The organism is Lentzea kristufekii (assembly GCF_033949925.1).
In the GTDB taxonomy this organism is placed as follows: domain Bacteria; phylum Actinomycetota; class Actinomycetes; order Mycobacteriales; family Pseudonocardiaceae; genus Lentzea; species Lentzea kristufekii.
The window spans coordinates 112,482-226,550 of the sequence record NZ_JAXAVV010000014.1 but is presented as its reverse complement, the minus strand read 5'-3'; the positions used below and the strand labels follow the sequence as shown (position 1 = coordinate 226,550).

Sequence of the window (114,069 nt, the reverse complement as noted above, 5' to 3'; positions counted from 1 at the left end):
CGGGGTGCAGCCAGTAGCCGATCTCCACGAGATCGTCCTTGCCTCTCCGGTTCGCCGTCACCAGGCCGACGATCGCGCCGTCGACGGTGATGACGTGCGGGAACAGCGTCCCGCGCTCCCAGCCGCTCTCGGCATCGGCGAGGAAGTCCGCGAGCGTCGACGCGTCGTAGCCGCCGGCTGCCCACGGCATCCACACCTCCAGGTGTGCGAGCGACTCCGTGATGGCCTGGAACAGCTCCGCCGAGTCGGCCTCAGTCAGTCTCCGGAGCTTCATACCTGACTTTGTAGCGCAGGTGCGTGACCGAAGTGCTCTCGACCACCGAGATCGGTCCCTCCAGCTGGTACCCCTTGCCGGGTGCGAAGAACGGCGTGCCTCCGCCGAGGATCACCGGCACCAGGTCGAGGAAGATCTCGTCCACCAGGCCCGCGTCGATGGCCTGCCGCGCGATCTCGCCCGAGTTCAGGCCGACGCCCTTGTCGCCGGCGTGCTTCTGGGCCACCGCAACGGCTTCCTCGATGCCACCGCTGACGAACGTGAAGTGTTCGTTGTCCTCCAACGGCCGATGGGTGAGCACGACGGTGTGCACGCCCATCGGGTGCTGGCCGCCCCAGCCGTTGGTGAAGTCGTAGAGCTTGCGCCCCACCACCAACGCGCCGGTCGCCTGGATCAGCCCGCCGAAGTAGGCGGCGCTGGCGGGCGTGAGGTTGACGGTCATCGCGCCGGTCGGGACCGTGAACGCCACGTCGCCCGCCTCGTACCAGGCGAACAGCTTGTCGAAGCCGGAGAAGTCCGGGCCCGAGACGTAGCCGTCGATCGAGGTGCTGGCGCCCGTGTAGACCTTGCTCATCTTCTGTGCCTCCCTGTCGTGGTCCTTCACAGGGACGTCGAACGCGGCCGTCCCCGGATCGACACGGGTCCGGGAGGCGCATACCGGGGCTCAGCCGATGGGCTCGGGCAGCCGCGTGACCTCGTACTCGCAGTCGATGACGTCGCCGGTCGCCGGGTCGCGCAGCTCGACGCGCCACTTCGACGCGAACTGGTCCACGCCGTGGTGCATCGGGATCGTGCCGGACAGCAGCACGGTGCCGGGCTCGAGCTGCCCCATCTCACGCAGCCGCTCCACCCAGTACTGCGGGGTCAGCAGCTCGGCCAGGGTGCCGCGCTGGATCTCCACGCCGTCCGCCCACGCGGTCAGCTCGATCGAGTCGATCCGGTCCGCGACCTCGGACAGCCGCCACGCCTTGCGGCCCAGCACGTCCGGTCCGGCGTTCTTGCTCCACGCGACGCCGTGCACCTCCAGCGCGCGGTCCGTGTGGTCGCAGGCGACGGTCAGCAGGACGTCGTCCGAGGTCACGACGAGCGCCCACTCGGCCTCGCCGGACGTCCTGCCGTGCTGTGCGGGAACGGCCGAGGTCTGCTGCGCGAGGTACGGCGACACGGGGTAGACGCTCGGCGTCACGGACGGCGCCGGCACCCCCAGTTCGGCCAGTTCACGCACGTGAGCGGCCACGTCCTCCTGGCTGCGACCCGCGTAGCCGCCGTTCAGCAAGGTCGTCACGGCGACCTCGGCGACCGTGCCGTCAGGAAGATCGAACTGCAGTGTGGCGGCCTGTGTACGAACGGTAGACATCCGGTACTCCTTGCGCATACGAGTTGTATACAGGCAGTATTACGCCATGCCGCCCGGTACATCAAACGCAGATTCATCAAACGCAGTTACAGCAGCGCAAGCCACCTCACCGGACGTACCCCGTTCGGCCTTGGTGCGCGCCTTCGTGGCTTCGCTCTCCGGTACCGCCCTGGAGTGGTACGACTTCGCGATCTACAACGTCGCCGCGGCCGTCGTCCTCGGCCCGTTGTTCTTCCCGAGCTCCGAACCGCTCACCGCGACGCTGCTCGCGTTCTCGACGTACGCCGTCGGCTACCTGTCCCGGCCGCTCGGCGGGTTCCTGTTCGGCCGGCTCGGCGACAAGATCGGCCGCAAACGCGTGCTCGTCACGACGTTGCTGATCACCGGTATCGCGACGCTGCTCATCGGCCTGTTGCCGACGCACGCCGCGATCGGCCCCGCGGCCGGTGTGCTGCTCGTGCTGCTGCGGTTCGCGCAGGGCGTCGGCCTCGGCGGCGAGTGGGGCGGCGCGGTGCTCCTGTCCAGCGAGTACGGCGATCCGAAGCAACGCGGCTTCTGGGCGTCGGCCGCCCAGATCGGCCCGCCCGCCGGCAACCTGATGGCCAACGGCGTGCTCGCGCTCCTGGGTGTAGCGCTGTCGGACGAGGCGTTCATGTCGTGGGGCTGGCGCGTGGCGTTCCTGCTGTCCGCGGTGCTCGTGATCTTCGGCCTGTGGATCCGGGTGAAGCTGGAGGAGACCCCGGTCTTCAAGGCGATCGAGGCCCGCGGCGACCGCCCGTCCGCGCCGATCAGCGAGGTGTTCCGCACGCAGACGCGGCCGCTGGTCGCCGCCGTGCTGTGCCGCGTCGGCCCGGACGTGCTGTACGCGCTGCACACCGTCTTCGTGCTGACCTACCTCACGACCCAGCTGAAGCTGCCGCGCAACGTCGGCCTCGTCGCGGTGCTGATCGCCTCGGGCTTCCAGCTGTTCCTGATGCCGCTCGCCGGCTGGCTGTCGGACAAGGTCAACCGCCGCGGCCTCTACGCGGTGGCCGCGGTCTGCGGCGCGGTGTGGCCGTTTGTGCTGTTCCCGCTGATCGACACGAGGTCGTGGCCGTTGATCGTGCTCGGAGTCGTGGTGGGACTGGGCTTCCACGCGTTCATGTACGGACCGCAGGCCGCGTTCATCGCCGAGCAGTTCACCGAACGCCTGCGCTACACCGGAAGCTCGCTCGCCTACACGCTGGCCGGCGTGATCGGCGGCGCCATCGCCCCGTTGCTCTTCACCGCGCTGCTGGCCGGGTTCGGCACGTGGGTGGTCGTCGGCCTCTACGTCAGCGTGGCGTGCGTGGTGACGCTGGCAGGTCTCTGGCTGGGCCGTGATCCTCAGCCGGAAGACGAGATTCAGCCGTTGAGCAGCACCTTCAGCGTGGTGTCCAAGTGAGCGGTGATCGCCGCGGTGGCCGCGCCGACGTCTCCGGACTCGAGCGCGGCCACGATCTCGTCGTGCTCGTGGATCACGGCCTGCTGCCTGCCGTGCGCCCGGTACAACGCGACGACACCCGCACGCACCTGCCGTGCGCGCAACCCCTCGTAGGTCTTCGTCAACAGCTCGTTGCCCGTCGCCGCCACCAACAGCGCGTGGAACTGCCTGTCGACGTCGATGAACTGCCGCGCGTCCTCGACCAGGAACCGCTGCTGCTCGATGAGCTCCTGCATCTGCCGCAACGGAACCGTGCCCTCGCCGATCGTGCGCTCGGCGGCGTACCGCTCGATGACGCCGCGCAACTCCATCAACTCGCTGATCTGCCGCGAGGACAACGGCGCGACGTACGCACCCTTTTTCGGCACGAGCTGCACGAGATCTTCGGCCGCGAGCAGCAGCAGGGCCTCACGGATCGGCGTGCGGGAGACGCCGATCTGGTTGGCGACGTCCTGCTCGCTGATGAACCGGCCCTGCATCTCAGGGTCGGCGAGAATCGTGTCCTTGAGGAACTCGTAGGCCTTTTCTCTGCCAGACAAACCATCACCATCTCTGGCTGCACCCTGCATACAACATGTATACCAGAGGAGGATCATGCGTTTCGCGCTTTGCCAGATCAGCTCCACCGCTGATGCGCAGGAGAACCTTGCCACCGTGCGCGCCGAAGTAGCGAGTGCTGCTGCGAAAGGCGCACGGGTCGTGCACTTCCCGGAAGCCACTCAGTGCCGCTTCGGCGTGCCGTTGAAGCCGATCGCCGAACCCCTCGACGGCCCGTGGGCGACGGCGGTCCGCGAGATCGCCGACGAGCACGACGTAGTGGTGGTCGCCGGCATGTTCACGCCGGGCGAGGGGGACAGGGTCACCAACACGACGCTCGTCACCGGTGCGGGCCTGCACCTCGGCTACGACAAGATGCACCTGTTCGACGCCTTCGGCTTCCGCGAGTCCGACACCGTCACCCCTGGCGAGAAGCCCGTGACGTTCGAGGTGGACGGCACCACGATCGGCCTCGCCACCTGCTACGACGTGCGGTTCCCCGAACTCTTCCGCGCCCTCGCCGCCACCGCGCCGGTCATCCTGCTCGGCGCCTCCTGGGGAGCGGGCCCCGGCAAGGCCGGCCAGTGGGACCTCCTGGTCCGCGCCCGCGCCCTCGACGCGACCTCCTGGGTCCTCGCCTGCGGCCAGGCCGACCCGGCCGCCGACCACGGCGCGGCCCCGACGGGAATCGGCCGCAGCGCGGTGGTCGACCCGCTCGGCACGGTGCGCGAACGGCTCGACGGCGCACCGGGCACCATCGTGTCCGATGTGGACGTTCACCTCGTCGACGAGGTCCGAGCCAAGCTGCCCGTGCTGGCGAACCGGAGGCTGTGATGCGCGAGGAACACGAGTTCTTCCCGACCGGCGAACTCGACTGGCGGCAGGCCGATCCGGGCATCACCGAACGAGTCCTGAGTCGCGACCCGGACACGTCGACCCTCACGAGGATCGCGCGCTGGGAACCGGGCCTCGAAACCGTGGGCGTGATCCGGCACGACTACCACGAGGAGGTCTACCTGCTGGAGGGCGACCTCGCCGACCTGACGCTGGGCAGGACGTTCCACGCGGGCGACTTCGCGAGCCGCCGTCCGGGCATGCCGCACGGTCCATATCGGACGGACGCGGGCTGCGTGATGCTGGAGATCCGCACCGCGCCTTGACAGGGCGAGTAATACTTAAGAACATGCTTAACCATCAGCTCGACCGGCTGTTCCACGCGCTGGCGGACCCCACCCGCCGCGCGGTGGTCGAGCGGCTGTGCCGGGGCCCGGCGACGGTGAGCGAGCTCAAGGAGCCGTTCGCGATGTCGCTGCCGGCGGTGGTCCAGCACCTGAAGGTCCTCGAAGAGGCGGGCCTGGTAACGACCAGCAAGCAGGGCCGCACGAGGACGTGTCAGATCGCGCCGCAGGCCCTGCGCACGGCCGAAGGATGGCTGACGACCCAACGCACCGGCTGGGAGCGCAGGCTCGACCGGCTCGGGACATTCCTGGAGGAGACATGAGCGTCAAGCACGCCTCGTTCACCATCGAACGCACCTACGCGGCGCCGATCGGCAAGGTCTGGCAGGCGTGGGCCGACCAGGCGAGCAAGGCCAAGTGGTTCGTCTCGCCCGACGACTGGGAGTCGACGGGCCACTCCCTCGACTTCCGGGAGAGCGGTACCGAACACGTCGCCGGCACCGCCCCGGACGGCACCGTGCACGCCTACAACGCGCGCTACCAGGACATCCAGCCCCACGAACGCATCGTGTCCACGTACACGATGCACCAGAACGACAAGCGCACCAGCGTCAGCCTCGCGACCATGGAGTTCGAGGAGAGCGACGGCAAGACCACGCTGACGGTCACCGAGCACGGCGCCTTCTTCGACGGCCTCGATCGGCCCGAATGGCGCGAGCAGGGCACCAACGCCCTGCTCGACGCCCTCGGCAAGAGCCTCTAGACCCAGCGCACGTGGGTGCCGTCGCGCACCGTGCCCACGTACTCCTCCAACAGGTCCTCCATCGCCACGACACCGAGCACCGTGCCGTCCGCGCTCACCGCGCGCGCGAGGTGCGACTGGGCCCGCCGCAACGCGGCCAGTGCCTCGTCCAGACGGGCCTCGGCAGGCAGTTCGGGCAACCCGCGCACCCGGTCACGCGGCACCGACGTCTCCGCGCCCTCCAGGTCCAGCACGTCCTTGACGTGCAGGTACCCGATCAGCCTGGCGTCGGAGAGCACGGGGAACCGCGAGAACCCGGTCTCCGCGACGGCGGCCTCGATCTCGCCCACGGTCGGCGACGCGGACACCGTCGTCAGCCGGTCCAGCGGAACCAGCACGTCGGCCACCGTGCGGGCGGCGGACGACAACGTCTGCGCCAGCCGCCGGTGCTCCGAGTCCTCCAGCAGGCCCTCGGAGCGGGACTGGCCGATCAGCAACGCCAGTTCGTCCGGCGTGTAGGCCGACTCCAGCTCGTCGACCGGCTCCACGCCGAACCGGCGCAGCACCCACCGGCCCACGGCCGTGAACAGGGCCAACGCCGGCGCGATCATCCGCGAGAACCCGTAGTGCACCGGGACCAGCCACACCGCGGCCCGTTCGGGACCGGCGATCGCGAGGTTCTTCGGCACCATCTCGCCGAGGATCGTGTGCAGCGCGACGACGATGACCAACGCCACCGCGAACGCCACACCGTGCACCACGGCCAACGGCAGCCCAACGGCTTTGAGGGGCCCCTCCAGAACGGAAGCCAGCGCGGGCTCGGCGATCGCGCCGAGCCCGAGGGAGCACAGCGTGATGCCCAGCTGCGCGCCCGCGATCAGCAACGGCAGCTGCTGCGACGCCTTGATCGCGGTACGGGCCCGGGAGGACCCCTTGTCCGCCAACGCCTCCAGCCGGTCCCGGCGCGCGGTGATCACCGCGAACTCGGCACCGACGAAGAACGCGTTGCCCGCCAGCAGGAGAGCGATGATGAGGAAGTTCACGAGGACGACACCACCCGGAGCTCGGCCACGCGGTGCTTGTCCATCCGCATGACGGTCACCCTCCACCCGTCGACGCGAATCTCGTCGCCCACGTCCGGGATCCGGCCGAGCCGCGCCAGCACCAGGCCGGCCAGCGTCTCGTAGTCGCCCTCGGGCATCTGGAACCCGGTCGCGTCCGCCACCTCGTCGTCGCGCAGCAGCCCGGACACGATCCAGCTGTTCGAACCCAGCGACCGCACCGGCGCCGCCTCGCGGCGGTCGTGCTCGTCGCGCACGTCGCCGACGATCTCCTCGATCACGTCCTCCAGCGTCACCATCCCGGCCGTGCCGCCGTACTCGTCGACGACCAGCGCGGTCTGCAGCCCGGACGCCCGCAGGCGGTCCAGCAGGGCGTCGCCCTCCAGCGTCTCCGGCACCGAGTACACGGGCCGGGTCACCGCCGACAGCGGAGTGGACGTGCGCAGGGCGGCGGGCACCGCGAAGGCCTGCTTCACGTGCACGATCCCGCTCACCTCGTCCAGCGAGCCGTTGTGCACGGGGAACCGCGAGAAGCCGGTCTCCCGCGCCTTCAACACTAGGTCCGCGACCGTCGCGTCGGCCCGCAGCGCCTCGACCTGCACGCGCGGCGTCATCAGCTCGCCGGCCGTCCGGTCGCCGAAGCGCAGCGACCGGTCCAGCAGCACCGCGGTGCCCTGGTCCAGCGTGCCGTGCTCGGCCGACGAGCGCACCAGCGCGCCCAGCTCCTCGGGCGACCGCGCGGACGCCAGCTCCTCGACCGGCTCGACGCCCAGGCGCCGCACCAGCCAGTTCGCCGAGTTGTTCATCCAGTTGATCAACCAGCGGAAGACCGTGGAGAACCCCGCCTGGATGCTGACCACGCCGCGCGCGGTCTCCAGCGGCTTCGCGATCGCCAGGTTCTTGGGCACGAGCTCGCCGAACACCATCGACAACGACGTGGCGATCGCCAGCGCCAGAGCCAGCGACAGACCGTCGGCCAGGGTCTCGGACGCGCCGAGCGCCGTGAGTCCGGGCTCGATCAGGTTCGCGATCGCGGGCTCCGCGATGTAACCGGTGATCAGCGTGGTCAGCGTGATGGCGAGCTGTGCGCCGGAGAGCTGGAACGAGAGAGTGCGATGCGCACGGTCGATGGTGTGCGCCTTGGCGTCGCCCACCTCGGCCACGTGACGTTCGACGGTGCTTCGTTCCAGCGCGGTCAGCGAGAACTCCGCCGCGACCGCGATGAAGGTGCCCGCGGTCAGTGCCACGACGGCGACCAGACCGAGCACGCTCAGAAGGATTCCGGTCACCTACGTGCTCCCCGACAGCGGGAACAGGGGACCGGGTTGGTATGCCAGCCGGGGCCAGACCCCATGGGGACGGCTCAACTCCTCATGACTAAGTACGTGAACAGCCAGACGAGTCTAATTGTGAGCAGTCGACGCCCTGAGCACCACCTCACCCGCCACACGGACGGTGCGGGCCTCGTCACCCCCGGCGTCCAGCACGAGACCTGCGGCGATCTCGCCCATCTCCTCCAGCGGCAGTCGCACGGTGGACAGTGCCGGAACCGTGTCGCGCAGCGTCGGGATGTCGTCGAACCCGGCGATCGAGATGTCCTCCGGAATGCGCACGCCACGCTCGCGCAGCGCGGCCATCGCCCCCATCGCCATGACGTCCGTCACGGCGAACACGCAGGTGGCGCGCGACTTCGACGCCAGCAGCTCCATCGCGGCGGCGTACCCGCCGTCACGGGTGAAGGCGCCGTTGATCACCACGGGCGGCGCGATCCCGGCGTCGGTGAGCCCCGCCTTGAACCCGGCGAGCCGGTCGCGGGCCACCACGAGTTCGGAAGGACCACCCAATACGGCGAACTTCTTGTGCCCGAGCTCGGCCAGCGCACGGGCCAGGGCGCGACCGCCCGCGCGGTTGCCGGGAACGACCGTGTCGGTGCCGAGCTTCGCCTGCGACACGCACGCGACACGTCCGCCCTGCTCGGTGAACGCGTCTATCTCTGCCGCCAGCCGCGACTGCGCGGCACGGTCCGTGGTGCGGGAACCGGCCAGCACCACCGCACGGGCCCGATGCGCGCGCAACGTGGACAGCAGCTCCGCCTCACGCTCGGGACGGCGCCCGGTCGTGCCGAGGACGACGACGAGCCCTGCCTCCTCGGCCACCCGCGTCACCCCCGCCGCGATGCACGAGAAGTACGGGTCGGTGATGTCGTGGACCACCAGCCCGACCAGCGAGCTGGAGTTGCGGGCCAGCGCCTGCGCGGACGCGTTCGGCACGTAGCCGAGCTCCTCCGCGGTGCGCAGGACGCGCTCGCTCAGGTCCTCGCTCACCTGCCGCGTGCTGCCGTTGAGCACGCGAGAAGCGGTCGCCAACGACACACCCGCCTGCTTCGCCACCTCGGCGAGCGTCACCTGTCGGGCGGACACGACCACCTCCGTCAAACCTGCATGTGAGCGCTGAGACTAACTCGCGAGGAGGTTGACGTCCGTCAAGCGCCGCGATTAGCGTGGCGGGAAAGCGCTTTCCAGCGCTGCTTCCAGGGAGGTGCGATGGCGGTTCGGACCATTGGCGTGGCGGTCAACGGCGTCACCGGGCGGATGGGGTACCGCCAGCACCTGGTCCGCTCGCTGCTGCCGTTGCGCGACGAGGGCGTGCGGTTGCGCGACGGGACCGTGCTGAAGGTGGAACCGGTCCTCGTGGGCCGCAACGCCGACAAGCTCAAGGAGATCGCCGAGCGCCACGACCTCGCGCACTGGACGACGGACCTCGACGGTGCGCTCGCCGACCCGTCGGTCGAGATCTACTTCGACTCGCAGGTCACGTCGAGGCACGTCGAGTCGATCACCAAGGCGATCGAGGCCGGCAAGCACGTCTACACCGAGAAGCCGGTCAGCGAGACCGTCGAGGAAGCGCTCGCGCTCGGGCGGCTGGCCGACGCCAGGGGCGTGCGGCACGGTGTGGTGGCGGACAAGCTGTACCTGCCGGGCATCCGCAAGCTCAAGCGGTTGGTCGACGGCGGCTTCTTCGGCCGGATCCTCAGCGTGCGCGGCGAGTTCGGCTACTGGGTCTTCGAGGGCGACTGGCAGTCCGCGCAACGCCCGAGCTGGAACTACCGGGCGGAGGACGGCGGCGGCATCGTCTCGGACATGTTCTGCCACTGGAGCTACCTGCTGCACGACCTGTTCGGCCGGGTCGAGGCCGTCACCGCGAAGGCCGTGACGCACATTCCAACCCGGTGGGACGAGCAGGACAACGCCTACGAGGCGACCGCGGACGACGCCGCGTACGGGATCTTCGAGATCGCGGACGGCGTCATCGCCCAGATCAACTCGTCCTGGTGCGTGCGGGTGCGCCGCGACGAGCTCGTCGAGTTCCAAGTGGACGGCACCGAGGGGAGTGCGGTCGCGGGGCTGCGCGAGTGCTTCGTGCAGCCCCGCGCCGTCACGCCGAAACCCGTGTGGAACCCGGATCTCCCGGTCACGCACCCGTTCCGCGACCAGTGGCAGCAGGTGCCGGACAACGAGGAGTTCGACAACGGCTTCAAGGTGCAGTGGGCGGAGTTCCTGCGCCACGTCTACGAGGGCGCGCCGTTCCCGCACGACTTCCGTGCCGGTGCACGGGGCGTCGCGCTGGCCGCCGCCGGTCTCCAGTCCTCTTCGGAGGGTCGCAGGGTGGAGATCGCCGATGTCTAGCCGGATCGTGTTCGCCGCGGCCCACGTCGTGGCCGCGGACGAACGCACGGTCGACTGGGACGCGACCCTCGCGTTCCGGCACCACCTCTGGTCGCACGGCCTGGGCGTCGCGGAGGCCATGGACACCGCGCAACGCGGCATGGGCCTGGACTGGCCGACGGCCGCCGAGCTCGTCCGCCGCAGCGCCGCCGAGAAGACGGGCAGGATCTGCGCGGGCGTCGCGACCGACCAGCTGACCGGTGAGGCAGGCCTCGACGACGTGCTGAACGCCTACCTGGAACAGCTCGACGTCGTCCAGGAGGCCGGCGCCCAGCCCGTCCTGATGTGCTCACGCCGGCTCGCGGCGGTGGCACGGGGCCCAGAGGACTACGAGAAGGTCTACGGCACGTTGCTCGACCGCGTCAGCGAACCGGTGATCCTGCACTGGCTCGGCACCGCGTTCGACCCGGAGCTGGAGGGCTACTGGGGCTCGGCCGACATCCCGCAGGCCACCCGGAACCTCCTGGAGATCATCCACTCGCGGCCGGACAAGGTCGACGGTGTGAAGGTCTCGCTGCTCGACGCCGGCCACGAGATCGGGCTGCGGCGCGCGCTGCCGGAGAACGTCCGCTGCTACACCGGCGACGACTTCAACTACCCGGACCTGATCGCGGGCGACGAGCAGGGCCACAGCCACGCGTTGCTCGGCATCTTCGACCCGATCGCGCCGGTGGCGGCGAAGGCGCTCGCGAAGCTGGCGGAAGGGGACACCGACGAGTTCCACCGGATCATGGCGCCGACGGTTCCGTTGTCCCGCCACCTGTTCAGCGCACCGACTTACTACTACAAAACGGGCGTCGTGTTCCTGGCGTGGCTCGCCGGGCATCAGGAACGGTTCCAGCTCATCGGTGGTCTGGAAACCGCGCGCAGCGTGGAACACCTGGCCGAGGCGAAACGGCTCGCGGAGATCGCCGGCGTGATCGAACCGGAGTTCGCGGAACGGCGGTGGCGCCAATGGCTCGCCTCTCGCTGAACCAGGCCACGATCAAACGCGCCACGGTCGCCGAGGCCGTCGACGGCTGTGCGCGCCACGGTGTCGAGTCGATCGGCCTGTGGCGCGAACCGGTCGCCGACCACGGCCTGGAACGCACCGCCAAGATCGTCCGGGACGCCGGGCTGCGTGTGTCGTCGTTGTGCCGCGGCGGGTTCCTCACGGCCGTGGACAACCGGAGCGCGCTCGACGACAACCGCCGCGCCATCGACGAGGCGGCGGCGTTGCGGACTGGCACGCTGGTCATGGTCGTCGGGGGAGTGGCGGGCGACAAGGACCTCGTCGGCGCACGTCAGCGCGTTGCCGACGCGATCGCGGAGCTGTCGGTGTACGCGGCGCAGGCGGGCGTGGTGCTGGCGCTGGAACCGATGCACCCGGTGTTCTGCGCGGATCGCGGCGTGCTGTCGACGTTGTCCCAGGCGCTGGACATCGCCGAACGGCACGAGTCGGTCGGCGTCGTCGTGGACGCGCTGCACGTGTGGTGGGACCCGGCCGTGGACGAGCAGATCGCCCGTGCGGGACGCCTCATCGCGTCGTACCAGGTGTGCGACTGGCTCACGCCCGTGCCCGCGGACGTTCTCCTCGGGCGCGGTTATCCCGGTGACGGTGACATCGACCTGGGCCGGCTGACCCGGCAGGTCGCGGCGACCGGGTACTCGGGTGACGTCGAGGTGGAGATCTTCAACGCGGCCATCTGGGCGGCGGACTTCGACGAGGTGATCGAGGAGGTGACGCGCAGGTACCACGACGTTGTGGAACCGGCGCTCTGACCGACGCGCGGGGAAGCCGGTCGTCGACGGCGGCGACGACCGACCCCGGCGTTGCTGTCTGTATATCCGAAAACCGGTGTTCTTTGGTCGAAGTTTCAGATAAATCTCAGGAAATCAGCCGCCGTTGAAGAACCGGTAAACCTTTGCGCGGTGCTTCGGGCGGGTGGTCGTGATCTTGATGACGGCGTCGAACATGCTCCGTCCAAGCTCCGCGCGGGCCGCGACGGCCGGGTGCGTGGTGCTGAAGTCCTCGTCGTTCACGGCCTTGTCGCCGGAGAACTCACCGGACGCGAACATCGAGTAGATCAGGATCGCCCGGTTGTCCGCGCTGAACATGATGCCGGCCTCGTTGCGGCCGTCCTCGAACCAGCCCGCCTTCGTGGCCACCCGCAGCCGCTCGTTCGTCGTGAGGTTGAGCCGCACGCCGTCGGTGAAGCTGGCCGTGGCGCGCAGGATGTTCAGCAGGTACGCGGTGGACGCGGCCGAGAGCAACTGGCCGTCGACCAGCTTCTGCAGCAACGTGTGCGTCTCGCGCGCCGTCGTGGTGCCGAGGAAGAACCGGTTCGGGTTCGCGACCGGGACGACCTGGGTGTGCACGAAGCCCTTGGACCGCAGGATCTCGTTGAGCTCCAGCGCCGGCACGACCAGGCCGCACAGGCGGACCGCGGTGTTGTCCGACACGGTCAGCAGGTTCGCGAGCGCGTGGCCGACCGTGACCTCGCTCGGGTACGCGCCGTCGAGCGCGAAGATCCCGTCGGTGTCCTGGATGACGATCGCGGACGACACCGTGACCGTCTGCTCGAGCTTGATCAGCCCGCGGTCCACCTTGTCCAGCACGGCGACGGCGACGGCGATCTTGTTGACGCTGTAGGCCTCGACGACCACGTCCGCGTTCTCGTCGACGGCGGGCTTCGTCGTCCCGTCGAGGTCGGCGACCGTGATCAGCGACGACCAGCCGCCCCGCGCCTTGCGGGTCTGCCGCCGGTAGATCTGGGCCACGCGCCTGCGCGACCGGTCGGCCGTCGCCGGGGAGCGTTCGATCTCTACCTCCGCGTCTTCCTGTGCTTGTGCTGCACCGTTGGAGCCGAGCACGGCCGTCGCGGCCGCGACGGTTCCCAGCCCGAACACGGACCTGCGGTTCAAAGTCATGGTCGACATCAAAACAGGCGGCACTGACGTTTCCCTGACTAGGGTTCCGGATCATGGAAAACGTCTTCGTGGTGACCGGTGCTTCCCGCGGAATCGGGGCGGCGACCGCCTCCCTGGCCGCCCAGGCGGGCTATCGCGTGGTCAGGGCCTCGCGTTCGGCCGAAGAATCTGTCGGTGATCGCGGCTGGGACGCTCGATGCGACGTTTCTTCCTGGAATTCCGTGCAGGATCTCATGTCCCGCGTGGAGTCCCGATGGGGCCGGATCGACGTCGTCTTCGCCAACGCGGGCGTTTCGGTGGACACGTCGTTCGTCTCTTCGGCGGGCGCCGAGCCTTCCGATTGGACGGACATGGTCGTCACGAACGTCTGCGGACCGGCCTTCACGGCCCGTGCCGCGATGCCCGCGCTGATCCGTTCCGGCGGCCACCTGGTGATGACCGGGTCCGCGGCCGGCCGCGGCGTCCGTCCGGGCAACCTGTACTCGGCGACGAAGTGGGCGATCACCGGTCTGGCGCAGGCGATCCGCGCCGAGGCCGTGGGAACCGGGGTCAGGGTGACGGTGGTGCAGCCGGGACTCGTCGACACCGACGCCATTCCGCCGTCGCGTGTGGATGACCCGAAACTGGCACCGGAAGACGTTGGCAGGGCGGTGCTCTACGCCGTGTCCCAGCCATCCACTGTGGACGTGAACGAGATCCTGCTGCGGCCCACCGGACAGGCCGCGCATCGCTGAGGGGGAACTGATTTGGAACGCGTAGTGCTTTTCGCCGTAGGTGGTGGCGGCGACCCGGAGCGGCACCGCCCGCTGCTGGACCACTTCACCGCTGGCGGTCACCGGGTGATCGCGCCGTCGTTCCCGCGCCTGCACCCGCAGCAGGCCACCTGGGACGACTACCTCGCCCGCCCGCTCGGCCTGGTGAAGGCCCTGCGCGACGTCGCCCCGGACGCCGAGGTGGCCGTGATCGGCCACTCGATCGGAGCCTGGGCGGCCCTGTGTCTCGCGGGCGCGACCCCGTGGAGCAAGGAGGGTGATCCCCTTGAGGTGCCAAGGGATTCCCGCGTCCGCCGCCTGGTGCTCTACACGCCGCCCGCGAGCTGGTTCGCGGGCCCCGGCGCGCTCGACGAGGTGAAGACGCCGATGCTCGCCTACGTCGGCGAACTGGACACCTTCGTGCCGGCCGCGGAGGTCGAGGTGCTGAGGACCGCACCGGCCGAAGTGGACCTGCGGGTCGTGCCGAAGGCAGGCCACTTCGGCTTCGTCCACGTGCCACCACCGGGCATGGACGACGACCCGGAGTTCGACCGAGACGGTTTCCTGGCGCAGATGGTCGACGAGACCTACGAGTTCGTCACTTCTCGCTGAGCACGTCCGAACACCGCTGCAGGAGTGCGCGCAACTGCGCGCGCTCCTCGTCGGTGAACGCGTCCGCCAGCTTCTGCTCCACCACCACCGCGGCCTTGTCCGCCTCGCGGAACCTCGCCTGCCCCGCCTCCGTCAGCCGGTTCTCCAGGACGTTGCGCTGCCACTGGTTCGACGTGCGCTCCACGAGACCGAGCGCGACCAGGTTCTGCAGGATCGTCGTCATCGTCTGAGGTGTGGTCAGGCACAACCGCGCGAGCGTCGCCGCGGGCGCGCCGGGGTGCTCGCTCAGGGCCAGCAACGCCGCGTACTGCGGCACGGTCAGCCCCGCGGGCTTCACGGCCGCCGACTTCGCGGCCACCAGGTCCAGCTCGGCGCGCTTGATGTCTCCGCCGATCCGATCACCGCTGCGCATCCCTCCAGCATAGGAGTGTGGTAAGAGTATGGATTGGTATCAGAACTCTGATACTAATCAGTGCTCGTACTGGAGGGAAGCAATGCGCGTCCTGCTCGCCGTCGTGGCGGTGCTGGTGCTGTTCACGGGCACGGCCCACGCCACGCCGAGGCACATCGAGGCACGCTCACCGTCGCTGCACCCCGAGGGCGTGGCCTGGGACCCGAGCCGCGGCCAGTTCCTCGTCAGCTCGCTGCGCCACGGCACCGTGTCACTCGTCGGCACGAACGGCCGGGTCCGCCCGCTCGTCACCGGAACCCACATGGTGTCCACGTTCGGCCTCCGGGTGGACGGCGGCCGGCTGCTGGTCACCTACGGGGACATCGGCTTCGGCGAACGATCGGTACCCGGCCAGTCCGGCCTCGGCATCTTCGACCTGCGCACCGGCCGCGCCCTGAAGTTCGCCGACATCCCCAACGGGGCCAACGACGTCGCCGTCGACCCGCGCGGCAACGCCTACGTCACCGGCACCCTGGGCGACACGATCTGGAAGGTCGGCCGCGACGGCACCGTGACACCGTTCGCCCGGGACCCCCGGCTGGGCGGGGCGTCGTACGGCAACAACGGAATCGTCTGGGACCCCAGGGGGTTCCTGGTCACCGGCCACTACACCGACGGCACCCTGCTCAAGGTCACGCAGAACCACGTGGAGGAACTGCCCGCACCGAAACTGCCGGGCGCGGACGGCCTCACCCTCACCCCGCAGGGCCTGGTGGTCGTGACGAACGGCCTGGCCGCACCGGGCAAGAACGCCATGACGCTCCTGGACACCCGCACGTGGCAGGTGAAGTCACAGCGGGACTGGAAGACCGCCCCGACCACGGCCGCCCGCACACCGCACGGCACCTACGTGCTCAGCGGCCGCGTGGACCTGCTGGTGAAGGGGGAGACGACGGACGAGTTCAGCCTCGACCGCTAGCCGCGCCGAGTTCCCGATCGGGGTCCGGCTGTAGCGCTTTCAGCGACAGCCGGGCCTCCACGTGCCACTCGTCGAGTTCCGGGTGTTCCTGCAGATTCACGCGCCGCCCAGGAACTCGACCAGCAGCCGGTTCACCTCGTCCGGCCGCTCCAGGTACCCGACGTGCCCGGCGCCCGGGACCTCGGCGTACCGCGCGCCGGGGATCGCGTCCGCCACCTCGCGCGACAACCGCGGCGGCAGCACGACGTCGTCGGCGAACCCGATCACCAGCGACCGCACGGCGATGTCGCGGTAGGCCTGCAGGCGCGTGTCGTACTCGCCGAGGCCGAGCTGGATCCGTTCGCCCGCACCGAGCGACGAGCCGGCGAACTCGTACATCTGCAGCCAGTCGCGGGCGACCACCGGGTCGGCCAGCGTCGTCTGCGACAGGTTCCTGACCACCGACGCCACCGCGTAGAACTGCAGCGGGATCTCGACGCCCTTGTCGTGCAGGTCGCACAACGCCTGCGACCACGCCTGCGACACCGGTTCTGGCCGGCCGGAGGTCGCCATCATCACCGCCGAGCGCACCAGCGACGGACGCGTCAGCGCCAGTTCCTGGGTGATGCGGCCGCCCAGCGACGTGCCGATCACGTGCGCCGGGCCGCCCAGGTGCTCGATCACCGCGGCGGTGTCGGCGACCATGTCGTCGAGCGTGAAGCCGTCCACGCACTCGGACGACGGCCTGATGCCGCGGTTGTCGAAGTACGCGACCCGGTAACCGGCCTTGACCAGCGCGGGCACCTGGTACGTGCGCCAGACCCTGCCGGGACTGCCGGTGCCCATCACGAGCACGACGAGATCGCCGGAACCCTCGGTCTGGACGTTCAGCTCGATGCCGTTGAGCGGGACAAGGGCCATTCCGAAGATCTTAGAGACGTCAGAACCTGCACAGGGGCCGAATGAGAGCAGCGTGCGAGGGATAACGCGCGCACAGGTCGTCCGCGTGCCCGAACTCCACGATGTCGTCGGTGTACGGCGGCACCACCACCGTGCCGACCAAGGACCAGTCGCCGGCCGGCGTGCTGCCCTGCCACACACCCGCGGGCACCACGACCTGCGGGTTCGACACGCTCAGCACCGGCTCGGTCACCGTGCCGTCCGGGTGCAGCAACAGCATCCGCAACGGCGCCCCGGCGTGGAAGTGGTAGATCTCCAGGTGCTTCAGCACGTGCATGCCGGAGAAGTCCGGGCGGCGCAACAGGTACGCGATCGCGGACACCTCGTCGGACCGGTGCGTCTGCGCGAAGTACCCGCCCTCGACGGGCAGTTCCTGCATGCCGAGGTCGCTGATCAGCTGCTCAGGGGTCACGTCATCTCCGGAAGCGGTGAACCGTGCACGACGACCATGCCCTTGCCGAGCCGCTTCGCCGTGTACATCGCGGCGTCCGCGGCCCCGAGCACGTCGTCGGCGGTGATCATGGGATCGTACGAGAACCGTTGCGCCACACCGATGCTGGCGTGCACACGGTGCACCCGGCCGTGCACCTCGTGCGGATGCCCCAGCACCGTCAGCAGCCGGTCGCCGAGCTCCTCGGCGTCGCCGCCGTCGACCAGCACACCGAACTCGTCACCGCCGAGCCGCGCCACGGTGTCCTCCGGCCGCACGCTGTTCACCAGCCGTGCGGCGACGTTGCGCAGCACCATGTCGCCCTCGGCGTGCCCGTGGTTGTCGTTGACCGCCTTGAACCCGTCCACGTCGATGAACAGCAGGATCAACGGCGTCGAGCGGTCACGGACCGAAAGCGCGCGCTCCAGCCGTTCGCGGAAGAGCGACCGATTCGCGACGCCGGTCAACGGGTCATGCGTCGCCTCGTGCCGCAGCTCTTCGCGAGAGACGCGGAGCTGGTCCATCAGCCGGACGTTGTCCATCATCGTCAACAGCTGACGCATGATCACGAGACATATGACCAGAAGCCCGACGTAGATCTCGACCGGGTTCAGCCGGCCGCCCGTCGCGGTGTTCCAGCTGACGAACAGCCCGGTGATCGCGAGCGGCAGGTACGGCACGAGCAGGTGCAGCAGGTCGGCCATGCGCATGCGGCCGGGCGTGGGTTCGAGGTTGCGGACCGGGGCGAGCGCGCTCAGCAGGAAGAACGCCGGGCACAGCATGAAACCGATGTCCGCGGCGGCCGGGATCACCGTGTTGCCCTTGGAGATGTAGAACGCGAACACCCAGCCCGACGACGACTGCGCGATACCGGCCAGTGCCACGAACAGCATCGGCCACTGACGCACGGCCTGATGCGTCCACGACATCACCACGATCGCCACGAGCAGCACGAGGTACGCGGCGGGATGCGCGACGACCGTGGCGAACCCGGGACCTTCGGTGGCCCACGCGCGGGTCAGCGACTCCAGCGCCGACACCCACGTCAGCACGAACAGCGACCCGATCACGATCAGCCCGTCGAGCACGATCACCGTGCGGCTGCGGTAGTTCGGCAGCAGGTCGTCGGAGCGGCGCTTCTGCGCCTTCGCGATCACCGCGGCCAGGCAGAGCACCGGCACCATCGTGAAGCCGATCGGCGCGATCGTGGACGACGGCAGTTGCACGCCCATGATCTGCTGGCCCCAGATCCACGCGGACAACCCGACGCTCAGGCTGATCATCGCCGCCGTCATCCACCGGTCCCGCGACCGCGCGTAGGCGACCACCGCCGCGACGGCGAAGACGAGCTGCACGACCTTGTCGATTGCGATACCGATATCGCGGGGCGCGGCCAGGGCGGTGAGGATGGCGACCGTCATGAAGACGCCGACGCACCCCGCAACGGCCCAGAACCTCTTCACCCGTCACTCCCGTGATCGAAACCCGACCACCGTAGTAACGGCGGTGCGGACTTGTCGAACCGTGTCGGTGACTGTCACCTATAGGTGCACCCGATATGGTTCGAACTGTTGTTCGTTCGGCGATCCGGGGAGCTGTTGTGCGGGTGTTCGGGGTCGACCCCGGTCTGACCAGGTGCGGCTTCGGCGTGGTGGACGGCGGGCCGGGCCGGGTCGTGCGCGCCGTGGCCGTCGATGTCCTGCGCACACCCGTCGACGCTCCGCTGTCCGTGCGTTTGCACGAGCTGTACGACGGCGTCTGCGTGTGGCTGGACCGTTACGAACCACAGGTCGTCGCCATCGAACGAGTCTTCGCGCAGCACAACGTCCGCACCGCGATGGGAGTCGCGCAGGCGTCGGGCGTCATCGCTCTGGCCGCCGCGCAACGGAACCTGCCGGTCGAGTTCCACACGCCGTCCGAGGTGAAGGCCGCCGTCACGGGATCAGGCCGCGCGGACAAGGCCCAGGTGACCGCCATGGTGACCAAGCTGCTCGGCCTGAAGGTCGCGCCCAAGCCCGCCGACGCGGCGGACGCGCTGGCCCTCGCGATCTGCCACCACTGGCGCGCGCCGATGCGCAACAGGCTGGAGGAGGCGCAGGCCCGCGCCGCGGAGCTGGCTCGCGTGCACAAGGCGAAGCTGGCCGAGGCGGCGCGGCGGAGCGGGTCGTGACGGCTTCGATGCGCGCCGATCGCCTGCGCCCCGATGTTTCGGCGCCGCGCGGGCTGTCTCCGCACTCGGTGACGCACCGAGCGGTGCGCCACGGCGCCGCGTTGTCGCCCCTGGTCTCGGTAGCCGGTTCGACCGCGAGGCGCCGCAGCACGCCGCCCACCCCGGCCGGTTCGACCGCGAGCTCACCCCGGCAGTCCCTGAGCAGGGCCTGGGCGAGCACGGCTTCAGCGCACGCCGAAACTGTCAGGGTCGGCTGGAAGAATGAAATCAAGGGGTCCACTTCGCGAGGGGACGCCTGCGTGAGCGTGAAGTCCGGAGGACACAGGTGATCTCGTCACTGCGCGGCCAGGTGCAGCACGTCGGCCTCGACCACGCCGTCGTCGAGGTGGGCGGCGTCGGGTTCGCCGTCCAGATGACCCCGACCACGCTCGCCACCCTGCGCCGCGGCGAGGAGGCGAGCCTCGCCACCACCCTGATCGTCCGCGAGGACAGCCTCACCCTGTTCGGGTTCGCCGACGCCGAGGCCCGCGAGCTGTTCAGCCTGCTCCAGACCGTCAGCGGCATCGGCCCGCGGATCGCGCTGGCCACCCTCGCCGTCCTCGAACCGGACAAGCTCCGCCACGCGCTCGCCGAAGGCAACATCACCGTCCTCACGCAGGTCCCCGGCATCGGCAAGAAGGGCGCCGAACGCCTCATCATCGAGCTGCGCGACAAGGTCGGCCAGCTGCCCACGCCCACGACGCCCGCGCACAGCCAGACGCGCGACCACGTCGTCGAGGCGCTCCTCGGCCTCGGCTTCCCGGCCAAGTCCGCGGAGGCCACGGTCGACGCCGTCCTCGCCGCGAACCCCGACCAGTCCACGTCCGCCGTCCTGCGCCGTGCGCTCGCGACCCTGGGGCGCAAGTGACCGAGGACGAGCTCAGCCCGTACGTCGCGCCCGCCGAGCGCGACCTCGAGACCAGCCTGCGCCCGGCCGACCTGCACGAGTTCGTCGGCCAGCAGCGCGTCCGCGAGCAGCTCGAACTCGTCCTGCACGGCGCCATGCGCCGCGGCACGGCCCCGGACCACGTCCTGCTCAGCGGCCCGCCGGGCCTGGGCAAGACCTCCCTCGCCATGATCATCGCGAAGGAGCTCAACGCGGCCATCCGCATCACCAGCGGCCCGGCCCTGGAACGCGCCGGCGACCTCGCCGCGATGCTGTCCAACCTGGTCGAGGGCGACGTGCTGTTCATCGACGAGATCCACCGCATGGCCCGCCCCGCCGAGGAGATGCTCTACCTCGCGATGGAGGACTTCCGCGTCGACGTCGTGGTCGGCAAGGGCCCCGGCGCGACCAGCATCCCGCTCGACATCGCGCCGTTCACGCTGGTCGGAGCCACCACGAGGTCCGGTGCCCTGACCGGTCCGCTGCGCGACCGCTTCGGCTTCACCGGCCACATGGAGTTCTACAGCGCCGACGAGCTCGACCTCATCGTGAAGCGCAGCGCGAAGATCCTCGGCGTCGACATCGCCGTGGACGCCGCCATCGAGATCGCCGGCCGGTCCAGGGGCACGCCCCGCATCGCGAACCGGCTGCTGCGCCGCGTCCGCGACTTCGCCGAGGTCAGGGCCGACGGCAGGGTCACGGAGGACATCGCCAAGCAGGCGCTGGAGGTCTACGACGTCGACCAGCTCGGCCTCGACCGGCTCGACCGTGCCGTGCTGAACGCCCTGGTCAAGACCTTCAACGGCGGCCCGGTCGGCGTCTCCACCCTCGCGGTCGCCGTCGGTGAGGAACCGACCACCGTGGAAGAGGTGTGCGAACCGTATTTGGTGCGGGCTGGCATGCTGGCCCGGACACCGCGCGGCAGAGTGGCGACACCCGCCGCGTGGTACCACCTGGGACTGGAACCGCCCGCCGGTGATCAACTGTGGTGACCTGGCACAATCGGTGAAAGCACCTGGACATATCGGACGTGCGTCGAGGCATGTCCACTTGATCGGAGAATGATGGGCAACCTTGGCTCTTTGATGTTCCCGTTGCTTCTGGTTCTGCTGGCGGTGCCGCTGTTCCTCAGCGCCCGCAAGCAGAAGCGGGCGATGGCCGAGCAGCAGGCTCTGCAGAACTCGCTCGCACCCGGCGACAAGGTGATGACGACGTCGGGCCTGTACGGCACCGTCGCCGACGCGAGCCACGAAACCACCATCGACATCGAGATCTCCGAGGGCGTCGTCACCCGCTGGCTGCGCGCCGCGATCCGCGAGAAGGTCGCGGAGACCGACGAGGCCGTGATCGAGGACAAGGCGGACGACGACGAGGCCGAGGTGACCACCGCACAGGTCGCCGAGCCCTTGGACCACAACGCCAAGAAGTAAAGAACTAATGCCGTGACACCTGGAGTTGGCAACTGTGAACACCGCCAACTCCAGGTAGTGACGCGCAGCTCACGCGGCGCGCGTTACGCTGCGCGCTCGGAAACCATCGCTACTAGGAGACGGACGGATCGTGGCACCTCCGGCCGGGCAAATTCGCCCTGCGAAGTATTTGGCGAGTTTTGTCCTCATCGTGGTCGCGCTCTACGCCCTGGTGTTCTTGACCGGGAACGGTTCGGCCAAACCCAAGCTCGGAATCGACCTCCAGGGCGGCACGCTCGTCACCCTGACGGCTCGGCAGGAAGACGGCGCACAGCCGAGCGAGGAAGCGCTCAACCGGGCACGTGACCTCATCGAGGTCCGCGTGAACGGTCTCGGCGTCTCCGGTGCCGAGGTCGTGCGAGACGGCAACAACCTGGTGATCACGGTCCCGGGCGCGGACAGCGAAGGCGCGAAGGGCCTCGGCCAGACCGCTCGCCTCGCGTTCCGCAAGGTCATCGGCCAGCCGGTGCCGGCAGGCGCCGCGCCGCAGACCCAGTCGAGCACGCCGCCGTCCGGTGACGCGAGCACGCCTCCGTCGACGCCGCCGAGCCAGAGCGCCGGCAGCCCGCCGCCGTCGAGTGGTGCCCCGCAGGGCCGTCCCGCGCCGAACCTGGCCGCGCAGCCCTCCAGCACGCCGCCGTCGAGCAGCACCGCGCCGTCGAGCAGCGCGGCACCGAGCACGCCGGCCGCCCCCTCCAACGTCGACCCCAGGGTCGCGAAGGAGATCCAGGAGGCGAAGGCGCTCCGCCAGTCCACGGACCCGCAGATCCTGCAGCAGGCCGCGCTCCTGCTCGACTGCACCAAGGCCGACCCGCTGCGCGGCAACGACGACCTGGACAAGCCTCTCGTCACCTGTGACGAGAAGGGCGAGTTCAAGTACACGCTGGCCCCGGTCAACCCTCCCAAGGAGGACACCCAGACCAAGGCCGACGACTACTCGAACTACTCCCGCCTGACCGGTGAGGACATCAGCAACGCCGCGGCCAACAACAACCCGAACGGCACCGGCTACGTCGTCAACCTCGACTTCAAGTCCGAGGGCGGCACCAAGTGGGGTGCGTTCACCGCGGCCAACGTCCAGCAGGCCGTCGCGGTCGTGCTCGACGGCGAGGTCATGTCCGCGCCGACCATCCAGTCGGCCATCTCGGGTGGTTCCACCGAGATCAGCGGCAAGTTCACGCTGAAGGAAGCCCAGAACCTCGCGAACACGCTGAAGTACGGCGCTCTGCCGCTGTCCTTCGACGCGTCCGAGGCGCAGACGGTCTCCCCGACGCTCGGCCTGCAGTCGCTCAAGGCGGGTCTCATCGCCGGCGGCATCGGCCTCGCGCTGGTCTTCGTCTACTGCATGTTCTACTACCGCCTCCTCGGCATCCTGACGATCCTGTCGCTGGCCCTGTCCGCGGTCGTCATCTACGCGGTGCTGGTCCTGCTCGGCCGCGTCATCGGCTTCACGCTCGACCTGGCCGGTATCGCCGGGTTCATCGTCGCGATCGGTATCACCGCGGACTCGTTCATCGTCTTCTTCGAACGACTGAAGGACGAAGTGCGTGAGGGCCGCACGTTCCGCTCGGCCGTGCCGCGTGCGTGGGTTCGTTCCCGCCGCACGATCCTCTCCGCCGACGCGGTCAGCTTCATCGCCGCCGCCGTGCTGTACATCATCGCGGTCGGCCAGGTGAAGGGCTTCGCGTTCACCCTGGGCATGTCGACGGTCCTCGACCTCGTGGTCGTGTTCCTCGTGACGCACCCGCTGGTCGCGATGGCGTCGAAGTCCAAGTTCCTGACCAACTCGAGCCTGTCGGGTCTGGGTGGTGCCGCCCGCGAGGGTGCCGCGCACCGCGCGACCACGACCGGCAAGACCACCGCCGTGAAGGAGGCCTGACGTGAGCAGCGTGTTCTCGCGCCTTTACGTGGGCAACGGCGCCTTCGACATCGTCGGCAAGCGCACCCGCTGGTACATCACCTCCGCCATCATCCTGCTGATCTGCATCGGCTCGATGGTGTTCAACGGCTTCAACTTCGGCATCGACTTCAAGGGCGGCACCAAGATCTCGATGCCGTCCGTGTCGGTCAGTGGCCAGGCCATCACGACGGGAGCCGTCGAGGACGCCTACGCGAAGGCACTGCCCGGCAAGAAGCCGAACGCCGTGCAGGCCGTCGGTTCCGGCGCCAGCGCGACGATCCAGCTCAAGTCGCCCGCGCTGAGCATCGCGGAGGTCGCGACCCTGAAGGCGGGGCTGGCGCAGGACACCCAGCCGCAGGGCGGTGCGGGAGCGATCTCCGACAGCGCCGTCTCCGCGTCCTGGGGCGGTGAGATCAGCGGCAAGGCCCTGTGGGCCCTGGTCTGGTTCTTCATCGCGGTGACCATCTTCCTGGTGCTCTACTTCGAGTGGCAGATGGCCGTCGGCGCGCTCGTCGCCGTGTTCCACGACGTCATCATCACCGCGGGCGTGTACTCGCTCATCGGCTTCGAGGTGACGCCGGCGACGGTGATCGGTCTGCTCACCATCCTCGGCTTCTCCCTGTACGACACGGTCGTCGTGTTCGACAAGGTCAAGGAGAACACCCGAGGCCTGCTGGGCCTGACCCGCCGCACGTACGCCGAGGCGGCGAACCTGGCGCTGAACCAGACCCTGATGCGCTCGATCAACACCTCGCTGATCGCGCTGCTCCCGGTCATCGGCCTGCTGGTCGTCGGCGTCGGCATCCTGGGCGTCGGCACCCTGCAGGACCTGGCGCTCGTGCAGCTCGTCGGCATGTTCATCGGCGCCCTGTCCTCGATCTTCCTCGCCACCCCGGTGCTGGTGGACCTGAAGATGCGCGACCCGAAGTACATCGCGCAGGCCAGGCGCGTGGCCACCCGCCGCGCCAAGGCCGCGGGCCCGCAGGTCGCCGAGGGCGTCGAGTCGGTGGACGACGAGGCGCTCGCCGCCGACCTGCGCAAGGAGGAGGCGTACGCCGCCGCCGCGTCGGTGCCCCACCGCACCGCCAAGGCAGGCGACGCCCGCCGCCGTCCGACCGGAAAGCGTCAGCGTTGAAACTGGATCGTGCTCTGGGACTGATGCGTGAAGTCCCGGACTTCCCCCAGCCGGGGGTCGTCTTCCGGGACTTCACGCCGGTTCTCGCCGACCCCGACGCCCTGCGCGCCGTGGTCGACGCCCTTCAGGACAAGATCGACGACAGCACCCAGGTGATCGCCGCCATCGAGTCGCGCGGCTTCCTCCTGGGTGCTGCCCTGGGCTACGGCTGGCGCTACGGCGTCGTGCCGCTGCGCAAGCCGGGCAAGCTCCCGGTCGTCGCCGACTCGGTGTCCTACGCGCTCGAGTACGGCGAGGCGTCGCTGGAGCTTCCCGCGGACGCCATCCAGCCGGGCCAGCGCGTGGTCGTGGTGGACGACGTGCTCGCCACGGGCGGCACCGCCGAAGCCGCGTGCACGCTCGTCGAACGGGCCGGCGGCATCGTGACCGGTGTGTCGGTGGTGCTGGAGATCCAGGCTCTCGGTGGCCGTTCGCGCCTCGCGGGCCGTGACGTGCAGGCACTGATGACCGTGTGACGTTCTAAGCGGTGAAGGGGGACGGGGCGGATGCCTCGTCCCCCTTTCTCGTACAGGGGTCAGCCCGTGACCGGCACGACGAACCGGTAGGCGACCACGACGGTGATCGCCCACAGGAAGAAGAAGATCGGCAGTCCCAGCACGATCAGCTGCCAGGCCTTCATGTCACCGTGCCCGACGCGCGTCAGGGCGGCGGAGGCACCGAGCCACGGCACCACCCCGAGCAAGGCCGCGCGGGCACCCTCGTCGCCCCCGTTGGTGACGAGGTTGAGCAGGACGATCGCGGCGTACCAGATGCCCGCGAACGCCAGGCAGTGCCAGATCGGCCGATGTGAGTGCACGCGCCCATTCTCTCAGCGGACCACGAGCTGGAACGCGACGCCCACGACTACGAAGAGCATCGCGACGAGGAACGACAGCGCGAGGTAGAGCGGCAGCGTCAGGAAGATGAGCACCCACGGCTTGATCCTGACCTTCAGCGCGATCAGCCACGTGACCAACGCCGTGAGCAGCCAGATGATCCCACCGCCGACGAGCGCGCCCCGCAGCCCGCCAGCGCCGTAACCCGTCCTGTACGCCACGATGACCTGGACCGTGATGCTGGCGACGTACCAGACCGCGGCACCCGCCATGCAGTGCAGGAACGGCGTGCCGCGCCGCACGGCCGGTGGTGGAGCAGGAAACATGAGCGGTCCCCCCAGACCTCGTTCACGTCGAGTGATCGATCATGCCAGCTCCGCGACCACCCGTCACGGCGATTGCGAACAAAAGTCGCGTTCAGGCGAGCGGCGGCGGCGCCACGAAGGCGGCCCCGATGCTGACGAACACCAGCGTGACCAACGAGGCGGGCGCCGTCACGACCGCGATCTCCCACAGCTTCGGCGCCTTCGCGCGGCGCAGCACCAGCCAGCTCAGCGTGGTCGCGACCACCCAGCCGACCGACGAGCCGATGATCGACCTCGGGTCGATGTAGCCGGGGTCGTCGAGGGCGAGGTACGCCATCGTGCCCAGCCACACCAGTGTCATGGCGGCGCACCAGATCAGAGTCCTCACGGGGGCGAGTCTGTCAGGCGCTCCCAGTCGATTCGCCTCGGCCGCTCTCCGGCTGAGGCGACGGTTCCGCTTTGATGTCAAACAGTCACCTTCCGTGATTGTTGATGCTTGCGCGCTCGGGAGAGTCGAGAGTCCATCTGGCCTAGTGGCGCGCTGCACTCATTGGTGAGGGTCGAAATCTTATTGCCGAGCAGGCGGTGGTGTTGTTGGGCGCTGTTCGTCTCAATGGACAAATTAAGGACAGAATGTGGACAGGGCGACGTGTCGTCCGGAAGAGACTGCTCAGAGCTGTTTCTTTGGCGGTTGAGCTGTGTCGGACCACGGCTGCGGTGCGATCTGCTCATTCTGGTGAAGGTGTTCGATTCTGTTGGCTCAACTCCAATGGCTTGGGTTGGCAGCGCGCATTCCGGCTGCGCTGTTCGGGTGTATTTACGGCGGACCTGTTACTCCGGTCGGGTAAGAATCAGTATTCACTTGACAGGCGGAGTCAGGCCCAGGGTAGAACTACTTACCGTGACGACCACCACCGACGTGTCCCATGACCTGCGCGGGTGGCTCAGGGCGCTCGACGACGCTGACCTCGGTGTGGTGCTGATGCTGAGCCCGCCGCTGCGCGCAGCGGCGAGGCTTTCTTGCTCTGCGGGCGGGCGGGCGTCATCGAAGCGCGAGGTGCGAGCGGCACGAACGTGGCTCGCCAAGACGCAGGCGCATCAGGTGGCACGCGTCGCTGTGGCGATGCTGCCGCTGTCGGCCGAGCTGCTCAGGCGTTGCCTGTCGTTCGACGAGGCCGTGATCGACGACCCGACGAGCGAGCAACTCGGCGAGATGCTCGTGGCACTCGGTCGCCTCTTGGGGACGCTGACGCTCTTCGGCGTCCTGCTTGGTGACGTCACGGCCACGCCTCTCGCGACGAGGTGCCGCGCTGAGTTGGAGGGCGCACTTCGCGGCGCCGCAACGAAAACCCTGTCAGATCTCATTCGGAGCGGAGAACCTCACTTGACCTTTGGTGCGGACAGCGAGGAGCGCGAGACCGGACTCGAGCAGCGGGTGACAGAGCTACGGACCCTCGCCGCCGAGGTGTCGTCCGCCCTGCGTGCGCTGGCCGACGACGTGGAACGAGGTGCCGTCGCGAGTCAGGCGGTGGACGTCGACCGGTACACCGCGTCGCGAGATCGGCTCGTGCGTGATCTGGAACTCCCGGAGGACGCGGTCTTCGCCGACGCTGACGCGCGCTTGGAGGACCTGCGGAAGCAGGAGGCAGAGCGGCAGCGCGCGGAGAAGTCGATCGCCGAACTGGCGGAACAGATCCGGGGGCTCGAGACCTATCTCGCCACCGTTCCGGAGGAGGCCAAGGGTGGCTTGGAGGCCACTCTGACCGTGCTGCGCGAGAAGCACCTGGCGCTCACGTCCACAGAGGACGCGCTGAACGTGCAGGTGCCCCTGCCGGAAACGCCGGAACCAGTGCTGGAGGAACCGGAGCCGGTGCCGCAAGAGGAGGCGGCGCTGTCGGCTGGTCCCGAGCCCGAGCCCGAGCCCGAGCCCGAGCCCGAGCCCGAGCCCGAGCCCGAGCCCGAGCCCGAGCCCGAGCCCCAGCCCCAGCTGGGTGCCGTAGTGCCGGACAGCGCACCGGTGAAGGTGGAGCGGCACGACGCCCCTCAGCTCGAACTTCCGCAGCAGGACGAGTTCGTCCACGGTTGGGACGAGGGCGACCTGCCGCTCGCGGTCGAGCTGACGCGCGAGGGCCGGCTCGGCGAGGCGTACTGGTTGACGGCGATGTCGGGTGAGTTCGACCGGCGCGTGTCTGCGCTCCGATTCGCCGCGGCCGCCTACTCGGTCACGAGCAACGCGGAAGCGACCGCTGTGCTGGCGGCACTCGACCTGGACGCCCAGGAGCTCAGCTCCGACACCGAGGCGGCCGTCCTCGTTACCACGGCAGCACTGCGCGCCGGGCTGGTCGCGGGGTGGGGACACCCTCTGATCGCGCAGATCGACGTCGACCAGACGCTGCCCGAGGCCTGGAGGGCGCTGGTCGAGACGTGCGTCGCGGCGGTGCGCAGGGAGTACCGCGTCGACTTCGAAGTCGGTGTCGTGCGGCCCCAGGAGGACGTGCACGAAGCACGCGCCGAGCTCGGCAGGCAGGCGACGGTGCTGCTGGAGGAGCTCCCCAGGCGCAAGACCAACTACCAACGCGCGACCAGGGTGCTCCAGCGCCTCCTGGTGGCCGGGCAGCCGTTGTCCAACGCGCTCACCACTGTGCTGGCGTGGTCCGAAGGGGCGTCCAACGGACAGGCAGTGTCGGAGATCGCCACCGAGTTCGCGGCGCCGGAGGCGATCGATCGCATGATCGAGACCGCGGACGCGGCGATGCGGACGCCCAAACAGTCCAGGGTGCCGATCGTCGCCACGGCGTTGCGCACTCTGCGTCGCTCCGTCGAGGAGGTCTGCGCCCTCGTTCAGGAGGCCGACGCGGTGAGCAGGAGGCTGACCGCGTCCGAGTCCGACGACGCCGCCCTGGGAGCCAAGCTGCTCAGGGCCGCCGCCGAAGCGCGTGCGGCGGACGTGCCGTCCGGCATGGTCGGTGCCGCCGTGTCGTTGCTGCACAAGTGGCTCGAGTCGACCACAAGTCCGGTGTGGACCGGGTACAGCGCGAGCGACTCTCCACTGGCGAGCGGAGTTCCAGGAATCGCTGAGCCCAGTGCCGATGTGCTGCTGCCGTTGCCTGACCTGCCGCGCGACGCACAGGGCAGGCCGAACCAGGACGATCCGCGCACGTCGGCCGTGTTGGCCCGGTTGAGGGAACCGCTCGACCTGGACGCGGCGGTGCGGTCCTACTGCGAGGCCGGTGACCTGCACAGCGCAGAGCGGGTGATCGAGCTAGCCCAGGACGGCTTCTGGCGGGGCGCTCGCGTTTCGGCATCCGCGCGGGAGAAGGTCGTGGCGGCACGGGAGTCGTTCACTCGCCGCTACAACTCGGAGTTGAAGAAGGCGCACGAATTGTTCGCCCGGGTTCGCACGCAGAACCTCCTGAACCAGGACGAGGAGACCGCGGTCAACGGTCGCTTGGTGGCACTCGGCAAGGTCATGGACGGTCAGTTCGACGGCCGGTTCGACGAGGCCTTGCGTCAGGTCGACCTCCTGGTGGACCACCTCGACGCCAAACAGCGCTCCCGGGTCGAGAAGCTCCGCGCCGAGCTCGCGGCGCTGAACCTCGCCGACGACGATCGCCGACGGGTGACCGGACTGCTGGACGACGACGACACGGTGACCGCAGCGGAGTTCTTGGCGTTCGCCAGGGAGGGCAAACCGTTGCCCGAACACGGGGAGCTGTCCGGGCAGGACCTCAGGATGTTCGCCGAGGTACTGACGCGGGGCGGCGCCCGCGGGCTGACGGTTCCGCAGACCGGTGCGTCTCACTGGGCCCAGCTGATCCTGAACGGTGGAGCGCTGGCCGAACTCGGTGCTGCGGGCGTCCGAGCCTGGGACTCGCTCACCGACACCCGTCAGCACAGCGGCGACAAGATGCCGGGCGCGGTGAGGGACATCCTGCGAGTGCTCGGCCTGAACTCCGGCTCTAGGCCGCGTGACCACCAGCCGCGGCAACGGCGCGGATTCCGCAAGTTCCGCGTGCAGGGCGTGCCCAGCGACGGTTCCTACGTCTCGGCGCTCGGCTCGGCGGCGACCGAGTACAACGTTACGGTGGTCGTCGAGGAGCGCCGCGGCCGGTCCGTTCTCGACGACGTTCTGGGCCAGGAGGAATCGGGACGCGCCAACATCATCCTCTACCTGCACCCGATGGACCTGGCCGCACGGCGCCAGCTCGCCGCACAGGCCGTCGGCTCACCGGCACAGGCACTGGTGGTGGACCCCGCGGTCTTCGGCTGGGTCGCCGCCACGGCGCCGGGTTCGTGGCGAGCTACGCAACGGGTCACGTTGCCGTGGACCGCGTTCAACCCATACACGCCCTTCGTCGCCGGACTGGTACCACCCGAGGTGTTCGTGGGGCGGGCAAAGGAGATGGCCGAAGTCGTCGACGCGCACGGCGGCCTGTTCATCTACGGCGGGCGTCAGCTCGGCAAGTCGGCGCTGCTGCGCAGGGTCGAGGCCACCTTCAACTCGGTGGAGGACCAGCACGCGGTCTACCTCGACCTGAAGGGCCGGGGCATCGGCGAGGCCGAGCCCGCCGGGCGGATCTGGCGCGAGCTCGTCGTCGAGCTCAAGGAACGCGGCCTCCTGCAATCGAAGATCGCCAGTGACGTCTCCGCCGACGACGTGGTCACCCAGATCCGCACGTGGCTCAACAACAACCCCGGCAAGCGGTTGCTGCTGCTGGCGGACGAGGCTGATGCGTTCCTCACCGCGGACTCGCGCGGCGTGCCGACGGCGGGCGGCGTCGCGACCTTCCCGAACGTGTTGCGGCTCAAGGAACTCATGGAGTCCACGGACCGGCGGTTCAAGGTCGTGTTCGCCGGTCTGCACCAGGTCCAGCGCTTCGGGCACCTGTCGAACGTACCGCTCGTGCACGGTGGGCCCGACGTCCTGGTGGGTCCGCTGGACGCCGCGGACGCGCGCAGGCTCGTGGCGGAACCATTGGCGGCGCTGGGATACGCGTTCGAACAGCCCGAGCTGGTGTGGCGCTTGCTCGCCGCGACGAACTACCAGGCCAGCCTCATCCAGATCTTCTGCGAGGAACTCGTGAGGACGTTGCACAACCGGGCTTCCCACGTCCAGGACCTGCCGGTGCGGATCAGTGAGAACGACGTCGAAGCCGTCGCGGCGAACAACCGGGTCCGCGCGCGGATCGCTGAACGCCTCCGCATCACGATCAACCTTGAGGACCGCTACCGGGTCCTGATGCTGATCATCGCCCTGGAGAGCCTCAACGACTCCTTCGGCGCCGACTACGGAGCGGACGAACTCCTGGAACAGGCTCAGGTCTACTGGCCCGCCGGGTTCAACGACATGACAGTCAAGCAGACCGGCATCCACCTCGACGAGATGGTCGGCCTCGGCCTGCTCATCAGGTTGTCAGGGCAGGACCGGTTTGCGGTGCGCAGCCCGAACGTGGTCAACATGCTCGGTACCAAGACGGACCTCGAACGGGAGCTGCTCGAGACCGACTTCGATCTGCCCTACCAGTACAACCCGCGGGATGCGCGCAGGTTGCTCCTGGTCGACGACACGGGCACCGACCTCAGGAGCCCTCTCACCGACGGGCAGCTGTCGGATCTCACCAACCCGACCGCGGGGGTGTCGGTCGTTGCCGGCTCGGTCGCACTCGGCATCGATCGAGTGGTGGACGCCGTGCGCGCCTACGCCGAGGTGCGCGGGCTCAACGCACCTGTCTGCAGAAGCGCGATGGAGGTGCAGTCCGCCCTGCGCCGCAAGGGGCAGCTGCTCGTCGTCGCGGACCTGCGGGGAAAGCAGCAGACCGAGATCCGTCGCGCGCATCAAATGCTGGCTGACGCTGGAGTGGCCGCTGTGCTGGTGCTGGAACGCGACACGGCGGAGAAGCTCGGCACCGAGCTGGTGCGGCTGACGAGGTGGACGGCGGGGAGCCTGCGCAGCTGGCCGGAGTGCCCGTTCGACGTGTTCGCCGACCGGACGCGGCTGATCGAGGCCACAGGGGGCTGGCCGCAGCTGGTGGAGAAGTCGATCAGTGCGGTCGTCCGGCGCGGCCGGACGCAGGGGCAGGCGATCGAGGCCGTGACGCGCAGCGCCGCAAACCAGTCGTGGGCCGCCGACTTCCTGGATCTCGCCGGGGTGGGACCGGCCCTGCGTGATCGGATCAGCGTCTGGGTCGACTACTTCTACCCCGGCGACCCGGTGTCGCCCGCCGACGTCGCGGAAGCGATGGAAACCGACCTGGTTCAGGTGACGGTCTTGCTGCAAGAGCTCGCGGACTTGGGAATCCTCGACGAGGGTCCCCTCGGTGTCTCCCTCGACCGGCTCGTGCACAACTGCCTGACGACGTTGCACCGCACGTCGTGACCGGGCAGACGTGGGAACTGGCGGCGTTGCCTGGCCCGCGGGGGCATCTTGACGCCGTTGTGCGCGATCTCGACGACGGGCTCAGCTGCGTTCTGGTGTTCCCGGACGAGCTCGTCGAGCGAGGCACGGCCGACGAGCTCGTGCAGGTGCTCGGTCTGCGGTCCTGCGGCGTCCGGGTGCGGCCGTTGTCCAGCCGCCGGGTCGTCGTCCTGGAGACTCCCCACTGGGAGAGCCCAGCGACGACGGCGCTTCCGGAGTGGGCGCGGGACACGTTCGGCCCGATCGAGTTCGACGACGTTCCGCACGTGTCGCCGGCGGCGGTCGACCGGCCGGAGGAGACGGTCGTGGACCGGTTGTGCGAGGCGTTTCGCATCTCTGAGGAGGGTGACCCACTGGTTCAGCTGGTCACCGGCGACCACATGACCGGCAAGGTGATCGTGCTGTGCGGCTGGGACGGCTGGGACTCGGCGGACCTAGGCGCGTGCGTGGGCCGTTTCACCGCACTTGTGAAGGAACACGGGATTCCGCCGGCGGAGAGGCCCCGGCTCCTGATGGTGGTTCGTGAGGACGACGTGCCGACGTCCGTGCAGGAGCGGGTCGACCAGGTCACTACGAGGGTGCACTGGTGGTGGGACGTGTACGGGAGGCTCGACACGGCGACGGTCGCTGCGGAGGTTCGTAGAGGGTCGCCCTGGCAGACCAGCAAGGGGAGGGTGACCACCCTTCGAGAACACGTCGCGGCCGAGGTGCTGGTCGAGGTCGCAGGCCCTGACCTGCTTCTGGCAGAGCACCTCGCCCAGTCGTGGGACGGCAGGGTCGCGACGCTCGCCGACCAGGTCACGGCACTGCCGCACGACACAGCCGACGACCTGGTACCCGCGGAGATCGCCGGCCGGACGGGAGGTGCCCGCCCGCCACAAGCGCTCAGACGTGCGTGGCGCAGGGGAGTGGTGGACCGGTGGGACGGGCGCCTACGGATCAGTCCCGCGGCCAAGGTGCTGACCTCGAACCAGGTCGATCTCGACACACTCGTCTGGCGCGGCCAAAGCCGGGCGCTCATGCCGATGGTCGACGGATGTCGTGCACATCTGGAGAAGGTGCTGCGGGCTCGAGTCTCTAAATCGGTGGTCGAGTCGCTGGTGCAGGGCCACGCCGACGAGCAACGGCGGCGCGGCCGGCACAGGCACGGTGTGGTCGAGCTGGGAGCGATGGCCTGGTCTGTGAGCACGAGACAGGTGCACCTCTCGCAGGCAGACGCCGACCTGTTGTTCCGCGCCTGGGACATCCGCAACGCGTTGGCCCACCTGCACCCGCTGAGCGATGACGAAATCGATCGCCTCGCAGCGGTGATGCCCGAAACACTTTGGTGAATCCCTGGGGATATTGGACTTAATCGGCATTGATTTCTTTTTGTTTGTTGCGTGCGTGGGTGCTCATGTGCGCGTTGTGCGCTAACGGCTCCTATGGAAACTTCGCCTGTGCTGTTCACCCGAATGTGTCTGCGCTGACGTGCTGGTCCGCTGCGATCGCGCGGTATGGTCGAACGCATGAGCGAACCGGAACTCCGTCTTCTGTCCACCGACGAGCTGCTTGCCGCAGTCGTCGGAGACGTGGCGGAAATTCGCGTTCTTGAGAATCGCATGATGCGGAAGATCGCTGAATTGTCCCGCCGCGGGGCCGCCGCCGAGCTGGGGTACAGGAATGTGGCGCACGTGCTGCGCCACGCCGTGCGCTGGGACCTGAGGACCGCCCGTCAGTGGGTCGCCCGCGCCGAGGTCCTGTCCGGCCCGCTGCTGGAGCTCCCGGTCACCGCCGCCGCTGTGGCGGAGGGTGCTCTCTCCGGCGACCACATCTCGGCGGTGGCCGAGGTGATGAAGGAGTTGCCGCCCGAGGCCGAACGGTCTGTGGTCGAGTTCGCCCTGGCGCACGAGCCCAGCGCGGTGCGTGCGTTCGGCAGGGAGCTGGCGTACCGGCTCTACCAGCGCGACGAGGAGCCGGGCGAACCCTGGGCGGAGCAGCCGGCCAACCGGCTGCGCATGGAGTGGAAGGGCGAGCAACTTGAGGTGTGGGCGAGGCTCGACAAGATCACCGGCGCGAAGTTCGAGGCGCTGATCGACCCGCTGGCCGCACCCCGCCCGACCACTCCGGAAGAAGGCCCTGACGCCCGCTTGCGGGCCGAACGCGAGGGCGACGCCTTCGCCGACCTGATCGACCTCGCGCTGCGCGCCGACGGCCTCCCCGAGCACGGCGGCGAGCCGGTGACCCTCACCCTGACGATGGCGTACGCCGACCTGGCCGCCCAGACGGGCTTGGGCGTGCTCGACAACCGAGTCCGCGTCCCCGCCCCTCTGGTCCGCCGCCTCGCCTGCAACGCGGGCGTGATCCCGGTGGTCATGGGCGGCCGCTCCGAACCGATGGACGTAGGCCGCAAGACCAGAACCTTCCCCGCGGCCATCCGCCGCCTGCTGGTCGCCAGAGACCAGGGCTGCACCTTCCCCGGCTGCGACCGCCCGCCGAAGCACTGCGACGCCCACCACGTCAGATTCTGGTCGGAGGGCGGCGAGACGTCGGTCGGCAACGCGGCCCTGCTGTGCCGCCACCACCACACCTTGATCCACCAGAGCGACTGGGAGGTGCAGCTCCACGATGGAACCCCGACCTTCATCCCGCCGGCATGGCTCGACCCCGCCCGCGTTCCGAGAACCAACACCAGGCTCCGGACCGGCCGCCACGTCGCCTAGCAGCGCACCCGTTTTCATCCGAACGAGCTGGTTCGTGGAGGAGGGCCAATGCCTACCGTCGGACGAATGACTGCGATCACCTCCACCGCCTACAGCCGCGACCTGGGCGACGAACTGCGCCGCCTCCGCGAGAAGTTCACCGGCCTGACCGGCCACGCCTTCGCGGAACAACTCGGCTGGGACCCGAGCAAGGTCTCCAACATCGAGAAGGGCAAGGCGCGCGCGAGCGAGATCGACCTCGTCCAGTACCTGATGACGTGCGGCCGCGACAGCAACCACTTCGAGGCGTTCCGAGAGCGCTACCGCTACGCGTTCGACCCGTATGTCCTGCAGGTCTCGGACAACCTGCGCACGATCGCCATGGCAGAAGCGACGGCCAAGAAGATCACCAGCTTCGACGGTCTGACAGTGCCGGGCCTGATTCAGATCCCGGAGTACGCGCGAGCGTTGTTCACCGAGGGTGGGCACACCGCGCCGGAGGACGTCGAGACGTACGTTCAGCATCGGGTCGACCGGCAGGCAATCATGAAGCGGCCCGATCGCCCGGACTGTCTCTTCTACGTGCACGAACTCGCCTTGCGGATGCTTGTGGGCGATGTGCGGATCATGGAGGAGCAGTACCTGCGCATGCTCTTCCACACGCACATCCTCCGCATCGTGCCCATGTCGGCGGGCGCGGCCATCGCGACGAGATCGGCGCGCATGCTGTTCAGCTTCGAGAAGCACACGCCGTTGGCGTACAGCGAAACGGATGTGGCTCAGGTATTCGCCCACGACGGCAAGGCCATCGCGAACAGTCGAGAGTTCTTCAAGTGGTTGGATGCCCGCGCATTGGATGAGGGAGAATCGCGGAGCCTGCTGGCGAACTACGTCGGCAGACTGCGAGAGGACTCTCATGGCGGCCGAGCGGACTTGGCGTAAGAGCTCCTACAGCGGTGACACGGCGAGCGGTTCGTGCGTCGAGGTGTCGCTCGCCGGGGACGCTCTCGTGCGTGATTCGAAGGCCGCCGGCGGTGACGTCCTGGCGTTCTCCGTCTCCGCCTGGCGGGCGTTCGTGGTGAGCGTCGCCTGATCGGCCCAGCGGTAGTTTGCGCGGCGTTCACCGTGTGAGCTGTGCCGCTCAGCGCGCCATCGGAAGTTTCCCCATCGTAAACGCGTTATCCTCGGTACTCGCGAGACCCGAGGAGCGTGGGGTTGAGTCAAGACACCGAACCCGCTGCGACGGTTGTTCAACCGTCGGCGACCCGGCGTGTGCGCGCCCGCCTTGCGCGGCGTATCACCGCCCAACGTGCGGCCCCGGTGAAGCAGGTCCTCGAACCTCTCGCCGCCGTGCACCGTGACCTCCATCCCAAGGCCGATCTGGCGCTTCTGCAGCACGCGTACGACGTTGCCGAGGAGAAGCACCGCCCGCAGCGCCGCAAGTCCGGCGACCCGTACATCACGCATCCGCTCGCCGTGGCGACCATCCTCGCCGAGCTGGGCATGGACACCACGACGCTGGTGGCAGCGCTGCTGCACGACACCGTGGAAGACACCGACTACTCGCTCAACCAGCTCAAGGAGGACTTCGGAGAAGAAGTCGCCCGGCTGGTCGACGGGGTCACGAAGCTCGACAAGGTCAAGCTGGGGGCAGCGGCCGAGGCCGAGACCATTCGCAAGATGGTCATCGCGATGGCGAAGGACCCGCGGGTCCTGGTCATCAAGCTCGCCGACCGGCTGCACAACATGCGCACCATGCGGTTCCTGCCGCCGGAGAAGCAGGCCCGCAAGGCCCGTGAAACGCTCGAGGTGCTCGCGCCGCTCGCCCACCGGCTGGGCATGGCGACGGTCAAGTGGGAGCTGGAGGACCTCGCGTTCGCGATCCTGCAGCCCAAGAAGTACGACGAGATCGTGCGCCTGGTCGCGAAGCGCGCGCCGAGTCGCGACACGTACCTGAGGTCCGTCGTCTCCGAGCTGAACACCCAGCTGGAGAGCGCGCGGATCGTCGCGAAGGTCGAGGGCAGGCCGAAGCACTACTACTCGATCAACCAGAAGATGATCGTCCGCGGCCGGGACTTCGACGACATCCACGACCTCGTGGGCGTCCGGATCCTCGTGGACGAGGTGCGTGACTGCTACGCGGCGATGGGCGTCGTGCACGCCGCCTGGCAGCCCATGCCGGGGCGGTTCAAGGACTACATCGCGCAGCCCCGGTTCGGCGTGTACCAGTCGCTGCACACGACCGTCATCGGTCCCGACGGCAAGCCCCTGGAAGTGCAGATCCGCACCCAGGAGATGCACCAGAGGGCCGAGTACGGCATCGCGGCGCACTGGCGCTACAAGGAGACCAAGGGCACGCACAACGGCAAGTCCGTCGAGATCGACGAGATGGCGTGGATGCGTCAGCTCCTCGACTGGCAGCGGGAAGCCGCGGACCCCGGTGAGTTCCTCGAGGGGCTGCGCTGGGACCTCGCCGCGCGCGAGATCTTCGTGTTCACCCCCAAGGGTGACGTCGAGACGTTGCCGACGGGCTCCACGCCTGTCGACTTCGCCTACTCGGTGCACACCGAGGTCGGTCACCGCTGCATCGGCGCCCGTGTGAACGGTCGTCTCGTCGCTCTGGAGCGCAAGCTCGAGAACGGTGAGGTCGTCGAGATCTTCACCTCCAAGGCGGAGGGTGCGGGCCCGTCCCGCGACTGGCTGAGCTTCGTGGCGTCCCCGCGCGCCAAGGCGAAGATCAAGCAGTGGTTCGCCAAGGAGCGCAAGGAAGAGGCGATCGAGCAGGGCAAGGACGCGATCACCAAGGAGGTCCGGCGTGTCGGGCTTCCGATCCAGCGCCTGGTCAGCGTCGACTCGATGCAGGCCCTCGCGAAGGAACTGCACTACCCGGACATGAGCGCGTTGTACGCGGCGGTCGGCGAGGGGCACACCTCGGCCCGCCACGTCGTGCAACGGCTCGTCGCGCAGCTCGGCGGTGTCGACCACGCCGAGGAGGAGCTGGCCGACCGCGCCACCCCGTCCACGGTCACCCGGCGCCGCCCCACCGGCGACGCGGGCGTGATCGTCAAGGACGCGGGCGACGTGTGGGTCAAGCTCGCCCGTTGCTGCACTCCGGTGCCGGGCGACGACATCCTCGGCTTCGTCACGCGCGGTGGCGGCGTGTCGGTGCACCGCACCGACTGCACGAACGCGGAGGAGCTGCTGAAGTCGCCGGAACGGCTCCTCGACGTCGAGTGGGCGCCGTCGTCCTCCAGCGTCTTCCTGGTCGCCATCCAGGTGGAGGCGCTCGACCGGCACCGGCTGCTCTCGGACGTCACGAAGGTGCTGGCCGACGAGCGCGTGAACATCCTGTCGGCGTCGGTGACGACGTCGCGCGACAGGGTGGCCGTCAGCCGGTTCTCGTTCGAGATGGGCGACCCGAAGCACCTCGGCCACGTACTGAAGGCCGTGCGCGGCATTGAGGGCGTCTACGACGTGTACCGCGTGACGTCGGCCTCGTAACCGGGGCAAGTCGCACGAAAGGGGCCCCGGAGCGAGTTGCTCCGGGGCCCCTTTCAGGTGCGGGTGGCGACTAGTTCGCGACCAGTGCCGACTTGATGTCGACCGGGGTCTTCGGCTTGCCGTCGCCCTGGCCGGGCTGCTGGGAGATCGTGCCGGTCTTGGCGACCTCGTCGACCTTCTTCAGCGACTCCTCGTCGACCGTGCCGAAGACGTTGTACTTCGCCTGCAGGTTCGAGGCGTCGCCGTAGACGATGAAGAACTGCGAGCCGTTGGTGTCCGGGCCCGAGTTCGCCATGGCGAGCACGCCGCGGCCGTAGGTGAGCTCCGGGTAGACCTCGTCCTTGAACGAGTAGCCGGGGCCGCCCATGCCGTTGCCGCCGGGGTCGCCGCACTGCAGCACCTGGATGCCGGTCACGGTGAGGCGGTGGCAGGTCGTGTTGTCGAAGTACTTCTGCTTCGCCAGCTCCACGAAGTTGTGGACGGTGCACGGCGCGAGCGAGCGGTCCAGGTTCAGCTTCAGGTCACCGATGGAGGTGCCGAGCGTGACGCCGACCGTGCCGGTGGTGGGCTGCTCGCCGTTCGCGGGAGGAGTGTTCTCCTTGGCCGCCGGCTCCTGGCCCTTCGTGTATTCACAATTCACCTTCGCCGGAAGCGCCGTGGGGCGCTTCGCGATCTGGTGCATCGCGGTGGGGATGTTCTCCGCCTTGTCCACCGACTCCTGGGTGGGAGTCTCCGACGCGGCGGCGTCACCATTCCCGAAGACGTCGTTAGTCGCGAGGAACCACACGCCACCTCCGACGAGCGCAACAACGACGACCGTCGAGACGACGGCGATGATACGACGCTTCTTGGCCCGCTCGTGGCGGTAGACCATCTGACGCTCAAGCTTGCGCTTGGCTGCCGCGCGTCGCTGCTCGTTGGTGGGCACGTGCTCCCTCCCCAGGGACTCATGCGAATAGGGCGGTCGGCTCGGGAGTCTAGGGCCTGGGCATATGAGCTTTGTGTGGTGGTTAGGCTGTCGTTGAACAGGGAGGTCATTTTCGTGCTCGTGATCGGGTTCCCGACTGGTGCGCTCCAGGCGAACTGCTTCGTCCTGGCGGCCGGTGAGGGCGAGCCCTGCGTGATCATCGATCCCGGTCAGGACGCGGTCGAGCCGATCGAGCAGGCCCTGCGCCAGCACCGTCTCGCACCTGTCGCCGTGCTGCTCACGCACGGGCACTTCGACCACACGTTCTCCGTCACCCCCGTCTGCGACGGCAACGACATCCCCGCGTACATCCACCCCGATGACGTGGAGATGCTCGCCGACCCGTTGAAGGGCATCAGCCGCGAGTCCGCCGCGTTCTTCGGGGGCAACCTGGAGATGCGGGAGCCGTCCGAGGTCCGCGAGCTGGCCGACGGCGCCGCGCTCGACCTCGCCGGTCTGCAGATCACCGTCGACCACACGCCGGGCCATACCGGCGGGTCGGTGATGTTCCGATCCGGTGTGCAGGAAGGCGGTCGCCTGGTGATCTCGGGTGACACGCTCTTCGCCGGTTCCATCGGACGCACCGACCTGCCCGGCGGTGACCACTCACGAATGCTGTCGTCTCTGCAGAACAAGGTCATGACCTTGCCCGACGACACGGTGGTGCTGCCCGGCCACGGCCCGACGACGACCATAGGCCGCGAACGAGCGACGAACCCGTACCTGCTCCAACTGCAGGACGCCGTTCAGACGAACGACGCGCCGGCCGCCCCGCACCGAGGACTCTGAGAAACGTGTTTTCCGCACCCAAAGGCGTTCCCGACTACATCCCGCCGACGTCCGCCGCGTTCGCGCACGTCCGGTCGACGCTGACCCGTGCCGCCGAGCTCGCGGGCTACGGCTACATCGAGCTGCCCGTCTTCGAGGACACGGCGTTGTTCTCGCGCGGTGTCGGCGAGTCGACCGACGTCGTGACGAAGGAGATGTACACCTTCCTCGACCGCGGTGACCGCTCCATCACCCTGCGCCCCGAGGGCACCGCGGGCGTGATGCGGGCCGTGATCGAGCACAGCCTCGACCGCGGCTCGTTGCCGGCGAAGCTCTACTACGCGGGCCAGTTCTTCCGCGCCGAGGCGCCGCAGGCCGGCCGGTACCGGCAGTTCCACCAGGTCGGCATCGAGGCGATCGGCATCGACGACCCGGCCCTGGACGCCGAGGTCATCGCCGTCGGCGACGCGGGGTTCCGCGCGATCGGCCTCACCGGCTACCGGCTGGAGCTCACGTCGCTGGGCGACGCGAACTGCCGTCCCGCGTACCGCGCGCTGCTGCAGGAGTTCCTCGCGAAGCTGCCGCTCGACGAGGCGACGCGGAAGCGGGCCGAGCTGAACCCGCTGCGCGTGCTGGACGACAAGCGCCCCGAGGTGCGCGCGCTGGTCGCCGAGGCACCGCTGATGGTGGACCACCTGTGCGACGCGTGCCGTGAGCACTACGAGCTCGTCAAGGGGTACTTGACCGAGCTGGGCGTGAAGTTCGTCGAGAATCCGCGCATGGTCCGCGGTCTCGACTACTACACGAAGACGACGTTCGAGTTCGTCCACGACGGCCTCGGTGCCCAGTCGGGCATCGGCGGCGGCGGTCGCTACGACGGCCTGATGGCGCAGCTCGGCGGTCAGGAGCTGTCCGGTGTCGGCTTCGGTCTCGGCGTCGACCGGGCGCTGCTCGCGGCGCAGGCCGAGGGCGTGCTGCCGGAGTTCAGCCGGGTCGACGTGATCGGCGTGCCGCTGGGCGAGGCCGCGCGGGCGCGCCTGGTCGCGATCGCCGGTGAGCTGCGTGCCGCGGGCGTCCGGACCGACCTGGTCTACGGCGGCCGTTCGATGAAGGCGGGCTTCAAGGCCGCCGACAAGTCGGGCGCGAGGCTGGCGCTGGTGCTCGGTGAGCGCGACCTGGAGGCCGGCAACATCGGGGTCAAGACCCTCGCGACCGGCGAGCAGGTCACCGTGCCGCTGGCGGACGTGGTCGAAGAGGTGCGGAAGGCGCTGTGAGCGACGACAAGCTCGTTCTCGACCTGCTCGACAAGGCGACGGTCCGCAAGCGAGCGCGCATGGTGGCGATCGGCGGCATCATGGTCGCCCTCGCCTTCGGCGCGATCGTGGGTCTGATCGGTGGCCGCTGGCCCGGCGTCATCGCCGGGGCGATCGTGTCGGTGCCGGTGATCCTGCTGGCCATGTCCGAGGCGCGCCGCACGGTGTGGCTGGAGGGCACGACCGTGTACGTGCGGGCGTTCGGCACGCGCAAGGTCGACCTGGCGGTCGCCGACGCCCTGGACCTGCTGGTCACGGACCTGCGCGGCGCCCGGACCGTCGGCCTGTTCGTGCGCGGCGGCAAGAAGGCGATCAACATCGCCCTGTCGATGTACGCGGGAACGGGCGGCCGCGAGCTGGGCGTCTACCAGCTCCGCCGGCTCGCTGACGCGCTGGCCGCACGCGGGGACACGCCGGGGCTGGTGTTCTCGGAGCTGCTCGTCGCTCAGCTGCGCGCCGAGGCGCGCGGCATGGCGGCGGCGGAACGGCCGCTGTACCGGCTCGGCTCGCTGGCGCCGGCCGGGCGGATGGCGCAGAAGCTCCATCCGGACGCCGTCTCGAAGTTCGTCACGTCGCTGGACTGAACCGGCTCAGGTGCCCCAGAGGCCCGAGGGCGGGGCGGGGGAGAGGGTCGCGGTCGCATCGGTGGTGACCGGTGCGCCGCCGATGAACTTCGTCAGCCCCGTCCCGTGCTCCACCCGGCCGGGGAACGGGTCTCCGGCCGTCGCGCGGGTCAGCTGCTGCATGGGCAGGCCGTTGTGCGACGCCATGATCACGAAGTTGCCGAAGCGCCTGCCGCGGAACACGCCCGGTTCGGCCATCACGCAGACGTGTTCGAACACCGAGCGCACGGTCGCGCACTGGGCGCGGGCGAACTGCAGGCCGTTGCCGTCGCCGATGTTCGCCGCGTAGATGCCGTCGCCGGCGAGCGCGGCCGACGCCTGCTCCACGAACTCGACCGACGTCAGGTGCGCGGGTGTGCGGGCTCCGGCGAAGCAGTCGGTGATGATCAGGTCGAACGAGCCGGGGCGTGCTTTGACGAGCACGGCGCGGGCGTCGCCTGTGGTGATCTTCACCCGTGGGGGTGGCGGGAGTTCGCGGCGGATGAACGCGATCAGCCCCGCGTCGATCTCGGCCACCTGCTGAGACGCCCGAGGGAGTAGATCGGCCACGTAGCGCGCTAGCGTGAGAGCGCCACCACCGAGGTGGAGCACACGCGAAGGCGCGGTGAGATCGACGATGTGACCCAGCCGGCGGACGTACTCGAACTCCAGGTAGGTCGGGTCGTCGAGGTCCACATGCGACTGTGGGGTTCCGTTGACCCGCAACGTCCAGGAGTTCCGTCCACCGAGATCGGGGACCAGTTCGGCGACGCCGGAGTCGATCGACTCGGTGATCGCCTCTGTGTCGGGCCGCTGTCTTCCCACTGCTCTATTGTCTCATCGCGTGTGTCAGCTCTGAGGAGGAACCCAAGTGCAGGTCATCGCCAACGTACTGCTCGCCCTCGTGGCGTTGATCCACCTCTACATCGTGGTGCTGGAGATGTTCCTCTGGACGACGCCGCGCGGCCAGAAGGCGTTCGGCCTCACGCCCGAGTTCGCGCAGGAGTCGAAGGCCCTCGCGGCGAACCAGGGTCTCTACAACGGGTTCCTCGCCGCCGGTCTGATCTACGCGCTGATCCGCCAGGACTTCGGCGCGTCCGTGCTGTTCACGGTGTTCGTGATCGTCGCGGGCGTCTACGGCACGTTCACGGCGAGCCGGAAGATCTTCTTCGTGCAGGTGGTGCCGGGCGTGCTGACGCTGCTCTTCGTGCTCTTGGCTCACTAGGACGTTCCCACGGCCCCTTGTCGGGGTCGTAGCCGGTGAAGAGGTCGCCCTCGATGCGCGCGGGCCGTGGCTTTTCGGGTTTCACGGGCTTCGCGGCACGCTTCACGGTCTTCGGTTCGGGCTCAGGCTCGGGTTCGGGGTCCGGCTGTGACACGGGCTGGGCGATGGGGGCGACCTCCTGGCGTACCGCGACCAGGGCGGCCAGGGCGGTGGTCACCGGGATCGCCGCCACCAGGCCGATGCTGCCCACGAGCGTGCGGACGATCTCCTGCGCGATCTGCTGCGCCGTCAGGATCTCGCCCATCGACCGCCCGGCCAGCGAGATCGCCAGCAGCAACGGCAGCGCGGCGCCCGCGTAGGCCATCACGAGCGTGTTCACGACGGACGACATGTGGTCGCGCCCGATCCGCGAACCCGCCGCGAAGAGCTCGCGCCACGTCAGCTTGTCGTTGGCCCGGCGAAGCTCCCACACCGCGCTGGTCTGCGTGACCGTCACGTCGTCCAGCACGCCCAGCGCGCCGATCAACGTGCCCGCGAGCAGCAGTCCGCGGGTGTCGATGTCGGTGCCGAGGAGCGTGACGAGGTTCGTCGTGTCCTCGTCCAGGCCGGTCAGCTTCGACACGGCCGAGAACAACGCGCCCAGCACGCCGATCAGCGCGAGGCTGACCAGCGTTCCGAGGACCGCTGTCGACGTGCGCGCCGATATGCCGTGCGTCAGGTACAGCACCATGAACATGATCAGCCCGGCGCCGACCACCGCGACCATCAACGGGTTCTCGCCCGCGAGGATCGACGGCATCACGAACAGCACCAGCACCACGAAGCTCAGCAGCAACGCGCCCAGGGCGGCGAGCCCCTGCCATCGGCCGAGCAGCAGCACGGCGGCCGCGAACAGCAGTGCCAGCACGGCGAGTGACCAGCCGCGCTGGAAGTCGACGATCTGGTACGACTCGGCGGCCTGCGGCTGGCTGCCCGCGTAGGACAGCACCACCTCGTCGCCGACCTGGAAGCTCGGCGCTCCGGGACCCTTCACACTCGGGATCGTGACGCTCTGCCCGCTCGCGGCACCATCGGTCATCCGCACGGTCACCGCGACGCACTTCTCACCGCAGTTCGCGGCCACGCCGGTGACGACGGCCTCGACCGGCGTCTGGTGCAGGCCGATCTCCGCGCCGGTCTTCTGCTCGTGCCCGAACGGGTACAGCAGTGCCGCGCCGACGACGGTGGCCAGCGCCAACGGCACCAGCAGCCACATCAGCAACATGCGCACGCGCTGCGATGCCGGTTCCTCGTTCAGCGCATGGCTATGCCCGTGACCGTGACCCACGCGCGACATCCTGCCCCATGAGATGTTCGACCGCCGTTACGGCCGTCGCGAACCTGTCTTCGGTGAGCTTCAACCAAGGCACGCCGCGCTTCGCGAGCTCGCGTTCGAACAGGCCGGTCATCCACTCCCGCAGGTGCTCGCCGTCACGCCAGCCGTCCTGTTCGAACGGAACGCCGACGTGGTCGGTCAGCAGGTACAGGTCCGGTTCGGAGCCGAGGGGGAGTTCCGGCCGGAAACCGAGGTAGCGCTCACCCCACACGGTCGCGGCGAACGCGTCGTTGTCCGCGACGACCAGTGGCGCGGTCTCGGCCTGGATGCGGCGTTCCTGCTCGTGCGCAACGTCTTCGAAGTCGCCCAGGGTCCACACCAGACCGTCCACGGTGGCGTCCGGATCGAACGCGCGCGCGGCCGTGAGCTTGTGCTCGGTGTGCTCGCGGCCGTACTCGGGGATCCAGGGCGCGCAGAAATGGGACGCCAACTGCTTCGACAGCGTGGTCGTGCCGGTGCTCTCCGCGCCGACGACCACGACCTTCCAGCCCAGGCCTCGCTGGGTCGCGGGCGCGAGGTGGTGCCAGTTCGCGACGGGATCGGTGCGCACCGCCGTGCCGGACACCTGGTGCGTCAGGCGGTCGAGGTCGACGAGCACGTGCTGCGCGCCGAGCCGCCGGGCCAGTTCGTCGCCGTACTTCTCGCTGGAGAACACGACGTCGACGGGTGCCGCGCCCGGCTGGCCGTCCGCGATCGCACGCCGGGCCAGGACCGCGCGGGTCAGGTCGACGTGCAGGTTCCAGATCTCGTCGGAGTCGAAGTCCATCGGGTGGTCGTCGAGGTCGCCGATGATGCGGACGCCGGGCGTGTCGCGGTGGGTCTCGGTCAGCCAGCGCACGCGGTGTTCGAGAGGGATCGTCTCGTGCGAGGCCGCCAGCACCGTGACGGTCGTGCGTTCGCTGCGTGCGGCCGCCGTCTCGATGAGGTGGTGGTGGCCGTTGTGCGGTGGGTAGAACTTGCCGAGCACGAGAGCGTGGCCGAACTCCTTCACGCGGGCACCTCCTTCTTGATGTCCTTGGTCCAGTTGCGCAACCCGAGCACGCACAGCACCATGAACCCCACGTACAACACTGCTGTCAGATAGAGCTCCTTGTACGCGTAGAGCGGCACGTAGATCACGTCCGCGGCGATCCACAGCCACCAGCACTCGACCTTCTTGCGCGCCTGGCCCCACGTCGCGAGCAGCGACAGCACCGTCGTGATGGCGTCCCAGAAGGGCACCGTCGACTCGGTGAACGTCACCAGGACCCAGTGCAGCAGGCCGGTTCCGAGCACGCCGGCGACCGCGAGCCAGACCCATTGCGGCGTCGTGGTGCGGCTGACGTGCAACGCGCTGTGCTGGTCACCGCCGCGCACCCACGCCCACCAGCCGTAGACCGCGAGTGCCATGTAGACGATCTGCAGGCCCGAATCGGCGTAGAGGCCGCTGCCCCAGAACAGCACGAGGAACGCGACGTTGTTGGCGATCCCGATGGGCCAGTTCCAGGGGTTCTGCCGAGCGACCAGCCACACGCAAAGTGCGCCGGTGACGAAGCCTGCAACCTCAATGGGTGACACGTGCACTCCTTGACCGCTGTTCGAACATGTGTTCGAATCGACGGTGTGCGATGGGACGGACAGAAACTCGAGGCAGAGCCGCAGCAGGCGCTACCGGGGCTACCGGGACTGGTGCGCAGCGTACGAACTCCTGAGTTCGCGGACGTGGTGTTCCACGAGGTCCGCGCCAAATCCGTGCTCAACGGGGTACCGGGTTCGTCGCTGCCGTTCTCGTGGACGGTGAACCCGTATCGCGGCTGCTCACACGCCTGCACCTACTGCCTGGCCGGAGACACGCCGATCCTCATGGGCAACGGTCGCATGAAACCGTTGGCCGAGTTGCGCGAAGGCGACGAGATCTACGGCACCGAGCTCGTCGGCAACTACCGGCGCTACAAGCTCACGACCGTTCTCGCCCACTGGGAGACGCGCAAGACTGCGTACCGGCTGACGCTGGAGGACGGCACGACCGTCGTCGCCTCCGGTGATCACCGGTTCCTCACCGACCGCGGCTGGAAGCACGTGACGGGCGAAACGGCGGGCGTCGGCCGGCGCCCGCACCTCACGACCGGCAACAAGCTGATGGGCACGGGGGCGTTCGTCGAGCAGCCCTCCGTGACCGACGACTACCGCCGCGGGTACCTGCGCGGCATGGTGGACGACGAGACCGAGTTCCACATCCCCCTGGCCGACATCGAGGCCATGGAGCGCACACAGGAGTATCTCGACTACTTCGGTGTGCGAGAAGGGAGGGGATTTCTGCACCAGGTGCGCGAGCTCGCGCACTGGCAGATAGCCCCGAACCCCGACTGGCTCAAGGGATTCCTGGCCGGCGCGTTCGACTACCTCGGGACCTGCTCGCGCAGCATCCTGCGGATGTCGACGCGCAACGCAACTGTGCTGGAGGCGATCTGCCTGGCGCTCAAGCACTTCGACTTCGACTTCGCGATCGAGGAGCTGCGCCGCCGGCGTGGTGTGCGGGTCGTGCGGCTGCGCGGAGGGCTGCGCGAGAACCTGCGCTTCTTCCACACCGTCGACCCGGCGATCACCCGCAAGCGCGACATCGACGGCGTGGCGATCAAGTCGAAGCAGCCGCTGGGTGTCGTGTCCGTGGAACCGCTGGGGGAGATGACCCTCTACGACATCTCGACCGGCACCGCGGACTTCATCGCGAACGGGATCGTGTCCCACAACTGCTTCGCCCGCAAGACGCACTCCTATTTGGACCTCGACACCGGCAAGGACTTCGACGACCAGCTGATCGTCAAGGTCAACGCGGGGGAGGTGCTGTCGCGCCAGCTGCGGTCCACGCGGTGGAAGCAGGAGCACGTGGCGCTCGGCACGAACACCGATCCGTACCAGCGGGCGGAGGGGCGGTACGCCTTGATGCCAGGGATCATCGAGGCGCTGACCGCCTCCCGCACGCCCTTCTCCATCCTCACGAAGGGCACGCTGCTGGCACGTGATCTGCCGTTGCTGACGGCGGCCGCCGAGGTCGTGCCGGTCGGGATCGCGGTGTCGCTCGCGTTGATGGACCGGGATCTGCACAAGTCGCTGGAGCCCGGCACGCCGACGCCCGCCGCCCGGCTCGACCTGGTGCGGAAGGTGCGGGAGGCCGGCTTGCCGTGCGGGGTGTTCGTGGCCCCGGTGTTACCGGAGCTGACGGATTCCGCCGAACAGCTGGACTTCCTGCTGGAGCAGATCGCGGCCGCCGGCGCGACCGGTGTGACCGTGCTGCCGCTGCACCTGCGTCCCGGCGCGAAGGAGTGGTTCGCGGCCTGGCTGCGCCGCGAGCACCCGGACCTCGTCGAGACGTACCGGTACCTGTACGGCAACCGGTCCTATGTGGACAAGCGGTATCGCGCCCGGCTCGCGGCGCGCGTGGTCCCGTTGATCGAGAAGCACGGGCTGGCACCGCGGGGCCGGTCCACCGACGCCGTCACCGGTGTGCCCGGCGACGACGACGGCGTGTGGCCCGACGGCAGCCTGCCGGTGGGTGTGCCGGCACCGCGCGTCGATCAGGAACAACTCACACTGCTGTGATCCTCAGTGGGACGCCCTCTTCCCCAGGGTGTTCTTCACTCGGCCCACCCGCCCTGGGCCATCGTCTGGAACTTCCACTCGCCGCCGACTCTCGTGAGCAGGTCGCCGTAGCGCACCGTGATCCCGTTGATCGTGCCGTCCGTGATCACGAAGACCAGGTTGTCGTTGATGAAGTGCGGCGTCCTGGTGGACTCCATCTGCACCTCACCGCCGAGCTGGGCGCCCATCTCCTTCAGGAACGTCTCACGGTCCCACGACGTGGCCGAGCCGTCGGTGACCGTGTTGACCGGGAACAGGGCCATGTCGGCCATCGCCTCGACGTCGCCCTTGACCGCGAGCTCGTCCCACCGCGCAAACCACTGCATGATCTCGTCGTACGCCATACCGTACATTGTACGGAACTTAGCGCCTGCTGACCACCGCATTGGTGTCTTCGCTGGTCACGAGCTCGGCGTCGAGTCCCGCAGCGGTGAAGGCGGCGAGCGCGGCCGGTGCCTGGCGCTCGCTGGTCTCGCTCAGCAGGTGGCCGCCGGGCCGGAGCCAGGTCGCTGCCTGTGTTGCCACGCGGCGCAGGACCTCCAGGCCGTCCTCGCCACCGTCGAGCGCCACCCGTGCCTCGTGGTCGCGGGCTTCCGGCGGCATGAACCGGATGTCGTCGGTCGGCACGTACGGGACGTTGGCGACCACGACGTCGATGGCGCCCTTGAGGTGTGCGGGGAGGGCGTCGAACAGGTCGCCTTCGAACACGTTCATGAGGTTCTTGCGCGCGCACGCCACGGCCACGGGGTCGATGTCGGCGGCGTAGACCGTGGCGGCCGGCAGCCGGTGTTGCAGGACCGCGCCCACGGCGCCGGAGCCGCAGCACAGGTCGACGACGGTGGCGGGCTTCAGATCGGTGGCGAGGTCCACCAGCAGTTCGGTGCGGTGGCGGGGGACGAAGACGCCCTTGGCGACCACGATCCGCTGCCCGCAGAACAGCGCCCAGCCGACCGCGTGCTCCAGCGGCAGGCCGTCGACCCGTTGCCTGACCAGGTCTTCGAGATGCTCGGCGTCGCGAGCGGCTTCTTGCAGCAGTGCGGCCTCTTCTTCGGCGAAAACGCAGCCGGCGGCCCGCAGTCTTTCCACGATGCTCATCGCTCGCGGACGCTAGCAGCAACTTCTTCTCGGGCTATTTACAAGCAGTCTTGACTGTTTGTTTGTTCGCCGGAACACTCGGGGCGTGGAGACGAGGCAGCGCCAGGCCGACCGCACGCGCGAGACGAAGCGGAAGCTGATGGAGGCGACCGTCGAGTGCCTGGTGGAACGCGGCTGGTCAGGCACCACGACGACCGAGGTGGCCGAACGCGCGGGGGTGTCGCGCGGCGCGCAGCTGCACCACTTCCGCACCCGCGGTGAGCTGGTCGCGGCGGCCGTGGAGCACGTGGGCGCGGAGAGCGTCGAGGTGCTCAAGCGGCGCGCGGAGATCGCCGAGAAGACCACGCACGCCGTGGTGGAGCTGATCGCGGACTTCCACGCCAGCGACCTGTTCACCGCGGCCCTCGAACTGTGGGTGGCCGCGCGCACCGACCCGGAGCTGCGCGAGCAGGTGCTGGAACTGCAGGCCCGCCTGGGCCGCGAGGTGTACGGGCTGGCGCTGGAGCTGCTCGACGTGGACGACTCGAAGCCGGGTGTGAGGGACGCCGTGCAGGCAACCCTTGATCTTGTGCGCGGGCTGGCGCTCGCCAACCAGCTCGCCGATGACGCCAAGCGCCGGGCGCACGTCGTGCGCTACTGGGCGCGGATGCTGGAGGAACAGCTGTGATCACGGAACTGCTGGCCGACCTCGACGCCGAGTCGCGCTCGCTGGACGAGATCGTCGCGGGGGTGGACGACTGGTCGGTGCCCACGCCCGCGGAGGGCTGGACCGTGGCGCACCAGATCGGCCATCTCATGTGGACGGACAAGGCGTCGATCCTCGCCATCACCGACCCCGAGGCGTTCCAGGCGCAGCCGCTGACCGCCGACATCGTCGACCGCACCGCGGCGGAGGCGGCGGCGTCGCCGGACCTGCTGGAACTGTGGCGGGACAGCCGGAAGTCGTTGCTGGAGCACCTCGCTCAGGCGTCCGGGAAGATCCTGTGGTTCGGGCCGCCGATGAGCCCGGCGTCGATGGCCACCGCGCGGATAATGGAGACCTGGGCCCACGGGCAGGACGTGGCCGATGCGCTCGGCGTGGTCAGGGAGCCCACCGCGCGCATCAGGCACGTGTGCCACATCGGCGTGCGGACGATGGGTTTCGCCTTCCTGCTCAACGGGTTGGCGGTGCCGGCGGACGAGGTGCGGGTCGAGCTGACCGGGCCCGGCGGCGAGTCGTGGACGTGGGGACCGGAAAACGCCGAGAACCGGGTTTCCGGGCCGGCACTGGACTTCGCGTGGCTGGTGACGCAGCGCCGCAACCGCAAGGAGCTCGCGATCGAGGCCTCGGGCCCGGTGGCGCAGGAGTGGGTGCCGATCGCGCAGGCGTTCGCGGGGCCGCCCGGAGGTGGCCGTTGATCAGGATCGGCAACGCGTCCGGGTTCTACGGCGACCGGCTGTCCGCGATGCGCGAACAGCTGGAGGGCGGCGAGCTCGACGTCCTGACCGGCGACTACCTCGCCGAGCTGACCATGCTCATCCTCGGGCGCGACCGCATGAAGGACTCGTCGCTGGGATACGCGAAGACGTTCCTGCGGCAGATGGAGGACTGCCTGGCGCTGGCGCTCGACAAGGGCGTCAGGATCGTGGTCAACGCCGGTGGCCTGAACCCCGAAGGGCTGGCGCGCAAGCTCGGCGCCGAGGTCGGGGCCAAGGTCGGGTACGTCACGGGTGACGACCTCAAGGAGCGGTTCCCCGAGGCGTTGACCGCGAACGCCTACCTCGGCGCGTGGGAGATCGCGGAGTGCCTGGACCAGGGTGCGCAGGTCGTGGTCACCGGGCGCGTCACCGACGCGAGCCTCGTGGTCGGGCCCGCCGCGGCGCACTTCGGGTGGGCGCGCGACGACTGGGACCGGCTGGCCGGGGCCACGGTCGCCGGGCACGTGCTGGAGTGCGGGACGCAGGCCACGGGCGGCAACTACTCGTTCTTCACCGAGATCGACGTGACCCGGCCGGGGTTCCCGATCGCGGAGATCGACGAGGACGGCTCGTGCCTGATCACCAAGCACGACGGCACGGGTGGCGCGGTCACCGTCGACACCGTGACGGCGCAGCTGCTGTACGAGATCGGGGCGCCCGAGTACCTGGGCCCGGACGTCACCACGCACTTCGACACGATCCGGCTCGACGCGCACGAGCGCGGGGTCAGGATCAGCGGTACGAAGGGGAGTCCGCCTCCCGGCACGCTCAAGGTCTGCCTGAACACGTTGGGCGGCTTCAGGAACTCCACGACGTTCGTCCTCACCGGACTCGACGTCCAGCAGAAGGCGGACCTGGTCCGCCGGCAGCTGCACGACGCCATCGGCGAGCAAGGGCTGACGTGGACGCTGGCGCGGACCGACCAGCGGGACGCGGCCACCGAGGAGCAGGCCAGCGCGTTGTTGCACGTCACCATCAAGACGGCGGATCCGAAGCGGGCCAAGGGTTTCAGCCGGGCGGCGATCGAGCTCGCGCTGGCGAGCTATCCCGGTTTCCACGTCACGGCGCCACCCGGCGACGGGACGCCGTTCGGGATCTACCGAGCCGCGTACGTGAACCGTGACGAGGTCAGTGCCAAGGCGGTGTTGCTGTGAAGAGGCCGCTGGGAACGATCGCCGGTGCGCGCAGCGGCGACAAGGGCGGGGACGCGAACCTCGGTGTGTGGGTGCGCAGCGACGAGGCCTTCGAGTGGCTGAAAGGCTTCCTCACCACCGAGAAGCTCAAGGAGCTGCTGCCGGAGGCGCGCGAGGTCAGCAGGTACGAGCTGCCGAACCTCAGGGCGCTCAACTTCGTGCTGCACGGCCTCCTCGGTGACGGGGTGGCGAGCAGCACGCGGTTCGACCCGCAGGCCAAGGCGCTGGGCGAATGGCTGCGCAGCAGGGAAGCAGAGATCCCGGAGGAGCTCCTGTGATCACGAAGGACCTGTACGAGCGGAAAGAACTGCGGCAGCTCGTCCGCGACTTCACGCGCAGGGAGATCGCGCCGCACCTCGGCCAGTGGGAACGCGACGGCGAGGTGCCGCGCGAGCTGCACAAGAAGGCCGCGGAACTCGACCTGCTCGGCATCGGGTTCGAGCACGGCGACCTGCTCGACTCGGTCGCGCTGACCGAGGAGATCATCCAGAACGGCGGCTCGTCGGGCCTCATGGCGGCGCTGTTCACGCTCGGCATCGCGATCCCGCACATCTGGCAGAGCGGCAACGAGGACCTGATCGAGAGGTTCGCCAAGCCCGCGATCCGGGGCGAGAAGATCGGCAGCCTCGCGGTCACAGAGCCTGGCGCAGGGTCCGACGTCGCGGCGATCAGGACCAGGGCGGTCAGGGACGGCGACCACTACGTCGTCACCGGCGAGAAGACGTTCATCACCTCGGGCTGCCGGGCGGACTTCGTCACGACCGCGGTGCGCACCGGCGGCGAGGGCTACCAGGGCATCTCGCTGCTGGTGATCGAGGACGGGTTCACCCGCCGCAAGCTCGACAAGATGGGCTGGCACTGCAGCGACACCGCCGAACTGCACTTCGACGGCGTGCGCGTGCCGGTGGCGAACCTGGTGGGGCAGGAGAACCAGGGCTTCGCGCTGATCATGCAGCAGTTCCAGGTCGAACGCGTGACGATGGCGGTCGAGGCGTACGCGACGGCGCAACGGGCGCTGGACCTGACCGTCGAGTGGGTGCGCAACCGCGAGACGTTCGGCAAGCCGCTGATCAAGAACCAGGTGGTGCGGCACAAGCTCGCACACATGGCGCAGAAGATCGACCTGGCGCGGACGTACACGCGCGAGGTCGCGGCCAGGATCGACCGCGGCGACGACTGCGTCACCGAGGTCTGCTTCGCGAAGAACGCCGCCGTGGACGCCTGCTCCGAGGTGGTCGACGAAGCGGTGCAGCTGCACGGAGGCATGGGCTACATGCGGGAGTCCGAAGTGGAGCGTCATTACCGGGACGCCCGCATCCTCGGCATCGGGGGCGGGGCGAGTGAAGTGATGACCGAGCTCGCGGCACGACGATTGGGGTTCGCCTGATGGGCAACAGGGAGGCGCTGCTCGCGAAGATCGCGGGACTGGACGCCGAGCACGCCAAGGCGCTCGCGGGCGGTGGGCCGAAGTACGTCGAGCGGCACCACAAGCGCGGCAAGCTCCTCGCCCGCGAACGGGTGGAGCTGCTCATCGACGAGGACAGCCCGTTCCTGGAGCTGTCCCCGCTCGCGGCGTGGGGCACCGACTTCCCGGTGGGTGCGTCGGTCGTCACGGGCATCGGGCGCATCGAGGGCGTCGAGTGCGTGATCGTCGCGAACGACCCGACGGTGCGCGGTGGCTCGTCGAACCCGTACACGCTGCGCAAGTCGCTGCGGGCCAACGACATCGCGTTGCAGAACCGGCTGCCGCTGGTCAGCCTGGTCGAGTCGGGCGGCGCGGACCTGCCGACGCAGAGCGAGATCTTCATCCCCGGCGGCCGGGCGTTCCGCGACCTGACGCGGTTGAGCGCGGCCGGGATCCCGACGATCACGGCGGTGTTCGGCAACGCGACGGCCGGCGGCGCGTACGTGCCGGGCATGTCCGACTACGTGATCATGATCAAGGACCGCTCCAAGGTGTTCCTGGGCGGTCCGCCACTGGTCAAGATGGCGACCGGCGAGGACTCCGACGACGAGTCGCTGGGCGGCGCGACCATGCACGGCGTGACGTCCGGGCTCGCGGACTTCGTGGCGGAGGACGAGACCGACGCGATCCGGCTGGCGCGCAGGGTCGTCGCCCGGCTGAACTGGCGGAAGCTTGGGCCGGAGCCGGCACCGGTGGAAGAGCCGCTGTTCGACGCCGAGAGCATCCTCGACATCGTCTCCGAGGACCAGCGGGTGCCGTTCGACCCCCGTGACGTCATCGCCCGGCTCGTCGACGGGTCGCACTTCGACGAGTTCAAGCCGTTGTACGGCAACAGCCTCGTCACCGGGTGGGCCCGCATCCACGGCTACCCGGTCGGCATCCTCGCCAACGCGCGTGGCGTGCTGTTCAGCGAGGAGTCGCAGAAGGCCACGCAGTTCATCCAGCTCGCGAACTCCAGCGACACACCCCTGGTGTTCCTGCAGAACACCACCGGCTACATGGTCGGCGCCCAGTACGAGCAGGGCGGCATCGTCAAGCACGGCTCGATGATGATCAACGCCGTCTCCAACAGCCGGGTGCCGCACCTGACGATCACCATGGGCGCCTCGTACGGCGCGGGCAACTACGGCATGTGCGGCAGGGCGTACGACCCGAGGTTCCTGTTCACCTGGCCCAACGCCAAGTCGGCCGTGATGGGCCCCGCGCAGCTCGCCGGGGTGCTCTCGATCGTCGGGCGGCAGGCCGCCGCGGCGAAGGGGCAGGAGTACAACGAGGAGCACGACGCCGCCATGCGCAAGATGGTGGAGGCGCAGATCGAGGAGCAGTCGCTCGCGCCGTTCCTGTCCGGGAAGCTCTACGACGACGGCGTGATCGACCCGCGCGACACCAGGACCGTGCTCGCCCTCTGCCTCTCCGCTGTCCACAGCGGACCGATCAAGGGCGCCGACGGCTTCGGCGTCTTCCGGATGTGAGCCCCGTGATCAAGTCCCTCCTGATCGCCAACCGCGGCGAGATCGCCCGCCGGATCATCCGCACCTGCCGGGACAACGGAATCCGCACGGTCGCGGTCTTCTCCGATCCGGACGCCGGCTCGCCGCACGTCCGCGAGGCCGACTTCGCGGTCCGGCTGCCCGGCGCGTCACCCACCGAGACCTACCTGCGTGCGGACCTGCTGGTCGAGGCGGCGGTCAGGGCGGGCGCGGACGCCGTCCACCCCGGCTACGGATTCCTCAGTGAGAACGCCGATTTCGCACGCCAGGTGCAGACCGCCGGCCTGACCTGGGTCGGCCCGGAACCGGACTCGATCGAGGCGATGGGGTCCAAGGTCGCCGCGAAGAAGCGGATGGCGGCCGCGGGTGTGCCGACGCTGCCGGAACTCGACCCGGAGACCGTCACCGAGTTCCCGGTGCTGATCAAGGCGTCGGCCGGTGGTGGTGGCCGGGGCATGAGGATCGTGCGGGAGAAGGCCGAGTTCGCGGACGCGCTGGCGAGTGCGCGGCGCGAGGCCGAGTCGGCGTTCGGTGACCCGACGGTGTTCTGCGAGCCGTTGCTGGAGCACGCCCGGCACGTCGAGGTGCAGATCCTCGCCGACGCGCACGGCACGGTCTGGGCGCTCGGCGAACGCGAGTGCTCGATCCAGCGCAGGCACCAGAAGATCGTCGAGGAGTCGCCCAGCCCGGCGGTGGACGACGACGTGCGCAAGCGCTTGTTCGCCGCGGCGACGGCGGCGGCCGAGTCGATCGGGTACGTCGGCGCGGGCACCGTCGAGTTCATGCTGAAGGGCGAGGACTTCCACTTCCTGGAGGTCAACACGCGCCTGCAGGTCGAACACCCCGTCACCGAGCTCGTCCACGGCGTGGACCTGGTCGAGTGGCAGCTGCGCATCGCCGAGGGGGCCAGGCTGCCGGTGGAGGTGCCGCAGCCGCGGGGCCACGCGATCGAGGTCCGCCTCTACGCCGAGGATCCGGCGAACGACTGGCGGCCGGCGAGCGGCACGCTGCACCGGTTCCACGTGCCCGGCGACGTCCGGCTCGACAGCGGTGTCGAGGACGGCTCGGTGGTCTCCGTGCACTACGACCCGATGCTGGCCAAGGTGATCGCCTACGGGCCCACGCGCCGGGCCGCCGCCCGCAAGCTCGCCACGGCGCTGGAGAGCGCTCAGATCCACGGTCTCGTCACGAACCGCGCACTGCTCGTGGACATCCTCGGCAACGAGGCTTTCCTCGACGGTGACACGCACACCGGGTTCCTGACCGAGCACGACCTCACCAGGACCGTTGACCCGCAACCGTTTGCGCTCGCGGCGGCGCTGGCGAGCGCGGCCGGGCGCAGGATCGGGCACCTTCCGCTCGGCTGGCGCAACGTGCGTTCTCAGCAGCCGAAGGCCAGGTTCCTGTTCGGCGAGGAGCTGATCGAGGTCGAGTACGACCCGAAGCAGGCGACTCCCGGCGTGGTCACGCTCGACCTGGACGGTGTGCTCGTTCCGTTCCACGTCGCGAGGTATGGCGATCTGGTCGAGGTCGACTCACCGCGCGGCTCGGTGTCGCTGAAGGTCGTGCCGCGCTTCCCCGAACCGGAGACCAAGCTCGCGCCGGGCGCGACCGTCGCCCCGATGCCCGGAACCGTGGTGAGGGTGTCGGTCCAGCAGGGCGACGTGGTCGAGGCCGGTGCCGAACTCCTGGTGCTGGAAGCCATGAAGATGGAACACCGGGTGCTCGCGACCAGCGCGGGCACCGTCACCGAGCTCCTCGTCGAGAACGCCCAGCAGGTCAACTCTGGCGACGTCCTGGCCGTAGTGGAGGAACTGTGAGCTTCGTCGAGTCCGAAGAGCGGATCGCGCTGCGCAAGGCCGTCGCCGAGTTCGGTGCCCAGTACGGCCACGACTACTTCATCGCCAAGTCCAGGGCGGGGGAGAAGACCACCGAACTGTGGGAGGAGGCCGGCAAGCTCGGCTACCTCGGCGTGGCCGTGCCGGAGGAGTACGGCGGCGGTGGCGGCGGCATCGGTGACCTGGCTGCGGTGTGCGAGGAACTGGCGGCGGCGGGATGCCCGTTGCTGCTCATGGTGGTCTCGCCGGCCATCTGCGCCACGGTGATCGCGCGGTTCGGCACCGAGGAGCAGAAGGCCAAGTGGCTGCCCGGTTTCGCGGACGGCACGCTGAAGATGGCGTTCGCGATCACCGAGCCGGACGCGGGTTCCAACTCGCACAAGCTGAAGACGCACGTGAAGCGCGACGGGGACGACTGGATCCTCAAGGGCACCAAGACCTACATCTCCGGCGTCGACGAGGTCGACGCGGTGCTCGTGGTCGCGATCCAGAAGACCGGGCCGGTCCTCGTGGTCGTGCCGACGGACGCGGAGGGCTTCACCTGGCACCAGATCGAGATGGACCTGGTGGCGCCGGAGAAGCAGTTCACCCTGTTCTTCGACGACGTCAGGCTGCCCTCGGACGCCGTCGTGGGCTCGCCGGACCAGGGCCTGCTGCAGGTCTTCGCCGGTCTCAACCCCGAACGGATCATGGGCGCGAGCATGGCGACGGGCTCGGCCCGCCTGGCGATCGCCAAGGCCGTCTCCTACGCCCGGCAGCGCCAGGTGTGGGACAGCCCGATCGGCGCGCACCAGGGCCTCTCGCACCCGCTGGCGAAGATCCACATCGAGATCGAGCTGGCCAGGCTGATGACGCAGAAGGCGGCCGCGCTCTACGACTCCGGTCGCGACAAGGAGTCCGGTGAGGCCGCGAACATGGCCAAGTACGCGGCGGGCGAGGCCATCGCGGCCGCGGTCGACCAGGCCATCCAGACGCACGGCGGCAACGGGCTGAGCTCCGAGTTCGGGCTGGCGTCGATGCTCGGCATGTCCCGGTTGTCCCGCATCGCGCCGGTGTCGAGGGAGATGGTGCTCAACTTCGTCGCGCAAAACTCGCTGAAGTTGCCGCGCTCGTACTGACACACTGCGGGACATGGGGACTTTCACGAACGCGGACGGGCTCGGCCTCGCCTACCACGGTGAGGCCGGGAATCCGCTGATCTGCCTGCCGGGCGGGCCGATGCAGGACTCGTCGTACCTGGGCGGGGTGCCGCTGGACGACGTGATCAGGCTGGACCTGCGCGGCACCGGCGACTCGGAGAAGGCCGACCAGTACCGCGTCGATCACCAGGTCGACGACGTGGAAGCGCTGCGTCAGCACCTCGGTCTCGACAAGATCAGGCTGTTCGGCCACTCCGCGGGAGGCACGCTCGCGATCCTGTACGCCGTGCGATTCCCGCAGCACGTCGAGGAGCTCGTCCTCGTCGCGCCCAGCCCGCGCGTGACCGGCATCGACGTGACTGACGACGACCGCCGCGAGGTCGTGCTCCAGCGCAGCGGCGAACCCTGGTACGCCGAGGCGGTCAAGGGGTTCGAGGAGATCTGGGCGGGCAACTTCACGCCCGAGGCGTTCGCGAAGATCGCCCCGTTCCACTACGGCCGCTGGAACGACGCCGCGCGGGCACTGGAAGACCACCCGTCCAACGACGAAGCCGCGCGCGAGTACTACGCCGAGGGCGCCTTCGATCCCGAGCAGGTTCGTGCCGGGCTCGCGAACCTCGACGTGCCAACGCTTTTCGTCGTCGGCGAGTACGACGTGGCGCTACCACCGAAGCGCGCGCGGGAGTACGCGGGGCTGTTCGCACGAGCGACGCTGGTCGTGCAGCCCGGTGCCGGTCACTTCCCCTGGGTGGACGACCCCGAGGCGTTCGCGGCGACCGTCCAGCGCATCCCGTAGAGACCGGGACCGAAGTCGAGCGCGGCGGCGTGCGCGTAGCCCCCGTCGTCCACGGGCGCCGGACGGGCGCCGCCGGACATTTCCGTTCCGGCCGGGCCGGACGAGAATTGTTCGCAGGAGGCGGGCGGGGACTCGGCCGCGAATTTGATCTCCAGCACGTAGTCGTGCACGCGTTCGCCGAACCTCCGGAAATGCGTGTGCTCGACCGTCGGATGTGGATAGATCAATTCGTACTCGATCGCGATCGACTCGCCGGTGGAGATCGGTTCGTCGAACAACATCTCCGCGACGAGCACGCCGTTCGTGCGTTCCCTGGCGATCCGGCCGACCCGGCAGGAACGGACGGCGGTGAGCGCGGGCTGCGCGGAACCCGTTTCCTGGCACAGGATCCAGCGGTCGACATCCGCGGTGCTCGCCTGCATGACCTGTCGTGACCGGATGCCGCGCACGCCGCCGCAGGGCGCGACGTCGACCCGGTCGTGCTGGGCGGTCAGCACCAGGCCGGAACCGTCCCAGGCGGCCCGCGCCGACTTCTCCCGCCTGCGGGAACGGCCACGCGGCCGCGGCGGCCCCAGCAGGCGGCTGAGTGCGGTCGCCGGAAGTCCGAGCACGTCCTCCAGGTGCGCCAGCGCCATCAGCGACTCGGGACGCTCGGGTCTGCGCCGGCCCGACTGCCAGTAGCTCAGCGCCGTCACGCTGATCGGCGCGCCCCGCATCTTCAGGCGGTGCTGCAGTCGTTCCAGACTGAGTCCCCGCACCTGGATCGCGACCCGCAACGCGTCCGCGAACGGACCCGTCACGAGAAGGTCGGCGAGCTCCTCGCGCGGTGGGTAAATCGTGAGCATCCACTCCTCCGTTTCACGGAGTCAAGTTCGGAAGGCTATCGGCAGCAAAGGGAACGCGGTACAGCCGATCGGCGGTTTTGTCCCGGTTCGAAACTCGGCAGGTTCAGATCTCGGGACTATTACGCCGCCAATAGCCCCGGTCAGGTTCCTGAGCATCCCTGCGACGAACAGGACTGCACAATGCGCAAGACTGCAACTCTGCTGGGTTCGGCGGTCATGATCGCCGCGTTCGCGGCACCGGCCACCGCCGCCGTGGGCGAGATCCGCGTCTCGCCCGGTGAGAACATCGCCGGCAGTTTCATCGTCAAGCTGAAGGACAACGGGGTCACCGCGAGCGCCCAGACCCTCGGTTCCCGGTTCGGCGGCCAGATCGGGCACGTCTACGACACGGTCTTCCAGGGCTTCTCGGTCAGGATGAGCGACGCGCAGGCGCGCAGACTGGCCGCTGACCCCTCGGTCGAGTACGTCGAACGCGACCAGGTCGTCAGCATCCAGGCGACGCAGACGAACCCGCCGTCGTGGGGGCTCGACCGCATCGACCAGCGCAACCTGCCGCTCGACCAGCGCTACACCTACAACACCACCGGTTCCGGCGTGAACGCCTACATCATCGACACCGGTGTCCGCATCACGCACCGCGACTTCGGCGGCCGCGCGAAGAACGGCTACGACTTCGTGGACAACGACGCCGTCGCGCAGGACGGCAACGGCCACGGCACCCACGTCGCCGGCACCGTCGCGGGCACGCTGCACGGTGTCGCCAAGCAGGCGAACATCATCGGCGTCCGCGTGCTGAACAACTCCGGCTCCGGCACCATCGCCGGTGTCGTCGCCGGCGTGAACTGGGTGGCGTCGAACCACGTCAAGCCCGCTGTCGCCAACATGTCGCTCGGCGGCGGCGCCAACACCTCGCTCGACAACGCCGTGTCCGGCGCGATCACGCGCGGCGTGACGTTCGCCGTCGCGGCGGGCAACTCCAACACGAACGCGGCGAACACCTCGCCCGCGCGCGTGGCGGCGGCGCTGACCGTGGGCTCCACCGAGCGCACCGATGCCCGCTCCTCCTTCTCCAACTACGGCCCCGTGGTGGACGTCTTCGCGCCCGGTGGTGGCATCACGTCCACGTGGAACACCAGTGACACGGCCACGAACACGATCTCCGGCACCTCGATGGCGGCCCCGCACGTCGCCGGCGTGGTGGCCCGCTACCTGCAGGGCAACCGGAACGTGACGCCCGCCCAGGTGGCGACCGCGATCACGACCAACGCCACCAACGGCAAGGTGACCAACCCCGGAGCGAACACGACCACGAGGCTCCTGCACTGGGCCCCGACCAGCTGAACACAGCCCTGAGATGTGCGGCCCCGGTTCTCTGCGAACCGGGGCCGTTTTCCCTGCAGAAGAAAGGAAACCTGCCCGTGAGAGCCCTGCTGGCAGTCGCCGCACTCGCGGCAACGGTCGTGGTCGCCCCGGCGTCCGCGGCCACGTCGTCGTACATCGTCGTGCTGAAGGACGGCACCGTCTCGTCGTTCAGCGGTGCCGTCGAGCACCGGTACTCCACTGTCCTCAACGGCTTCAGCGCCCGGCTGACGGCGGCGCAGCTGAAGGCGCTGAAGGCCGACCCGAACGTGTCCTCTGTGGAACGTGACGGGATCGTGCACGCCAACGGCGTCCAGCTCAACCCGCCGTGGGGCCTGGACCGCATCGACCAGCGCTCGTTGCCGCTCAACCAGCGCTACGAGTACACGACCACCGGCCGTGGCGTGAACATCTACGTGATCGACACCGGGCTCCGCGTGACGCACGCGGACTTCGGCGGCCGTGCGCGCAACGGCTGGGACACCGTCGACAACGACGCGGTCGCGCAGGACGACAACGGCCACGGCACGCACGTCGCGGGCATCGCGGCGGGCACGACGAGCGGCGTCGCCAAGCAGGCGACGGTGTGGGGAGTGCGCGTGCTGAACGGTTCGGGTTCCGGCACGATCTCCGGTGTCATCGCGGGCGTCGACTGGGTGACGCGCAACGCCGTGAAGCCCGCGGTGGCGAACATGTCGTTGGGCGGCAGTGCTTCCGCGGCGCTCGACGCGGCGGTGCAGAAGTCGATCGACTCCGGCGTCTCGTACGCGGTCGCGGCCGGCGGCGGCAACACCGACCCGGGGAACTCGTCACCGCAACGGGTCTCGGCCGCGATCTGCGTGGGCGCGTTGACGCAGAACGACACCAAGTCCTCGTCGTCGAACTTCGGGCCCCTGGTGGACATCTGGGCGCCGGGCGTGAGCATTCCCTCGGCCTGGAACACCTCCGACACGGCGACCGCGACGCTGAGCGGTTCCTCCATGGCCGCACCGCACGCGGCCGGTGTCGCGGCCCGGTTCCTGGAACGCAACCGCGCCGCCACGCCCGCACAGGTCGAGCGCGCGCTGGTTACCACGGGCACTCCGGGCACGCCACCCGTCACTCGTATCCTCTACTGGCCGCCATCCCTGTGAAAGGTGAATTGTCCGGCAATGCAAGTGCGTCTTAATCCGTAATACACCCTTGGCAGGAACCGGATCTCTCCATAACGTCGAAAGCGCTTCGTTCCCCTGCAAAGAACGGAATGCACATCATGACGCGAAAGATCCGGTTCCTGGCCGGTGCCGGCGCGGCGACTCTCGCCATGTCGGTTCTGATGGTTCCCAACGCCTCCGCCGCCGAGGGCGAGGTGCTGTCGCTCAACGCTCCGGAGAAGATCGCCGGCAGCTTCATCGTGAAGCTGAAGGAAGGCAAGGCGAACGGGCACGCCCTCGCATCCCGTTTCGGCGGCACCGTCGAGCGCGAGTACAAGACCTTCGGCGGCTTCAACGTGAAGCTGACCGAGAAGCAGGCCAAGCGCCTGGCCGCCGACCCGTCGGTGGACTTCGTGGAGGCCGACCAGGTCGTCCACACGCAGGCGACGCAGACGAACCCGCCGTCGTGGGGTCTCGACCGCATCGACCAGCGCAACCTGCCGCTCAACCAGTCCTACAGCTACACCTCGACCGGGTCCGGCGTGACCGCGTACGTCATCGACACCGGCGTCCGCATCAGCCACTCCACGTTCGGTGGCCGCGCCACCAACGGCCGTGACTTCGTGGACAACGACGCCGTCGCGCAGGACGGCAACGGCCACGGCACGCACGTCGCCGGCACCATCGCGGGCTCGCAGTACGGCGTCGCGAAGGCCGCGAGGATCGTCGCCGTCCGCGTGCTCGACAACAACGGCTCCGGCACCCTCGCGGGCGTCGCGGCCGGCATCGACTGGGTGGGCGCCAACGCCGTCAAGCCGGCCGTCGCCAACCTGTCGCTGGGCGGCGGCGCCAACGCCACGCTCGACACGGCCGTCCGCAACGCCGTCGCCAAGGGCGTCACGTTCGCCGTGGCCGCGGGCAACTCCAACGCCAACGCGTCCGGCTTCTCGCCGGCCCGCGTGACCGAGGCGATCACGGTCGGCTCCACCGACCGCACCGACGCCCGCTCGTCGTTCTCGAACTACGGCTCGGTGCTCGACATCTTCGCCCCGGGCCGCGACATCACGTCGTCCTGGCACACCTCCGACAGCGCCACCAGCACCATCTCGGGCACGTCGATGGCCACCCCGCACGTCGCGGGTGCCGCCGCTCGCTACCTCTCGACGAACTCGTCGGCCACTCCGGCCCAGGTCGCCTCGTACCTGATCGGGCAGTCGACGCCGTCGAAGGTGACGAACCCGGGCACCGGTTCGCCGAACCGCCTGCTGTACCTCGCGCCGACCGCGTGAGCTAGCTCCGTGTGAAAGGCCGCGACCCTCCTGGTCGCGGCCTTTCCTATTCTGGGGTCCATGGTGGAGGCCTGGCTAAGCACCTGGCCTGAAGCCTTGTCTGAACCTCGGGGCTCTCGTTGGTGGCTATGGGCGTCTGCAAGTACCACCAACTCTTGATCGAATCGCCGTCAACTACACCCAACCTGTTCGTTGTCCGCCGAACTCGATTCCGTTCCGGTGAGCCCGGTCGACGCTGTTGGCGGTAGGTAGGTGCCTGTTGATGTTGGGTTGGTGGTACTTGCAGGCGCCATCAGGGCCAGGTGACGGCCAGTGGGCGCGGGGCTCCCGCAACGCGCGGAAACACGTGGCGAAGGTGGCGGACAGGCCGATCACGACCGTGCCGACCGTGGTGATCATCAACGGGGCGAGGCACGCGCCATCGCACGTCCTGACGGGGTGACCCCGAGGAACCCGATGAACAGCACGCTGATGGCCACCACGAACATCACCAGCATGCCGACGACGGCGAGCGCGATCCGCATGACCGGGAACACCGTCGGGCAGTCGGCGCCGACCGCGTGAGCCCGCTCCTCGTCAGAAGGCCGCGACCCTCCTGGTCGCGGCCTTTCCTATTCTGGGGTCCATGGTGGAGGGTCTGAAGGGCATCGACTGGTACCGGTTGCGCAGTCACGACGGGTACGCCGACGACCTCCCCAGGTTGCTGAGGCAGGCCCGGACCTCCGTCGAGCCGCACGAGGAGCTGGTGCGCCACCTGTGCGCCGACGAGTCCGGCGTCAGCGAGGCGACGGCGGCGGCGTGGCCGTTCCTGCTGGACCTGGTCGCCCACGACAACACTCCCGGCCGCGAGTGGCTGCTCGAGAACCTGTGCGGCGGCATCGCGGCCGCCGCCGGCAGCCTCTCCGACGAGGTTCACCCGAGTTGGCCACCCGCGTGGGAGGCGTCGAAACCGGCTCTGCTGGCGTTGCTCGACCACGGCTCGGTGGCGGTGCGGCGGGGCGTGTTGTTCGTGCTCGGGCAAGCGCGCGGGGACAGTGCGCCCGTGCTGCCCGCTCTGACGCGCCGGTGGGAACTGGAGACCGATCCGGCGACGCGGTTGTGCCTCGTGCTCGTCGCGACGGAGTTCGCCGGGCGGGGCGACGAGGCCGCGGTCTCGTGGCTGCGGGAGTTGCCGGTCGCCGACGACGAGCCGCAGGCCCGGCTCCTCGTGTCCGCGGCGACCACGCCGGACGCCGACGTGATCCTGCGCGGGCTGACCGGGGACCTGGAGTTGTTCCTGGGCACCGGGTCGTTCGAGATGGGCTACGACGAGGTGCTGGAGCACGTGCTCTGGCTGGTGGGGCCCAAGGACTTCGAGGGCATGGACCTCGTGCTGGCGCTGGTGGACGTGCTGCCGTGGCGGACGGAGGCGCTCGACTACCTGCGCAGGCTCTTCGAACGCGACACGACGGACGTGGGCCTGGTCGTGCCGTTCGTGCCGGTGTGGGCGGCCGACCCGGACGTCCGGTTGCGGGCCTTCGCGGTGTGGCTGGTCGGCGTCGCGCGGGCTCGGGAGTACCGGGACCTCGTCGCCGCGGCGGTGCACGACCACGCCGTGACCTCGTTGGGCCAGCGGGTCTCGACGCTGGCCACGTCGGTGCTGCTGGAGCTGCGATGAAGCCTGTGCTGGAGGGAGTGGACGACATCGCGTGGCACTCGATCGACCACGCCTTCGGTCCCGCGCTGGACACACCGGGACACCTGCGGGCATTGCTTTCCAGCGATCCCGAGGTCGTCGCGCAGGCCATCACGGACCTGGACCGGACCGTGCGCGAGGAAGGTGGCTTCGTGTGCCCGGCGGCCACGGCGGTGCTGCCGTTCCTGGTCGAGGTCATGCCCTCGCTCGCTCCCGAGCACCGGGCACGACTGCTGGGCATGGTCGAACAGATCACGGACGACGGCGAGAACGCCGAGCAGGTCGACCCCGGCTGGCACGCGGCCTGGGCGAAAGCGAAACCGGTGCTGGGGAGATCATTTCCGCAGCGGGAAAGCCCTGCCTGAAAATCTGTCGGTGGCTCCGGCTAGCCTTGACGGCAAAGCTGACTTCGTCTACAAGGAGCCACCACCGTGTTGCGCACGCACGAGGCCGGATCACTCCGGGCCGAGCACGCCGGGCAGTCCGTCACCCTCACCGGGTGGGTCGCTCGCCGGCGGGATCACGGCGGTGTCATCTTCATCGACCTCCGCGACGCCAGCGGTGTCGCCCAGGTCGTTTTCCGCGAGGGCGAGATGGCCGAGCGCGCGCACCGGCTGCGCAGCGAGTACGTCATCAAGGTCACCGGCGAGGTGAGCAGGCGTCCCGAGGGCAGCGAGAACCCCGAGCTGGCCACCGGCGCCATCGAGGTCTATGTGAGCGACCTCGAGGTCCTCAACGAGGCCGCGCCGCTGCCGTTCCAGGTCGAGAGCGACGTGGAGCCCGGCGAGGAGGCCCGCCTCAAGCACCGCTACCTCGACCTGCGCCGCTCCGGTCCCGCACAGGCGATCCGGCTGCGCAGCGAGGTCAGCCGCATCGCCCGCGAGGTGCTGCACGGCGAGAAGTTCGTCGAGATCGAGACGCCGACCCTGACCCGCTCCACCCCCGAGGGCGCGCGCGACTTCCTGGTGCCGGCGCGGCTGCGCCCCGGCAGCTGGTACGCGCTGCCGCAGTCGCCGCAGCTGTTCAAGCAGCTGCTCATGGTCGGTGGCCTGGAGCGCTACTACCAGATCGCGCGCTGCTACCGCGACGAGGACTTCCGCGCCGACCGCCAGCCGGAGTTCACCCAGCTCGACATCGAGATGAGCTTCGTCGAGCAGGACGACGTCATCGGCCTCACCGAGAAGCTGCTCGCCGCGATCTGGAAGGAGACCAAGGGCGTCGACATCCAGGTGCCGTTCCGCCGGATCTCCTACGCCGACGCGATGGCGAAGTACGGCTCGGACAAGCCGGACCTGCGCTTCGAGCTCGAGCTCACCGACCTGACCGAGTACTTCAAGGACACGACGTTCCGCGTGTTCCAGGCGCCGTACGTCGGTGCCGTCGTCATGCCCGGTGGTGCCTCGCAGCCGCGCCGCACGCTCGACGCGTGGCAGGAGTTCGCCAAGCAGCGCGGCCACAAGGGTCTCGCGTACGTGCTGGTCCAGGAGGACGGCACGCTGGGCGGCCCGGTCGCGAAGAACCTCACCGACACCGAGCGCGAGGGTCTCGCGAAGGCCGTCGGCGCCAACGCGGGCGACTGCATCTTCTTCGGCGCGGGCGACCCGCGTGACGCACGTGCCCTGCTGGGCGCGGCCCGCGTCGAGATCGCGCACCGCGTCGGCCTCATCGACGAGAACGCCTGGGCGTTCGGCTGGGTCGTCGACTTCCCGATGTTCGAGTCGGTCGACAAGCTCGAGGCCGGTGACGTCGCCGTCGGCGGCAGCAACTGGACGGCGCTGCACCACGCGTTCACCTCGCCGACCCCGGAGTGGATCGACAACTTCGAGTCCGACCCCGGCAACGCGCTGGCCTACGCCTACGACGTGATCCTCAACGGCAACGAGCTCGGCGGTGGCTCGATCCGTATCCACCGCGCGGACGTGCAGCAGCGCGCGTTCAACGTCATGGGCATCGGTGCCGAGGAGGCGCAGGAGAAGTTCGGCTTCCTGCTCGACGCGTTCAAGTTCGGCGCCCCGCCCCACGGCGGCATCGCGCTCGGCTGGGACCGCCTCTGCATGCTGCTCGCGGGTGCCGACTCGATCCGCGAGGTCATCGCGTTCCCGAAGTCGGGCGGCGGCTACGACCCGCTGACGGCCGCTCCGGCGCCCATCACGGCGCTGCAGCGCAAGGAGGCCGGTGTGGACGCCAAGCCCCAGGAGAAGGCCGAGCAGAAGGCGGCCGAGAAGGCCGAGCCGAAGGCCTGACGATCTTTCGGCGGCGTGTCCTGGAACGTGGCCGGCTGCTTCGCGGTCAGACGGGCGCATCGTGGTGCCGCCACCGCGTCCTCGTACTGGTTGTACGGGGGCGCGGGGGCGGCACCACGAGGCGTCCCTGCTGAGCGTGAAGCAGTCCGCCCACGTTCTGGGACACGCCGCCGGCGCGGGGGCAACCTGCCGGATGCCTCCGCGCGTCCCAGAACATGAGACCGGTTCGCCCGATCGAGCATCTACTTGATCGGTATTGAGGAGCGCGGGCCGATTGATTCGCTTGATCGGTCCGCGGTGGGCAACGGAAGGTGTTTCCACACGTCCACACCTCGGAGGGGTGTCCGGAAACGGTGTGAGCCGTTACCAACGAGTGGTGGTGGTCGCAGCCTCGCCCGATTAGCGTCGGTCCGGCTCACGGACATGGGGAGTAGGGTCGGAGGGGATGAGCGTGGAGATCACCGCGGGCCCTCCTGACACGACTTCACCTGAGATCGCGGACGCTGTCGTGGCGGCTGAGCGGGTACTGACCAAGCGACTGGGCGCACAGGTGCGCCTCGCTGACCCCGAGGCTCTCGGGGGTACCGGTCGTTCCGTCGTCATTCGCGTGAGAGTCGCCGCCTCGCCGTTCTCCATGCCCCGCACGCTGGTCGTGAAGCGCTATCCCGCCGGCACCGGCGACCGCGACCCGTGGGCGCACGAGGCCGTGAGCCACCAGCTGCTGACGGCGCTGCCGGCCGAAGAGCGCGCCACACCGGAACTCTTCGCCCACGACGCGGCGTCGCGTCTCGTCGTGCTGGAAGACCTGGGCCGTGCGCCGAGGCTGTCCGAGAAGCTGCAAGCCGGCGACGCACGCGCGGCCGAACGCGGCCTGCTCTCGTGGGCACACGCCATGGGCCGCCTGCACGCCACGACGGCGGGTCGTGACGCGGACTTCGACGCGTTGATGCGCCGCGCCGGAGCGCAGTGCTGCCAGGACCCGATCGCGGTCGACGTGCACGCGGCGATCGCGGGCTTACCGGCGCTGCTGGAGTCCACTGTGGGCGTGGGCACGTCCACGCAGGCCATCGAGTACGCCGCCGGCGCCGCACGGGCGTTCAGCACCTCGCGGCGGCGCGCGTTCAGCCCGTCGACGTCGTGCCCGGACAACCACCTGGTCACCTCGCGCGGTGTCCGGTTCGTCGACTTCGAGGGCGGCTGCGTCCGCGACATCGTGTTCGACGCCGCGGCGTTGCGCGTGCCGTTCCCGTCCTGCTGGTGCGGATGGGGTCTGCCGCCGGGGATGTCCGAGGCCATGGTCGCAGCCTGGCGCGCGGAGGTCGGGTCGGTGTGGCCCGAGATGGACGACGACGCGGTGCTCTTACCGCGGCTGCTGGAGGCCCAGCTGCTGTGGGTGTGGCTCGCGACGTGGAGGGCGCTGTCCAAGCCCATGCCCATCGTTGTCAACGCTCCTCCGCGCAGCGTCGTGCTGACGGGCCGGTGGATCCGGTTGCGGGCCGACGCGCTGCTGCTGGGCGAGAAGACCGTGGCGTCGCACGCCGACGCGGTGATCGGCGCACTGGCCGACCGCTACGGCCCTGAGGTGCTCGAACTCCCGCTTTACCCTGCATTTCGCTGAACCGTTCCCACACGGTCATTCGCGGATCACCGTGCCACCTGATGCTGTTTCGCGTGCTGGTGTTACTCGGTGACTCGACAGCGGTCGGGATCGGCGACCTCGTGCCCGGCGGCTGGCGCGGCTTCGGCCCGATCCTCTCCGCCGCCTACTCGGACAACGGCTACCGCAACTACGCCGTCTCCGGCGCTCGGCTGGCGGACGTCAGACGCAGCCAGCTGCCGCGGGCGTTGCGGGACAGGCCCAGTGCCGCCGTGGTCATCGCCGGTGTCAACGACACGCTCAGGTCGGACTTCTCCGTGCGGCGGATGCACGAGGACCTCGACCACATCTGCCGCGAGCTGACCGCCGCCGGGGTCTCCGTCGTCACCGTGCGGTTCCACGACCAGGGCCGCGTGTTCAAGCTGCCCGGCAAGCTGCGGCGGGTCCTGAAGGACCGCATCGACGAGTACAACCGCGTGGTGGACGTGGTGGTGGCGCGGCACGGCGTGCGGTGCGTCGACCTGCACACGATGCCCGGCGCCTACGAGCTGGAGACGTGGGCGGTCGACCGCCTGCACCCGTCCGAACTGGGTCACCGGATGCTGGCGCGGGCGTTCGCGGCCGAGCTGCGTGTGCTGGGACACCACGTCGGCGAGGTCAGCCTGGAGTGCTCCGGCGGGCGCGAGCTGACGGTGTGGCACCACGTGGCGTGGCTGGCGCTCAAGGGGATCCCGTGGCTGTTCCGGCGGGGCACCGACCTGGTTCCGTTGCTGTGGAACGACAAGACGCCGGTCGAGGCGTGGCCGGTGCCGGGCGAGGTGTTCCCCGCCGACACCGGCCGCCTCTGACGGTCAGCCCAGGTCGTAGAGCGTCTGGCCGCCGAGCGTGGTGGCCTCGAAGTTCGCCGCGACCCACTCGCTGATGTCGCTGCTGCCCCCACCGGGGCCACCACCCCGGCCGCCCTCGACGTAGTAGCGCACCTCTCCAGCCGCGACGAGCGCCTTGAACTCGTCGAGCGTGGGCGCGGGATCACTGCCGTTCCAGCCGCCGATCGCGATCACCGGCCGGCCGGACGCCAGCTGGAGCGACGCCGCGTTCTGGGCGCCGGTCGTCGCGGCCGCCCACTTGGTACCCGTGGCCTTGAGCAGCTGCACGACCTCCGTGGACGACGTGCCCTCCGGCATGCCACCGCCCTGCTGGGAACGCGGGCCCGACAACGGGATGGAGCCGCTGTGCGTGACCGACGCGGTCGCCACGGCGTAACCGGAGGTGCCGAGCAGTGCCGCCACGACCAGGACACCCGCCAGCCGGCGTCGGTTCAGACCGAACACCAGTGCCAGCACGGCGATCGCGGTGACGGCCAGCAGCACCCAGCGCAGCCATGGCGTCCAGTCCGGTGTGCGGTCGAGCAGGATGAAGCCCCACACGCCGGTCGCCGCGACCATCACCGTCAGTGCCATCCGCGCCGGGAAGTGCCCGCGTCCGCGCCACAGCTCGCTTCCCGCGATGCCGGCGACCGCCGCGATCGCGGGGGCGAGCGCCACCGTGTAGTAGGGGTGCGTGATGCCGCTCATGAAGCTGAACACCGCGCCGCTCACGAGCACCCAGCCACCCCAGACCACCAGCGCCGCACGGGTGCGGTCGGTGCGGGGCGCGCGGCGCAGGAACCACAGTCCGGCGCCGAGTCCGATCAGCGCGGCGGGCAGCAGCCAGGAGATCTCCGGGCCCATGCTGGCGCCGAACAACCGTCCGATGCCCGTTTCGCCGCCGAAGCCGATGTTCCCGTTGCCGCCCATTCCACCGCCACCGGGCCCGCCGCCGGAATTGCCGAAGATGCGGCCGAGACCGTTGTAGCCGATGGCGAGTTCCCACAGCGAGTCGTTGGTGGAGCCGCCGATGTACGGGCGGCTGTCCGCGGGCCACAGCTCGACCAGCGCGATGAACCACCCGGCCGACACGACGACCGCGACACCGGCGCCCAGCAGGTGCAGCAGCCTCCTGAGCGGCGAGGCCGGCGCCGCGATCAGGTAGGCCAGCGCGAGCGCGGGCAGCACCAGGAACGCCTGCAGCATCTTGGTGAGGAACGCGAACCCGATCGCCGATCCCGCGAGCGCCAGCCACAGCGGGCTCGCCTTCTCCAGCGCCCGCACCGTGCAGTACGCGGCCGCGACCATCAGCAGCACCAGCAGCGCGTCCGGCAGGTTGAACCGGAACATCAGCGTGGCGACCGGTGTGAGGGCGAAGGCCGCCCCGGCGAACAACGCCGCCGCCGGGCCGGACGTGCGCTTCACCGTCGCGTACAGCAGCCCGACCGCCGCGACGCCTTCGAGCGCCTGCGGGGCGAGGACGGTCCAGCTGGAGAAGCCGAAGACCTTGGCGAACAGGCCGCTCACCCACAGGAACGCGGGCGGCTTGTCGACCGTGATCGTGTTGCCCGGGTCGAGCGAACCGAACAGCAGCGCCTTCCAGCTCTGCGACGCCGCCTGCGTCGCCGCCGCGTAGAACTCGTTGCCGTAGCCGGACGCGGTGAGGTTCCACAGGTACAGCACGGCGGTCGCCGCGAGCAGAACGAGGAAGGCGATGCGGTGCACCATCTTCATGTCGCGGCGCTCCTGCGGCTTCGGGGGTGCGACGGGCGCAGGGGCGAGAGTGGCAGTCATGCCGTGACCCTTTCCGGTGAGTTCGTGCAGCTCGTACAAGACCGATGGGCGGCACTCCCACGAGGGGCGGAGCTTCCCGCTTCTGCTGGGAGAGAGGTCAAGACGCGTCCAGTTCGTAGAGGGCGGATCCGCTGACGGTCGTCGCTGTGTAGTTCTCGGCGACCCACGCGGCGATGTCGTGGGCGGCGTCGCTGCCGGTCTCGCCCTGCATCATCCGGCCGGCGGCGACGTAGTAGTGGATCTGTCCACTTCGGACCATCTCCTGGAACTCCGCCAGGGTCGGCGCGGGATCGGTGCCGTTGAAGCCGCCGAGCGCCATGACCGGCTGCCCGCTCGCGAGCTGGAGCCCGGCCGCGTTGTTGGAGCCGATCGTCGCGGCGGCCCACCGGTAGGTGCCGGCGTCGGCCTGCAGGAGCGTCACGACCTCGGCGTCCGGTGTCGTGGCGTCGAGCAGTCCGCCCATGCCGCCCATCCGGCCGTTGGACGGGCCCGCGACGGGCAGCGCGCCGGTGTGCGGGGTGGTGACGGTGGCGAAGGAGTACGTGGTGGGGCCGAGCAGCGCGGCGATGAGCGCGACCGGGATGGCCCAGCGCATCGACAGCACCAGCCCGACCGCCGCGATCAGCCCCGTCATCAGCACCAGCACCGCGACGGGCGTGGAGAACTCGTTGATCAGCGCGTGGCACTGCAGCGCGCTCAGCGCGACGGAGCCCGAAAGCACTGCTGCCGCAACGGGTTCGCTGCGCCGGTCCCACAGTTCGGTGGCCGCGATGCCGACGACGGCGGCGATCGCGGGTGCCAGCGCCACGGTGTAGTAGGAGTGGATGATCCCGTTCATGAAGCTGAACACCCCGGCGGTGACGACGAGCCAGCCACCCCACAGCGCGAGAGCGGTGCGGGCACGGCCCTTCGTCAGCCACAGCCCGGCGACCAGCAGCACCACGGCGGCCGGCAGCAGCCAGGCGATCTGACTGCCCATCTCCGCGCCCAGCAGGCGGCTCCACCCGGCGGATCCCCAGCCGCGCCCGCCTCCGACACTGCCGACCTCGTCACCGGTGAGGCGGCCGAAACCGTTGTAGCCCAACGTCAGTTCGAGGACGCTGTTGGTCTGCGAGCCGCCGATGTAGGGCCGGTCAGGCGTCAGTTCGACGGCGGCGATCCACCAGCCGCCCGCGACGACCACGGCGCCCAGCGCGCCGAACAGGTGCAGGACCTTCCTTCCCGCTGACGCCGGTGCGGCGACCAGGTACACCAGCGCGAACGCGGGCAGCACGAGGAACGCCTGCATCATCTTGGTGAGGAAGCCGAACCCGATCGCCACACCGGCGAGCGCGAGCCAGAACGGACTGGCGTTCTCGACGGCGCGGGTCACGCAGTAGGCGCCCGCGATGAGCAGCAGCACCAGCAGCGCGTCCGGGTTGTTGAAGCGGAACATCAGCACGGCGACCGGGGTCAGCGCGAGCACGGCGCCGGAGATCAGCGCGGCCGCGGGGGAGAACCAGCGGCGCACCGTCGCGTGCAGCAGCCAGACGCTGCCCACGCCCATCAGCGCCTGCGGTACCAGGATGCTCCACGCGGTGACGCCGAACAGCCGCGCGGACAGGCCCATCACCCACAGCGAGGCGGGCGTCTTGTCGACGGTGATCGCGTTCGAGGCGTCCGACGAGCCGAAGAACCACGCCTTCCAGCTCGTCGCACCGGCCTGTGCGGCGGCGGAGTAGTAGGCGTTGGCCCAGCCCGAGTCCCCGAGCCGCCATAGGTACAGCGCGCCGGTCGCGATCAGCAGGACCGCCAGCGCCAGGCGTTCTCGTCTCATGGGGACGAGGGTCGCGGCCTAGCCTGGGTCGGTCGTGTGCTCCCGCTGTGAACGAGCTGTGTCCGGAGATGTTTTCAGGGAGACCGTGAACGTCGTGTGGCCCGGCTTGCTCGCGACCGACACCTCGCCATCGTGCGCGCCGACCACCGCGGCCACGATCGACAGCCCCAGGCCGGTGCTGCCCGCCGCCCGCGAGCGCGAGGAGTCGCCGCGCGCGAACCGTTCGAAGACCTCCAGGCCTTCGGGGACGCCCGGACCGTCGTCGGTGACGCTCAGGTCGACGCGTCCGTTGTGGACGGACAGCCCGGTCGTGACGGTGGTGCCCGGAGGGGTGTGCGCGCGGGCGTTGGACAGCAGGTTGCCGAGCACCTGGTGCAGCCGTTGCACGTCACCGGGAACCGTGACGGGCTGCTCCGGCAGCGCCAGCTTCCAGCTGTGGTCCGGGCCCGCGATCCGGGCGTCGCCGACCACGTCCAGCACGAGCCGCGACAGGTCGACGTCCTTGCTCTCCAGCGGGCGGCCCGCGTCGAGTCTGGCGAGCAGCAGCAGGTCCTCGACCAGCGACGTCATCCGCAGCGCCTCGGACTCGACCCGGCTCATCGCGTGCGTGACCTCGGGCGGCAGCTCCGCGCCGGTCCTGCGGGTCAGCTCGGCGTAGCCCCTGATCGCGGCCAGCGGCGTGCGCAGCTCGTGGGAGGCGTCGGCGACGAACTGCCGGACCCTGGTCTCGCTGTCGTGCCGGGCTTTCAGGGCCTGGTCGACGTGGCCGAGCATCGTGTTCAGCGCGAGGCCGACCTTGCCGACCTCGGTGGCCGGATCGGTGTCCTCCTCCGGCACGCGTTCGGCGAGCGCGACCTCGCCCTCGTGCAGCGGGAGCTCGGAAACACGCGTGGCGGTCTCGGCGACCCGGTCGAGCGGCACCAGCGCGCGCCGCACGATCACCCTGCCCGCCAGCGCGACCGCCGCCGCGCCCGCGAGGATGAGCCCGGCGAGGATCCAGACCATCTGCCACACGATGTCCGTGACGTTCGAGAGCGGCAGGCCCTTGATGCCCATCCGATCGGTGACCACGCGGAACTCGCCGGCCTCCCCGAGGTCGACGGTGTGCGGGGTCGACGGCGCGGCCGCCAGCACTCTGATCTCGTCGTCGGTGAGCCGGCGCGGTGCCTGCCAGCCGGGCAGTTCGACCGTGCCGCTGATGCTGCCGTCGGGGAAGATCCTCGCGTTGATGCCGGGGGGACCGTACGGCGAACCGGGCGGTGCCGGCCGCAGCGTCGTGACCTCGCGGTCGAGGTTGCTCATCAGGAACGAGTGCAGCGCGAGCACCGAGATCCCGCCGATCACCAGGCACAGCGCGGTGAGCAGGACGATCTGGCCCGAGACGAGCTTCGCCCGCAGGGTTCTGGGGCGCAGCGTTCTAGGACGCAGGCTTGAGGACATAACCGGCGCCTCGCATCGTGTGGATCATCGGGGTGCGCCCGGCGTCGATCTTCTTGCGCAGGTACGAGATGTAGAGCTCGACGATGTTGGCCTGGCCGCCGAAGTCGTAGCTCCACACGCGGTCCAGGATCTGGGCCTTGCTCAGCACGCGCTTCGGGTTGCGCATCAGGTAGCGCAGCAGCTCGAACTCCGTCGCGGTCAGGTCGATCGAGGTGCCGGCGCGTTCGACCTCGCGGGTCTCCTCGTTCAGCGACAGGTCGCCGACGACCAGCCGGGTGCCCGCGTCCGCGTCGGTCACGCCGGTGCGCCGCAGCAGTGCGCGCAGCCGCAGCACCACCTCCTCCAGCGAGAACGGTTTGGTGACGTAGTCGTCGCCGCCCGCGGTGAGCCCGGCGATGCGGTCCTCCACCGCGTCCTTCGCCGTCAGGAACAGCACCGGCAGGATCGGCGCCTCCGCACGCATCCGCCGCAGCACCTCGAAGCCGTCGAAGTCGGGCAGCATCACGTCGAGCACCACCACGTCCGGGCGGAACTCGCGCGCGGTCCGCACCGCCGTGGTGCCGTCGAGCGCCGTGCGCACTTCCCACTTCTCCATGCGCAGCGCCATCGACATCAGCTCGGCCAGAGTGGACTCGTCGTCGACGACGAGCACCCGGACGGGCTGTCCGTCCGGCCTGCGGAGTTCGGTCTTCACGGCGCGCATGGCTCCCATCGTGAACGCCGATCCTGTGTACCAGCTGTGAGCGATGCGCACAGCTCAGGCCTACTGCGCTCACAGGTTGGGCACAGCCGGCACCGACACCGTGGCTCTCATGACGGAACAACAGTCCCCGGAGTGGGGCGCACCCCAGCCCGCCGAACCCGCCGGGCGCCCGGCGTGGACCGCGAAGAAGACGGTGGCGGCCGTGGCCATCGCCGTCGCGATCGCCGGTGCCGGTGGCGTCGCGATCTACGCCGCCAGCGGCACGAACCAGCAGACCGGCGCCGGGGGCATGGGACCCGGCGGCATGGGCGGCGCACCGCCGGACGGCATGCGCGGCGGCTTCAGCCTCGGGACCGGCACCACGACGCACGGCGAGTTCCAGACCGGTGAGGTCACCGCGATCAGCGACTCGTCCGTCGAGGTGAAGTCCACCGACGGTTACACGAAGACGTACGTGATCGACGCGGACACCGTGGCCGAAGGTGTCGAGAAGGGGGACACCGTGACGGTGATCGCCACCACAGCGGACGGCAAGTCCGTCGCTGCCAGCGTCGTCGAGCCTGGTCAGCGCGGTCAGCGGAACGGGCAGGCCCCTCCCACGAGGTGATTTGGGGTCAAGTGTGAGCGGTTATGGTCGGGTGATCAGCCCGACCACAACCGGAGGTGAGCGGCGTGCGCACGTTCACACTGACTGTGATGGGGTCGACAGACCTGCACGGCAACCTGTTCAACTGGGACTACTACCTCAACCGCGAGTTCGACGACTTCGCGCACAACGACGTCGGGCTCGCGAAGATCTCGACCCTGGTGAACGACGTGCGTGCGACCGTGGGGCGCCATCGCACGTTGCTGCTCGACGCCGGTGACACCATCCAGGGCACGCCGCTCGCGTACTACTACGCGAAGGTCGAGCCGATCACGCGCGGCGCGCACACGCACCCGATGGCCGCCGCGATGAACGCCATCGGCTACACCGCCGCCGCGTTGGGCAACCACGAGTTCAACTACGGGCTGTCCGTGCTGCGCACCTTCGAGCGGCAGCTGGAGTTCCCGCTGCTGGCGGCGAACGCGCTGGACGTGGCGACCGGCCTGCCCGCGTTCCAGCCGTACGTGGTGAAGACGCTGTGGCGCACAGGCGGTCCGCCGTTGCGGGTCGGCATCCTCGGGCTGACGAACCCCGGCATCGCCGTGTGGGACCGCGCCCACGTCGACGGGGTGCTGACGTTCCCGGGGCTGGTCGAGCAGGCGCTGCACTGGGTGCCGGAGCTCCGGCGCAAGTCCGACCTGGTGATCGTGGTGGCGCACTCCGGGGCCGACCTGTCGTCGTCGCTGGGCGAGCAGGTGCCGTTCCCGGAGAACTGCTCCGAACTGCTGGCCGAGACCGTGCCGGGCATCGACGCGATCCTCGTCGGGCACGCGCACGTGGAGATCCCCTCGCGGTTCGTGACGAACAAGGTGACTGGGCGGCCGGTGCTGCTCACCGAGCCGTTGTTCTCGGGCAAGCGGTTGTCGGTGATGGAGTTCGACCTGCGCCACGAGGAGCACTGGGAACTGGTGACGTCGCGGTCGTCCGTGCTGTCGTCGGCCTCGGTGGAGGAGGACCCGCGGATCGTGCGGTTGCTGCGGCACGACCACGAGCGGGTCGTGTCGTACGTCAACGCGCGGGTCGGGACCTGCGCCTCGGCGATGTCGGCCGCGCGGTCGCGGTTCGAGGACACGCCCGCGCTGCGGTTCATCAACCACGTGCAGGCGCTGGAGGTCGCGAAGTCCACCTCGCTGCCCGTGCTGTCGCTGTGCGCGCCCTACAACCGGGCGGCGGCGATCCCGGCGGGAGAGGTGTCCATCCGGGACGTCGCCGGGCTCTACATCTTCGACAACACCCTGGTGGGCGTGCGGATGACCGGCGGGCAGGTGCGCGACCTGCTGGAGGAGTCGGCGCGGTACTTCCGGCAGGTGTCCTCGCCGGGACCGTTCTCCGCCGCCGAGATCTCGAACGACGTGCCCGACTACAACTTCGACATCGCCTACGGGCTGACCGCGCCGCTGACCTACGACATCGACATCTCACGGCCGGTCGGTTCACGGATCCTGGGGCTGTCGTACGGCGGGGAGCCGGTCGCGGACTCGTTCGAGTTCGCGGTGGCCGTGAACAACTACCGGCAGGCGGGCGGCGGCGACTTCCCGCACATCGCGTCGGCGCCCGTGCTGCACAACCAGCAGCAGGAGGTCCGGCAGCTGCTGATCGACTGGGTCAAGGCCGCGGGCGTGCTGGACCCCGCCTCGTTCGCCGGCGCGGACTGGCGGCTGGTGGCCGGCGGCGAGCCCGTCGTGGTGTCCACGAACGAGTGAATTAGGGCGTGTTGTCCTGGGGGTTCCGCCCGAGGCGGTGGCACCCGGTCGGCCGGATGGGATAGTCCAAGCGCGTGCAGTTGCCGCAACGCGTTGTAGTCGGTGCATTCGTCGTGCCGGCCGTGCTCGCCTCGGTGGGTCTCGCGGCACGTCCCACCCCCGCCGTGCCGCCCGGTCAGCTGCTGTTCGCGGTGCGGGCGTCGGAGATCGTGCTGGCGGGCACCGCAGTCTCCGCAGGGGAACGGCAGGAGGTGGTGGACGCCGTGCGCGCGCTGACCGACGCCCACCGGATCACCGACGTGATCACCCCCGACGCGGGCGAACACGTGCCCGTCTCCCCGGCCGTGGCCGCGTCGCTGCTCGCGGCGGTGCTCGACCACGACGTCACGGACTTCACCGGTGTCGTGCGCGTGGGACACCTGACCGCGTCGGCACGCGTCGCGGACCCGGAGCGCGCGGGCTCTCTGAGCGACGCCCTGCGCTCGGCCGCCCCCGGGCTGCGCGTCGACGAGGACTTCACGACTACGGGCTAGGAGCTGTTCGGTGTTCGGGTTCTTCTTCCAGATGTTCCTGCTGTGCGCGGGAGCGTTCCTCGCCGGCGTCCTGCTGACCTGGCTGACCATGCGCTCGCGCGAGTCCGCGACCGCCGAGGTCCAGCCCTTGTCGATCATGGAGGAGCCCGCCGCCACCGCGCCCGCGATCAAGGCGAACTCGCGCACGATGATGTTCCACACCCCCGAATCGCCCTACTACAAGCGCATGAAGGGCGACGCGTTCTTCCACTCGCCGGAGGACGCCCGCCGGGCCGGCTACACGATGTGGACGCCGCGCCCGCGCGTGCCCGCGGGCGCCTAGTTCGCGCGCAGCCAGGCGTCGAGTTCGAGGTAGTCGGCGTCGGTCATGCCGTGACGCGGGTCCACCCTGAGCAGCAGGGCTTTGTGGTGGTGGCGCGCGACCCAGGCGCGGTCCTTCTCGCTGATCTCGTCGTCCACCCAGGCGAACGGCCTGGTGCCCGCCAGCGCCACCAGGCCGCGGGTCTTCCAGTGCAGGCCCTGGCGCGCGTCGGCGTCCTCGGTGTCCGGGTCGTCCGGCCAGGTGGCGACCGGCAGCGCAGGCAGGCCGAGCAGGGGTGCGATGTGCTTGTTCGCCTCGTCCATCCAGGTCGTGGCCCAGATCAGCTCACACGGCAGGGCGGTGAGCCACAGGCCGTGCATCGGGTCGAGCCTGGCCAGGCCCGGCGTGCCGGGGACGCCGTCGCCGAACGGGAGCAGCGGGCCGTCGACGTCGAGGAAGAGGATCGGGAGCGCGGCCACGCCGGGCACGCTACGGCGCACCTCGTAGGCTTGGCCACGTGATTGCCGACGTGATCAGGCCCGGCCTCGAAGTGCTCTTCTGCGGCATCAACCCCGGCCTCGTGTCGGAGGCGACCGGGCACCACTTCGCGCGGCCGGGAAACCGGTTCTGGCCCGCACTTCATTTGTCCGGTTTCACTCCGTCCCAGTTCGCGCCCGCCGAGCAGGAGAAGCTGCTCGAACTGGGGCTCGGCATCACGAACGTCGTCGCGCGGCCCAGCGCCAGAGCCGACGAATTAACAATTGACGAAATGCGGGAAGGTGCGATCGATCTCTCGGAAAAGGTCGAGAGGTATTCACCGAAGGTTCTCGCGGTACTCGGTGTGACGGTGTACCGGGCGGCCTTCAACCGCAAGAAGACGCAGGTGGGCGCGCAGCAGGACACCGTGGGCGGTGCGCGGGTGTGGGTCCTGCCCAATCCGAGCGGGCTGAACGCGCACTGGCAGTTACCGGCGTTGGCCGAGGAGTTCGGGCGGCTCAAAGCCAGCCTGTAGAAACGAAACAAAAGTTCACATTCATGCCCACTGAAAGTGGGCTGGACGGAGTGGGCTGTGGTCTGGTTGCATCCAGATCTGCGTCCGTTCGAGTGCATTCACCCAGAAGTGGAACCCCGGAAAGCCAGGCTGCGTCAAAATTTGGCATTGCCGTGCAGAACTCGGTGAATCTTCAACACTGGTGGGGGCACAGTGGAGGTCAGGATTCTCGGGCCGGTCGAGCCTTCAGTGCCGCCGAAGCCCGCGCAGATCCTAGCTGTCTTGGCCGTCGAGTGCGGGAAGATCGTGCCCGTCGAACGGCTCATCGACCTCATCTGGGGTGAGGAGCCGCCGCCGCAGGCGCGCAAGTCGCTGCAGGTGCACATCTCCAGCCTGCGCCGGGCCGGGCTGCCGGTCGAGCACCGCGCGGCGGGGTACGTGCTCAGCGCGGAGCCCGAGAGCGTCGACCTGCACGCGTTCCGCAAGCTCGTCGGCAGAGCGGGCGACGAGGCCGATCTCAAGGTGAAGGCGGACCTCCTCGGCCAGGCCCTGCAGCTGTGGCGCGGCACGCCGGTGGTGTTCGCGCAGACGCTCGACGTGCAACGGCTCGCGGCCGCCGAGGCGTGGGTCGACGCCGAACTGGCGCTCGGCCGGCACGCCGGGCTCATCGACCGGCTCGGGGCGTTCGTCGCCGAGTACCCGCTGGCCGAACGGCTGCGCGGGCAGCTCATGACCGCGCTCGCCCGCACCGGGCGCCGGGCGGACGCCATGCGGGTGTTCCGGGAGACGCGCAAGGTGCTCGTCGACGAGCTCGGGGTCGAGCCCGGCGAGCAGCTGCAGCAGCTCTACCGCGACGTCCTGGAGGGCTCGCGGGACAGCCGCCGCAACTACCTGCCGCGCGACGCGGGCGACTTCACCGGGCGCGACCGGGAACTCGGCAGGCTGCTCGACAGCGACGGCGGCGTGTGGTGGATCGAGGGGCCGGCGGGCGTCGGCAAGTCGGCGCTCGCGGTGCACGCGGCGCACCGGCTGGCCGACCGGTATCCGGACGGGCAGCTGTTCGTGGATCTGCACTCGCCGTCCGGGGCGCTGGACGCGTTGCTGCGCGCGATGGACGTGCCGAGCGAACGGATCCCGGAGTCCGCCGAGGAACGGGCGGCGCTGTGGCGCGCGAGGGTCAGCGGGCGGCGGGTGGTGATCGTGCTGGACGGCGTCACGAGCGTCTCGCAGGTCAGGCCGCTGCTGCCGGGCAGTCCCGGCTGCCTCACGCTGATCACCAGCCGCAGCAGGCTGTGCGGGCTCGAAGGCGTGCGCCGCGTCCCGCTGGACGTGCTGAGCAGCGACGAGGCCGTCACGCTGCTCCAGCGCATCCTCGGTGACGACCGGGTGTCCGCGGAGCCCGACCAGGCGCAGGAGGTCGCGCGGCTGTGCGGATATCTGCCGCTCGCGGTGCGGATCACCGGCGCGAAGCTGGCCGGACGCGCGCACTGGCCGGTGTCGAAGCTGGTCAGGAGGCTGTCCGACGAACGGTCGCGGCTCGACGAGCTCGTCGCGGACGACCTCGCGGTGCGGGCCGGGCTGGAGCTGACCTACCGGGCGCTCGACGAGAACGTCCGCCGCGCGTACCGGATCTTCGGGTTCCTCGGGCTGCCCGAGGTGCCGAGCTTCCTGTGGATGCACCTGCTCGACGAGGACGTGCTCGACCAGCTCGTCGACGCACGGCTGCTCGACGTCATCGGCAGCGCGCGGTACCGGATGCACGAACTGGTGCGGCTGCACGCCCGTGAGCTCGCCGAGGCGGAGGACCAGCAGCAGGAACGCGAGGACGTGGTCAGGCGGGCGGTGGTCGCCGCGCTGTCCACTGTGGATGGTCTGACCGAGCAGCTCTTCCTGGCGGTGCCGCGCATGCAGGACTCGCTGGGCGTCGTCACGTCGGCGGCCCGTCCGACCGACAAGGACGCCTGGTTCGCACGCGAGGAGTCGTTGCTGACCAGGCTCGTGGAACGGGCCGCCGAACTGGGGCTCGCGGAGATCGCGTCACAGCTGGCCGAGGTGCTGGTGTTCGCGTGGTTCGGGCTCAGGAACCGTTACGAGGCCTGGGAACGAACACACACGGCGGCGCTGGAGGCCGTGTGGAGGACCGGGGACGTGCGCTTGGAGGCGGTGCTGCGGTGCAGCCTCGGCCAGATGCACTACAAGCGCGACAACCTGGCGCAGGCGCGGTCGTGGTTCGACACCGCGCAGACCTTGTTCGTGGACCTGGGCGACAAGCGCGGCGAGGCCGTCGCGATGAACGGCATCGGCATGGTCTGCCGCGATCTGGGTCAGTACCCGTGCGCGCTGGAGGCTCTCGGCCGGGCCCGTGAACTGCTGGAGTCCCAGGACCTCGAAGGCGAAGCGCACGCCCTGTACGGAATCGGCTCCATCAAACGGGAACTCGGCGACGACGCGGGCGCGTTCGACGTGCTGCGGCTCGCCGAGACCATCTACCGCCGGGCGCGCAGCCGGCGGGGTGAGGCGCTGGCGGCCCGCGGGATCGGGCTCGTCCACCGCGCTCGCGGTGAGCTCGACCTCGCCGAGGACCACATCCGGCGCGCCCACGAGATGGTCGCGGGCACCGGCGACGAGCTGCTCGGCTGCTACACCGCGCAGGCGTGGGCGAAGGTCCTGCTGCGCAGAGGTTTCCTCGATCCGGCCGCGGAACTGATCCAGCAGGCGCTGGACGGCTGCCGCGACGTCGGCGACCGGTTCGGCGAGGCCCTGATGCGCCGCACGCTGGGGGAGTGGCGGCTCGCGGCGGGCGACCACGCGGGCGCGCGGGTGGTGCTGACCGATCTGCTGCCGGTGTGGAACGACCTGAGCCTGCCGTTGTGGCGGGCCAGGACGCTTCGGGACCTGGGAGCGGTCCACGCCCGTCTGGGGGACGTCGAAGGCGCGGACCGCTCCTGGCGCGAGGCCGCCGGCGTGTTCACTCGGCTGGGCACCAGGGAGATGGGAGAGGTGCACCAGTGGCCGGCTCAATGGGCCCCGCCCGCACTCAGCCGGTGATCTTCTTGTACTTCCACGGGGCGTAGCCACCGCTCTTCAGCGAAGAGATGGTGACGGTCTCGTGGTCCATGTCCGTCGCGGTGCTGCCCTCTTCGTAGATCCACGCCGACGTCTTCGCCGAGTTGGCCCACTTCTCGAACAGCTTCACGTGACCGTTGCGCAGGATCATGTCGCCCGGCTTGAGGTTCGCCCAGGAGATCTTGGTGGCGACCTCGTCCAAAGTGGACGTGTTGCGGCTCGTCGTGAGCTTCCACGTCATGGACACGAAGCCGGAGCAGTCCGTGCGGTACTTCTTGCCCTTGCCGATGTCCCAGGCGTAGGCGGACTGGCTGTACGGAACCTTGCGGTCCCACCAGTCCTTGGCGCGCCTGATGACCTCGGTGCGGCTGATCGAACCGCCGTACCCGGCCGCCGCCTCGACCTGCGAGATGGCGGTCTCCTGCTCGGCAGGCCCCTCCGGTGCGGCCTGGGCGATGCCACTCAGGCCACCCAGCAGGCCCAGCGAGATCGCGGTCGCCGCGACTGCGTGGCGAATGCGCATGGTGTAGCTCCGATCGACTTGCTGTTGGTGATGACCGGAACTGTCCACGGTGGTGCCAAAGATCGGCCTAAGGCTGATTTAGGACTTCCTTTACCGCTCCTTCCTAGCGTCGCGGCCGAAATCTCGCCGAGTCAGTTCGCGGTCAGACGGGTGGATCGTGGTGCCGCCCCCACGTCCTCGTACTGGTTGTACGGGGGCGTGGGGGCGGTGCCGCGAGGTGCCCTGCTGAGCGTGAACTGGCCGCCGAGATTTCGGCCGTGACGCTAGGTTTCGCCGCACCTTGGGCATAAGGAGAGAGAGCACATGTTCGTTCGCACGATCGCAGCCGTGGTCGCGATGTTCGCCGCTCTGATCATGGGCGCGTCCGTCGCGTCGGCGGCCCCGGCGAAGTACACCCACACGCAGGCGACCGCGCAGCTGCGCGCCGCCGGCATCACCTGGACGTCGAGCGGCGGCTGCAGTGACCGCAACCGTCCGAACTGCACGTCCTTCGAGCAGATCAACCAGACGACCATCGCGGGTGCCAAGACGTTCAAGAGCGCGTCGGGCTGTGCGCTGACCATCACCGGCGGCACGGAGACCGGCCACGCGTCGGGCACGTACTCGCACTGGAACGGCTACAAGGTGGACTACCGGCTGTCCAGCTGCGTCACCAACTACATCAAGGGCAGCTTCTCGTCCATCGGCGGCAACAAGTGGAAGTCGAACGCGGGCAACATCTACTACCTCGAGTCGAACCACTGGGACGTCACGTACCACAACTGCGGTTGCTGAGGTTGTTGCTGATCTGAGGTGAGGCCGGTAGTAGTTGTCGGGTGATCACACTCGGCGCCGTCTACCGGCCCCAGCTCCCTCCCGAGAACCTGCGTTCCGTCGTCCTCGCGGCCGAGGAGTCCGGTGTGGACTCGTTGTGGCTGTGGGAGGACTGCTTCCTGGAGAGCGGTATCGCCTGCGCCTCGGCGGCCCTGGCCTGGACCTCGCGGCTGAAGGTCGGTGTCGGCCTGCTGCCGGTGCCGCTGCGCAACGTCGCCCTGACGGCGATGGAGGCGGCGACGCTCGACCGGTTGTTCCCCGGCCGCGTCATGATCGGCGTCGGGCACGGCGTGCAGGACTGGATGGGCCAGGTCGGCGCACGGGTGTCGTCGCCGCTGACGTTGCTGCGCGAGTACACCGACGCGCTGAAGGCGCTGCTGGCCGGTGAGCGCGTCACGGTCGAAGGCCGGTACGTGAAGCTGACCGGCGTGGCGCTGGACTGGCCGCCGTCCGCGCCGATGCCGGTCTACGTGGGCGGACTGGGCGAGAAGACCCTGGACCTGGCCGGCGAGGTCGGCGACGGCACCATCCTCGACGCGTCGGCGGACCTCGAACGCGTCCTGTCCGTCAGCGCCACCCGCGAGCACCCCGTGATCGTCTACGTGGAGACGGACTCGCGGGACCGCGCGTTCGTCACGGACCTGGTCACCTCGGTGGCCGCCGCGGGCGCTACCAGCGTGATCCTGCAACAGTCCGCCACGAGCGAGGACCCGGAAGGGTTCGTCCGATTCGTGGGATCACTCGATGGAGTGAGTGCATAGCGTCGTAGATAACGACGGATTCCCCCGTGCGATGGAACGGTCATGGGCCTTTTGTCGCCGATCGGGGAGGTAAGCATGCTCGGGCGCAAAGACCGCCGGATCGCTGAGCTGGAGCGGGCCGTGGAGGGCCTGCAAGAACTCCTCGCCCGAATCGGTGACGCCCGATCAGCGCAGACCGACGCGCTGGAAGAGGTCGACAGAGCCGGTGCCGAACTCGTAGCGCTGCGGCACCGGATCAACAACGCACGCGCCGAACTGCAGCCGTTGAAGGAAGAACTGACCCTGCAACGGGCAGGCGTGTTCCGCACCGACGCCACCGCGGACCACCAGGCGCAGCTGGACCTCATCCACGACGAGATGAAGACCCTGATCAAGACCGGCGCGGCGATCGAGGGTGGCGGGCAGGTCACCTACAACGGATCGGACGCGACCGGCCGCAGGCTCGTCGAGGACTGGTCGGCGCTGATGCTCCGCTCGTACAACTGCGAGGCCGAGAACTGCCTGCGCATGCTGCGAGCCGGTGGCCTGGACGCGGCGAGGAGGCGCCTCGACCGCTCGGCGTCGGCGATCGAACGCCTCAGCGGGACGTTCGCGCTCCGCATCTCGCCGCGTTACCAGGCCTTGCGCACGTACGAGCTCGAACTGACCGCCGACCACCTGCAGCGCAGGGCCGAGAGCCGCCGCACCCGCCGGATTGCTTCCTGACCCACGGGGTATACCCCGGCATGGCTGAGGTCGCGCTGAAAATCGAGGCACCCGTCGCGCACGTGTGGGACGTGCTCGCCGACGGCTGGTCGTACGGGGGCTGGGTGGTGGGCGCGTCCCACATCCGCGACGTGGACACCGGCTGGCCCAAACCCGGCACGCGCATCCATCACAGCGTGGGCCCGTGGCCGCTGGTCATCCAGGACGTGACCGAGGTGGTGAGGTGCGAGGCGCCCAAGCTGCTGGAGCTGGACGCCCGGCTCTGGCCCGCGGGCGCGGCGCGGATCACCTTCAGCCTGCGGGCGCTGTCCGAGTCGCTGACGGAGGTGCGCATGACCGAGAGGGCGGTGCGCGGGCCGTCGACGCTCCTGCCGAACGTCGTGCAGGACCTGCTGCTGACACCCCGCAACAAGGAGACGCTGCAGCGCCTCGGCGATCTGGCCAGGGGACGCGGCTGATTCACCACCCTTTCACTAGGTAACTAGTGAAAGGGTGGTACGGTCGCTCCCATGAGTCAGAGGGAGCATCCGCCTGTCCTGGCGGAGAGCCTGGGGAAGAAGTACTCGCGGGGCTGGGCGTTGCGCGACTGCTCGCTGGAGATCCCGGCGGGCCGGATCGTCGCGCTCGTCGGGCCGAACGGGGCCGGCAAGAGCACGCTGATGGGCATGATCACCGGCCTGCTGCGTCCGACGACGGGCCGGATCTCGGTGTTCGGCGACGTGCCGAACGGGCGGGGGATGCACCGGTCGGTGGCGTTCCTGACGCAGGCCAAGCCGCTGTACCCGCAGTTCACGGTCACCGAGACGCTCAAGTACGGCCGCAACTCCAACCCGGGGTGGGACCAGGCGTACGCCGAGGAGCTGGTCGAGAAGGCGCAGGTGCCGTTCGCGGCCAAGGTCGGGACGCTCTCGGGCGGCCAGCGGACGCGGGTCGCGCTCGCGCTGGCGCTGGGCAAGCGGCCGCGGTTGCTGATGCTGGACGAGCCGCTCGCCGACCTCGACCCGCTGGCGCGCGAGAGCGTGTTGCAGACGCTCGTGCAGGAGTGCCGCACGCAGGGCATCACCGTGCTGCTGTCGTCGCACGTGCTGGCGGAGCTGGAGGACCTGTGCGACCACCTCGTGCTGCTGGCCGACGGCCGGGTGCGGCTGGCGGGTGACGTGAGCGCACTGCTGCGGGCGAACGCGCAGCACCGGACGTTGAGTCAGCTCGCGCTCGCCTACATGCGGATGGAGGTCGCGGCATGACGTGGGTCGTGTGGCGCCAGCAGCGGCCCGTGTTCGTCACGCTCGTCGCCGGGCTGGCCGTGGTGGTGGCGGCCATCCTGGTGCTGCGGGCCGCGATGTCGGCGGACCTCGTCTCGCGCAACCTCGTGGACTGCGCGGCGAAGGGCCTGGAGTCCTGCACGGGCCCGGCGGCCACCGAGTTCCAGGCCGCCTGGTTCGACAAGATGCACATCGCGCTGGCCACGGTGCTCGTCGCGCCCGTGCTGATCGGCGTCTTCGTCGGCGCGCCGCTGTTCGCGCGGGAGTTCGAGCAGGGGACCCACGCGCTGGCGTTCACGCAGTCGGTCAGCAGGACCCGCTGGATGGCCACCAAGTTCCTCGTCGCGGCACTGCCCGCGCTGGTCGTGGTGGTCGTTCACCAGCTCGTCGTGCACAGCTGGCTGGACGTGGCCGGTCAGCTCGGACCGTTGTCGACCGGGGAGTTCTACTTCACGGTCTTCGACTCCCGTGGCGTGTCACCCGTCGCCTACACACTCTTCTCCTACACGCTCGGCATGTTCACCGGCGCGCTGTTCAGGCGCACGCTCGTGGCGATGACGCTGACGCTTGGTCTGTTCGTCGTCGTGCGGGTCGTGGTCGGCGGTGTGCGGGAGTCCCTGATCACGCCGACCCGGGTGATCTCCGACGACGTGGACGGGCCCGCGCTGGCCGGTCGCGGGCCCCTGGTGGTCGAGTCGGGATTTCTCGACGCCAGGGGGAACGTGATCGCCGACCCCACGCCGATGATGAACTGCGGCTCCAAGGCCGACGCGCAGGGCGTCGTCGACACGGCGGCCTGCTACCGGGAGAACGGCCTCGCGCAGCGGTACGCGGACATCATCCCGGTCGAGCAGGCGACGACGCTGCACCTGCTGGAAGGGTCGGTCTTCGTGGGGCTCGCGGCGCTGTTCGTGCTGGGCTCGGTCTGGGCCGTGCGCAGGCAGGTGTGACCTGAGTGGACGGGTGGACACCTATGCTGAGCGGCGTGATCGAGTTTCGCATCGATCGGCACTCCGGGGTGTCCACCTATCTCCAGATCGCCGCGCAGGTCAAGCAGGCCATGCGGATGGGGCTGCTCGGACCCGGCGACAAGCTGCCGACGGCACGGGAGGTGGTGGAGGCCACCAGGGTCAACCCCAACACCGTGCTGAAGGCGTACCGCGAGCTCGAACACGAGGGGCTCGTGGAGGGCCGCCGGGGCATGGGCACGTTCATCACGGCCTCGCTCGCCACCGACGCGACGAAGGCGGACGCGCCGCTGCGGCAGGACCTGGAGCGGTGGATGGACCGCGCGGTCGACGAGGGGCTCTCGGCCGACGAGGTCGACGCGATCTACACCGACGTGCGGGGCACGCACTACTGATGTCCACTGTGGACGTGGGAGCACGATGAACGCCAGTCCGGTGCGGGCCGAGAACCTCGCGAAGCACTTCGGGCGCACGAAAGCGCTCGACGGCTGCTCGTTCTCGCTGCCGGAGGGCAGCGTGACCGGGCTGGTGGGGCCGAACGGCGCGGGCAAGAGCACGCTGCTGTCGCTGATCGCCGGGCTCGCGAAGCCCACCGGCGGCGAGATCACCGTCCACGGCACGGCGGTGCGCGGCCGGATGCACCCCGACGTGTCGCTGCTGACCCAGAGAAGGCCGCTCTACGACCAGTTCACCGTGCGCGAGCTGATGCGGGCGGGTGCCGCGATGAACGACCGCTGGTCGGCCGAACGCGCGGACGAGGTGCTGGATCTCCTTGCGGGCGTGGACAAGGACGCGAAGGTGCGCACGTTGTCCGCCGGCGCGCGCACGCAGGTCGCGATCGCGCTGACGCTCGGCCGGCTGCCGAAGGTGTTGCTGCTGGACGAACCGCTGTCCGACCTCGACCCGCTGGCGCGCGACGAGACGTTGCGGATCGTCATGACCGACGTCGCGGAACGCGGCACCACGGTGCTGCTGTCGTCGCACCTGCTCACCGACCTCGGCGACGTCTGCGACCACCTGCTGCTGCTGGACGAGGGCCGCGTGCAGGTGGCGGGCGAGATCGACGAGATCCTGGGCGACCACCGGGTCGTCGTCGGACCCGCCGGACTGGATTTCGAGACCGACGGCGTCGTGGTCGACTCCTCGCACACGTCCCGCCAGACGACGGCGCTGGTGCGCGGCAGCAGCGCGCCCGAGGGCTTCCAGACCGAGCACCCCGACCTGGAGGCGCTGGTGATGGGGTACCTGCGGGCATCACGCACCCGCAGGCTCGCCCGTCAGTAGATGGCTTTCTGGGCTCCCTGGACCAGCGCCCGGTACAGGCCACCGGCCACACCCCAGCGCGCCAGCGCCGCCCGTGCCGCGTTCGCGCCCGCCGCGCCGTGCACACCGCCGCCCGGCCACGCCGACGAACCCGTGAGGTAGAGCCGGTCGAACGGGGTGTCCGCGCGGCCGAGACCGGGCACGGGCCGGAAGACCAGCTGCTGGTGGATCGCCGCCGTGCCGCCGTTGACCGAACCGATGTCGGCGGGGCCGAGCACCGAGCGCCCGAGGATGCGCGAGCGGAAGCCGGGCGCGCGTTCCTCGATCATCAGCTCCAGGCGGTCGGCGCGGCGCTTCAACCGGTCCGGCGTCCAGTTCCCGCCCAGCGGCACGTGGGTGTAGGCCCAGGCGGCCTCGGTGCCCGCGGGGGAACGCGTCGGGTCGGTCGTCGTCATCTGGCCCAGGATCATGAACGGGTTGCGCGGCACCTTGCCGCACGCCAGTTCGTGGGCCACGCCCGCCAGGCCGTTGAGGTCACCGCCGAGGTGGACCGTGCCCGCCTGCGAGGCCTCCGCGTTGCGCCACGGGATCGGGCCCGACAGCGCCCAGTCGACCTTGATCGTGTCGCCGTCCCACTGGAACCTCTTCAGGTCCTCCGCGAGCTTCGACGGCAGCGCGTCCCCGCCGATCAGGTCCAGGTAGAGCCTGGGCGCGGGTACGTCGGCCAGGACCGCGCGGCGTGCGCGCACAACGGAACCATCCGCCAGACGCACGCCAACGGCGACACCGCGTGCGTGCAGCACTTCGGTGACACGAGCGCCGGTCTCGATGCGTCCACCGAACCTGCGGACCAAGGACGCGGTCAGCTCGCCCGCCCCGCCGCGCGGTACGGGGTTGCCGACCTCCTGGGCGAGCATGGCGAGCAGCCAGCCGAAGCCCGCGCCGCCGGCCTGGTCCGGGCCGAGGTCCGAGTGCATCGTGTTGCCCGCCAGCAACAACCGGGCGCCCTCACCGGCGAAGAGCTCCTCGCCGAGGCGGCGCACGGGCAGCGTCAGCAGTCGCACCAGCCGCAACGCGTCACCGGCGCCGAGAGTCCTGAGCAACGACAGACCGCCGCGCACGGGCGGGAACGGCCGGAGCAGGCTCTCCAGCACGGCGCCGCGCACCTGCTGCCAGCGCGCGTACTCGGCCTGCCACGCCTCGGCATCCGAATGAGCGAAGGAGCCAACGGACTTCGCGGTGACGTCCACGTCACGAGAGAGGAGCGCGACACGGTCGTCCGGCAGCACGTGGGCCAGCACGGCAGGTGCGTGTTGCCACTGCACGTCGAGGTTCAACGCGCCGATGACGGGCGAGCCGAGGCCGAGGGGGTAGAACGCGCTGTAGACGTCGTTCGTGAAGCCCGGAGCGGTGATCTCGGCCGATGTCACGGCGCCACCGGGCGTCTCGCGCTGCTCCAGCACGAGCACGTCCCAGCCCGCGTCCGCCAGCAGGGTCGCGGCGACCAGTCCGTTCGGGCCGGAGCCGATGACGACCGCGTCAACCTCGTTCACGCACGTCCTCCCATTGCAGCGATGACCTCACGCAGCACATCACGCGCGTCGTGTTCGGGCCACCATTCCAGATCCTCATGTGCTCGTGTGGTGCGCACGAGAGGTGCCTGATCGGCCATCCGGACCCACTCCGGGGTCAGGGGCTGCAGCCCGAGCCGGGCGGTGGCGCCCGCGAGCTTCTCGATCACCGGGTACGGCACCGGCAGCCGGGCCGCGCCCACGCGGCCGGCGATCATCGGCGCGGTCAGCACCGGCTCGGCGGCGAGGTTGAAGGCTCCCAGCGCCTTGCGGCGGATGATCTCGACGATCGCGCGCGCCACGTCGTCCGCGTGCACGAGCTGCAGGCGCAGGTCGTTCCACAGCGGGACCGGCAGGAACGGCAGCAGCCCCGGCGGGAGCAGCGGGCTGAGCAGCCAGCGGCGGATCTTCTCGGCGGCGGACGCCTGCCCGATGCCGCACGGCCGGATCACCGTGCACGGCAACGGATAGCGCTGGACCATCTCCTCCAGCCGCACCTTGTGCGCGCTGTAGGTGTTGCCGGCGATGCCCGTCAGCGGCCACGACTCGTCGACCCTCGACCAGCGTTCCGCCGGGCCGTACGCCGCGACCGAGGAGGCGAGGACGAGATGACCGACGTCTTCTTTGACGCACGCGGCGAGCACGTGCTCGGTGCCGTCGACGTTCGTCTCCTGGTTCGCCGGCTTGATCGCCCACGCCAGGTGCACCACGACGTCGGCGCCCCGGAACGCGTCGCACAGGGACGACAGTGTGCGCACGTCGACACCGGCGTCCTCGAAGTCGAGGTGGCGGCGCAGCGCGCTGCCGACGTTGCCGGACGCACCGGTGACGACGATTTTCACCCTGCCCGGATACCCGCGATGTGAGCGATCACGCGTATCTCATTTCGTTCGGCACCGAAGAGCTAGCACACTCCGTAGTCGAGCGGTAGTCACATGAACCTTACGAGCCTGTGTTCCGTAGCACATAAGGGGCCATTATGTGAGCCTCCACCCAATACTGAGCTACCGCTTAGTATGTCGATCATTTGGACAAGGACCCTGCATGCCCCTCCGCCGTGTACTGCCCACCGCCGCCTTGGCGCTCGCCGTCCTGGCGGCCGGCTGCGGTGCCAAGACAGACGAGAAGGTCCAGGTCAAGACCGGTCCGGGCGTTACCGACGACACGATCTCGCTCGGCATCCTCACGGACATGACAGGCCCGTTCAAAGCCTCCGCGCTGACCCGCATGAAGGGCTATGAGCTGTACCTGAAGCAGGTCAACGACCGTGGCGGCATCTGCGGCCGCAGGATCGAGCTCAAGCAGAAGGACCACGCGTACGACGTGCAGAAGGCGCTCGACGCGTACTTCGACCTCGAGCCGCAGATCCTGGGCCTGCTGGAGCTCGCCGGCACGCCGATGACCGCGGCGATCGAGCCCGACATCATGCAGACCCGCACGCTGACCGCTCCCGCCTCGTGGGCCGCGTCGCTGCTCGGCAACCCGCACATGATGATCGTCGGCACCACGTACGACCTCGACGTCATCAACGGGCTCGACCACTACAAGCGCAAGGGCGTGATCAAGGACGGCGACACCGTCGGCCACGTCTACGTGCAGGGCAGCTACGGCGACAACGCCGTGGAGGGCAGCCGGTTCGTCGGGACGCAGTGGAACATGAAGATCGCCGAGCAGCCGATCGGCGAGACCACGGCCGACCTCGCGCAGCAGATCGGCGCGCTGAAGGCCGCGGGCGCCAAGGCCGTCGTGCTCAGCACCACCCCCGCCCAGACCGCCGCCGCAGTCGGCGTGGCCGCGGCGCTGAAGTGGGAGGTGCCGTTCATGGTCAACGTGGTCGGCTTCGACACCGCGATCCTCGACTCCCCGGTCGGCCCGGCCGTCGAGAAGCAGGTGTCCGTGGTGACGTCGGTGGCACCGTTCACCGGCACCCAGCCCGGCCCGCGCGAGGTCGCGGCGGCGTTCAACAAGTACTACCCGAACGACAAGCCCGCGATCTACGTCGACCACGGCTACACCGTCGCGAAGGTGTTCCTCTCCGTCGTGGAGAAGGCCTGCCAGGACGGCGACCTGACGCGGGACGGCGTGCTGAAGGCGTTCCACAACACCAACGGCCTGGACACCCAGGGCCTGACCAGCGCGCTGCACTACTCGCTCGTCGGGCGGCCGTCCGCGACGCAGTCGTACATCACCAAGGTCGACTCGAAGGCGCCCGGCGGTCTCACGACCGTCGAGGAGCTGTTCGAGTCCGAGCTCGTGAAGGCCAAGGGCACCCGCGCCAAGTAGTGACCAAATGAGAAACGGCCCCTCCTAGAACCCAAGCCCAAGACCCAAGGCTTCGGGAGGGGCCGTTTCCGTCGTCCTACTTGCCGAATCCGGCCTTGCGGAGCGCGTCCGCCATCGAACCGCTCGCGGGCGCCGCGGCGCGCTGCTGGCCGCCGCGCTGGGGCTGCCCGCCGCGCTGCTGCGGACGACCGCCGCGGTCACGGCCACCGCCGCCACCGCCCTGCTGCTTCGGAGCGGGCTTGCCCGGCTCGTCGGTCAGGCGCAGCGTCAGGCCGATGCGCTTGCGGGCCTCGTCGACCTCCAGCACCTTCACCCGCACCACGTCACCGGACTTCACGACGTCGCGCGGGTCCTTCACGTAGGTGTTGGACAGGGCGGAGATGTGCACGAGTCCGTCCTGGTGCACGCCGATGTCCACGAACGCGCCGAACGCGGCCACGTTCGTCACGACGCCCTCCAGCACCATGCCGGGCTTGAGGTCGGCGATCTTCTCGACGCCGTCCGCGAACGTCGCCGTCTTGAACGCCGGGCGCGGGTCGCGGCCGGGCTTCTCCAGTTCGCGGAGGATGTCCGTGACGGTCGGCAGACCGAACTGCTCGTCCACGAACTTCTCCGGCCGCAGCTTCGTCAGCACGGCCGTGTTGCCGATCAGCTCGGTGCCCGCCTCCTGCTGCATCTTCCGCACGACCGGGTACGCCTCGGGGTGCACCGAGGAGGCGTCCAGCGGCTCGTCGCCACCGCGGATCTTGAGGAAGCCCGCGCACTGCTCGAACGCCTTGGGGCCGAGCCGTGCCACGTCCTTCAACGCCTTGCGCGACCGGAACGGGCCGTTGGCGTCGCGGTGCAGCACGATGTTCTCCGCGAGACCGGCGGTGATGCCGGAGACGCGGCTCAGCAGCGGCACGGAGGCCGTGTTCAGGTCGACGCCGACCGCGTTCACGCAGTCCTCGACCACCGCGTCCAGCGACCGCGACAGCTTCGACTCCGCGAGGTCGTGCTGGTACTGGCCCACGCCGATCGACTTCGGGTCGATCTTCACGAGCTCGGCCAGCGGGTCCTGCAGACGGCGGGCGATCGACACCGCGCCGCGGATCGACACGTCCAGCTCGGGCAGTTCGGACGACGCGTAGGCCGACGCCGAGTACACCGACGCGCCCGCCTCGGACACCACGATCTTGGTCAGGTTGAGCTCGGGGTGGCGCTTGATCAGGTCGGCGGCCAGCTTGTCGGTCTCGCGCGAGGCCGTGCCGTTGCCGATCGCGATCAGGTCGACGTTGTGCTGCTTGGCCCACACCGCGAGCTTCGCGATCGACTCGTCCCAGCGGTTCGCGGGCACGTGCGGCTGGATGACGCCGTGCGCGACGACCTTGCCGGTGGCGTCGACGACCGCGACCTTCACGCCGGTGCGGTAGCCGGGGTCGAGGCCCATCGTGGCGCGCGTGCCGGCCGGGGCGGCCAGCAGCAGGTCGCGCAGGTTGGACGCGAACACCTTCACGGCCTCGTCCTCGGCGAACGACCGCAGCCGGCCGCGCAGGTCGATGCCCAGGTGCACGAGGATCCGGGTCCGCCACGCCCAGCGCACGGTGTCGGTGAGCCACTTGTCGCCCGGCCGGCCCTGGTCGTCGATGCCGAACCTCGAGGCGATGCGCACCTCGAACGACGAGGGACCCTCCTCACGCGGCTCCTCCGGCTCCAGGACGAGGTCGAGGACCTCCTCCTTCTCGCCGCGGAACAGCGCCAGGATGCGGTGCGACGGCAGCTTCGCGAAGGGCTCGTCGAAGTCGAAGTAGTCGGAGAACTTGGCGCCCTCGGTCTCCTTGCCCTCGCGGACCTTGGAGACCACGCGGCCGCGCGTCCACATCTGCTCGCGCAGGTCGCCGATCAGGTCGCTGTCCTCGCCGAACCGCTCGACCAGGATCGCCCGCGCGCCCTGCAGGGCGGCCGCGGCGTCCGCGACCTCCTTCGCGGGGTCGACGAACTTCGCGGCCTCCTCCTGCGGGTTCAGCCCGGGATCACCCAGAAGTGCGTCAGCCAGCGGTTCGAGACCGGCCTCCTTCGCGATCTGGGCCTTCGTGCGGCGCTTCTGCTTGTAGGGCAGGTAGAGGTCCTCGAGCCGCGCCTTGGACTCAGCGGCGAGGATCTGCGCTTCGAGGGTGTCGGTGAGCTTGCCCTGCTCGCGGATGGAGTTGAGGACGGCAGCCCGGCGCTCTTCCAGTTCGCGCAGGTAGCCGAGGCGTTCCTCGAGCGTGCGCAGCTGGGCGTCGTCGAGACCGCCGGTCGCCTCCTTGCGGTAGCGGGCGACGAACGGGACGGTCGCGCCACCGTCGAGCAGTTCGACAGCAGAGCCGACCTGGCCCGCGGCCACTCCGAGCTCGTCAGCGATCTTCTGGTGGATGAGCGTTGTCACAGCGCGCCATTCTGCCCGTTGTCCGATCCGACGTGGCACGGTGTCCTTCATGACCATCGCCGAGGTCGTCCCTTCACTGCTGTCGGGCCTGGGAGTGCCGGGTGCCGACAACACGCTCGGCCTGCCACGGGCCCGGCGTGTCGTACTGCTGCTCGTCGACGGTCTGGGCCACGAACTGCTGCGCGCGCACGCCTCGCACGCACCGTTCCTGTCGTCGATGGCCGGCCAGGAGATCTCCGCGGGCTTCCCGTCGTCGACCGCGACCAGCCTCGCCTCGATCGGCACCGGGCTGCTCTCGGGTGAGCACGGCATCGTCGGCTACACGTTCGCGGTCGGGGACGAGGTGCTCAACTCGCTGACCTGGTCGCGCGCCGACGACCGCCACCACGACCTGCGCAGGACGCTCGTGCCCGAGGTCGTGCAGCCCCATCCGACGCTGTTCGAACGCGCGGCGGCGGCCGGTGTCGCGGTCAGCGTGGTCGCCCCGCTGTTCCACCGCGGCAGCGGCCTCACCAGGGCGGTGCTGCGCGGCTCGTGGTTCCGCGGCGCGGCGGGGTTCGGCGACCTGGCCCTCGGCGCTCTCGCGGCCGTGCGGGAGGACCGTTCGTTCTGCTACGCCTACCACGCGGACCTCGACACGATCGGGCACATCTACGGGCCGGGTTCCGAGGAGTGGTTGCTGCAGCTGGAGTTCATCGACGCGCTGGTCTCGCGGATCGCCGCGCGCATGCCGCCGGACTCGGTGCTCGCCGTCACGGCGGACCACGGCATGATCACCGCGGGAGAGCGGATCGACTTCGACACCGAACCCCTGCTGTGGCAGGGGGTCCGGGTGATCGCCGGAGAACCCCGGGTGCGTTACCTGCACACCGAGAGCGACGAGGTCCTGGACGTGTGGCGCGAGTACCTCGGTGACCGCGCCGACGTGCTGACGCGCGAGGACGCGGTGGACGCCGGGTGGTTCGGCCCGATCAGCCCGCTGGCGGCGGACCGCATCGGAGACGTCGTGGTGGCGATGAAGGGCTCCGCGGTGGTCGTGCGCAGCCAGGCGGAGCCCATGTGGACCGGCATGAACGGGTTCCACGGGTCGCGGACCCGTGCGGAGCTGGCGATCCCCATTCTGGTTCACTCAAAAGCTTCAGTGTAGATTGAAATCAGCCCTTTCCGTTGTCTCGCTTTAGGATCACCGGACGTGACGATCGAACTGCCAGGACCAGTCGGGTTCGTGCTCGGCGGCGGGGGGAGCCTCGGCGCCGCGCAGGTCGGCATGCTGCGCGCCCTGCGCGAGCACGGCGTCCGGCCCGACCTCGTCGTCGGCACCTCGGTCGGTTCGGTCAACGGCTCGCTGCTCGCGCTGGACCCGGACAAGGCGGCCGAGCGGCTGGGCGTGCTGTGGGAGGGCATGACGCGGCAGCGGGTGTTCCCCGGCGGGCCGATCGCGCAGCTGAGGTCGTTGCGCACCAACAAGACCTACCTCTTCCCGAACACCGGTCTCGCGCACGTGCTGTCCGAGGGTCTCGGCGGCTGTTCGTCCTTTCACGACCTGGCGCTGCCGTTCGGCGCGGTGTCGGTGAACGGCGTGACCGGTGAGGCCGTGAACATCACCGAGGGCGAGCTGATCCCCGCGATCCTCGCCAGCGCGGCGATTCCGGGCGTCTACCCGCCGGTGCGCATCGGCGACCAGGTGCTCTACGACGGCGGTGTGCTGGCGAACGTGCCGATCCGGCAGGCCCTGGCGATGGGCGCGAAGTCGTTGGTGGTGCTGGACTGCGCGTTCCCCGGCCACCTGCCGACCGTGCCGGAGACGCTCGCCGAGACCCTGCTGTTCTGGGCGACGCTGGGCATGCGCAACCAGGCGGTGCTGGAGGTGGAGCTCGCGTCGCAGACCGCTCCTGTGCTCTACCTGCCGGGCCCGCCCGTGCAGGCCGTGACACCGCTGGACTTCTCGCACACCGCGGAACTGGTCGAGGCCTCCTACCAGGCCTCGACCGCGTTCCTCACGACGCTGGAGTTCGCCGGCGTCGGGCTCTACGGGCACCCGTCACACGGCTGATGGCGCATCACCTCGCGTTCGGCGTAACGCAGGCAAACGTCGGCTCATTGGCGCAATCTCCGCCGCTTTTTGCGATGTAACAACCTCAGACCTCCGATGACCTCTTGAAGTCGGGCTGTCAGGTGGCGTAGACCTGGTCGCGGTAACACCGAGCACGTCTTCCTACCGCCGCGGGGAGCGTCCACCAGGAGGCTGGCTCGTGGGCACAAAGTCGCGTCGTCTCGGCGTGTTGATGACCGCCGTTCTGCTCGTCGCAGGCGTGAGCGCTCCGGCGCGCGCCGAGGTGCTGCATCCCCGGCAGGACTGGCTGCGGGCGTCCACGTCCGGCCTGTTCCTGCACTGGGGAATGCGCACGAGTCCGGGCCACACCAGTTGCGCCGCCTGGGAGAACGCCGTCACCAGTGGCGGCTGGAATGCGAAGTACTGGGTCGACGAGGCGAAGAAGCTGCACGCGCAGTACCTGGTGCTGGCGTCGTTCCACAGCAGGCTGGGGTACGCGCGGGCGTGGCCGTCGGCGATTCCCGGCAGTTGCTCGACCAAGCGCGACTTCCTCGGCGAGCTGATCGACGCCGCTTCGGCCCAAGGGCTCAAGGTCGTCAACTACATGACCGACGACCCGCAGTGGCACGCGGAGGGCGGGCACGAGTGGCTCGACTCGGCCGCGTACTCGAAGTACAAGGGCAAGTCGGTGAACCTCCAGGAGAGGCCGGGGTTCGGGCAGTTCAGCTACGACAACTTCGTCGAGATCATGCGGCGGTACCCGAAGCTCGCGGGGTTCTGGATCGACAACGACAACGCGTACTGGGAGCAGAACGGGCTGTACGAACGGATCCGGCGCGAACGGCCGGACATGGTCCTCAGCAACAACAACGAGGACACCGCGATCATGGACACGATCAGCAACGAGCAGAAGACCGGCATGACGCCGAGCTACGACTACCCGCAGGCGGTCTACACGGCGGCGCCGCGGCTGATCGAGGCGTGCTTCAAGCTGCCGAGCACCGGCGCGTGGTGGTACTCCGGCTCGAACTCCGCCGTGGACCACCGGCTCACGCTGGGCAGGCTGATCACCAACGCCGGCAGCGACGTCAAGGCGCTGATGGCCGAGACCGCGATGGTCAACGGCAGGTTCCCGTCGAACCAGGCCGCCTTCAACGACTTCGCGAACACCTACCTCGGCGCCATCTGGGAGTCGATCGGCGGCACGTACGGCGGGGGTTATCTGCACGGCGGCCTCAAACCGGGGTTCTGGAACGACGGCGCGCACGGCGTCACGACCGTCTCCAAGGCCGACCCGGACCGGCACTACGTGCACGTGCTCACCAAGCCGTCCGGCAGCACGTTGAAGGTGCGTGACAACGGGTACAAGGTCAGCCGCGTCACGAACCTGCGCACCGGGGCGGCGGTGAGCTGGACGCAGGCCGGCGGCACGATCACGCTCACCGGCCTCTCGGGCTGGGACCAGTACGACACGGTGTTCAAGGTCGAGACGGCCGGGCGTGAGGGGATCATCCCGCCCTCGTCGTACACGATGAGCGCGTCGGCGTCCGGCTCCGGCCACCCGGCCTCGCACGCCGCCGACGGCGACTACCGGACCTACTGGGACGCAACGGGTGCGGGCACCGTGTCGCTGCGCTTCGACCTGGGTTCGGCGAAGCAGGTCTCGTACGTGGCGCTGAACCAGCGCGAGGACTCGACGACCTACCCGGCGGCGAACTCCGCGCGCATCAAGAACTACAACGTCTACACGTCCGGCGACGGCGCCAAGTGGACGAAGGTCAGGTCCGGCTCACTGGCCAACCACCGCGGCGTGCAGTTCATCGACCTGCCCGCCGACACGACCGCACGGCACGTCCGCGTCGAGAAGACGTCCACGCAGGGCAAGGCGCAGCTGCGGGTCGACGAGGCGTGGCTCGGCCGGTTCTAACAGGTCAGCACCCTCTCGACGTTGTGCTCGGCGATCTCCCGCATCGCGTCCCGGTGCGGGAAGTCGCCGTCCAGCAGCCGAAGCGGACCCTCCACGAGGGACAGGTGCTGCGCCAGCCGGTACAGCGACATCCGTGCCGGGTCGAGACCGGGGACCGGCCGGTAGTGCGGGCCGAAGCGCAGTTCCAGGAACACGTGCTCCCACTCGACGTCGAAGAACATCACGCCCTCGATGTCGATCAGCACCGGGCGTCCGTCCGCCACGAGCACGTGGTCGGGGCCCAGTTCGCCGTGGATCAGCCCGTACTCCGTGCGCGGCTCGACCGCGGCATGTCGTTGCCGCAGCTCGTTTTCCAGGCGGCTGCGCTCGGCGGCGATGCGCGGCACCCGCTCGCAGCACGCGTCGAGGTGCCCGAGTGCGCGTCGCAGCACCACGTCCGGCACCGGCGGCGCGTCCACCGGCTGCAGCGCGCTCGGGCGGCCGTAGCGCGGGCTGGTGCGCTGGTGCACGGCGCCCAGGTCGTCCCAGAGCCGTTCCAGGGCCTCGGTGTCGTGGTCGAGCAGCTTTTCGAGGAACTCCGCCCCGAGGTCCTCGACCACGATGACGTCGCTGTCGACCAGCACCAGCCTCGGCACGCACGCCCCGGCCTCGGACAGTGCCGTGTGCGCCGTGAGGAACAGGTCGCGCCCGCTCGCGTTGCCGAACAACGGGTCCTGCTCGTGCGTGGGCCAGTAGTCCTCGCTCGTGCGCCACACGTAGGCGACGCCCGTCGTGCCGTCGTCGAGCGTCAGGCGGTAGACGCCTTTCTTGCTGCCGCCGTGCAGACGGACCACGTCGCGCAGTTCACGGCCGTACGCCGCCTGCGCGATGTCCGCGAGGTCGGCCACCCCCAGATGTGCCACGCTGCGGGACGTTAGTGGTGGGCGCGTGAAACTGGTGCCAACACTTCTGGGGCGAGCGGACACGAACAGACATGACGACCGAAGACGACCGAGCGTTGTGGTCGCAGGCCGCCGGGGGCAGTGCGCACGCTTTCGGAGTGCTGTTCGACCGGCACGCGAAGGCGGTCTACAACCACTGCTTCCGGTTGACCGCGTCCTGGGCGGAGGCCGAGGACCACCTGCAGGCGACGTTCCTGCTGGCCTGGCGCAAACGCGACGACGTGCGGCTGGAGCGCGAGTCGGCGCTGCCGTGGCTGCTCACGGTCGCGACGAACGTGGTGCGCAACGAGCAGCGCTCCCTCATCCGCCGGCTGAAGAACCTGCGACGTGTCGGCGAGGAACGGCCGGTGCCCGACCACGCGGACCGGGTCGCCGAGCGCCTCGACGACCAGCGGCAGATGAAGGACCTGCTCGACGCCGTGCTGAAGCTGCCGCGCAACGAACGTGAGGCGCTCGCGCTGTGCGTGTGGTCGGGGGTGTCGTACGCGGACGCGGCGGCGGTGCTCGGCATCGCCGAGAGCAGCGTGCGCGCGCGGGTCAGCAAGGCGAAGTCGAAGCTCCAGCAGTACCGGGAGCTCGTGCACACCGGGGAGGACCGATGACCAGCATGCTTCCGCCCACCCGTGACCTGCCACCCGGTCGCCAGGCGCGCATTCGCGCCGAGGTCGAACGCGCGGTCGCCGGCCGCCGCCGCAGGCTCCTCTTCCCGATCCTCGCCGGGGCGACCGCGGTGGCCGCGGTGGTCGTCAGCGTCCTGACGCTCCAGCCCGCCCCGCCTCCGGCTCCCGCCGTCCACATCACCAGCCCGCCCCCGGCGACACCGACGTCGGCCTCGACCGGCTTCGGGGTGCCGCAGGAGGAGGTGGAGGCCGTCGAGACGGGCTGCATGAAGTCGACGGGCTTGCAGGGCAAGGCGAAACTGCACCAACTGCTGGACGAGCAGACGCGGTGGGCCTTGCTCTACACCGAGAAGGAGGTGCTGCTCTGCTCGATCGGCGCGGGGGGCAAGGACTACCGCGCGGGCTTCGGCAAGCGTGCCGTTCAGCTGCTGCCGGGGCACTTCTCCGTCGAGAGTGGCAGCGCGACCGCTGGAGGCATGCACCTCGGCCCGGCGTACGCGGGGGCACCCGGCTACCGCGAGGCGGCCGGCCGGATCGACTCGAAGGTCGCCCGCGTGACGGTCACCGCCGACGGCGACACGGTCGACGCCAAGATCGCCAACGGCACGTACGCCCTCCGCATCTACTACCCGCCGTCCTGGACCATCCCCGAGGGTGTCCCCGACCCCGTCGTGCGTGCCTACGACGCCGCAGGCACCCTGCTCGGCACCAGTTCCGACCTGCTGAACGCCTGCTTCTTCGACCCCGCCACCGGTGAGGTCGTCTACGGCGACCAGCGCAAGCCCCGGGATCAGTGCCAGCCGGCGTCGCCCTGGAAGTGAGCCGGGCGGCTACCGATCAGTACGTCCAAGCGACATACTGGTTGGTATGACGACTGTGGCGAACTTCGGCGGCACCAGCCACCACGCCGACCTCGACGGGCCCGTGCACTGGGTCGACTTCGGCGGACCGGCGGACGGTCCGCGCATCGTGCTCGTGCACGGGCTCGGCGGCTCGCACCTCAACTGGGTGCTGCTGGCACCGTTGCTCGCGCAGAGGGCCCGCGTCACGGCCGTCGACCTCGCCGGGCACGGCCTGACCAACCCGGAGGGGCGGCAGACCACGGTCCAGGCCAACACGCGGCTCCTGGGCCGGTTCCTGCGCGAGGTCGTGGGGGAGCCGGCCATCCTGGTCGGCAACTCGATGGGCGGGCTGATCTCGCTCTTCCAGACCGCCTACGACCCCGAGCTGGTCCGGGGCCTGGTGCTGGTCGACCCGGCGCTGCCGATGGTGTTCGGGACCCGGCCGGACCCGACGATGCTCAGCACGTTCTTCCTGTACGCGGTGCCGGGCCTGGGCGAGCGGTACCTGGCCAGGTCGAGGGCGGTTCCCGCTCGCCGGCAGGTCGAACGCCTGCTGGAGCTGGTCTGCGTGGACCCGTCCGGCATCCCCGAGGAGCTCAAGCAGGCCAGCGTGCACCTGATCGGCGAACGCGCCAAGGTCGAGGGCCTGGACAAGGCGTTCCTCGCGGCCGCGCGCAGCGTCGTGTTCACGACGTCGAAGCGCGGCGCCTACTACGCGGCGATGGCCGAGGTCCGGGTGCCGGTGTTCCTGATGAGCGGCGACCGCGACAGGCTCGTCAACGTCGCCGCCGCCCGGTACGTCGCCCGCAAGTACCCGCATTGGCGCTACGACGAGTACGCGAACGTCGGTCACGTGCCCCAGATGGAGATCCCCGAGGTCGTGTCCGAGCGGGTCCTCGACTGGATGGACGCCAACCGCCTGAGCACGTCCGCGAGCTGACCCAGGGTGAGCCGCTCCCGCAGCACGGGGGCGGCTCCGGTCAGCACGAAGTGGTCGTCGCGCTGCTCGACGCCCGTCAGTTCGATGCCGCGCGGCAGTTCCGGCACCGCGAACACGCGTGCCGGTAGCCACTTGTGCAGCCGCACGTGCAGCTCCGAGCCGACCAACCGGACGGTCAGCGGCAACCAACTGACCGGTTGCAACTCCGGAATGTCCGCGAAGTCCACTTCGACGCGGAACTCGACGGGCGAGGCCACCAGGACCGCCGGTGGGTTCACGTGGACGTCCCGGCACACGACGGTCGCGCGGCGGGCCCGCCAGCGCGACCACCGCACGTTCTCCAGCTCGACGCGGACGTCGTCGACCTGGCCGAGAGCCAGCCCCAGGGCGCCCAGCCGCGCGTCGAGTCCCACCACGGTCAGGCGCAGCTCGTGCGCGCCCGCCTGAACCGTCAGATCGTGTCTCAGGCCGTCGTCTCCGGCTTCACGCCGTTCGTCGCGGCCTTGGAGGTCGCCCGGACGGCACGGGGCTTGGGAGCGGCCTTCCTGACCACCGGCTTGGCAGCGGGCTTCACAGCGGGCTTCGCGGCGGCCTTGGGAGCGGGCTTGGCGGCAGGCGCGGTGTCCACGACCTTCTGGGCCGCCTCGGTCCTCTCCGCCGCCTCGGCGGCCAGCGCCACCATCTCGTCGAAGCCCGCGCGGATGCCGTCCGCGAGCAGCTGGACGTCCGGCACACCGTCGAAGTCGGCGTTGATGCCGAAGGTGAACCTGTCGAGGTAGGAGAAGATGCCGACGGTGATCCGGATCGTCGAGGCGATCGGCACGTACGGGAACATCTCGACCAGCGGGCGGCCGAGCATGTAGAGCGGGATGCGCGGGCCGGGCACGTTGGTGGTGACGGTCTGCAGGATCTGCTGCGGGAACCGCATCGCGGTCCGCGAGCCCAGCGCCATCAGCGTCGGCGCGGCGAAGTTCGACAGGTTCGTGAGGACGTCGGCACCGGCGGCCTGGCGCGAGTTCTTCAGGTCGTCCATCTGCGCGCGGATCGACGCGAGGCGCTTCACCGGATCGGCCTCGCCCACGGGCAGGTTCACGAGCACGGCGCTGACGCGGTTGTTGAGCTCGTTGTGCTGATCGGCCTTGCGCATCGACACGGGAACCATGGTCCGCACGACCATGCCCTCGGTCAGTTCGCCGCGCTTCTCCAGCAGATCCCGGAAACCACGCGTGATCGCGGTCAGGATGACGTCGTTGACGGTGCCACCCGCCGCGGTGCGGATCTGCTTGATCTCAGCCAGGTTCGCGCGCGCCCACACCCAGCGGCGGTGTGGCCCGATAGGACCGTTCAGGGACGTCGCCGCACGCGTGACCAGACGTCGTGCGGTACCGGGAAGAGAACCGAGAACGGACTTGCCGAAGTCCATGATCTCGCTGAAGGAACGCACGTTCCGCGCGACGGCGGGCAACGCGGACAGGTGCTGCACCGGCGTCACGATGGCGTCACGCACGCCGTCGACCACCAGGTCGAGCGTGGAGGGCTGAGGCTGCGGCTGCCACTCCTTCGGCTCAGGCAGCACGGTCTCCTGCCTGAAGTCGAGGATGAGCTGGAGCATGTCCGAACCGGACACTCCGTCGATCATGCAGTGGTGGACCTTGGAGATGATCGCCCAGCGGCCGCCTTCGAGACCCTCGACCAGCCAGGCCTCCCACATCGGCTTGGAGTCGTCGAGCTTCTGCGCGAAGATCCGGCCCGCGAGGTTGCGCAGCTGGTCCTCCCCGCCCGGCGACGGCACCGCGGTGTGGCGCACGTGGTAGAGGATGTTGAAGTGGTCGTCGTCGACCCAGACCGGACGCCCGACGTGGAACGGCAGCGCCTTCACCTTCTGCCGGTAGCGCGGAACCTGGTCCATGCGCGCCAGGAAAAGGCGGATCACGTCTCCGTAGGACGGGGCCGGCCCGTCGAAAACCAGGACGGAACCCACGTGCATCGGCACGTTCTCGTCCTCGATGAAGTAGAAGCTGGCGTCCAAAGAGCTCATCCGATCCACTCGAAAAAGAGTAGAGGACCGGGGCGTCTCAATCGACGTCCATGCAGGTGAGAGGCACTGCACAGGTGTGAAGTTGCCAACGTGTTACCTGCGGTGGCGAATCGAGACTCGAAAGTACTGGCGAAAAGATCGTTCACGAAACATCATGGACTCACTGGGCAACGCTGCCCAGGGCGCCGGCTCGGGGTTGTCGACGTGTGGGGAGGCCGCTATGTCCGCCGTACCTTCGGACGAAGTCTTCGAAGTGCCTGCCGCTCCATCCCTCCGCCTCGTCAGAGGCTCCGCGCCCGGCCTGTTCTGGTACCTCACCGAGCCCACCCGTTGCGCGCTCGACGTCAGCGAGTTCGTGGCCACCCGGTCGATGTTGCGCGGTGCTCCGTCCGGTGACGGCCATCCGGTGCTCGTCTTTCCCGGCCTGGGAGCCGCCGACTCGTCCACGGTGATGCTGCGCCGTTTCCTGTCGGGCTTGGGCTACGAGGTGAACCCGTGGGGCCTGGGCCGCAACATCGGGCCCACGCGCAAGGCCGTGGACGGCATGCACGCCTTGGTGAAGAAGGTCTCCGACGCCTACGGCGGGCCGGTCTCCATCGTCGGCTGGTCGCTGGGCGGGATCTTCGCGCGCGAGATGGCACGCGACCACCCGCACCGCGTCCGCCAGGTGATCACCATGGGGTCGCCGTACAACATGAGCGATCCCGTGCAGTCACGGGCGATGCCCGCTTTCGCGTTGTTCTCCCGGCTGCACATCCCGAAGGACGAGTTCCCGCCGCTGGAGTCGTCGCGGCCGCCGATCCCGGTGCCCGCCACGTCGATCTACTCCAAGACGGACGGCATCGTCTCGTGGGAGTCGTGCGTCGAGGAACCGGGACCGCGCAGGGAGAACGTCCAGGTGTCGTCCTCACACCTGGGATATGGCTTCAACTCCAGCGTTCTGTGGGTCGTCGCGGACCGGCTGGCACAGGCGGAGGGCACGTGGGCGCCCTTCGCCGCGCCGCCCGGGATGGCCCGCCTCTACCCGCGCGCCGCCTAGGCCCTGTCCTGTACGTCTGTTCGATGAGAGTCACGGTCGAGTGACCCGGAGGCGGTGCCGCCGCAATGCCCTCATACCGGGTGTATTCGGGCTTTGCGGCGGTGCCGTCTCCGGGGCCCTCGGCCGCGACTATCGCGGACGAGACGTGCAGGACAGGGCCTAGCAGGGCCGTTCGTCCGAGTAGACGACCAAGGTCTGGTCGGGCTGCTCGGCGAGGTGGAACGCCGTGTACGCGTAGTCGAGCGGTCCGAACCTGGGGTGCCGCAAGCGTTTCCGGCCACCGTGCCGGGGTTGCACGTCGTAGTGGGGCCACCAGGAGCGCACCTCCTGGCTGGCCTCGTGCAGGTCGTCGATCAGCCGGGTGAACCGCTCGTCGGCGGGGTGCTGGCCGGCGAGCGCGCGCAGCCGGGCGAGCAGGCCGCGCGCCTCCGTCTCCCAGTCGATCAGGACGTGCCGCGACTCCGGGGCGGTGAACACCCAGCGCGCGAAGCTCGGGTTTTCCTTGCTCAGCCCCGGAAAGAGCTCAGCCGCCGCCTCGTTGTGGCTGAGCACGTCGTAGGTGGCACCGATGACGAACGCCGGATGCGGTTCCAGAAACCCTGGCACGGCGGCCACTTCCGCGGCGAGCGGCTCTGCTTCCAGGGTGTGCGGCCTGATGTGGCCCGCGAGCCGGAACAGATGGTCCTTTTCGGACGGACTGAGCGTGAGGGCGGCGGCGAGCGCACCGAGCACCTGATCGGATGCCCGCACGTCACGGCCCTGTTCCAGGTACGTGTACCAGGTGGCGCTGATACCCGCGAGCACCGCGAGTTCCTCCCGGCGCAGGCCGGGAGTCCGGCGCCGTCCTGTGCGCGGCAGGCCCGCCTCGGCCGGGGTGAGCCGCTCCCGCCGGCTGCGCAGGAACGCACCCAGTTCGCGCCGCTGATCGTCCGTTCTCCGCACGCTGGCACCTCCGGTACCAGAATAAAGGGGCTCTGGATACCAGGCTGAGGCTGCCGGACGCTGGGTTCATGGCAATTGCGGACAAGGTCGTGGCGATCACCGGCGCCAGCAGCGGGATCGGGGAGGCGACCGCTCTTCTGCTCGCGGAACGGGGCGCGCGCCTCGCGCTCAGGGCACGCCGGTCGGAGCGTCTCGCGGACCTGGTGGACAGGATCGAGAAGGCAGGCGGCACGGCCGTGCACACGCGCACCGACGTGACCCGCCGCGAGGACCTGCATTCGCTGGTTGCACTGGCCCGCGAACGGTTCGGCCGGCTCGACGTGCTGGTCGGCAACGCGGGCGCCGGCCCGATCTCACCACTGGACGACCTGCGCGTCGACGAGTGGGACGAGATGGTGGACGTCAACATCAAGGGCGTGCTGCACGGCATCGCGGCGGCACTGCCGGTGTTCCGCGAACAACGGTCCGGCCACTTCGTCACCACCTCCTCCACCGCGGCGTTCCGCGTCGTGCCGTCCATGGCCGTCTACGCGGGCACCAAGGTCGCGGTCCGGGCGATCTGCGAGGGCCTGCGCCAGGAGGCGGGTGCTTTTTTCCGCGTGACCACGGTGTTTCCCGGCTTCGTGCACACCGATTTCGCGGAGGCGTCCACCAACACCGCTGTGCGGGAACGGATCGCGGGCATGCGCGACGAGATCGCGATCCCGCCGGACGCGATCGCCCGTGCCATCGCGTTCGCGATCGAGCAGCCGGCCGAGGTCGACGTGAACGAGATCGCCGTTCGGCCGACTGCCCAGGATTAGCTACTTGGTCATCGGCTTGCCGTTGCCGGTGACGTTGGTGAACTTCAGGCCGTCGACGTTCTTGACGGTGTTGGTGGTGCTGTCCAGGCCGTTGAACTTCGAGTCGCGCAGTTCGAGGCCCTTGACGTGTTCCTGCGGGAGGCCGGACACGTCGAGGACCCTGGAGGCCTTGGTGCAGCTGGAGTTCGAGATCGAGAACGGGCCGAACTCCGGGACCTGGTCACCCGTCTGCGAGTTGTAGGTCGTGGTGACGTAGACGAAGGCGCGGGCGAACGTGCCGGACACGCTGTCGAGGTTGATGTTCTGCGAGAAGCCACCGCGTTTGGTGTTCGACTTGACGTACAGGGCGAACTTGGTGGCGTTGACGCAGCTCAGCTTGTAGCCGTAGACGTTGCGGATGCCGCCGGTCTGCTCGGACCCGCACGTGATGGCGCCCCAGTTGCCGTTCATGCGGCAGTTGACGACGACGATGTTCTGGCACGGCACGTTGATCCGGCGGCCGTCCTCGTCGCGGCCCGACTTGATCGCCACGTTGTCGTCGTGCGCGCCGAGGTCGCTGTTGGAGATCACGACGTGGTCGCACGACTCGGGGTCGCATGCGTCGGTGTTGTTGGCGGACGTGGTCGGGTCGGTGTGCACGTCGTCGACCGTGACGTTCTTGCAGAGCGTGGGGTGGATCTGCCAGAACTTCGGGTTCTTCAGGGTGACGCCCTGGATCAGCACGGTGTCGCAGTCGTAGGGCTCGATGAACGTCGAGCGCATGTTCTTGCCGGAGCCGGGAACCACGCGCTTCTCCGGCGGGGTTCCCTTCGCCACCAACGACTCCAGGTACGCGCGGTCGTTGCCCTTGTTCCAGCCTCCCGTCGCGCCGGCGTCGAGCGTGCCCTTGCCGGTCAGCGCGATGTTGGTCTGCTTGTGCGCGTAGATCATGGGTGAGCGGTTCATGCACTCGATGCCCTCGTAGCGCGTGAGCACGGTCGGGAACTTCGAGGCGTCGCCGGAGAACTTGAGCAGCACACCGTCCTCGAGGTGGAAGTCGACGTTGCTGCGCAGGTGGATCGCACCGGTGACGTAAGTGCCCTTCGGGACGATCACGTGGCCGCCACCCGCCGCGGCGCAGGCGGCGATGGCCTTCCTGAACGCCTCGGTGTTGTCGGTCTTGTTGTCGCCCTTGGCGCCGTAGGCGGTCGCGGCGAAATTCCGGTCGGGGAACGACGGGAGCCTCGTGTTCCGCACGATCGCCTCGGCGGCCGGCCACGGCAGTGCCGGGGCCGCGACCGCCAGGGCCGTCCGGGTCAGGGCGGGGGTGGCGATCGCGGCCGCGACGGTGGACTTCATCAGCAGCCTGCGGTTGATCCTGCCGTCCATGCTTCCTCTTTCGCTGGGAGGCGTGACGGCGGCGGAGTTACAGAAAGACTGTAAACGTTTCCGACGGGTCAGCGGAAGGCGTTGCGCGTGTAGGTCAGGCTGAAGCTGCCCTTGTTGGAGAAGTACCTGTCGATCACCAGGGCCGGGTCGGTGGCCAGGTAGCCGCGGTAGACGGCGCCGTCGTTCTGGTCGTCCCAGCCCCACGGCGCGTTGGCGGCGTTGTCCTTGCCGTTGTCACCGCGGAAGGTGCCGAACGACGAGTAGGTCTCCGCGTTGGCGCGGCGCGCCCACATCCCGCCGGCCTCCAGGGTGTTCACGAGCCGGTAGCCGACGCTGCGGTCGTTGCCGCCCGACGGCACCTCACCGGTGGCGGCGGGCTGGTAGACCACGCCGTCGCCGCCGGGGAAGTCGGTGCCGCTCCAGCGGTACAGGCCGTGGCCCTTGGCCTCCTGGAACGTGGCGGGGCGCCCGCCGACCAGCAGCAGCGTGCCGTCGATGGTCTCGGAACCGTTCTGGTAGGGCGACCCGGCGGGCACGTAGGAGTAGAAGTCGCTGTGCGCCACCGTGACGGCCGCTTCGAGCCTGCCGTACTGCGAGCCGTCCTTGCGGACCGCGAACAGCGCGCCCTCCAGGTCGTTCTCGTGGGTCCTGGTGCTGAACGGGTCGGGCTGGTCGTCCCAGTCGCGCGGGTGGAAGAAGCCGTAGACGACGAACCAGTGCGTGGACGTCTCGACCACGGAGTAGTAGGCGGCGCCGGTGAGTTTCGCGAGCTGGGGCTGGTTCTCCCAGTTGTTCAGCGTGTTCCAGTCGCCGTCGAAGTCCACTGTGGACAGATAGTCGGCGTCGTAGTCCGATGAGTCGGTGTCCTGGTGGTGGACCGGCGCCCAGTGGAACGCCAGGTCGTGGTCCGAGACGGCGGCGTTCGCCGGGGTGGTGAGGGCCGTGGTGAAGAGAGCGACGGCCAGCAGGGAGGCACGGATCGTTTTCACGACGCCGCAATCTAGCTGTAGATGGTGACCGTCAGGCGGGGGTTCGAGCGAAGATCTGTCGACTCGTAGGCAACGCGCGCGAGTGGCATCGAGCCGGCCGCCGCGGTCAGCGTCGTCTCGATCTCGTTGCGCTCGTCCTCGGTCAGGTACGCCCAGAACGAGCTGTGCCAGACCACCGTGTACGTGCCGCGGTCGTCGGGCGGCACGAGGTTCTCCCGCAACCACCGCCCGGCGGGGGAGCGCGCGACCTTCACGCCGACCTTGGCGGCGAGCTCGATGGCGTCGTCGAGGTCCCACCGCAGCGCGTCGTGCTCGGGCGGGATGAACGACTGCAGGATCATCGCGTGCTTGGGGTCGGCGGGGTCGCGCGGCTGCAGGTCGCAGCCGGCCCTGCCGACGATCTCGAGGTTCGGCGGCCGCGGCCCGGCGGCGGCCAGGCGCACCGGCGAGTCCTTGTCGCCCCACTCCCAGCCGAGGCCGAACCAGCGGTAGTGGTCGAGGATCAGGTTGAGTCCCGCGCAGGCGCCGAGTTCGAGCAGCCGGACCTTCGGCGCGCCGATCATGGTGAGGCCCCGCAGCAGGAACGCGGCCGTCTTCGGCTGGTGCTGCTGCACCGTCCGGTCGAGCGCCGCGAGGATCTCGCCCGCGTTCTCCACGATCGCGCTCCGTGCCGCCAGCCACGCCAGCAGCGCCGTCGAGTCGGACTCCCCGGCCATCGCGGCCGCGTGCGCGCTGGCGAACCGCTGGCTGAGCTCCGGGGCCTTGCCCGACAGCATCAGCAACCGCACGCCCGCGAGCGCCTGGATGCCGAACAACGGGCTGTGCACGGCGCTGTGCGAGCACAGCAGGTCCGCCACCGGCCCGCCGCGGTCGAGCTCGCTCGCGAGTTCGGAGAGGATGCGCGCGGACACCGGCGCACTGGTGCGCAACCGCACCGAGAGCGTGCGCAGCGTGGAAGCGCCGATGGCAGCCGCTGTCACGTTTCCTCCCCCTCTTCGGCACCGGACTTTACAAGGAGGTGAACGCATCGCTACCCATCCGAGTCCGCGCGTGCCGCCGGGGGCGGTGGGTATCGTGCGGCGGGTGAGCGAGTTCCTGGAGCTGTCCGCGGCCGGTCCGGTCGCCACGTTGACGATCAACCGCCCGGCCAAGCGCAACGCGATGTCGTACGACATGTGGTCGGCCATCCCGGAGCTCCTGGCTCAGGTTTCCGCAGATGAGGCCGTGCGGGTGCTCGTGATCCGGGGCGGTGAGCACTTCTCGGCCGGTGCCGACATCGCCGAGTTCTCGACGCTGCGGCGGGGTGCCGAGGGCGCCGCTCACTACGGCGAGGCCGTCCACAACGGCGAACGGGCCATCGCGCAACTGGACAAACCGACGATCGCCGCGATCTCCGGGTTCTGCGTCGGCGGCGGCTGTGAGATCGCCCTCGCCTGCGACATCCGGGTGGCGGCCGCGGACGCCCGCTTCGGCATCACGCCGGCGAAGCTCGGCATCGTCTACAACTTCACCTCCACCAAGGCACTGGTGGACGTGGTCGGCCCGGCCTGGGCGAAGCAGATCCTGTTCTCGGCCGATCTGCTCGATGCCGCGACGGCCCTGCGGATCGGCCTTGTGAACGAGGTCGTCGAGTCCCTCGACGCCCGCGTGAAGGAACTCTCCGAACAGATCGCGGGCCGCGCGCAGGTCTCCGTCCGGGGCGCCAAGAAGATCATCAACTCGATCACGGACGGCGGCCACGAGGACGACTTCGTGCGCGCGCTGTACGCGGAGGCCGCCTCCAGCGCCGACTACGCCGAGGGCGTGACGGCGTTCCTGGAGAAGCGGCCTCCGCGGTTCTAGCTGCCCGCTTCGGCGGTGAAAGCGTCTGCAAGTACTACCAACTCAAGATCAAATCGCCGCTACCTGCTACCAACTGAACCGGCCGCGTCCTCGGCCTGTCGCCGTGGTCGGCAGTAGGGCCAGACCAACCCGCCACCACATCATCTCTGTTGGTAGTAGAAAGACGCTGTGTGATCTTGAGTTGGGGGTACTTGCAGACGCCAGAGGCTGACCGCGAATTGGCGGCTCGCGGCGTTGGCTAGAACACCTCGGCGGCGATCGTGGTGTCCGGGCCGTGGCCCGTGTGCACCACGGTGTCGCCGGGCAGCGTCAGCAGCTTCTCCCGGATCGACGCCTCGATCGTCGGCCGGTCCGAGAACGACCGCCCGGTCGCCCCGGGCCCGCCCTGGAACAGCGTGTCGCCGGTGAACACCGCGCCCAGTGACGGCACGTAGAAGCACACGGCACCAGGCGAATGCCCCGGCGTGTGCAGCACGTGGATCTCCTCGCCCGCCACCGTGAGCACCTGGCCGTCCTCCAGCGCCAGGTGCGGGAGCACGCCGGTGTGCGTCAGGTTCCACACCACGTGGTCGGCCTGGTGCAACGCCAGCGGCGCCCCGGTCGCATGTGCCAGATCCGGCGCGACGCGAACGTGGTCGTCGTGTGCGTGCGTCAGCAGGATTGCCACGACCCGACGCCCGTCCACGGCCTTGAGGATCGCGTCCACGTCGTGCGGTGCGTCGATGACGACGCACTCCGACGAGTCGCCGACGACCCAGACGTTGTTGTCGACGTCGAAGGTCTCGCCGTCCAGCGAGAAGGTGCCGGAGGTGACGGTGTGGTCCACGCGCAACGGCATCAGAACACCACGACCGATCGCAGGACCTCGCCGTGGTGCATCTTCTCGAACGCGCCCTCGACGCCGTCCAGCGGGATCTCCTCGGTGACGAACGCGTCCAGGTCGAAACGGCCCTGCTGGTACAGGTCCACGAGCATCGGGAAGTCGCGCGTCGGCAGGCAGTCGCCGTACCACGACGACTTGAGCGAGCCACCGCGCGAGAAGAAGTCGATCAGCGGCATCTCGAGCTTCATGTCCGGCGTCGGAACACCCACCAGGACAACGGTTCCGGCGAGGTCGCGGGCGTAGAACGCCTGCTTCCACGTCTCCGGGCGGCCGACCGCGTCGATCACGACGTCCGCGCCGAACGAGTCCGTCAGGTCCTGGATCGCCGTGACGACGTCGTCGACCTCGCGGGCGTTGACGGTGTGCGTGGCGCCGAACCCCTTGGCCCACTCCAGCTTCCGCGGGTCGGTGTCGACGGCGATGATCTTCGCGGCACCGGCGATGCGGGCGCCCGCGATGGCGCCGTCGCCGACACCGCCGCAGCCGATCACGGCCACCGAGTCGCCGCGCGTGACGCCACCGGTGTTGATGGCGGCGCCCACGCCCGCCATCACGCCGCAGCCCAGCAGACCCACTGCCGCGGCACGGGCCGACGGGTCGACCTTCGTGCACTGTCCGGAGTGGACGAGCGTCTTCTCCACGAACGCGCCGATGCCCAGCGCGGGCGAGAGCTTCGTGCCGTCGGTCAGCGTCATCGGCTGCGAGGCGTTGAACGTCGAGAAGCAGTACCAGGGCTTTCCTCGGCGGCAAGCGCGGCACGTGCCGCAGACCGCGCGCCAGTTCAGCACGACGAAGTCGCCGGGCTCCAGGTCCACGACACCCTCACCGACCGACTCCACGACGCCCGCGGCCTCGTGGCCCAGCAGGAACGGGAACTCGTCGTTGATGCCGCCCTCGCGGTAGTGCAGGTCGGTGTGGCAGACGCCGCACGCCTGGACCGTCACCACTGCCTCGCCAGGACCGGGGTCGGGCACCAGCACCGAGGTCAGCTCGACCGGTTGTCCCTTGCCCCGGGCGACGATGCCCTTGACCTCTTGCGCCACTGCGACTCCGTCCTAGTTGATCAGTGTCGTGCCTTCGAACTCGCCGAGTTCTTCCCGGTAGAACTCAATCCCTACACCGTTGGGGTCGCGGATGTACAGGCTGTCCTCGACGCCGCGGTCGGGGCCCAGGTACTCGATCCCCGCCTCGTCCAGCTTGGACTTGATCTCGTCGAACC

110 protein-coding genes and 2 pseudogenes (2 of these 112 running past the window's edge) are annotated in these 114,069 nt (G+C 69.4%); 69 read left to right on the top strand and 43 right to left on the bottom strand.

All coding sequences use genetic code 11. The features are described 5' to 3' along the window. From SK571_RS27910 to SK571_RS27900, 3 genes are all read right to left on the bottom strand, one after another. Positions 1 to 274, bottom strand: partial view of a GNAT family N-acetyltransferase gene (locus SK571_RS27910; protein ID WP_319987056.1) — the 5' portion only. 230 nt of this gene lie to the left of the window's left edge; 274 of the gene's 504 nt are visible here — the first part of the coding sequence; it begins with the start codon at positions 272 to 274; the stop codon falls past the left edge of the window. Next, entirely contained in the window at positions 252 to 848 is a 597-nt protein-coding gene (locus tag SK571_RS27905) for a dihydrofolate reductase family protein (RefSeq protein ID WP_319987055.1), read from the bottom strand. Before SK571_RS27905 ends, SK571_RS27910 begins: the two co-directional genes overlap by 23 nt. Positions 849 to 938: 90 nt before the next feature. Further along, a complete protein-coding gene (locus SK571_RS27900; protein WP_319987054.1) occupies positions 939 to 1,631 on the bottom strand; it encodes a DUF2848 domain-containing protein in 693 nt (230 codons plus the stop codon). A 46-nt stretch (positions 1,632 to 1,677) separates the two neighbouring features. On the opposite strand from SK571_RS27900, the gene SK571_RS27895 reads away from it, so the two are divergent. Further along, positions 1,678 to 3,054: an MFS transporter gene (locus tag SK571_RS27895; RefSeq protein ID WP_319987053.1), complete on the top strand. Its 1,377-nt coding sequence runs from the start codon at positions 1,678 to 1,680 to the stop codon at positions 3,052 to 3,054. Here the strand turns inward: SK571_RS27895 and SK571_RS27890 are convergent. Next, positions 3,015 to 3,632, bottom strand: coding sequence for a GntR family transcriptional regulator (locus tag SK571_RS27890; RefSeq protein WP_319987052.1), 618 nt, complete (start codon positions 3,630 to 3,632; stop codon positions 3,015 to 3,017). The genes SK571_RS27895 and SK571_RS27890 overlap by 40 nt on opposite strands. A 55-nt stretch (positions 3,633 to 3,687) precedes the next feature. Between SK571_RS27890 and SK571_RS27885 the strand changes: the two genes are divergently transcribed. From SK571_RS27885 to SK571_RS27870, 4 genes are read left to right on the top strand one after another with little or no spacing between them, the layout of a single operon-like run. Beyond that, positions 3,688 to 4,464, top strand: coding sequence for a carbon-nitrogen hydrolase family protein (locus SK571_RS27885; protein ID WP_319987051.1), 777 nt, complete (start codon positions 3,688 to 3,690; stop codon positions 4,462 to 4,464). Continuing rightward, a complete protein-coding gene (locus SK571_RS27880; RefSeq protein ID WP_319987050.1) occupies positions 4,464 to 4,790 on the top strand; it encodes a cupin domain-containing protein in 327 nt (108 codons plus the stop codon). The genes SK571_RS27885 and SK571_RS27880 overlap by 1 nt, the downstream gene beginning before the upstream one ends. 23 nt (positions 4,791 to 4,813) lie before the next feature. Then, positions 4,814 to 5,131 carry an ArsR/SmtB family transcription factor gene (locus SK571_RS27875; RefSeq protein WP_319987049.1) on the top strand — a complete coding sequence of 106 codons (318 nt, stop codon included), beginning with the start codon at positions 4,814 to 4,816 and terminating at the stop codon, positions 5,129 to 5,131. Beyond that, complete coding sequence (locus tag SK571_RS27870; protein ID WP_319987048.1) at positions 5,128 to 5,571, top strand: SRPBCC family protein; 444 nt, start codon at positions 5,128 to 5,130, stop codon at positions 5,569 to 5,571. Before SK571_RS27875 ends, SK571_RS27870 begins: the two co-directional genes overlap by 4 nt. Here SK571_RS27870 and SK571_RS27865 read toward each other — a convergent pair. From SK571_RS27865 to SK571_RS27855, 3 genes are all read right to left on the bottom strand, one after another. Beyond that, a complete protein-coding gene (locus tag SK571_RS27865; protein WP_319987047.1) occupies positions 5,568 to 6,593 on the bottom strand; it encodes a hemolysin family protein in 1,026 nt (341 codons plus the stop codon). The two genes, SK571_RS27870 and SK571_RS27865, sit on opposite strands and share 4 nt — an antisense overlap. After that, positions 6,590 to 7,900: a hemolysin family protein gene (locus tag SK571_RS27860; protein WP_319987046.1), complete on the bottom strand. Its 1,311-nt coding sequence runs from the start codon at positions 7,898 to 7,900 to the stop codon at positions 6,590 to 6,592. Before SK571_RS27860 ends, SK571_RS27865 begins: the two co-directional genes overlap by 4 nt. 114 nt (positions 7,901 to 8,014) lie before the next feature. After that, positions 8,015 to 9,031 carry a LacI family DNA-binding transcriptional regulator gene (locus tag SK571_RS27855; protein WP_319987045.1) on the bottom strand — a complete coding sequence of 339 codons (1,017 nt, stop codon included), beginning with the start codon at positions 9,029 to 9,031 and terminating at the stop codon, positions 8,015 to 8,017. Between the two features lie 123 nt (positions 9,032 to 9,154). Between SK571_RS27855 and SK571_RS27850 the strand changes: the two genes are divergently transcribed. Genes SK571_RS27850 through SK571_RS27840 form a run of 3 tightly spaced genes read left to right on the top strand, consistent with a single transcriptional unit; the run spans position 9,155 to position 12,097 of the window. Then, positions 9,155 to 10,297 (top strand): Gfo/Idh/MocA family protein, encoded by a 1,143-nt coding sequence (locus SK571_RS27850; RefSeq protein WP_319987044.1) that lies wholly within the window; start codon positions 9,155 to 9,157, stop codon positions 10,295 to 10,297. Further along, the gene (locus SK571_RS27845; protein ID WP_406602039.1) at positions 10,212 to 11,309 is read left to right on the top strand and encodes a dihydrodipicolinate synthase family protein; all 1,098 of its coding nucleotides are present in this window, start codon (positions 10,212 to 10,214) and stop codon (positions 11,307 to 11,309) included. Before SK571_RS27850 ends, SK571_RS27845 begins: the two co-directional genes overlap by 86 nt. After that, positions 11,291 to 12,097 carry a sugar phosphate isomerase/epimerase family protein gene (locus SK571_RS27840; protein ID WP_319987042.1) on the top strand — a complete coding sequence of 269 codons (807 nt, stop codon included), beginning with the start codon at positions 11,291 to 11,293 and terminating at the stop codon, positions 12,095 to 12,097. The genes SK571_RS27845 and SK571_RS27840 overlap by 19 nt, the downstream gene beginning before the upstream one ends. Before the next feature lie 114 nt (positions 12,098 to 12,211). Here SK571_RS27840 and SK571_RS27835 read toward each other — a convergent pair whose 3' ends face one another. Beyond that, positions 12,212 to 13,246: a serine hydrolase gene (locus SK571_RS27835; RefSeq protein ID WP_319987041.1), complete on the bottom strand. Its 1,035-nt coding sequence runs from the start codon at positions 13,244 to 13,246 to the stop codon at positions 12,212 to 12,214. A gap of 50 nt (positions 13,247 to 13,296) precedes the next feature. Here SK571_RS27835 and SK571_RS27830 point away from each other — a divergent pair, with 50 nt between their 5' ends. Further along, positions 13,297 to 13,980: an SDR family oxidoreductase gene (locus tag SK571_RS27830; protein WP_319987086.1), complete on the top strand. Its 684-nt coding sequence runs from the start codon at positions 13,297 to 13,299 to the stop codon at positions 13,978 to 13,980. 24 nt (positions 13,981 to 14,004) lie between these two features. Then, the gene (locus SK571_RS27825) at positions 14,005 to 14,610 is read left to right on the top strand and encodes an alpha/beta hydrolase family protein (protein ID WP_319987040.1); all 606 of its coding nucleotides are present in this window, start codon (positions 14,005 to 14,007) and stop codon (positions 14,608 to 14,610) included. Here SK571_RS27825 and SK571_RS27820 read toward each other — a convergent pair. Further along, positions 14,597 to 15,022, bottom strand: coding sequence for a MarR family winged helix-turn-helix transcriptional regulator (locus SK571_RS27820; RefSeq protein WP_319987039.1), 426 nt, complete (start codon positions 15,020 to 15,022; stop codon positions 14,597 to 14,599). The genes SK571_RS27825 and SK571_RS27820 overlap by 14 nt on opposite strands. An 82-nt stretch (positions 15,023 to 15,104) precedes the next feature. Here SK571_RS27820 and SK571_RS27815 point away from each other — a divergent pair, with 82 nt between their 5' ends. Then, entirely contained in the window at positions 15,105 to 15,980 is an 876-nt protein-coding gene (locus SK571_RS27815) for a hypothetical protein (RefSeq protein WP_319987038.1), read from the top strand. A gap of 96 nt (positions 15,981 to 16,076) precedes the next feature. On the opposite strand, the gene SK571_RS27810 is transcribed toward SK571_RS27815, so the two are convergent. Genes SK571_RS27810 through SK571_RS27800 form a run of 3 tightly spaced genes read right to left on the bottom strand, consistent with a single transcriptional unit; the run spans position 16,077 to position 18,812 of the window. Further along, positions 16,077 to 16,880, bottom strand: coding sequence for an alpha/beta fold hydrolase (locus tag SK571_RS27810; RefSeq protein WP_319987037.1), 804 nt, complete (start codon positions 16,878 to 16,880; stop codon positions 16,077 to 16,079). A 19-nt stretch (positions 16,881 to 16,899) separates the two neighbouring features. Further along, complete coding sequence (locus tag SK571_RS27805) at positions 16,900 to 17,331, bottom strand: cupin domain-containing protein (protein WP_319987036.1); 432 nt, start codon at positions 17,329 to 17,331, stop codon at positions 16,900 to 16,902. Next, the gene (locus SK571_RS27800; RefSeq protein ID WP_319987035.1) at positions 17,328 to 18,812 is read right to left on the bottom strand and encodes a GGDEF domain-containing protein; all 1,485 of its coding nucleotides are present in this window, start codon (positions 18,810 to 18,812) and stop codon (positions 17,328 to 17,330) included. The genes SK571_RS27805 and SK571_RS27800 overlap by 4 nt, the downstream gene beginning before the upstream one ends. 137 nt (positions 18,813 to 18,949) lie before the next feature. Between SK571_RS27800 and ruvC the strand changes: the two genes are divergently transcribed. The 7 genes from ruvC (at position 18,950) to SK571_RS27765 (ending at position 25,463) form a co-directional block, all read left to right on the top strand. Continuing rightward, the gene (gene ruvC, locus SK571_RS27795; RefSeq protein WP_030476331.1) at positions 18,950 to 19,519 is read left to right on the top strand and encodes a crossover junction endodeoxyribonuclease RuvC; all 570 of its coding nucleotides are present in this window, start codon (positions 18,950 to 18,952) and stop codon (positions 19,517 to 19,519) included. 325 nt (positions 19,520 to 19,844) lie between these two features. Next, positions 19,845 to 20,426, top strand: a complete 582-nt coding sequence (gene ruvA / locus SK571_RS27790) for a Holliday junction branch migration protein RuvA (RefSeq protein ID WP_319987034.1) — start codon at positions 19,845 to 19,847, stop codon at positions 20,424 to 20,426. Beyond that, positions 20,423 to 21,436 carry a Holliday junction branch migration DNA helicase RuvB gene (gene ruvB, locus SK571_RS27785; protein ID WP_319987033.1) on the top strand — a complete coding sequence of 338 codons (1,014 nt, stop codon included), beginning with the start codon at positions 20,423 to 20,425 and terminating at the stop codon, positions 21,434 to 21,436. Before ruvA ends, ruvB begins: the two co-directional genes overlap by 4 nt. A 93-nt stretch (positions 21,437 to 21,529) precedes the next feature. Further along, entirely contained in the window at positions 21,530 to 21,874 is a 345-nt protein-coding gene (gene yajC / locus SK571_RS27780; protein ID WP_319987032.1) for a preprotein translocase subunit YajC, read from the top strand. A 130-nt stretch (positions 21,875 to 22,004) separates the two neighbouring features. Next, complete coding sequence (secD, locus tag SK571_RS27775; protein ID WP_319987031.1) at positions 22,005 to 23,792, top strand: protein translocase subunit SecD; 1,788 nt, start codon at positions 22,005 to 22,007, stop codon at positions 23,790 to 23,792. Between the two features lies 1 nt (position 23,793). Then, on the top strand, positions 23,794 to 24,948 hold the full coding sequence (secF, locus tag SK571_RS27770) for a protein translocase subunit SecF (protein WP_319987030.1): 1,155 nt from the start codon (positions 23,794 to 23,796) through the stop codon (positions 24,946 to 24,948). Positions 24,949 to 24,971: 23 nt separating this feature from the next. Then, on the top strand, positions 24,972 to 25,463 hold the full coding sequence (locus tag SK571_RS27765) for an adenine phosphoribosyltransferase (protein ID WP_319987029.1): 492 nt from the start codon (positions 24,972 to 24,974) through the stop codon (positions 25,461 to 25,463). Positions 25,464 to 25,522: 59 nt separating this feature from the next. Here the strand turns inward: SK571_RS27765 and SK571_RS27760 are convergent, their stop codons facing one another. The 3 genes from SK571_RS27760 to SK571_RS27750 form a co-directional block, all read right to left on the bottom strand. Beyond that, positions 25,523 to 25,804: a hypothetical protein gene (locus SK571_RS27760; RefSeq protein WP_319987028.1), complete on the bottom strand. Its 282-nt coding sequence runs from the start codon at positions 25,802 to 25,804 to the stop codon at positions 25,523 to 25,525. A 12-nt stretch (positions 25,805 to 25,816) separates the two neighbouring features. After that, positions 25,817 to 26,149, bottom strand: coding sequence for a hypothetical protein (locus tag SK571_RS27755; protein WP_319987027.1), 333 nt, complete (start codon positions 26,147 to 26,149; stop codon positions 25,817 to 25,819). A 91-nt stretch (positions 26,150 to 26,240) separates the two neighbouring features. Continuing rightward, entirely contained in the window at positions 26,241 to 26,516 is a 276-nt protein-coding gene (locus tag SK571_RS27750; protein ID WP_319987026.1) for a hypothetical protein, read from the bottom strand. Between the two features lie 513 nt (positions 26,517 to 27,029). Here SK571_RS27750 and SK571_RS27745 point away from each other — a divergent pair. The 6 genes from SK571_RS27745 (at position 27,030) to SK571_RS27720 (ending at position 38,725) form a co-directional block, all read left to right on the top strand. Beyond that, entirely contained in the window at positions 27,030 to 32,504 is a 5,475-nt protein-coding gene (locus SK571_RS27745; protein WP_319987025.1) for a hypothetical protein, read from the top strand. Beyond that, a complete protein-coding gene (locus SK571_RS27740; RefSeq protein WP_319987024.1) occupies positions 32,501 to 33,874 on the top strand; it encodes a hypothetical protein in 1,374 nt (457 codons plus the stop codon). The genes SK571_RS27745 and SK571_RS27740 overlap by 4 nt, the downstream gene beginning before the upstream one ends. Positions 33,875 to 34,051: 177 nt before the next feature. Then, a complete protein-coding gene (locus SK571_RS27735) occupies positions 34,052 to 35,245 on the top strand; it encodes an HNH endonuclease signature motif containing protein (protein ID WP_319987023.1) in 1,194 nt (397 codons plus the stop codon). A 66-nt stretch (positions 35,246 to 35,311) separates the two neighbouring features. Next, positions 35,312 to 36,166: a helix-turn-helix domain-containing protein gene (locus tag SK571_RS27730; RefSeq protein ID WP_319987022.1), complete on the top strand. Its 855-nt coding sequence runs from the start codon at positions 35,312 to 35,314 to the stop codon at positions 36,164 to 36,166. Continuing rightward, a complete protein-coding gene (locus tag SK571_RS27725; protein ID WP_319987021.1) occupies positions 36,141 to 36,317 on the top strand; it encodes a DUF397 domain-containing protein in 177 nt (58 codons plus the stop codon). The genes SK571_RS27730 and SK571_RS27725 overlap by 26 nt, the downstream gene beginning before the upstream one ends. A gap of 122 nt (positions 36,318 to 36,439) precedes the next feature. Beyond that, entirely contained in the window at positions 36,440 to 38,725 is a 2,286-nt protein-coding gene (locus tag SK571_RS27720; RefSeq protein ID WP_406602038.1) for a RelA/SpoT family protein, read from the top strand. A gap of 70 nt (positions 38,726 to 38,795) precedes the next feature. Here SK571_RS27720 and SK571_RS27715 read toward each other — a convergent pair whose 3' ends face one another. Continuing rightward, positions 38,796 to 39,653, bottom strand: coding sequence for a peptidylprolyl isomerase (locus tag SK571_RS27715; RefSeq protein WP_266040662.1), 858 nt, complete (start codon positions 39,651 to 39,653; stop codon positions 38,796 to 38,798). A gap of 114 nt (positions 39,654 to 39,767) precedes the next feature. Here SK571_RS27715 and SK571_RS27710 point away from each other — a divergent pair, with 114 nt between their 5' ends. From SK571_RS27710 to SK571_RS27700, 3 genes are read left to right on the top strand one after another with little or no spacing between them, the layout of a single operon-like run. Further along, positions 39,768 to 40,481: an MBL fold metallo-hydrolase gene (locus SK571_RS27710; RefSeq protein ID WP_266040661.1), complete on the top strand. Its 714-nt coding sequence runs from the start codon at positions 39,768 to 39,770 to the stop codon at positions 40,479 to 40,481. After that, a complete protein-coding gene (gene hisS, locus SK571_RS27705; RefSeq protein ID WP_319987085.1) occupies positions 40,478 to 41,734 on the top strand; it encodes a histidine--tRNA ligase in 1,257 nt (418 codons plus the stop codon). The genes SK571_RS27710 and hisS overlap by 4 nt, the downstream gene beginning before the upstream one ends. Beyond that, on the top strand, positions 41,731 to 42,357 hold the full coding sequence (locus tag SK571_RS27700) for a hypothetical protein (RefSeq protein ID WP_319987019.1): 627 nt from the start codon (positions 41,731 to 41,733) through the stop codon (positions 42,355 to 42,357). The genes hisS and SK571_RS27700 overlap by 4 nt, the downstream gene beginning before the upstream one ends. Before the next feature lie 6 nt (positions 42,358 to 42,363). On the opposite strand, the gene SK571_RS27695 is transcribed toward SK571_RS27700, so the two are convergent. Then, the gene (locus SK571_RS27695) at positions 42,364 to 43,200 is read right to left on the bottom strand and encodes a spermidine synthase (RefSeq protein ID WP_090072466.1); all 837 of its coding nucleotides are present in this window, start codon (positions 43,198 to 43,200) and stop codon (positions 42,364 to 42,366) included. 46 nt (positions 43,201 to 43,246) lie between these two features. Between SK571_RS27695 and SK571_RS27690 the strand changes: the two genes are divergently transcribed. After that, positions 43,247 to 43,600: a DUF1304 domain-containing protein gene (locus tag SK571_RS27690; protein WP_319987018.1), complete on the top strand. Its 354-nt coding sequence runs from the start codon at positions 43,247 to 43,249 to the stop codon at positions 43,598 to 43,600. Here SK571_RS27690 and SK571_RS27685 read toward each other — a convergent pair. The 3 genes from SK571_RS27685 to pnuC are packed head-to-tail and all read right to left on the bottom strand — an operon-like array spanning position 43,521 to position 46,532. Then, positions 43,521 to 44,864 (bottom strand): YibE/F family protein, encoded by a 1,344-nt coding sequence (locus tag SK571_RS27685; protein WP_319987084.1) that lies wholly within the window; start codon positions 44,862 to 44,864, stop codon positions 43,521 to 43,523. The genes SK571_RS27690 and SK571_RS27685 overlap by 80 nt on opposite strands. A gap of 40 nt (positions 44,865 to 44,904) precedes the next feature. After that, the gene (locus SK571_RS27680) at positions 44,905 to 45,966 is read right to left on the bottom strand and encodes an AAA family ATPase (protein WP_319987017.1); all 1,062 of its coding nucleotides are present in this window, start codon (positions 45,964 to 45,966) and stop codon (positions 44,905 to 44,907) included. Then, the gene (gene pnuC, locus SK571_RS27675; protein ID WP_319987016.1) at positions 45,963 to 46,532 is read right to left on the bottom strand and encodes a nicotinamide riboside transporter PnuC; all 570 of its coding nucleotides are present in this window, start codon (positions 46,530 to 46,532) and stop codon (positions 45,963 to 45,965) included. The genes SK571_RS27680 and pnuC overlap by 4 nt, the downstream gene beginning before the upstream one ends. Here pnuC and SK571_RS27670 point away from each other — a divergent pair, their 5' ends adjacent. Further along, positions 46,533 to 48,554, top strand: coding sequence for an intein-containing Rv2578c family radical SAM protein (locus SK571_RS27670; RefSeq protein ID WP_319987015.1), 2,022 nt, complete (start codon positions 46,533 to 46,535; stop codon positions 48,552 to 48,554). 35 nt (positions 48,555 to 48,589) lie between these two features. Here the strand turns inward: SK571_RS27670 and SK571_RS27665 are convergent, their stop codons facing one another. Together SK571_RS27665 and SK571_RS27660 are read right to left on the bottom strand one after the other, a co-directional pair. Beyond that, positions 48,590 to 48,937, bottom strand: a complete 348-nt coding sequence (locus SK571_RS27665; protein WP_319987014.1) for a nuclear transport factor 2 family protein — start codon at positions 48,935 to 48,937, stop codon at positions 48,590 to 48,592. 19 nt (positions 48,938 to 48,956) lie between these two features. Then, on the bottom strand, positions 48,957 to 49,688 hold the full coding sequence (locus SK571_RS27660) for a putative protein N(5)-glutamine methyltransferase (protein WP_319987013.1): 732 nt from the start codon (positions 49,686 to 49,688) through the stop codon (positions 48,957 to 48,959). Positions 49,689 to 49,827: 139 nt separating this feature from the next. On the opposite strand from SK571_RS27660, the gene SK571_RS27655 reads away from it, so the two are divergent. From SK571_RS27655 to SK571_RS27620, 8 genes and pseudogenes are all read left to right on the top strand, one after another. Next, a complete protein-coding gene (locus tag SK571_RS27655) occupies positions 49,828 to 50,355 on the top strand; it encodes a TetR/AcrR family transcriptional regulator (protein ID WP_406602041.1) in 528 nt (175 codons plus the stop codon). After that, positions 50,352 to 51,086: a TIGR03084 family metal-binding protein gene (locus tag SK571_RS27650; protein WP_319987011.1), complete on the top strand. Its 735-nt coding sequence runs from the start codon at positions 50,352 to 50,354 to the stop codon at positions 51,084 to 51,086. Before SK571_RS27655 ends, SK571_RS27650 begins: the two co-directional genes overlap by 4 nt. A gap of 47 nt (positions 51,087 to 51,133) precedes the next feature. Then, positions 51,134 to 52,617: pseudogene (locus SK571_RS27645) on the top strand (acyclic terpene utilization AtuA family protein). Continuing rightward, positions 52,614 to 53,726, top strand: a complete 1,113-nt coding sequence (locus SK571_RS27640; RefSeq protein ID WP_319987010.1) for an acyl-CoA dehydrogenase family protein — start codon at positions 52,614 to 52,616, stop codon at positions 53,724 to 53,726. Before SK571_RS27645 ends, SK571_RS27640 begins: the two are co-directional and overlap by 4 nt. Then, positions 53,726 to 55,276 (top strand): acyl-CoA carboxylase subunit beta, encoded by a 1,551-nt coding sequence (locus SK571_RS27635; protein WP_319987009.1) that lies wholly within the window; start codon positions 53,726 to 53,728, stop codon positions 55,274 to 55,276. The genes SK571_RS27640 and SK571_RS27635 overlap by 1 nt, the downstream gene beginning before the upstream one ends. 5 nt (positions 55,277 to 55,281) lie before the next feature. Beyond that, entirely contained in the window at positions 55,282 to 57,114 is a 1,833-nt protein-coding gene (locus SK571_RS27630) for an ATP-binding protein (protein ID WP_319987008.1), read from the top strand. Continuing rightward, positions 57,111 to 58,250, top strand: a complete 1,140-nt coding sequence (locus SK571_RS27625; RefSeq protein ID WP_319987007.1) for an acyl-CoA dehydrogenase family protein — start codon at positions 57,111 to 57,113, stop codon at positions 58,248 to 58,250. The genes SK571_RS27630 and SK571_RS27625 overlap by 4 nt, the downstream gene beginning before the upstream one ends. A 13-nt stretch (positions 58,251 to 58,263) precedes the next feature. Further along, entirely contained in the window at positions 58,264 to 59,067 is an 804-nt protein-coding gene (locus tag SK571_RS27620) for an alpha/beta fold hydrolase (RefSeq protein WP_319987006.1), read from the top strand. Here SK571_RS27620 and SK571_RS27615 read toward each other — a convergent pair. After that, a complete protein-coding gene (locus SK571_RS27615) occupies positions 59,007 to 59,912 on the bottom strand; it encodes a helix-turn-helix domain-containing protein (protein WP_319987005.1) in 906 nt (301 codons plus the stop codon). The genes SK571_RS27620 and SK571_RS27615 overlap by 61 nt on opposite strands. Positions 59,913 to 60,092: 180 nt before the next feature. Here SK571_RS27615 and SK571_RS27610 point away from each other — a divergent pair, with 180 nt between their 5' ends. The 3 genes from SK571_RS27610 to SK571_RS27600 all read left to right on the top strand — a co-directional run bounded on the left by SK571_RS27610 (position 60,093) and on the right by SK571_RS27600 (position 63,693). After that, the gene (locus tag SK571_RS27610; RefSeq protein WP_319987004.1) at positions 60,093 to 61,253 is read left to right on the top strand and encodes a S8 family peptidase; all 1,161 of its coding nucleotides are present in this window, start codon (positions 60,093 to 60,095) and stop codon (positions 61,251 to 61,253) included. A gap of 77 nt (positions 61,254 to 61,330) precedes the next feature. Continuing rightward, complete coding sequence (locus SK571_RS27605) at positions 61,331 to 62,404, top strand: S8 family peptidase (protein ID WP_319987003.1); 1,074 nt, start codon at positions 61,331 to 61,333, stop codon at positions 62,402 to 62,404. A 119-nt stretch (positions 62,405 to 62,523) separates the two neighbouring features. Next, positions 62,524 to 63,693: a S8 family peptidase gene (locus SK571_RS27600; protein WP_406602037.1), complete on the top strand. Its 1,170-nt coding sequence runs from the start codon at positions 62,524 to 62,526 to the stop codon at positions 63,691 to 63,693. A 398-nt stretch (positions 63,694 to 64,091) separates the two neighbouring features. Here the strand turns inward: SK571_RS27600 and SK571_RS27595 are convergent, their stop codons facing one another. After that, the gene (locus SK571_RS27595) at positions 64,092 to 64,217 is read right to left on the bottom strand and encodes a hypothetical protein (protein ID WP_319987001.1); all 126 of its coding nucleotides are present in this window, start codon (positions 64,215 to 64,217) and stop codon (positions 64,092 to 64,094) included. 101 nt (positions 64,218 to 64,318) lie between these two features. On the opposite strand from SK571_RS27595, the gene SK571_RS27590 reads away from it, so the two are divergent. From SK571_RS27590 to SK571_RS27570, 5 genes are all read left to right on the top strand, one after another. After that, a complete protein-coding gene (locus SK571_RS27590; RefSeq protein WP_319987000.1) occupies positions 64,319 to 65,350 on the top strand; it encodes a hypothetical protein in 1,032 nt (343 codons plus the stop codon). Then, complete coding sequence (locus SK571_RS27585; protein WP_319986999.1) at positions 65,347 to 65,733, top strand: hypothetical protein; 387 nt, start codon at positions 65,347 to 65,349, stop codon at positions 65,731 to 65,733. The genes SK571_RS27590 and SK571_RS27585 overlap by 4 nt, the downstream gene beginning before the upstream one ends. Before the next feature lie 66 nt (positions 65,734 to 65,799). Further along, positions 65,800 to 67,611: an aspartate--tRNA ligase gene (gene aspS, locus SK571_RS27580; protein ID WP_319986998.1), complete on the top strand. Its 1,812-nt coding sequence runs from the start codon at positions 65,800 to 65,802 to the stop codon at positions 67,609 to 67,611. 445 nt (positions 67,612 to 68,056) lie between these two features. Beyond that, positions 68,057 to 69,229, top strand: a complete 1,173-nt coding sequence (locus SK571_RS27575) for a hypothetical protein (RefSeq protein WP_319986997.1) — start codon at positions 68,057 to 68,059, stop codon at positions 69,227 to 69,229. Positions 69,230 to 69,282: 53 nt separating this feature from the next. After that, positions 69,283 to 70,056 (top strand): SGNH/GDSL hydrolase family protein, encoded by a 774-nt coding sequence (locus SK571_RS27570; protein WP_319986996.1) that lies wholly within the window; start codon positions 69,283 to 69,285, stop codon positions 70,054 to 70,056. 3 nt (positions 70,057 to 70,059) lie between these two features. Here SK571_RS27570 and SK571_RS27565 read toward each other — a convergent pair whose 3' ends face one another. The 4 genes from SK571_RS27565 to SK571_RS27550 form a co-directional block, all read right to left on the bottom strand. Then, a complete protein-coding gene (locus SK571_RS27565) occupies positions 70,060 to 71,868 on the bottom strand; it encodes an ArnT family glycosyltransferase (protein WP_319986995.1) in 1,809 nt (602 codons plus the stop codon). A gap of 97 nt (positions 71,869 to 71,965) precedes the next feature. Then, positions 71,966 to 73,684, bottom strand: a complete 1,719-nt coding sequence (locus SK571_RS27560) for an ArnT family glycosyltransferase (protein WP_319986994.1) — start codon at positions 73,682 to 73,684, stop codon at positions 71,966 to 71,968. An 18-nt stretch (positions 73,685 to 73,702) separates the two neighbouring features. Further along, on the bottom strand, positions 73,703 to 75,124 hold the full coding sequence (locus SK571_RS27555; RefSeq protein WP_319986993.1) for a sensor histidine kinase: 1,422 nt from the start codon (positions 75,122 to 75,124) through the stop codon (positions 73,703 to 73,705). Beyond that, complete coding sequence (locus tag SK571_RS27550; protein ID WP_319986992.1) at positions 75,102 to 75,827, bottom strand: response regulator transcription factor; 726 nt, start codon at positions 75,825 to 75,827, stop codon at positions 75,102 to 75,104. The genes SK571_RS27555 and SK571_RS27550 overlap by 23 nt, the downstream gene beginning before the upstream one ends. A 109-nt stretch (positions 75,828 to 75,936) precedes the next feature. On the opposite strand from SK571_RS27550, the gene SK571_RS27545 reads away from it, so the two are divergent. From SK571_RS27545 to SK571_RS27530, 4 genes are all read left to right on the top strand, one after another. Further along, a complete protein-coding gene (locus SK571_RS27545) occupies positions 75,937 to 76,434 on the top strand; it encodes a hypothetical protein (protein ID WP_319986991.1) in 498 nt (165 codons plus the stop codon). 89 nt (positions 76,435 to 76,523) lie between these two features. After that, positions 76,524 to 78,176: a bifunctional metallophosphatase/5'-nucleotidase gene (locus SK571_RS27540; RefSeq protein ID WP_319986990.1), complete on the top strand. Its 1,653-nt coding sequence runs from the start codon at positions 76,524 to 76,526 to the stop codon at positions 78,174 to 78,176. Between the two features lie 74 nt (positions 78,177 to 78,250). Next, entirely contained in the window at positions 78,251 to 78,709 is a 459-nt protein-coding gene (locus tag SK571_RS27535; protein ID WP_319986989.1) for a hypothetical protein, read from the top strand. Between the two features lie 10 nt (positions 78,710 to 78,719). Beyond that, positions 78,720 to 79,031, top strand: coding sequence for a sunset domain-containing protein (locus tag SK571_RS27530; protein WP_319986988.1), 312 nt, complete (start codon positions 78,720 to 78,722; stop codon positions 79,029 to 79,031). Here the strand turns inward: SK571_RS27530 and SK571_RS27525 are convergent. Further along, positions 79,028 to 79,489 carry an HAD domain-containing protein gene (locus SK571_RS27525; protein ID WP_319986987.1) on the bottom strand — a complete coding sequence of 154 codons (462 nt, stop codon included), beginning with the start codon at positions 79,487 to 79,489 and terminating at the stop codon, positions 79,028 to 79,030. The two genes, SK571_RS27530 and SK571_RS27525, sit on opposite strands and share 4 nt — an antisense overlap. Positions 79,490 to 79,527: 38 nt before the next feature. Between SK571_RS27525 and mug the strand changes: the two genes are divergently transcribed. Both mug and SK571_RS27515 read left to right on the top strand, forming a co-directional pair. Continuing rightward, positions 79,528 to 80,022: a G/U mismatch-specific DNA glycosylase gene (mug, locus tag SK571_RS27520; protein ID WP_319986986.1), complete on the top strand. Its 495-nt coding sequence runs from the start codon at positions 79,528 to 79,530 to the stop codon at positions 80,020 to 80,022. A gap of 192 nt (positions 80,023 to 80,214) precedes the next feature. Beyond that, the gene (locus SK571_RS27515) at positions 80,215 to 83,049 is read left to right on the top strand and encodes an AfsR/SARP family transcriptional regulator (protein WP_319986985.1); all 2,835 of its coding nucleotides are present in this window, start codon (positions 80,215 to 80,217) and stop codon (positions 83,047 to 83,049) included. Here SK571_RS27515 and SK571_RS27510 read toward each other — a convergent pair. Next, complete coding sequence (locus SK571_RS27510) at positions 83,039 to 83,590, bottom strand: NlpC/P60 family protein (protein ID WP_319986984.1); 552 nt, start codon at positions 83,588 to 83,590, stop codon at positions 83,039 to 83,041. The genes SK571_RS27515 and SK571_RS27510 overlap by 11 nt on opposite strands. A 303-nt stretch (positions 83,591 to 83,893) precedes the next feature. Between SK571_RS27510 and SK571_RS27505 the strand changes: the two genes are divergently transcribed. From SK571_RS27505 to SK571_RS27470, 8 genes and pseudogenes are all read left to right on the top strand, one after another. After that, on the top strand, positions 83,894 to 84,364 hold the full coding sequence (locus SK571_RS27505) for a hypothetical protein (protein WP_266040609.1): 471 nt from the start codon (positions 83,894 to 83,896) through the stop codon (positions 84,362 to 84,364). A 41-nt stretch (positions 84,365 to 84,405) separates the two neighbouring features. Beyond that, a complete protein-coding gene (locus SK571_RS27500; protein ID WP_319986983.1) occupies positions 84,406 to 85,164 on the top strand; it encodes an LLM class flavin-dependent oxidoreductase in 759 nt (252 codons plus the stop codon). Positions 85,165 to 85,239: 75 nt separating this feature from the next. Continuing rightward, the gene (locus SK571_RS27495) at positions 85,240 to 85,869 is read left to right on the top strand and encodes a DUF4041 domain-containing protein (RefSeq protein ID WP_319986982.1); all 630 of its coding nucleotides are present in this window, start codon (positions 85,240 to 85,242) and stop codon (positions 85,867 to 85,869) included. 20 nt (positions 85,870 to 85,889) lie between these two features. After that, positions 85,890 to 86,327: an SRPBCC family protein gene (locus SK571_RS27490; protein ID WP_319986981.1), complete on the top strand. Its 438-nt coding sequence runs from the start codon at positions 85,890 to 85,892 to the stop codon at positions 86,325 to 86,327. A gap of 51 nt (positions 86,328 to 86,378) precedes the next feature. Beyond that, a pseudogene (locus SK571_RS27485) lies at positions 86,379 to 86,885 on the top strand (ATP-binding cassette domain-containing protein); the annotation flags it as partial. 224 nt (positions 86,886 to 87,109) lie between these two features. Further along, a complete protein-coding gene (locus tag SK571_RS27480) occupies positions 87,110 to 88,081 on the top strand; it encodes an ABC transporter permease subunit (protein ID WP_319986979.1) in 972 nt (323 codons plus the stop codon). A 35-nt stretch (positions 88,082 to 88,116) separates the two neighbouring features. Further along, entirely contained in the window at positions 88,117 to 88,494 is a 378-nt protein-coding gene (locus tag SK571_RS27475) for a GntR family transcriptional regulator (RefSeq protein ID WP_319986978.1), read from the top strand. Positions 88,495 to 88,519: 25 nt separating this feature from the next. Beyond that, complete coding sequence (locus SK571_RS27470; RefSeq protein ID WP_319986977.1) at positions 88,520 to 89,383, top strand: ABC transporter ATP-binding protein; 864 nt, start codon at positions 88,520 to 88,522, stop codon at positions 89,381 to 89,383. On the opposite strand, the gene SK571_RS27465 is transcribed toward SK571_RS27470, so the two are convergent. Next, positions 89,377 to 90,915 carry a phytoene desaturase family protein gene (locus SK571_RS27465; RefSeq protein ID WP_319986976.1) on the bottom strand — a complete coding sequence of 513 codons (1,539 nt, stop codon included), beginning with the start codon at positions 90,913 to 90,915 and terminating at the stop codon, positions 89,377 to 89,379. The two genes, SK571_RS27470 and SK571_RS27465, sit on opposite strands and share 7 nt — an antisense overlap. Further along, complete coding sequence (locus tag SK571_RS27460; RefSeq protein WP_319986975.1) at positions 90,912 to 91,775, bottom strand: NAD-dependent epimerase/dehydratase family protein; 864 nt, start codon at positions 91,773 to 91,775, stop codon at positions 90,912 to 90,914. Before SK571_RS27460 ends, SK571_RS27465 begins: the two co-directional genes overlap by 4 nt. A 202-nt stretch (positions 91,776 to 91,977) precedes the next feature. On the opposite strand from SK571_RS27460, the gene SK571_RS27455 reads away from it, so the two are divergent. Beyond that, positions 91,978 to 93,216 (top strand): ABC transporter substrate-binding protein, encoded by a 1,239-nt coding sequence (locus SK571_RS27455; RefSeq protein WP_319986974.1) that lies wholly within the window; start codon positions 91,978 to 91,980, stop codon positions 93,214 to 93,216. 76 nt (positions 93,217 to 93,292) lie between these two features. Here SK571_RS27455 and SK571_RS27450 read toward each other — a convergent pair whose 3' ends face one another. Beyond that, a complete protein-coding gene (locus SK571_RS27450) occupies positions 93,293 to 95,623 on the bottom strand; it encodes a Tex family protein (protein WP_319986973.1) in 2,331 nt (776 codons plus the stop codon). Positions 95,624 to 95,672: 49 nt separating this feature from the next. Between SK571_RS27450 and SK571_RS27445 the strand changes: the two genes are divergently transcribed. The 3 genes from SK571_RS27445 (at position 95,673) to SK571_RS27435 (ending at position 99,603) form a co-directional block, all read left to right on the top strand. Next, complete coding sequence (locus SK571_RS27445) at positions 95,673 to 96,770, top strand: alkaline phosphatase family protein (protein ID WP_319986972.1); 1,098 nt, start codon at positions 95,673 to 95,675, stop codon at positions 96,768 to 96,770. 45 nt (positions 96,771 to 96,815) lie between these two features. After that, positions 96,816 to 97,676 carry a patatin-like phospholipase family protein gene (locus tag SK571_RS27440; protein WP_319986971.1) on the top strand — a complete coding sequence of 287 codons (861 nt, stop codon included), beginning with the start codon at positions 96,816 to 96,818 and terminating at the stop codon, positions 97,674 to 97,676. Positions 97,677 to 97,908: 232 nt separating this feature from the next. Further along, the gene (locus SK571_RS27435) at positions 97,909 to 99,603 is read left to right on the top strand and encodes a discoidin domain-containing protein (protein ID WP_319987083.1); all 1,695 of its coding nucleotides are present in this window, start codon (positions 97,909 to 97,911) and stop codon (positions 99,601 to 99,603) included. Here the strand turns inward: SK571_RS27435 and SK571_RS27430 are convergent. Further along, on the bottom strand, positions 99,600 to 100,505 hold the full coding sequence (locus SK571_RS27430) for a phosphotransferase (RefSeq protein WP_319986970.1): 906 nt from the start codon (positions 100,503 to 100,505) through the stop codon (positions 99,600 to 99,602). The two genes, SK571_RS27435 and SK571_RS27430, sit on opposite strands and share 4 nt — an antisense overlap. Positions 100,506 to 100,576: 71 nt before the next feature. On the opposite strand from SK571_RS27430, the gene SK571_RS27425 reads away from it, so the two are divergent. From SK571_RS27425 to SK571_RS27415, 3 genes are read left to right on the top strand one after another with little or no spacing between them, the layout of a single operon-like run. Further along, on the top strand, positions 100,577 to 101,146 hold the full coding sequence (locus tag SK571_RS27425) for an RNA polymerase sigma factor (RefSeq protein WP_319986969.1): 570 nt from the start codon (positions 100,577 to 100,579) through the stop codon (positions 101,144 to 101,146). Continuing rightward, positions 101,143 to 101,985 carry a hypothetical protein gene (locus SK571_RS27420; protein WP_319986968.1) on the top strand — a complete coding sequence of 281 codons (843 nt, stop codon included), beginning with the start codon at positions 101,143 to 101,145 and terminating at the stop codon, positions 101,983 to 101,985. The genes SK571_RS27425 and SK571_RS27420 overlap by 4 nt, the downstream gene beginning before the upstream one ends. Before the next feature lie 46 nt (positions 101,986 to 102,031). Beyond that, positions 102,032 to 102,946, top strand: a complete 915-nt coding sequence (locus SK571_RS27415; RefSeq protein WP_319986967.1) for an alpha/beta fold hydrolase — start codon at positions 102,032 to 102,034, stop codon at positions 102,944 to 102,946. On the opposite strand, the gene SK571_RS27410 is transcribed toward SK571_RS27415, so the two are convergent. Next, positions 102,856 to 103,362: a hypothetical protein gene (locus SK571_RS27410; protein WP_319986966.1), complete on the bottom strand. Its 507-nt coding sequence runs from the start codon at positions 103,360 to 103,362 to the stop codon at positions 102,856 to 102,858. The genes SK571_RS27415 and SK571_RS27410 overlap by 91 nt on opposite strands. Before the next feature lie 47 nt (positions 103,363 to 103,409). After that, the gene (locus tag SK571_RS27405) at positions 103,410 to 104,984 is read right to left on the bottom strand and encodes a WS/DGAT/MGAT family O-acyltransferase (RefSeq protein ID WP_319986965.1); all 1,575 of its coding nucleotides are present in this window, start codon (positions 104,982 to 104,984) and stop codon (positions 103,410 to 103,412) included. Positions 104,985 to 105,204: 220 nt separating this feature from the next. Between SK571_RS27405 and SK571_RS27400 the strand changes: the two genes are divergently transcribed. Further along, positions 105,205 to 106,023: an esterase/lipase family protein gene (locus SK571_RS27400; protein ID WP_319986964.1), complete on the top strand. Its 819-nt coding sequence runs from the start codon at positions 105,205 to 105,207 to the stop codon at positions 106,021 to 106,023. A gap of 159 nt (positions 106,024 to 106,182) precedes the next feature. Here SK571_RS27400 and SK571_RS27395 read toward each other — a convergent pair whose 3' ends face one another. Next, positions 106,183 to 106,965 (bottom strand): helix-turn-helix transcriptional regulator, encoded by a 783-nt coding sequence (locus SK571_RS27395; RefSeq protein WP_319986963.1) that lies wholly within the window; start codon positions 106,963 to 106,965, stop codon positions 106,183 to 106,185. Between the two features lie 68 nt (positions 106,966 to 107,033). Between SK571_RS27395 and SK571_RS27390 the strand changes: the two genes are divergently transcribed. After that, complete coding sequence (locus SK571_RS27390) at positions 107,034 to 107,768, top strand: SDR family oxidoreductase (protein ID WP_319986962.1); 735 nt, start codon at positions 107,034 to 107,036, stop codon at positions 107,766 to 107,768. On the opposite strand, the gene SK571_RS27385 is transcribed toward SK571_RS27390, so the two are convergent. The 3 genes from SK571_RS27385 to SK571_RS27375 all read right to left on the bottom strand — a co-directional run bounded on the left by SK571_RS27385 (position 107,769) and on the right by SK571_RS27375 (position 111,105). Then, positions 107,769 to 109,136 (bottom strand): glycoside hydrolase family 28 protein, encoded by a 1,368-nt coding sequence (locus SK571_RS27385; protein WP_319986961.1) that lies wholly within the window; start codon positions 109,134 to 109,136, stop codon positions 107,769 to 107,771. Between the two features lie 68 nt (positions 109,137 to 109,204). Continuing rightward, on the bottom strand, positions 109,205 to 110,125 hold the full coding sequence (locus SK571_RS27380; RefSeq protein ID WP_319986960.1) for a hypothetical protein: 921 nt from the start codon (positions 110,123 to 110,125) through the stop codon (positions 109,205 to 109,207). An 11-nt stretch (positions 110,126 to 110,136) separates the two neighbouring features. Further along, positions 110,137 to 111,105: a DUF2332 family protein gene (locus SK571_RS27375; RefSeq protein WP_319986959.1), complete on the bottom strand. Its 969-nt coding sequence runs from the start codon at positions 111,103 to 111,105 to the stop codon at positions 110,137 to 110,139. Positions 111,106 to 111,208: 103 nt separating this feature from the next. On the opposite strand from SK571_RS27375, the gene SK571_RS27370 reads away from it, so the two are divergent. Then, entirely contained in the window at positions 111,209 to 111,967 is a 759-nt protein-coding gene (locus SK571_RS27370) for an enoyl-CoA hydratase/isomerase family protein (protein WP_319986958.1), read from the top strand. Between the two features lie 238 nt (positions 111,968 to 112,205). Here SK571_RS27370 and SK571_RS27365 read toward each other — a convergent pair whose 3' ends face one another. The 3 genes in view from SK571_RS27365 to SK571_RS27355 are tightly spaced (at most 12 nt apart) and all read right to left on the bottom strand, a layout consistent with a single transcriptional unit that may run on beyond the window. Continuing rightward, positions 112,206 to 112,805 carry an MBL fold metallo-hydrolase gene (locus tag SK571_RS27365; protein WP_319986957.1) on the bottom strand — a complete coding sequence of 200 codons (600 nt, stop codon included), beginning with the start codon at positions 112,803 to 112,805 and terminating at the stop codon, positions 112,206 to 112,208. Then, positions 112,805 to 113,893: an S-(hydroxymethyl)mycothiol dehydrogenase gene (locus SK571_RS27360; RefSeq protein WP_319986956.1), complete on the bottom strand. Its 1,089-nt coding sequence runs from the start codon at positions 113,891 to 113,893 to the stop codon at positions 112,805 to 112,807. The genes SK571_RS27365 and SK571_RS27360 overlap by 1 nt, the downstream gene beginning before the upstream one ends. 12 nt (positions 113,894 to 113,905) lie before the next feature. Further along, positions 113,906 to 114,069, bottom strand: the 3' end of a protein-coding gene (locus SK571_RS27355; RefSeq protein ID WP_319986955.1) for a VOC family protein. 355 nt of this gene lie beyond the right edge of the window; only the last 164 of its 519 coding nucleotides appear in the window; the start codon falls outside the window, past its right edge — the gene reads right to left on this strand; its stop codon occupies positions 113,906 to 113,908.

Excerpts from the sequence above, each read along its gene's own strand:
- SK571_RS27725 (WP_319987021.1), top strand. The coding sequence starts at position 36,141 with ATGGCGGCCGAGCGGACTTGGCGTAAGAGCTCCTACAGCGGTGACACG.
- SK571_RS27730 (WP_319987022.1), top strand. The coding sequence starts at position 35,312 with ATGACTGCGATCACCTCCACCGCCTACAGCCGCGACCTGGGCGACGAA.
- SK571_RS27445 (WP_319986972.1), top strand. The coding sequence starts at position 95,673 with ATGACCATCGCCGAGGTCGTCCCTTCACTGCTGTCGGGCCTGGGAGTG.
- SK571_RS27875 (WP_319987049.1), top strand. The coding sequence starts at position 4,814 with ATGCTTAACCATCAGCTCGACCGGCTGTTCCACGCGCTGGCGGACCCC.
- SK571_RS27390 (WP_319986962.1), top strand. The coding sequence starts at position 107,034 with ATGGCAATTGCGGACAAGGTCGTGGCGATCACCGGCGCCAGCAGCGGG.
- SK571_RS27425 (WP_319986969.1), top strand. The coding sequence starts at position 100,577 with ATGACGACCGAAGACGACCGAGCGTTGTGGTCGCAGGCCGCCGGGGGC.
- SK571_RS27870 (WP_319987048.1), top strand. The coding sequence starts at position 5,128 with ATGAGCGTCAAGCACGCCTCGTTCACCATCGAACGCACCTACGCGGCG.
- SK571_RS27815 (WP_319987038.1), top strand. The coding sequence starts at position 15,105 with ATGCGCGTCCTGCTCGCCGTCGTGGCGGTGCTGGTGCTGTTCACGGGC.
- SK571_RS27685 (WP_319987084.1), bottom strand. The coding sequence starts at position 44,864 with ATGTTGCTGATGTGGCTGCTGGTGCCGTTGGCGCTGGCCACCGTCGTC.
- SK571_RS27810 (WP_319987037.1), bottom strand. The coding sequence starts at position 16,880 with ATGGCCCTTGTCCCGCTCAACGGCATCGAGCTGAACGTCCAGACCGAG.
- SK571_RS27565 (WP_319986995.1), bottom strand. The coding sequence starts at position 71,868 with ATGACTGCCACTCTCGCCCCTGCGCCCGTCGCACCCCCGAAGCCGCAG.
- SK571_RS27510 (WP_319986984.1), bottom strand. The coding sequence starts at position 83,590 with ATGCGCATTCGCCACGCAGTCGCGGCGACCGCGATCTCGCTGGGCCTG.
- SK571_RS27655 (WP_406602041.1), top strand. The coding sequence starts at position 49,828 with ATGGAGGCGACCGTCGAGTGCCTGGTGGAACGCGGCTGGTCAGGCACC.
- SK571_RS27595 (WP_319987001.1), bottom strand. The coding sequence starts at position 64,217 with ATGCGGATCGCGCTCGCCGTCGTCGGCATGCTGGTGATGTTCGTGGTG.
- yajC (WP_319987032.1), top strand. The coding sequence starts at position 21,530 with ATGTTCCCGTTGCTTCTGGTTCTGCTGGCGGTGCCGCTGTTCCTCAGC.
- SK571_RS27665 (WP_319987014.1), bottom strand. The coding sequence starts at position 48,937 with ATGGCGTACGACGAGATCATGCAGTGGTTTGCGCGGTGGGACGAGCTC.
- SK571_RS27470 (WP_319986977.1), top strand. The coding sequence starts at position 88,520 with ATGAACGCCAGTCCGGTGCGGGCCGAGAACCTCGCGAAGCACTTCGGG.
- SK571_RS27820 (WP_319987039.1), bottom strand. The coding sequence starts at position 15,022 with ATGCGCAGCGGTGATCGGATCGGCGGAGACATCAAGCGCGCCGAGCTG.
- SK571_RS27590 (WP_319987000.1), top strand. The coding sequence starts at position 64,319 with ATGGTGGAGGGTCTGAAGGGCATCGACTGGTACCGGTTGCGCAGTCAC.
- SK571_RS27880 (WP_319987050.1), top strand. The coding sequence starts at position 4,464 with ATGCGCGAGGAACACGAGTTCTTCCCGACCGGCGAACTCGACTGGCGG.
- SK571_RS27545 (WP_319986991.1), top strand. The coding sequence starts at position 75,937 with ATGACGGAACAACAGTCCCCGGAGTGGGGCGCACCCCAGCCCGCCGAA.
- SK571_RS27400 (WP_319986964.1), top strand. The coding sequence starts at position 105,205 with ATGTCCGCCGTACCTTCGGACGAAGTCTTCGAAGTGCCTGCCGCTCCA.
- SK571_RS27415 (WP_319986967.1), top strand. The coding sequence starts at position 102,032 with ATGACGACTGTGGCGAACTTCGGCGGCACCAGCCACCACGCCGACCTC.
- SK571_RS27635 (WP_319987009.1), top strand. The coding sequence starts at position 53,726 with ATGGGCAACAGGGAGGCGCTGCTCGCGAAGATCGCGGGACTGGACGCC.
- SK571_RS27365 (WP_319986957.1), bottom strand. The coding sequence starts at position 112,805 with ATGCCGTTGCGCGTGGACCACACCGTCACCTCCGGCACCTTCTCGCTG.
- SK571_RS27435 (WP_319987083.1), top strand. The coding sequence starts at position 97,909 with ATGACCGCCGTTCTGCTCGTCGCAGGCGTGAGCGCTCCGGCGCGCGCC.
- SK571_RS27540 (WP_319986990.1), top strand. The coding sequence starts at position 76,524 with ATGGGGTCGACAGACCTGCACGGCAACCTGTTCAACTGGGACTACTAC.
- SK571_RS27620 (WP_319987006.1), top strand. The coding sequence starts at position 58,264 with ATGGGGACTTTCACGAACGCGGACGGGCTCGGCCTCGCCTACCACGGT.
- SK571_RS27585 (WP_319986999.1), top strand. The coding sequence starts at position 65,347 with ATGAAGCCTGTGCTGGAGGGAGTGGACGACATCGCGTGGCACTCGATC.
- SK571_RS27420 (WP_319986968.1), top strand. The coding sequence starts at position 101,143 with ATGACCAGCATGCTTCCGCCCACCCGTGACCTGCCACCCGGTCGCCAG.
- SK571_RS27900 (WP_319987054.1), bottom strand. The coding sequence starts at position 1,631 with ATGTCTACCGTTCGTACACAGGCCGCCACACTGCAGTTCGATCTTCCT.
- SK571_RS27905 (WP_319987055.1), bottom strand. The coding sequence starts at position 848 with ATGAGCAAGGTCTACACGGGCGCCAGCACCTCGATCGACGGCTACGTC.
- SK571_RS27560 (WP_319986994.1), bottom strand. The coding sequence starts at position 73,684 with ATGAGACGAGAACGCCTGGCGCTGGCGGTCCTGCTGATCGCGACCGGC.
- SK571_RS27660 (WP_319987013.1), bottom strand. The coding sequence starts at position 49,688 with ATGAGCATCGTGGAAAGACTGCGGGCCGCCGGCTGCGTTTTCGCCGAA.
- SK571_RS27885 (WP_319987051.1), top strand. The coding sequence starts at position 3,688 with ATGCGTTTCGCGCTTTGCCAGATCAGCTCCACCGCTGATGCGCAGGAG.
- SK571_RS27765 (WP_319987029.1), top strand. The coding sequence starts at position 24,972 with ATGCGTGAAGTCCCGGACTTCCCCCAGCCGGGGGTCGTCTTCCGGGAC.
- SK571_RS27895 (WP_319987053.1), top strand. The coding sequence starts at position 1,678 with ATGCCGCCCGGTACATCAAACGCAGATTCATCAAACGCAGTTACAGCA.
- SK571_RS27405 (WP_319986965.1), bottom strand. The coding sequence starts at position 104,984 with ATGAGCTCTTTGGACGCCAGCTTCTACTTCATCGAGGACGAGAACGTG.
- SK571_RS27495 (WP_319986982.1), top strand. The coding sequence starts at position 85,240 with ATGCTCGGGCGCAAAGACCGCCGGATCGCTGAGCTGGAGCGGGCCGTG.
- SK571_RS27550 (WP_319986992.1), bottom strand. The coding sequence starts at position 75,827 with ATGCGCGCCGTGAAGACCGAACTCCGCAGGCCGGACGGACAGCCCGTC.
- SK571_RS27840 (WP_319987042.1), top strand. The coding sequence starts at position 11,291 with ATGGCTCGCCTCTCGCTGAACCAGGCCACGATCAAACGCGCCACGGTC.
- SK571_RS27850 (WP_319987044.1), top strand. The coding sequence starts at position 9,155 with ATGGCGGTTCGGACCATTGGCGTGGCGGTCAACGGCGTCACCGGGCGG.
- SK571_RS27385 (WP_319986961.1), bottom strand. The coding sequence starts at position 109,136 with ATGGACGGCAGGATCAACCGCAGGCTGCTGATGAAGTCCACCGTCGCG.
- SK571_RS27755 (WP_319987027.1), bottom strand. The coding sequence starts at position 26,149 with ATGTTTCCTGCTCCACCACCGGCCGTGCGGCGCGGCACGCCGTTCCTG.
- SK571_RS27835 (WP_319987041.1), bottom strand. The coding sequence starts at position 13,246 with ATGACTTTGAACCGCAGGTCCGTGTTCGGGCTGGGAACCGTCGCGGCC.
- SK571_RS27615 (WP_319987005.1), bottom strand. The coding sequence starts at position 59,912 with ATGCTCACGATTTACCCACCGCGCGAGGAGCTCGCCGACCTTCTCGTG.
- SK571_RS27610 (WP_319987004.1), top strand. The coding sequence starts at position 60,093 with ATGCGCAAGACTGCAACTCTGCTGGGTTCGGCGGTCATGATCGCCGCG.
- SK571_RS27490 (WP_319986981.1), top strand. The coding sequence starts at position 85,890 with ATGGCTGAGGTCGCGCTGAAAATCGAGGCACCCGTCGCGCACGTGTGG.
- SK571_RS27555 (WP_319986993.1), bottom strand. The coding sequence starts at position 75,124 with ATGTCCTCAAGCCTGCGTCCTAGAACGCTGCGCCCCAGAACCCTGCGG.
- SK571_RS27735 (WP_319987023.1), top strand. The coding sequence starts at position 34,052 with ATGAGCGAACCGGAACTCCGTCTTCTGTCCACCGACGAGCTGCTTGCC.
- SK571_RS27600 (WP_406602037.1), top strand. The coding sequence starts at position 62,524 with ATGACGCGAAAGATCCGGTTCCTGGCCGGTGCCGGCGCGGCGACTCTC.
- SK571_RS27455 (WP_319986974.1), top strand. The coding sequence starts at position 91,978 with ATGCCCCTCCGCCGTGTACTGCCCACCGCCGCCTTGGCGCTCGCCGTC.
- SK571_RS27480 (WP_319986979.1), top strand. The coding sequence starts at position 87,110 with ATGACGTGGGTCGTGTGGCGCCAGCAGCGGCCCGTGTTCGTCACGCTC.
- SK571_RS27575 (WP_319986997.1), top strand. The coding sequence starts at position 68,057 with ATGAGCGTGGAGATCACCGCGGGCCCTCCTGACACGACTTCACCTGAG.
- SK571_RS27505 (WP_266040609.1), top strand. The coding sequence starts at position 83,894 with ATGTTCGTTCGCACGATCGCAGCCGTGGTCGCGATGTTCGCCGCTCTG.